The organism is Butyrivibrio sp. XPD2006 (assembly GCF_000420865.1).
Lineage (GTDB): Bacteria > Bacillota > Clostridia > Lachnospirales > Lachnospiraceae > Butyrivibrio.
Window position 1 is genome coordinate 1 of sequence record NZ_ATVT01000005.1, and the last position, 115,343, is coordinate 115,343.

Here is a 115,343-nt window from a genome sequence, read left to right on the forward strand (position 1 = left end):
CTCGTCATATCTGGGAAGACTACATGGAAGTATGCGATGATATCAGATACACAGAGGGAATGAAAGATCTTTATTCCCATCGCAAAGAAACAATAGAAAGAATTTTTGGGACCGCCAAAGAAAACCACGGATTCAGATATACACAGATGTATGGCAAGGCGCGTATGGAAATGAAGGTCGCGCTTACCTTTGCGTGTATGAATCTGAAAAAGCTTGCAAGGATCAAGCATGAATGGCGGTTAGAGATGGCCTGATATAGGCTGTTTCTGACCTTTGTTCTGAACAAAATCCCCATAACATAAGAAAAATGGTCCAGAGAGCTACGCCCTCAGGACCACTTTGTCTACAGTCTGAGGCGAGGCCTTTCGGCCTCGCTTTTTTTGATTTATCGTGTGGTGGTTTTCTGGGGTATGGTGGATTTTCTGCATATAGAGGGAAAAGTGGTCTTTGGGCGTAGAAAAATTAGGGCATGAGAAGTATAGACAGGCATATTTTCTACATATAGCGATAAAAGTGCCTTATGGGCGTAGAAAATTAAGATGCCTGTAAAAAGATTTTCTACCTATATGGCAAAAAGTGGCTTCTGGGTGTAGAAAAATAGGAGTACAAAGTTTTGAAGCTCTAAAATTTTCTACATATAACGTCAAAAGTGCTCTTTGGGCGTAGAAAAATGAGTCAAACTGAAACGTCCCCAATGACTCACAGCGCTATACTTTTCCGGGCGATGCTAGTATAATACTGTAATGTGGCAAAGCATGGCCACATATTAGAAATAATGAATAAGTTCTTTGGAGGAATAACAGATGAGTCAGCAGGGAATTGGAACAAAGTGTGTACAGGCGGGATATACTCCCGGAAACGGAGAGCCAAGGCAGATACCGATCATTCAGTCTACTACTTTTAAGTATGACACCAGCGAGGATATGGGTAAGCTCTTTGACCTGGAAGCTTCAGGATATTTTTACACAAGGCTTCAGAATCCCACCAATGATCATGTTGCAGCCAAGATAGCAGCAATGGAGGGTGGAACTGCAGCAATGCTGACATCTTCGGGACAGGCTGCAAACTTTTTTGCATTGTTTAATATATGTGAGGCGGGAAGCCATATCGTAGCCTCTTCATCAATCTACGGCGGAACCTTCAATCTCATTGAGGTTACCATGAAGAAGATGGGAATTGATGTGACGTTCGTTTCACCGACAGCTTCAGATGAGGAGCTTGATGCAGCATTTCAGGACAACACAAGAGCAATGTTTGGTGAAACTATTGCTAACCCTGCTCTTACAGTTCTTGATATCGAGAGATTTGCAAATGCAGCCCACAGGCACGGAGTTCCGCTTATCGTGGACAACACATTCCCAACCCCTGTAAACTGCAGACCTATTGAATGGGGAGCAGACATCGTAACTCATTCAACTACTAAGTACATGGATGGACACGGAGCAGCAGTCGGTGGAGTTATCGTAGATTCCGGCAAGTTTGACTGGATGGCTCATGCTGATAAGTATCCGGGACTTACAACTCCCGATGAGTCTTATCACGGAATTGTTTACGCCGAGAAATTCGGTAATGAGGGAGCATTTATCACCAAGGCTACAGCGCAGCTCATGCGTGATCTCGGATGCATACAGTCACCTCAGAATGCATTTCTTTTAAATCTTGGTCTTGAGTCACTGCATGTTCGCATGCCCCGCCACGTTGAGAACGGACTTGCAGTAGCCAGATTCCTTCAGACAAGAGAGGAAGTTGCCAAGGTCAATTATCCGGGACTTGAGACAGATCCTTACTATGAGCTGGCACAGAAGTACATGCCAAACGGCGGATGCGGAGTTGTTTCATTCGAGCTTAAGGGCGGAAGAGAAGCTGCAGAGAGCTTCATGAAAAAGCTTAAACTGGCAGCCATTGAGACACACGTTGCAGATGCCAGAACATGTTGCCTGAATCCTGCGACATCAACACACAGACAGATGACCGATGAACAGCTCCTTGAGGCAGGAATCCCTGCAGGTCTTGTAAGAATGAGCTGCGGACTTGAGGATAAGGAAGACCTTATTGCAGATATCGCTAATGCCCTTGGATGATTTCAAAGGAGATGGCCTATGGATAATATAGGAATTGTATTCGGATGTTTCATTCCGTTTCATAAGGGACATGAATCTCTTGTGAAAAGAGCTTTAGATGAGAATGACAGGATGATCATCGCAGTTTGCGGTTATCAGGAGGACAGGGGAAAAGACTTCCTTCCTTTTACTGTGCGTCACAAGCTGGTAAAAGAGATGTTCAGAGATAACCCGAGGGTTACCGTGGCGCTTATCGATGACAAGAAGATCGGTCTTGACGGTACCTTCACCCATGAGAACTGGGTTGCATGGGGCAAAGAGCTCTTTTCATCCGCAGGGATAGCCCCGGACAGCGCACACTTTAACTGGTATACGGGTGAGCCTTCCTATGTAGAGAAGCTCGGGCCAATTTATCCGGATCATACATTTAATCTGGTGGATCGAACCATTGTGCAGGTGAGCGGAACCGAAATCCGCGAAAATCCAATGGATCTGTCAGATGACATAAATGTTGTATTTAGAAATTACCTGCTTAAGACAGGAAAATTAGAGGAGGATCCAATGAATCCAATTATTGACAGCTTACTTGAAACAGACCTGTACAAATTTTCAATGGGACAGGCAATCTATCACAACTTCCCCGATTACACAACAACCTGGACATTCAGGTGCCGTAACAAGGATGTGAAGTTCACACCTGAGATGGTTGAGGAGATCAAAAGGCAGATCTATCTCTACTGCGACCTTAACTTCACAGAGGACGAGCTTAACTACCTTGCGAGCATCAAGTGGATCAAGAAGTCCTACGTTGATTTCCTTAGACTGTGGCACCCGAGATATGAGGATTTCACAATCACAACAGATGCTGAGTGCGGACTTTCCATCGAGACAAACGGAACATGGCTCAACACATCAATGTATGAGATCCCAACACTTGCCATTGTTAACGAAGTTTACTTCAGAATGAATTATGACTATGAGGAGCTCATGGAATCCTTTGAGCAGAAGCTCGATGAGAAGATAGCTCTTTTGACAGACGGAACATACAAGATCGGGGCATTCTCTGAGTTTGGTTTAAGGAGACGTCTCTCAGCTGAGGCTCAGGAGCTTGCCGTACTTAAGTTAAAGGAAGCTAAGCTCGACGGAACAGGCTCTAAGTTTGTAGGAACATCAAATGTACTTCTGGCCAAGAAGCACGGAGTTACTCCTGTAGGAACCATGGCTCACGAGTGGATCATGTGCGTAGGTCAGGGTAACCACAAGCACAATCCTGCTTATTCGAACTGGTACGCTCTTGACTACTGGGTAAAGGAGTACGGAATCCTCAACGGAACAGCGCTTACGGATGCAATCACTACAGACTGCTTCCTGCGTGACTTCCAGCTGACATTCTCAACTCTGTTCTCAGGTGTAAGACATGACTCAGGAGACCCGATTGAGTGGGGCGAGAAGATGATAGGGCACTACGAGAGTCTTGGCATCGATCCTGCCACAAAGACTCTGCTCTTTAGTGACAGCCTTGATTTCAAGCGCGCCAACGACATCTATGCACACTTTGCAGGAAGAGCCAGGGTTGCTTTCGGAATCGGAACATATATCTCCAACGACACCAAGGTTCCTGCGCTCAACATCGTCATGAAGACCACAGCCTGCAACGGACAGGATGTTGCTAAGGTTTCTGATGTTGAAGGCAAGGGAATGTGCAAGAACCCTAACTACGTTGATTACCTTCAGAGATGTATTAATTGGAGGATGGAGAATGAGCAAATTTGACGCAAAATTAGAAATAGAGAACATCGTCGCCTGGATTCAGGACTGGTTTGAGAAGAGCGGCCCCAAGGCCAGTGCAGTCGTCGGTATTTCCGGTGGCAAGGATTCTACCATCGTGGCAGCACTCCTTGTTAAGGCTCTGGGAAAAGAGCGTGTGGTAGGTGTTATGATGCCTAACGGCGAGCAGAAAGACATCTCGGATTCACAGAAGGTTGTTGAGTTTCTGGGGATCAGGAATTATACCGTCAATATCGCCGAGGCTTTTGAGGGTGAGATGAATGCCCTTAAGGCAGCAGGCGTAGAGCCCGGCAAGGATGCCATCATCAACACACCGCCAAGGCTTCGTATGGCCACTCTTTATGCAATTGCGCAGTCTCTTCCTGAGGGTGGACGTGTTGCCAATACATGTAATGCTTCAGAGGACTATGTCGGCTACTCAACCAAGTACGGCGATGCTGCAGGCGACTTCAGCCCCTGCTCTGACTTTCTTGTTTGCGAGATGCTTCAGATCGGAGATGAGCTGGGACTTCCTTCTGAGCTGATCCACAAGACTCCATCCGACGGACTTTCAGGAATGTCAGATGAGGACAAGCTTGGATTTACCTATGCGATGCTTGATAAGTATGTAAGGACCGGCGAGATTGAAGACCTTGAGATAAAAGAGAAGATCGACAGACTGCACGTGATGAATCTGCACAAGCTTCAGACTATCCCTATGTATAAGAGAGGGTAAGCTGAGTGGGAGTAGACGTTATCCGGATCCGTTGATACATACGTGAAATAAATTCATATAGGAGGGTTATGGCTATGGTTTACAGAGACTTTCAGGATTTAAGGCTTTCAGGACTTGGCTTTGGCGCAATGAGACTTCCCGTAATTGACGGCGATGATGGCAACATCGACAGAGAGAAGACATTTGAGCTGATCGATAAGGCTATGTCCGGCGGTATCAACTATTACGACACAGCCTGGGGCTATCACAACGGACAATCTGAGATTGTTCTGGGCGAAGCTCTTGCGAAGTATCCGAGGGAGAGCTTTTATATTTCCTCCAAGTTTCCGGGCTATGACCTTTCAAATATGCCCAAGGTAAAAGAGATATTCGAGAAGCAGCTTGAAAAGACAGGGATGGAGTACTTTGATTTCTATCTCTTCCACAATGTCTGCGAGATGAATATTGATCAGTACCTTGACCCGAAGTTTGGAATATTCGACTATCTCATGGAGCAGAAAAAGAATGGAAGGATCAGACATCTGGGCTTTTCCTGCCACGGTGAGTATGAGACGCTTAAGCGTTTTATCGATGCTTACGGAGAGCATATGGAATTCTGTCAGATCCAGCTTAATTATCTGGACTGGAAGTTCCAGGATGCCAAGGCAAAAGTTGAGCTGCTGAACGAGACGGGAATTCCCGTATGGGTTATGGAGCCTCTTCGCGGAGGTAAGCTGGCGAAGCTTGATGACAAGTTTGAAGCTGAGCTTAAGGCAATCAGGCCTGATGAAGCTATTCCTGCCTGGGCTTTCAGATTCCTTCAGAGCATTGGGGGCGTGACCATGGTGCTGTCCGGAATGTCCAACATGCAGCAGCTTGAGGACAATCTTAAGACTTTTGGGGAAGATAAACCGCTTAATGAAAAAGAGATGGAAGCGCTTATGTCTGTTGTTGACAGGATGCTGGAGAGGAAATCTGTTCCATGTACGGCCTGTCACTACTGCGTGAGCCATTGCCCGCAGGGCCTTGATATACCGCGACTTATCTCACTTTACAACGAACACTTTATTACCATCGAGGGTGGCGGATTCGATTTCATTGCGCCTATGGCGCTTTCAGCAATTCCTGATGAAAAGAGACCCGCATCCTGCCTTCACTGTCACAGCTGTGAGCAGGTTTGCCCACAGCAGATAAAGATTTCAGATATGATGAGCGATTTCGTTTCAGAGATCGGATGAGACAACGGGGACGTTTCAGATTGACTCATTTTGAGACACTGGGGACGTTTCAGACTGACTCATAATGAGTCAATCTGAAACGTCCCCAGTGTCTCACATCATGTTATAATAATCCAATGAGTAACGTTAATCTGAGAGTAATGGGGGAATTACTATGGCAGAACTTAAGTGCCCACACTGTGGACAGGCTTTTACGGTAGATGATACAGAGCTCAGCTCGATCGTTCAGCAGATAAGGGACAAGGAATTTGAAAAAGACCTTACAAGAAGAACGGAAGAGCTTGAAAAGCACCTTCAGGAGAAGCATGCCCTGGAGTTGTCTTCGATTGAAGATAAAGTAGTACTGAAGACCAGGCAGCAGTACGAAGAAGAGATAAACAAGCTAAGAGAAGAAAAGAGCAAAGAGATTGAGAAGCTCAAAGAGGAAAAGACCTCTGAAGCCGATAAACTTAAAGCTCTTCTCAGGCAGGAGCAGGAAAAGAATACAAAACTTTCTCTTGAAATGCAGAGTAGTGATGACAGGCAGAAACTCGCCGTCATGGAAGCTGTCAAAAAGGTTGAGGATGAGAAGCAGGCTAAGCTCGATGAGCTGAGCGAAAAAGTTCACGCCACCGAGATTGAACTCAATGAAAAGACCCATGACCTTGAGAATCAGCTTTTGCAGGAAAAAGAGAGAGGCAAAGTCCTTCTTGAGCAGAAAGAAAAAGAGGTCGAGTTCTACAAGGATCTTAAGACCAAGATGTCAACCAAGATGGTCGGTGAAACCTTGGAGCAGCACTGTGAGATCCAGTTCAACCAGCTCAGGGCAACAGCCTTTAAGAATGCATATTTTGAAAAAGACAACGATGCAAGAAGCGGGAGTAAAGGTGACTACATCTATCGCGAGAACGACGAAAACGGCGTTGAGATAATCTCCATCATGTTTGAGATGAAGAATGAGATGGATGAGACAGCGACTAAGCACAAGAACGAGGATTTCTTCAAGGAGCTTGATAAGGACAGGAAGGAAAAGAACTGCGAATACGCGGTACTTGTGTCTCTCCTTGAGAGCGATTCCGAACTCTACAATGCAGGAATCGTTGATGTGTCCTACAAGTATGACAAGATGTACGTGGTTCGCCCACAGTGCTTTATTCCGATGATCACGCTCCTTAGAAATGCGGCGATAAATGCGCTCACCTACAAGCAGGAGCTTGCAATGGTGCGCAATCAGGATATCGATGTGTCCAACTTTGAAGATTCGCTGATGAAGTTCAAGGATGATTTCAGCAGGAATTATCAACTTGCTAAAAAGCATTTTGACAGTGCAATTGAAGAGATTGACAAGACTATTGCGCGCCTTGAAAAGGTGAAAAAGGAACTTCAGGGTTCTGATAACCAGCTGCGTATAGCCAACAGCAAGGTAGAGGATGTCAGCGTCAAGAAACTTACCAAGGGAAACCCAACAATGAAAGCCAAGTTTGAGGCACTAAAGGACGACTGATATTGAGTCAAACTGAAACGTCCCCGGTGACTCAAAAGACTTGACAGGTGTGATACCATAGATTACATACAAACAAATTGTGCAAAAGGAAACTTTGAATAGATGAAACAACCAAAGGACAGGCGTGAATATCTTACAACCACGCCGGTACCACAGCTTATATTGTCGCTGTCGGTGCCCACAATTATCAGCATGCTGGTAACAGCAATATACAACACGGCGGATACATTCTTCGTGGCAAGAGTGTCCGATAACCCGGCAGTAAACACCGCAGCTACGGCATCCGTAGGACTCGTGTTCACTGTGATGGCAATCATTCAGGCTTTCGGATTCTTCTTTGGGCATGGCTCGGGTAATTACCTCTCGAGAATGCTTGGAGCAGGCAACCACAAGGAAGCCAATGAAATGGCATCCACGGGATTTGCCATGGCGATAATCGTCGGTATAATCTTTGCAATTGTCGGCAATATCTTTGCAGCTCCGATAGCTCATTTTCTGGGAGCTACGGACACTACAATGCAGTTCACAATGGACTACATGAGGATAATCCTGATCGGAGCACCATTTATGATGGCTCAGTTCGTTGTCAACAACCAGCTCCGTTTTCAGGGAAGCGCAGTATATGCCATGATAGGACTTATGTCCGGTGCAGTGATGAATATGGTTCTTGACCCGCTCCTGATCCTGGGCTTTCACATGCAGGTCAGAGGTGCTGCCATTGCAACAGTCATGGGACAGCTCACAAGTTTTATTGTATTGTTCATCGGAACCAGCAAGGGTGAGAACATCAGAATGAGTTTCAGTAATGTCAAGCTCAACTGGCATTATCTGCTTGAAGTTATAAACGGTGGTGCACCCTCTCTTTTCCGTCAGGGGCTTGCTGCCATATCAACGCTGCTTCTCAATCGTACAGCGGGAGCCATCGGCGGAGACGCTGCCATTGCCGGAATGAGTGTTGCAGGAAGACTTATGCTGATGATGGGTTCGGCCCTTATCGGATTTGGTCAGGGATATCAGCCTGTATGTTCCTTTAACTACGGAGCCGGCCTTACCAAAAGAGTAAAAGAGGGCTTCAAGTTCTGCGTCAAGTATTCAACCATATTCCTGATAATAATAGCAATCGTATTCTACAAATTTGCGCCACAGATCATAAGTCTGTTCTTCAGGGAGAAGGCAGCAGCCGACCTTGATTCTGCAAAGACCCTGCAGTACGCCAAGGAAGTCGGAACCACGGCACTTCGCTATATGTGCCTGTCGACACCGCTCTCAGGCGCAATCGTTATCAGCAACATGATGCTTCAGTCCATCGGAAAGGGCTTCAAAGCATCTATTACAGCTTCTGCCAGAAACGGATTCTGCTTCATTCCGCTGATCCTGATACTTCCGCATTTCCTTGGAATTCAGGGCGTTGAGATGGCTCAGGCCTGCGCAGATGTTTTATCACTGTTAATTGCCGTACCAATGGCATATTCGGAGCTTAGAAAGTTTAATGATTAGTCAAAAGACAATGGAGCTGCTCATCAGCTCTTTTCCCAAAATATTAGAATTCGGACTTAAGGTAACGCTGCCACTGGCGGTGATCGCCTTTATCCTGTCAACTGTACTGGCAGTACTTGTAGCCATGGTGCAGTTTGCGGATGTGCCCGTCCTTAAGCAGATATGCAGGTTTTACATCTGGGTTATCAGGGGAACACCGCTTCTGGTACAGCTCATGGTGGCGTTCTACGGACTTCCGCTTATTGGTATTCACGCAAATCCTTTTGTGATGGCGGTTATCGTGTTCACCATCAATGAAGGAGCCTACAGTGCAGAGACCATGAGGGCTGCAATGGAAGCTGTTCCGGCGGGGCAGCTCGAAGCCGGATACTGCGTGGGGATGAACTTCATGCAGATCATGTGGCACATCATTCTTCCACAGTCCTTCAGGACAGCATTCCCATCTTTGTTTAACGCGCTTATCAGCATGGTAAAAGACACATCTCTCGCTTCAAGTATCACCGTTGTTGAGATGTTTACAAGAACCAAGCAGATTGCAGGCCAGTCCTACAACTATCTGCCTCTCTACATTGAGGTTGCTATTGTTTACCTGCTGTTCTGTACAGTTCTGACCTTCGTGCAGAAGAAGGGCGAAAAGATCCTTGGAAGCTACGGAGTCAGGAAGTAAGCTGAGAGAACTTAGCGAGGTATTTATGAAATTATTGGAAGTAAGAAATCTACATAAAAAATTTGATAGCACCGAAGTCTTAAAGGGCGTCGGTCTTACAGTCGAAAAGGGCGATGTGGTATCAATCCTGGGACCGTCCGGCTCCGGTAAGACAACGCTCCTTCGCTGCATTAATTTCCTTGAGAAGGCCGATGAGGGAGAGCTTGTCTTTGGGGAAAAGACCTATCATCTTCCGGGAATTGGGAGAGATGATATCTCCGCTATCAGAAAGAGAACAGGCTTTGTTTTCCAGAACTACAATCTTTTTGCCAACAAGACGGTACTTCACAATGTGACCCTGGGACTTACTTCAGCAAGGCATATACATGCCAAGGCTGCTGAGGTGAAGGCTCTGGAAGTTCTCAGAAAAGTCGGTATGGCAGATTTTGCAGGCCAGTATCCGAGCCAGCTATCCGGCGGACAGCAGCAGAGAGTTGCCATAGCAAGGGCTCTTGCTACAGATCCGGATATAATCTACTTCGACGAGCCTACATCAGCGCTTGATCCGGAACTTACTGCAGAGGTTCTTGAAGTCATGAGAGAGCTTGCTCATGAGGGCATGACCATGATCGTGGTGACACACGAGATCTCTTTTGCAAAAGAGGTATCATCAAAAGTAGTATTCATGGCAGACGGCAAAGTGGTGGAAGAAGGCCATGGCGCTGAGTTCTTTGAGAATCCGAAAGAAGACCGCACAAAAGAGTTCTTGCGTTTGACCAAAAATTGATGTATTATTATTCAAAATAAATTTTGTGCAATTTAATTTACGGAAAGAAGTTCGTAGAAGGAGAAAAGTTATGAGAAAGAAACTATCTATGTTACTGGCGACTGCTCTCACAGCCGTTACAGTTGCAGGATGCGGAGCTTCTGCTGGCAGCGCGACAGAATCCAAGGGTGATGATCACCTTGCAAGGATCAAGGCAGCAGGCAAGATCACAATCGCAACTGAGGGCGTATGGGCACCATTTACTTACCATGATGAGAATACAGATGAGCTTGTAGGCTTTGATGTAGAGATCGCAGCAGCAATTGCAAAAAAGCTCGGTGTAGAGCCTGATTTCCAGGAGGTTGCTTTTGACGGAGGACTTACAGGTGTTACAACCGGAACCTTTGATATGATGGCAAACGGTGTAGATGTTACAGATGATCGTAAGGAAACTTATGACTTCACACATCCTTATGCCTATGACCATGCAGTAGTTGTTACTCTTGCATCCAACAATGACATCAACACATTTGATGATCTTGCAGGCAAGACCACAGCAAACTCAGCAGGTTCAACCTACGAGGCTATGGGTGTTGCACACGGCGCTACATGTTCAAACGTTGATACGATCGGTGAGACAATGACACTGGTTCTCAACGGAACAGTTGATGCTACAATCAATGCCAACACTTCAGCTCAGGACTACTTCAAGACAACAGGAACCACAGAGCTCAAGGTTGCAGCAATGGATGATGAAGTTACAATGTATGCAATCCCTCTTGCAAAGGGCGAGGACAACGATTCACTCAGAGAAGCCATCAATGAGGCTATCTCAGAGCTTCGCGACGACGGAACTCTTGCAGAGATCTCAAACAAGTACTTCGGTGCTGATATAACAAGCAACTAAGGGATTATAAAGTCAGACGTTAATACAAAAGTCCGGGCATTTATGTGAAATGCCCGGACTTTTTTCTCATTTGATTCATTCAGTCTTCAGATATTTCTGTGCTATGTAGTAGGAAACATTAAATCTTCTGAAGCCTTCAAACTCTTCGGTTATATATTCATGATCATGATAACGCCTGAACAACTCAAGTACTTCCTTATCCTGAACAATGGCAGGAACGGCATCGAATGACAATTCATCCTCGATATAGTCTGCAACTGAAGTATATTCATCAATCTTGTTGGCAGCTGCCTGAAGGTCATACCTGGCAATCTGATAATCAGGATTGCTGTAGATAAAAGCGATAAAAGCAAGGGTTATGGCTACCATGCATGCCTTGAACACAGGGAACTTTCTGACATACATACTGATGATAAGGAATGAAAGCCAGAAGCACAGCACTGCCAGAAACCAGAGCACGAAGAGCCTTAAGAATGTCAGATGATATACATCTATGTACATGATCATTCTGAAAGCTGATGATGCGATCATGATATATGTGCATGCAGCGATTATTGTCAAAAGAGCTTTCAAAATCTTAGAGCTTTTAAAGAATGCCTGACAGATCGAAACCATCACAATATTCAGGATGCACACAGCCAGCAGCTGATAGAATCCTTCGTGGGCATATTCTGCGTAGGTATAGCCTTCCGGAAGAGCCATCTTACCACTAAAGAGGTAGAGAAGCTGGATCGCGCAGAACAGGATATAGATAAGTCCGATGATGCTTGTAAAGGTAATGGCGATAACAGGATTTGTTGTACCATCGCCTCTGACCTTTATCTTTATCTCCTGCCTTGCCATTGAGGTGATGATGGTGTAAGCACACCAGAAGCCTATTATAGCAGTTGCAGTCATCATAAATGCATGGAAGAGATATTCGGGAATATCAATGTCCTTGAAGATGTTTGAAAGCATGTTTTCAAAGACTGCATCCGCTGAAGCAAGGAGCGGTATTATTACCACTAAAAGCGGAATTGTAATTGCAAGTCCGATAAGTACAGCATTTAAGTTTTTCTTTTTCTGACTTACTTCTTCAGTAGCTCTGGATTTCCTAAGAGCGCTGTAATCTGAAAACGGACTGCCGAGATGTTCGATAGGCTTGATAAGTGTCATAAAAATACTGAGCAGCCATGCGCCGATATCAAAACCTGTTGTGTCCACATACAGATATATGACATAACTGAACAGCAACAGGAAGATTGCGGTCCTCTCCAGGAAGTTCAGAGCAGGGCTTGTTGTCAAACATCTGTGGATAGAAAGCAGTATAAGGGATGCAACGTAGAAGATACCGAGAGCTCTTTTGCCATTGCAGTCTGTTATAAGTGAGAGCCCGTCCCTTGCTCTTACGAGCTTAAGGATCACCAGTGCGCATACCATAAAGATCGGATATGTGATGCTGGAGTGGTTGTTGTACAGACAGAAGCCGTAGATGAGTCCGAATACTACTGACAAAAGTCCGTACTTTCTGAAGTGTTCAGCGTTTCCCTTTATTACAGGCTGCATCTGAACGACATTTCCCATCTGAGGGTTTACAACCTGAGGGTTAACAGGCTGAGGATTTACAGGCTGGGGATTCTGCGCCGCAGGGCCTGTGTAGTTATAGCTATACTGTGGTGTCTGATTATTATTGGTTTCCATACTTAGTTCTCCTCTTCGTCAACATATTCCAGGATATCTCCCGGCTGACATTCAAGTGCCTTGCATATTGCATCAAGGGTCTCAAGCCTTACGGCTTTCGCTTTGTTATTCTTAAGGATAGACAGGTTGGCAAGGGTAATACCGACTTTGCCCGCCAGTTCCGTCAGTCCCATCTTTCGTTTTGCCATCATGACATCTAAATTTATTACAATCATATTCTCACCGCCCTGTTAAATGGTTAAATCATTTTCCTGTTTGTATTTCACTGCTCTGTCAAAGACTCTTGCAAGGACCTTACTAAAGAGTCCTGCAAAAAGAAATACACCGGCGATAACCACTGCAGCGGTAGTGAAATATACGAAGCATCTGAAAATCTTGATGCCTGCGATGACAAATGCGTAAGTGCCCATTCGGTAGAGGCTCTTAACATTGGCTTCCACAAAGCAGTTATCATCAATTACTGTCTTCATCATCTTTCTGAGCTCAAACAGTATGAGGAGAGTGAAGACTCCTACAGCCATTATTGATACAACTGCGTACCAGTAGTGATCTGCTATGGCAGCGTACTCTGTTTCCTCACCAAAAGCCCGGATCGTCATCTGAACTGAATAGTTTAAGGTGAAGGGGACAGATATTACTGCCAGCAGCCCGAAATAGAAGCACATATCCAAGATGGTCTTAACGAAAGTATTTAATTTGTTATCCATGTTATCCTCCAAGTACTTGTCTATTTTCTTTATAGCACTTCTTTTTTTGATTTGCAATATAAATTTATTGTAAAACAATAAATATTTTTCGAGACTCAATGTTTACGTATGTTTTATAATTGTGTGTACATTATTATGTTAAAATTATAATGTAATAATGTGCACGTTCTTCATTGCCGACAGGTTGTTATGAGTATTTACAGAACGGATAAGTGTCGCAAATTACATAGGAATGGCATTATGAGACTGATCATGAGAATGGCTGCGATCACAGTAATTGCAGGCATTCTTTTTGGCGCTGTATTTATGTCTTTTTCCGAAAAAGCAAATGCAAGTGAGGGGAAGGTAGTCCGTGTAGGCTGGTTTGATTCCACATACTGTTACAAGGATCAGTTTGGAAGGCGCTCCGGTCTTGCCTATGACTACCAGCAAAAAGTATCTGCTTATACCGAATGGACATACGATTACGTGGAAGGAACCTGGCCTGAGCTTTTGCAAAAGCTGAAGGACGGTGAAATCGATATGCTGAGCGACGTTTCCTACACCACAGCTAGAGCTGATCAGATCCTTTATTCCAGAATTCCCATGACTTCTGAGACTTACTATATCTTTATCAAGGCTGGAAATACTGACATGAATCTGGAAGATATAAACTCGTTTTCAGGGAGACGATTTGTTGTTGATAAAGGAAGTATTCAGGCGGATTTTATCAAAACCTGGGCTGCGAATGTCGGAATAGAAATAGATCTGTATGAAGCGGTAGAAGAGTCGGTGGATGAGAGCTTTGAAATGCTGGACAGAGGCGATATAGATGCCTATGTTACAGTGGAGTCCTATGGCAACAGAGAAGGCTGTGTTCCTGTATGTTCCATTGGCTCATCCGAAAGCTTTTTCGCTGTCAGCAAGAATCGTCCCGATCTGCTGAAAGAGCTGAATTCAGCAATGGCCAAGATACAGAATGAGGATCCGTATTATAACCAGAAACTGCTTCAGAAATATATCTGGTTTGCTAAGACCGATACATATCTTACGGCAAAAGAGCTGGAGTGGCTCTCAGAACACGGAAAGATCAGGGTCGGTTACAGAGATAATTATATGCCTTTCTCTGATGAAGAGGCGGGCGTACTGATAGGAGCTGTGGGAGATTTCCTGAGTAAGTCCACTGATGCGGTCAAAAACTCCAATATAGAATTTGAAACTGTTGCTTTCGGTTCGACAGAGGAGTGTCTTAAGGCGCTTCAGAATGAAGAAATAGACGTTGCTGTTCCTATACATTTAAGTACTTCCGACGCGGAGAGCAGGGGACTGCTTAATACGGAAGCACTGATGTCAACCGAGATATTTGCTGTAGTAAGTTCAGGAAAAACCACTGGTATATTCAGTGATGAAAATCTAAGGACAGCAATATTAACCGGAAGTCTTAATTATGACATTTTTGTGCAGGATCACTATCCGTCATGGACGATAATCCATGAGCCGTCACTTGAAGAGTGCTACGAAGCAGTGGCCAAGGGAGAAGCTGACTGTACGTGGGTGAACAGTTATCGCATCACCCTGGTTGACAGGCTTAGAAGACGATATAAACTGTCCCTTTTCGCAACGGGGCAGAGCATGGACTTTGCTTTTGCAGTAAAAAAAGGAAACAGTGAGCTGTATTCTATCATGAATAAGCTGGTGATACTGGCTGATCCGTCAGAGACTGAAATGAACCTGTCGCGCTATGCCGGAACATCAGAGAAGGTCACCTTTGCGGATTACATTCATGATAATGCGGCTTCTTTCCTTGCAGTGGTAGCAGCTATCCTGTTTGTCATGCTTCTTCTTACAGTTGCCAAGGTGCGTTCGGACAAAAGAGCTCTCGACCGGCAAAAGCTCATTGATGCTACAGAGCTTGATCCGTTAACAAAGCTGTATACAAGAAACTATTTCTTTGAATATGCCGACAGAATGCATAATGAGCATCCTGATTATAAACTGGATGCCATTGCCATAAACATAGAGCAGTTCCATGTGGTAAATGCTATTTACGGATGGGACTTTGGAGATAAAATCCTTTTGGCGCTGGGCGATGAGATAAAGAAATATGTCGGCGAAAATGACGGAATTGCCTGCCGATCAACTGCTGACAGGTTTTATATCTATTGTCTGCACACAGATGATTACATGGGGCTTTACAGAAGACTCCAGCAGACTTTAGATGTCTTTTCCGAGAATGTGAGCATACGCATCAGGATGGGTGTGATGCCATATGAATCCGATCTCGGGCCGGTAGAACTCTTTGACAGGGCCAGAACGGCCAGCAGTATAGTTCGAGGCGGAATGCGCGAGAAACTCATGGTCTTTAACGAGGACATGAGAAAAAGAGAAATTCTTGAGCAGAGGCTTACTAACGATCTTAAGAATGCAATCGAGCAGCATGAATTTGTTGTATTCTATCAGCCCAAATACAATGTTCAGGTGGATCCGCCTGTTCTGCAGAGTGCTGAAGCGCTTGTGCGTTGGAAGCATCACGAAATTGGCATGATACCTCCCGGAACCTTCATAAATCTTTTTGAGAAGAACGGGCGAATAGGCCTCATCGATAAGTATGTATGGAATGAGGCAGCAAGGCAGGTGCATGAGTGGAAAGAGAAATACGGCATATCTATTCCTGTTTCCGTGAATCTGTCCCGAATGGATATCTTTGAGCAGAATCTGATCCCGGCAATAGATGAGATCATTGAAAGAAACGGTGTTACAAAGTCTGCTCTTCATCTGGAGGTCACTGAGTCAGCATACACTGATGATGCGGAGCAGATCATCGGCGTAGTAACTCAGCTCAGGGAAAAGGGCTATATCATAGAGATGGACGACTTTGGAACGGGTTATTCATCGCTCAACATGTTATCATCTATTCCGGTTGATATCCTTAAGCTTGATAAGAGCTTTATAGACAAGATTGAGAAGCCTGAGGAGAGACAGGAAAAAGACATCCGTATGATAGAGCTGATATTGGACATTGCCAAGAGCTTGAGGCTCATGGTGGTCGCAGAAGGAGTGGAGAACGGCGATCAGCTTGCGTTTCTCAAAGAGCACAGCTGCGAGATGGTTCAGGGATATTATTTCTCGAAACCTCTGCCTGCTGATGAGTTTGAGAAGCTGGCGTTTGGCGAAAATAAATAAATGCGACAAAAGAAGGCGGCAAGGGCTGCCTTCTTTTTTTGCGCTTATTGGTCACTAAGCGGGGCAGGGTTAAGCAAAACTTATACCTCACTATAAGTGTTCTGTCTTTTACAAAGCTGCTGCTCTAAAGCATAATCCTTAATAACAAATTCAATCCGTTTTGAGGAGGGCAAAAATTATGAAGAAGAATTTTATTGCTACAGTTTTAGGAACAGCATTGCTTGTTGGATCACTTACAGGTTGCGGGGAGGCAGCTACAGCAAGTGCAAACACATCAGAAGCTAAGACAGAGGAAGCAGGCACAGAAGCAGCTGAGAATACAGCAGCTACAGAGACAGCTGATCAGGCAGAGCCAGTAGAAGTTAAGACCATCAAGGCTGCAACAGGCGGCGGACCTAAGCCTTACGTATATGTTGGAGAGGATGATCAGCCTACAGGTTATGACATCGAAGTTTTGAAGGCAGTATTCGACATTATTCCTGAATATGATCTTGAGATCGAGGTTACTGATTTCCCTTCAGTATTCGCAGGACTTAATGCAGGTAACTACCAGATCGGTGTAAACAATTTCTCATATAACGAAGAGAGAGCAGCTTCATATCTCTACTCACTTCCTTATGACAAGGTAAGCTACGTATTCGTTTATGGTAAGGATCAGACACCTATCACATCTCTTAAAGATGCAGCAGGCCTTTCATTTGAAGGTGGTGCAGGAGTTTCTGTTACAAATGCGATTGAGCACTGGAACGAGCAGAACCCTGATGCACAGGTAAACATCACATACACAGAGGCTGATACAACAGTAACACTTCAGCACATCCAGGATGGAACAACATCATTCGGAATCATCGATGGTCCTATGTACACAGCTTATGTAGATGAGTACGGATTTGACATCGACAAGTCAAACATCCCTGAGGAAGAAGTAAAGCTTATCGCTGATAACCTCTATGCATATTACATTCTTCCCAAGGATGAGACAGAGCTCAGAGACAAGATTGATGATGCTATCAAGCAGCTCAAGGCTGACGGAACTCTGAAGAAGCTCTCAGAGCAGTACTTTGGCGGAGTTGATCAGTCACCCGAAGATGAGATCCTTAATGCAGGAAAGACAAACTAAGAGATCATGAACATAACTTATAAGACTACAAAAGAGAATATTAACTGGGAGGAGGTTGCGGATGTTCTCAGAAGATCCCACCTCTCCGACCACTCTGCTAAAGAACAGCAGATTGCTTTTGAAAACAGCTACGCCGTCGTATTTGTATACGACGGCGAACGCATAGTCGGAGTTGCAAGAGCGCTCTCCGACGGACTCTTCCAGGCGGCCGTTTACAACGTAGCCCTTGATGAAGAGTACCAGGGAAAAGGAATCGGAAGGCAGCTTATAGGAAAACTCCTCGATCAGTTAAAGGGGCAGAACGTAATCCTATATACTCATCCGCATACTGTGGAGATGTATGAGAAATTCGGATTCAGAAGAGCAAAGACAGCTTTAGAGCTCTTTTCCGGATCTGCGGAGGAACTGGGCTGGATGGAAGATGTGGGATTCTTTCTTCCTAATGATTACAGATTTGAGGATGAAAAAGACAGATCTGACATGAAGGGGCCAACATGGAAAAACCCCGATTCAAGGATAGAAGTATAAAGGGGAGGCGGGTATGTCATATATAGTTCCGTTTCAGACAGTGGAGCTGTTTGAGAATACATTCAAAAAACAGATAAATAAATCTACCGGAAAAGTTGAAGGCAGGAAGTTTGTCTTTGACAAATTATTCGGTGAGGGAGAGGATAAGCTTCCTGTAGAAGCAGACAGATACAGACTCATCTGGATGCCGGGATGTCCGCATTCAAACAAGGCGGTTATAACACTAAGGCTCCTGGGGCTGGACAGAGTTATCAGTATCGGCGAAACAGGCATATTAAGAGATCCGAGAGGATGGGTATTCTCGGAAGATCTCGGAGAAGTTGATCCTGTCCTCAAGATCCACTATCTCGATGACGCATACCTTAAGGGAGACCCTACCTTTACCGGAAGGTCAACGGTTCCGGCAATCGTGGATGTACAAACCGGCGCGGTTGCCCAGAACGATCCGATAAATATACCTAAATACCTTGTACTTGACTGGAAAAAGTATCACAAAGAAAACGCTCCCGACCTCTATCCGGAGGAGCTCAGAGATGAAATAGATGAGTGGAGCGATTTCATCAACAAGAAGGTTGACGCCTACGGCTGCGGATTTGCAAGAAATCAGGAGACTTTCGATGAGTCTTTTGATAACTACTTCAGAACACTGGATACTCTGGAGGAGAGATTAAAGGACAGAAGATTCATAAACGGAGACCATATAACACTTTCCGATATTCACCTGTATGTTGCACTGATCCGTTTCCATATCAACTACCATCTGGTTTTTGGTGTCAACAAGAAAAGACTTCAGGATTACCCGAATTTATGGGGATACACAAGAGACATCTATCAGACTTCAGGGTTTTACGAGTATACAAAACTTGAGCTGATCAAAAAACATTATCAGTTATCACCTCACATGAGAGCCAAGCTCGGCAATGTCCACGGCCTTATAGGAACAGGCCCCGACAACAGGCAGCTCCTTGCTCCGACCGGAAGAGAGAAGCTCTCAAAAGACCCGGAGAACAAGTTCACTTTGGAGGAATCTGCCCATGAGCTTTATAAACATGAAAACCCGGAAAACGAAAAGAAATATATTGAGTTTGCTCTTTTGGAACCCATTAAAAGAGCAGCGGGAGCGACTTATCAGAATGAGCTCGAAAGATGGGCGCATCTGGAGGAGGATGCTTTTGGAGAACTTGACAGGAGACTTGGTAATACCGAGTTTCTTCTGGGAGATGAGATAAGTGAAGCCGATGAAGTGCTTTATAAGACACTGCTTCGCCATGATCACATCTACTACTATCTGTACAAGTTGAATTTTGCCAAGACCACTGATTATCCCAACCTGAAAAGATATATCGACAAACTTTCGAAGGTACAGGAAATCAGCGATTCTATAGATATTGTAAAAGAAAAAGAGCAGGCATTTCTGGAACTGGAAGATGAGAGAAATCCATATCATCTGATTTTCAGAGGACCTGAAATCATATAAATGTAGGAGGAGAACCATGCCGGAATTAGAAGCAGCTGCATGCTCACTTGCAGCACACAGACAAAAGATAGAACAGCAGAGCAGGAATAATTCGGGATTTGGCAATGTTGCCTCATCTGAACTTAAGGGCGAGATCGCCGAGAACGGAGCTTTTGTCAGACAGAAGAACAGGTTTGACACCCCGTTTGGAAATGAGGAGGGACAGCTCCCTGTAGAGAAGGGAAGATACAGGCTTATCTGGACACCTCTTTGTCCCTGGGCTACAAGACAGGTCATCGCTTTCGGCCTTCTTGGTATCACGGAAGATATTATCAGTGTAGGCAAGGTGGCACCGATCAGAACCCCCAAGGGATGGGAGTTTTCACTGGATGAAGGCGGAGTGGATCCGGTACTTGGAATCCGCTACCTCCCCGAGATCTACGCTGAGACAGATCCTGAATATCAGGGAAGAGCAACAGTTCCTACAATAGTTGACCTAAAGACCAGAAAGGTTGTCAACAACGACTATCACAAACTGACCAATTACTGGGAGACAGTATGGAAGCCGTTCTGGAAAGATGGAGCACCCGATCTTTATCCGCAGGAACTCAGAACAGGTATTGATGCTCTCAATGAGATAATCTTTAACGAGATCAACAACGGTGTATATAAGGCCGGTTTTGCGAGAACTCAGGAGCAGTATGAGCTCAACTACAAACTTGTCTTTGACAGACTGGACTGGCTGGAGGAGCACCTTAAGGACAACAGATTCCTCTTCGGAGACAGACTCACAGACTCCGACATAAGACTTTATGTGACCCTGGCCCGTTTTGATACAGCATACTATTTTGGATTCAGACTCAATAAGAAGCGTATCAGGGATTATGAGAATCTCTGGAATTATTCCAAGGAACTCTATTCTATCCCGGCATTTAAAAATGCAACGGATTTTGATGCGATAAAGAGAGGATACCTCCTTGGTGCAAACAAGAATCCGAACGAAATACTTCCGCTCGGACCTGATAACAGTGCGTGGGAAGAGCCAAATAACAGAGCAGAGAAATTCGGAAAACTGGTGATTTGAGGGGGATAAAAAAGTGGCAGTAGTAGATCACGTAACCAATAAAGAAGTACAGCAGAACGGGAAATTTGAAAGGCAGCCCAACAGGTTCACAACACCTTTTGGCGAGGGCCCCGGCGAACTGCCCGTAGAAGCAAACAGATACAGACTGTTGTGGGCTCCGGTATGTCCCTGGGCCAACAGATCCATCATTGTAAGAGAGCTTTTGGGGCTTGAAGATGTAATCTCTGTAGGAACTCTTGATCCCATAAGACCCGACGTACCGTGGTCAGACTGGTCTTTTACTCTGGACGAGGATGACAAAGATCCTGTGCTGGGAATAAAGCTTCTTAGCGAAGCGTATAAAAAAGCTGACCCTGATTATGACGGAAGGTTTACTGTTCCTGCACTGGTTGACCTTACAACAGGAAAAGTCGTAAACAACGATTACTTCAATCTTACGCTTTACTTTGAAACAAAATGGGAGAAGTTCCACAAGGAAGGAGCACCTGACCTTTACCCTGAAGAACTGCGGGATGAGATAGATGAGCTCAATGCCTTTATCTTCCACGACGTGAACAACGGTGTTTACAAGGCCGGTTTCGCCAAGAGCCAGGAGGCCTACGAGGATGCGTTCCATCTTGTGTTCAACGCCTTCGATAAGCTTGAGGAGAGACTTTCCGACAGGAGATTTCTCTTTGGCGACTATATAACAGAGTCAGACGTAAGACTCTATGTCACACTTGCAAGATTTGATGTGGCATACTTTAACGGCTTTAGAGTAAACAAGAAGATGCTCAAGGACTATCCGAATCTTTGGGGATATGCAAGAGATCTTTATGAGGAGAAGGCCTTTGGCGGAAACACAGATTTTGATGCGATCAAGAAGCACTATCACCTGTGCTGCCTTGAGACCAATCCGCTGAACATCCTTCCGGCAGGCCCGGATCTCTCGATCTGGAAAGAGCCGCACGGCAGAGAGAAGTTAAGTAAAGATCCAAATAACAAATACAGAAAGAAGGGTTGAGAGCATGGAAGCGTTCAGAGTAACAAAAGATTCACCAAAATGGCTTTTTGAGGCCTATGATTATGCAAGGACAGATGCATTTGTTTTCGGACAGAATATTCCCATCAGCGTGGAGTATTCACACGATGAGCCTATTGATGATGATTACAAAGCAGTTGTACTTATAGATGATAACAAGCCGGTTGCAGGGTGCAAGATTACTTTTCCCTTTGACGGAGTAGGCAAGATCGGAAGGGTCTGCGTCATCAGGCAGTACCAGAAAAACGGCGTGGGAAGTAAGCTCATTGATGAGGCAGAGGAGTGGATACATGAGTTTGACGTATCCAAGATTGTTATAAACAGTCAGGACAGAGCGCAGGGATTCTATGAGAAGCTGGGATACAAGCTTGTTCCGAAGGTGAACCCCAGAGCATACGAAGAAATAGTTGTTGATAGCGAAGATCAGATTCCAAAGGACTATACGCCCAAGAAGAATGATCTGGGATTCTCATGTGTTCTTGTTGAAAAATACGTTTCATGACTTTGTTTTTTGACAGACGGGAGGAGATACTATGGCAAACGAAGACACAACAAGACAGGAATCCGGAAACCGTGATGGGGAAATCTGGCAGGATATAAAGCAGAAAATAGCTGATCTGAACTACGGCAATGTGAATATCACAGTTCAGGACGGCAAGATAATCCAGGTTGAGACAAGCCAGAAGACGAGATATAAATAATCGTTATCGCTCGATATAAGTGTTTCATAATAGGCAAAAGACCTGAGATATGTATAATGATACCTAACAAGGATTTACGTAGATCAATCAAATAAGTATGATTACTGACCGGACAACCGGAGGTAAAAGCAAAAGAACAAATTGCTTTTACCTCCGGTTTTTTTCTTGGCAGAGAGGAGACGTGAAAAAAATGAATATCAGGAATTTGAAAAGGATTATTGCAGTACTCGGCACAGTTGCACTTGTCGGCGCAACAGTAGCCTGCGGCGGATCAAAAGCTGAAGTTGCAGGTGTAAAAAAAACAGATACGGTGGAGAAAGTTCGAATCGGACTGGTTACGACTGGAGCAGTGAGACCGGCGTTGGTTGTAGCTGCGAATGAGCTTGGCTACTACGCAGAAGAGGGACTTGATGTTGAATTCATTCCTCTAGATGACAGTGCACAGGGAATTGCAGCACTGGGAACAGGCAAGCTTGAAGTTTGGCCTTATGCTGTTACACCGTCTCTTTCACAGATAGCACAGGGAAATGATCTGGTGATATTTGCAGGAACAGCAACAGAAGGATCCTCGATGGTCAAGGGGAAGGGCAACGAGGATGTAGACTTTAGAGATTATCAGAACTGGGTTGGAAAGAACATTGCATTCCAGTCAACAAGCACAACTCATCCGCTTATTCTTAAGCTTTTAAAAGACAACGGTGTGAACCCTGACGATATCAACTGGGTTGAGATTTCCAGCGAAGAGCAGGTTCTTGAGGCTCTGAAGAAAGGAAGCGTTGATGCAGGATTCCTTACAGAGGAAAGACTTATTGTAGGTCAGAAATCAGGACTGGTTGAGGCATTCCAGCTGGCAGAGGTTCTTGGAAACTATGTATGCTGCAGACAGACAGCAAACGGAACTTACTTCAAAGAACACCGGGATACATTTAAAAAGATTATAAGAGCCCAGATCAGGGCACTGAGAGATTACAGAGACGATACACCAAAGGTTGTAAAAGCTGTTTCAGATTACATCGATCAGGACTACGAGTATGTTGAACACTACATCGCAACTCCAAACCCTGTAGCAACCGGAGCATTTGCTCAGTACAAAAACCCTGTAAGCCCGGATCCTTTGTATAACAAGGTTGAAGAGCTCTACAACGCTCAGATCGACGCAGGCTTCTTTAGTCCTGCAGAGGGTGTTAACCTTAAGGACCACTTTGATATTTCTCTCTTTGAAGAGGCAGCAAAAGAGCTTATTGAGGAGTATCCGGATGACAAAGCGTATCAGGAAATCCTCGATCTCTTTTACAAAAACAACTCAAATTACTAATTATTCTTCAGGAGGTTTGTATGCCTGATATTGATGTAAAAAATGTGTCATTTGAATATGAATACGAAAACAAGAAATATCTGGCTCTTGATAATGTTAGCCTGAGGATTCAGGACGGAGAATTTGTTTGCATCATAGGTCAGTCAGGGTGTGGAAAAAGCACCCTGATCACCTTGATGGAAGGTTTGCAAAAACCTTTGGCAGGTCAGATCCTGATTGGCGATAAAAATGTCGACGGGCCGGGCAAGGACAGATGCATGGTATTCCAGCATTACTCATTGTTTGCCTGGCTTACGGCCGAGAGAAATGTAATTTTCGGAATCAAGCAGGTATATCCAAAGATGCCTAAAAAAGATCTGGACAGGATCGCTACAGATTATCTGCATAAAGTAGGTCTGGAAGGATATGAGAACAAATATCCCAGACAGCTCTCCGGAGGACAGCAGCAAAGAGTAGCCATCGCAAGAAGTCTTGCGATGAATCCGGACATCCTTCTCATGGATGAGCCCTTCGGAGCTGTAGATACCAAGACCAGAACAGAGCTTCAGGATCTTTTGCTTGATCTTTGCAGAAACGAAGAAAAGAAGAGAACAGTCGTGTTCATTACTCATGATGTTGATGAAGCGCTTTATCTTGCAGACAGAATCATATTCATGCAGCCAAAGAAAATACGAAGAGACATTCAGACAGGTTTCGGAAAAGACAGAAAAAGAGATGAACTTACTTCAAGCCCTGAATACCAGAGCCTGAGAAGAGAACTCATCGGTCTGTTCTACGAGAGAGTCAGGGATGAGATCGCAGAGGAAGGAGCTTACATATGATGGGTATTATCTTTAACCTTCCAAATCTTTTATACGTAGTGGCAGTGGCAATCTCTTTTATCAAACCCGATTACGAAATGCAGTCGCCAATCGCATACATCATTGTGCTCACATTTTTTGAACTGGCGCACTTAAGAAGCAGAATTTCTCAAAAAGAGGACGGACATCCCGATGACATGTACGCCATCATCTTTGGAATTGCACTTTTGTGGGATGTTGAAGCCAAGTTTATAAAGAGTCTTCACTACACGGTATTTCCACCGCCGGAAAATGTGTTTGCAATCTTCACTCAGGACTACGACAAGATGGTCCAGGGCTTTTTCCATTCAATCGGCCTGATCTTCGCAGGAGTCGGCCTTGGAATGTTTTTCGGAGTGTTCCTTGGGCTTCTGATTGGATGGAACTTAAGAGCAAGACAGTCACTGACCCCGATCATAAACGTGATCGCAGCCATACCGGCGCTTGTATACGCACCCTACGTTGTAGCTGTTGCACCTGATTTCAAATCGGCGTCAATAATAACGATCTTCCTTGGAATATTTTTCCCGACGCTGATGAACATGATAGGAAATGTTGCAGCAGTGGATAAGAGACTGATAGACAGTGCAAAATCCTTAAATCTTTCATCCTTTGACATGATATTTAAAGTTCTTTTACCGGATTGTGCAATACCTGTCATCACGAGTTTAAGAATCAGGATTTCCGCAGCGTTCATGATACTGACCATGGCAGAGACCATAGGCTCTAACACTGGGCTGGGTTATTACGTAAGAAAGTGGTCAAGCTTTGCCGATTACGAAAGAGTTTTTGCGGGAATCATTTTAATAGCTGTTGTAGTTACGGCGATCAACAGTCTGATAAAGATATTTGAAGGCCACACAATGAAGTGGACCACAGCATAAAGAAACAGAAAAAGGATAGAGGAAATAATGGCAGCAAGTTACGAGGAGCTTTCAAAAAATCATCCCTGCTTCGGCGGGTGTCGGTTTAACGCAGGAAGAATACATCTTCCGGTAAGTCCGGGATGCAACATAGCCTGCAAGTTCTGCGACCGAAAGATAAATGATGTGGAACAGCGCCCCGGCGTATCTTCAACAGTGATCACGCCTCAGGAGGCAGGGGATTTCATAGACAAGGCATTGGAACTGGTCCCTAATATCAAGGTTGCAGGTATAGCAGGACCCGGAGATACACTGGCAACGGATTATGCATTTGAGACTTTCAGGAGAATAGATGAAACTCATCCCGAGCTTTTAAAGTGTATGAGCACCAACGGACTGCTGCTGTATGACAAGGCGGATGAGCTTATCGAGACGGGGATAGATACCCTGACAGTCACGGTAAATGCGGTTGATCCCAAGATCGAGATGCAGCTTAACGACTACATCTATTATCACGGACAGAAATACATCGGAATAAAAGCGGCAGAAATATTGATTGAGAATCAGCTTAAAGGTATCAAAAAAGTTGCCGATGCCGGTGTGACGGTAAAGATCAATACCGTCCTTGTTCCGGGAATCAACGATAAACATATAAAGACAATAGCAAAGACAGTAAGCGAAGCGGGAGCAATCCTTTACAACATCATTCCACTGATTCCGCAGGCAAAGCTTAAGGACCTCAGAAAGCCTACAAAGGAAGAGCTGGAAAAAGCTCAGAGTGAGGCGGAGGAATACATAAGAGTCTTTAAGCACTGTGCTCATTGCAGAGCCGATGCGGTAGGTGTTCCGGGAATTTCGGAATACAGCAAACTGGTATATCAGAGCAGATTAAATGTGAAATCAACATTTTCACATGGATAATAAATTGGAGGAGATTGAAAAAATGAGACAGATAGCTATTTATGGTAAGGGTGGAATCGGAAAGTCCACAACAACACAGAACCTGGCAGCAGGCCTTACCGAATTGGGAAAAAATCTTATGGTTGTAGGATGTGATCCCAAGGCAGATTCCACAAGACTTTTACTTGGAGGACTGGCACAGAAGACTGTTCTGGACACCATCAGGGAGGAAGGAAATATCAGCGACCTTGACCAGATCATCAAGAACGGATTCGGAAACATAAGATGTGTTGAGTCAGGCGGACCTGAGCCCGGTGTAGGATGTGCCGGAAGAGGTATCATCACATCAATCGGAACACTTGAGACAATGGGAGCTTACACCGAAGATCTCGACTTTGTATTCTACGACGTTTTGGGAGACGTTGTGTGCGGCGGATTCGCAATGCCTATCAGAGAAGGCAAAGCTCAGGAAATCTATATCGTTGCATCAGGAGAAATGATGGCTCTCTATGCGGCCAACAACATCTGTAAAGGTATCCGCAAATACGCCCTTAAGGGAGGAGTAAGACTTGGCGGTATCATCTGTAACAGCAGAAACGTAGACCGTGAAGAGGAGCTTCTTCGTGCGTTTGCAAAAGAGCTCGGAAGCCAGCTCATCTATTTCGTACCAAGAGATAATGAGGTGCAGAGAGCAGAGATCAACAAGCAGACCGTTATCCAGTACAATCCAAAGCACGGACAGGCTCAGCAGTACAGAAATCTTGCAGAAGCTATTGAAAAGAACGAGATGCTGGTAATACCTAAGCCAATGACTCAGGAGAGACTTGAAGAGATCCTTACCGAGTATGGTCTTATGGATAATTTGAAAGATGACTATCGCATCTGATGCAGAAACAGACAGGAGGCAATAATGGCTGTAAATCTTAATTTACAAACATCTGAGAGCAGAGAGACACGACTTGGCTCCATAACAGGTTATCACGGCTCTCTAAAGGAAATGGCAACCCAGGGATGTCAGGGGTGTCTTAAGAACTGTAAAAGAGACTTTTCAACAGGCTGCAGCTGTAGTCATTCTCACTGCCTTGATCAGTTGGCAGGCCTTGAAGGAGCGGTAATAATCGATCACTCACCGGTAGGCTGCAGTGCAGGTCTTATTGGTTACAACAGATCACTTAACAACAAGTTTTATGAGAGTAAAAATGCGGATCAGAACAGTAATCTTAAAATATTTTCAACTAATATCAGAGAACAGGATACTGTGTTCGGAGCTTCAGAGAAACTCAGGAATACCATACAATTCGCCTATGACAGACATCACCCAAAGCACATGTATGTTGTGGCCAGCTGCGTATCGGCGATTATAGGAGAGGACGCATACTCAATAGCCGAAGAGATGTCTGAGGAGCTGGGAGTGCCAATCGGTTATGCATCAAGTGAAGGAATCAACTCAAAGATATGGGCTTCAGGCTTTGACGCATACTGTCATTCGGTTTCAAAAGCTCTTTTAAAAGAACCCAAAGAAAAGAAGGATCAGGTTACATACGTAGGTTTTTATCCTAAGGGACGTGACCACATTGAGTGGATGTTTGAGCGCTTCGGCTTTAAGATGCTCTTCCTCACAGGTGGTTCAAATCTCGATGATTTTGCAAGAGCATCCGAGTCCAAGGCTGTTTTCGGACAGTGCGGAGCTCAGTCAAGTTACCTCTGCGGAGCACTTGAGCAGAGATTCGGAGTTAAGTATTTTCAGTCTCATCTTCCCTATGGCGGAATCGGTGTTGAGAGGTTCCTCAGAGAGTTCGGTGCTTATTTCGGAAAAGAGGATATTGCAGAAGAGATCATCAAGGAAGAGAAGGAAGCTTATGCTTTCAGGCTTGCGAAGGTTAAGAAAAAGCTCGCCGGAAAGAAAGTGTTCATAGCCCTTGGTGCAAGCTTTGCTTATGAGTACACAAGGATGTGTAAGGAGCTTGGCATGGAGGTCATCCATACCGTTGCTTATCACTACGATCCACATCTGGACAATGAGTCTCCCGACAAGGTTGCAGCAGCTACCGACGTTTACGAGCTTGAGCAGGACGTGCCGACCAGCGTAAATGACGGTCAGAACATGGAGACCATGATCACCTTAAAGCACAACAAGCCCGATATCGTAATATCCAGAGCTCATAAGGCAAGTGCCTGGGCTGTAAGAAACGGAATTACAGCGCTGGAAGTTAAGATCGGACTTCCGATGGTCGGATACAGAGGACTTGTAGAGTTTGGTGAGCTGGTGATTAAGACACTGGCAAACACCAATTTTGAAAGAAAATTTGGAGCCAGATTCAGACTACCTTTTACAGAGGCATACCTTAATTCCGAACCGTTTAGTTTTTTGAAGGAGGCTCAAAATGGCTGAGTGTATTGAACAATCAAGAGTTGCCTGTGCCCTGGGAGGAATATATACAGCACTTGCAATAGACGGGGTATTGCCCGTCACACATACGGGTCCCGGATGCCTTGCTCAGGCATCGGATATCCTGGGAAGGGTAAACGGAGGACAGGCGCCTGTTCCCTTTGAGGAATCGGTTGTTCCCTGTACCGACTTCTGTAACACCGACGTTGTATTCGGCGGTGGCGAGCACCTTAGGACAGTTATTGAAAAGTCAATTGAGTACTATGATGCGAAGCTTATCATCGCCGTGGATGGCTGTACAGCCGAGATAGTGGGGGATGATATCGAGGAGGTCGCTGAGAGCTTTGAAGGCAGCAGGATTCCCGTTATTAGTGCAAAGCTCCCCGGATTTGTGGGAAACAATCTCTTTGGACACAGTCAGATCCTTAAGTCTATTGTTAACCAGTATCTGGAGCCCACTGGAGAAGTGAATCCGCTTCAGGTCAACGTGTTTGGTATTGTGCCTTTCTACGACACCTTCTGGCAGGGAACTCTGGAGAGGCTTGAAGAGCTGCTTAAGGCTATAGGGCTTGAACCCAATATCATCTATGGTCACGGCCACGGTATAGAGAATGTTAAAAAGATCCCTTCAGCAGGATTTAACCTTGTTTTATCACCCTGGATCGACCTTGATATTGCAAAGCTCTTAGAGCAGAAGTTCAAGACTCCTTTCCTTCAGTTTGACAACGTACCGATCGGACCGACAGAGACCACCAAGTTCATAAGAACCCTTGTGGAGTATGCAGGCCTTGATCAGGTAAAGGCGGAGAGCTATATCAAGAAGTCCGAGGACAGATACTATTACTACATCAGCAGACATCAGGCTTTTGTCTATGCCTGCAAATATATACCAAAGGACTTCTACTTTATCGGAAGCGCTGCAGCAGCAGTCTCTGTAACCAGATTCATGGTTAATGATGTAGGCTCGGTGCCGCTCAGGATTTATATTACCGATAATGTTCCGAAAGAGAGACAGGAAGATGTAAGAAAATCTCTTTACGATGTGGAACTTGAAGATAAGGACTATGAGGTAATCTTCACAGAAGATGGAGGCCTTGCAGCGGATGATCTTAAGAAAGAACATGAAGACAGATCTGTGGTATTCGGATCCAACTGGGATCTGCTCACAGCAAGATCAATAGGATCGGCGTTTGTGCCGGTTTGCGCACCATATGGTCAGACACTTATCGGTTCCAAGAACTATTTTGGATACGAGGGCGGAGTAGCTCTTTTCTCTGATTACTATGCAGAGATCGCGACCAATCCACAGGTTGCATTTATTGGATAAATACTCAGGAGGAAGCAGTAATGTCATATTATATCGCAGTAGCTACAAGTGATGGGGAAATCATAGATACACATTTTGGCCATGCATCATCATTTTTGATCCTCGAAGTTGATGATTTCGGAAACTACGAGGAAATTGAGGACAGACAGGTAAGACCTGCCTGCGGCGGCGGAGAGTGCCATGCCTGCGCCGGAAGCCTTATGAATGAAATTGCAGAAAGTCTTAAGGATGTCGATTTTGTCCTCTGTGCAAGAAGTGGTCCCCACGCAGAGGAGGCTCTGAGAAGATATGGCATTGCCCTTCTTGATGTAATGATGCCCATATCAAGGGCAGTTCCCAAGATACATAAGTTCAGACAGCGCTATCGGAGAAATGTTGTGATATGAGGAGAACTACAGTTGAAACTTCAGTTGGAAAGCTTGTTCCGTTTTATGAAATCACGGACGGAAGACAGAAAAACAGACCCTCTGTCGAGTACTACAAGAGCGGAGCTCTCTACAGTGTTTATCTGCAGGAGCAGACTAAGGTTCACACTCCTGTAGGAGATATGCCGGCTGAGTTGGTGACCTTTTACGAGAGTGGAAATATAAAAAGAGTCTTTCCACTGTATGGTCAGCTCTCCGGCTTTTGGACCGAGGAGCAGGAGTATGAGCTGGCAAAGCCCATGACCTTCACGGTCCAGGGCGAGAAGGTCAGCGTAAAACCCCTCTGCATCCACTTCTATGAGAGCGGTAAAATCTGCAGCATCACCATATGGTCAAAAGAGAGAATGACTGTTCACACTCTCTACGGGGATATCATAACTGATCTGGGAATTGAGTTTTACGAATCGGGCGAGATAAGAAGTGTCGAGCCCATGATTGGAACAAAACTCAACATCCCTGACAGGGGAGTTGTGTATCCCTACAATTTTTTCAGGCTCAGGATGCATGCAGACGATAATACCCTGAAGTTCGATAAAACAGGGCATCTGGAAGCTGATTTTGCTGATTCTGTCTATGGAATAAAAACGGTAGTTTAAGTAAAACTTATAACGTCCTATAAGTATAGTGTCTTTTACATCTCAGTCATTGTAGTTGATAATTGCAAATAACAAAAATGATGACGGAGATGAAAAACATGGCTAATCTATTTGATTTCAAATTGGTATTTACTCAAATACCGGATCTTCTAAGGTACCTGCCAACTACATTGGAACTGTCAGTGATCTCAATGCTTATCGGAATCATCCTCGGACTGATCCTTGCAATCATCAAGATCCGCGAGATTCCTGTTCTTAAGCATATCGCAACATTCTTTATATCACTGATCAGAGGAACACCGATACTGGTGCAGCTCTACATCGCATACTTTGGAATCCCGATGTTCTTTAAATGGTTCAATGCCAAGAACGGAACGGACATCAAAGTGGCAGAGGTATCGGGCTTTGTATATGCGGTAATAGCGCTTGGCATCAACCAGTCCGCATACAATGCAGAGTTCATCAGAGCAGCTCTTTTGTCTGTGGGAGAGGGACAGATCGAGGCAGCAAGCGCACTGGGAATGACTTACCTTCAGGCACTTCGAAGGATAATACTTCCCGAGGCCATCACGGTTGCACTCCCATCCCTCGGAAATTCTTTTATCTCAGTAATAAAAGGAACATCACTTGCCTTCACATGTGCAGTGGTTGAGATGACAGCTCAGGGTAAGATCCTCGGCGGAAGAACATACAGATACTTCGAAGTGTATGTATCCCTTGCCATCATCTACTGGGTGATCACGATCATCATTGAACAGTTACTGAAGGCAGCAGAGAAGAAGATTGCCATACCTGATCAGGTGGCAAACTACATTCCGGAAGATGAGGTAAAGGCATGATACAGATAGAGGGACTTTCAAAAAGATATCACGACAATGTAGTCCTTGAAGATGTTTCCTTAAACATCAACGAGGGTGACGTAATAGGAATTATCGGACCTTCGGGAACAGGTAAATCGACACTGCTACGGTGCATCGACCAGCTGGAGATCCCGGAGAAGGGAACAATAAGCCTTGGGGAAAAGACAATTGACCTGTCCAAAAAGAACAAGAAGGATATAAACGAGATAAGACAGAACACAGGAATGGTCTTCCAGAGATTCAATCTCTTTGAGAAAAAGACAGCTCTGGAAAACGTAATGGAAGGTCTTATCGTAGTAAAGAAAATGTCCAAGGAAGAGGCGAAAAAGATAGCGCTGGAGGAGCTTGCAAAGGTTGGAATGACAGCCTGGGCAAACCACTATCCAAAGCACATGTCCGGCGGACAGCAGCAGAGAGTTGCCATTGCAAGGGCACTTGCCATGAAGCCGAGACTCCTTCTTCTGGACGAGCCCACATCAGCTCTTGATCCTGAACTTGTTGGGGAAGTTCTGGATGTAATAAAAGAGATCGCAGGTAAGGGCTATACGATGCTCCTGGTATCCCATGAGATGAGCTTTGTAAGGAATGTGTCAAACAGAGTTATCTTCCTTGACAAGGGACATATCGTGGAAGACGGAACACCGACAGAAGTCTTTGAGCATCCCAAGAATCAGAGGACAAAAGACTTCTTTGCAAAGATGAATTTAATGAATCAACCGGATTATATTATTTGATCATAAGATCAGGAGGAGAGAAAAATGGGAAATGCATGCAGCTTAGAGGAACACAGAAAAAAGACCCAGGCAGGAGCACCTGTAGACGGATACACAGATGAACTTGCAGCAAAGTTCGCAGAAGAGGTGGGGGTTCCGCCAAGACCCAGCGAAGTTAAGAATGAGATCGATGAGAGGGGCGCATTTGTAAGACAGCCCAACGCTTTCATTGCAAAGGCAGGCGAGGGCGAAGGTGAGTGGAAGCCCGAGGCCGGAAGATATCAGATCTACTGGATGAAGGGCTGCAACTGGTCAAACAGACCCGTTATCGTAAGGGATATTCTCGGACTTACAGATGTCATCTACGATATCAGAACTTCTCACAGCGGTGAGTCAAACAGATACGGACACGGTTTCGGAGATCAGGAAGGATTCAAGGATCCCAGGACCGGAGCATACTTCCTTTCAGAGTTTTATCAGAGAGCAAACCCTGATTTCAAGGGCAGAGCAACAACACCTACCATCGTAGACATCAAGGAGAAGAAGGCAGTCAACAACGACTACCACAGAATGACCAACTACCTCGAGGTTAACTTCAGAGCACTTCAGCCTGAGGATGCACCTGATCTCTATCCTGTTAAGTACAGGGATGTCATCGACGAGTTCAATGACTGGCTCTTCCCTCACGTAAACAACGGACATTACAGAATGGCTTTCTGCCAGTCTGTTGAGGCTTATGACGAGGCCTTTGATGACTTCTACGATTCTTTGGATAAGCTGGAAAAGAGACTTTCCGAGAACAGATTCCTCTTCGGTGATTACATCACAGATTCCGACATTAGATTCTTTGTAACTATCGTGAGATGGGATACAAGCTACTTCAGAAACGTAGGACCTACTAAGCACAGAATTGCGGATTATCCTAACATCTATGCTTATATGAAGGAGCTTTACAACATTCCTGCATTCAAGAATGCTACCTTCGTACATGACCTTGTACTTGGAAGAGGCGGAGACAGAGATGCTCTCTTTGCTGATTATAACGTAAGGATTTCAAGCCAGATCGATTACGATAAGCTCTGGGCTGACGACGGCAGCAGAGCAGCACTTTCATCGGATCCAAACGGTGACATCTACCTTCGTCACCCTAAGGGAGAGACAGTAGAGGACTACCAGAGTGAGATTTCTGTTTCACACTGGAACTTTGAGTCACATGATGACAGAGATCCTTCAGATCCTAAGAACAGTCCGCTCAGAGTTGATGCAAGCATCAATCCTCTTAAAGGTCTTTTAAAGAACGAATAATCACTACAGCACCGGGAGAACAACCATGGGAAAAGAGATCACAGACAGAATCGTGGATTCATTCATAAAGCTTGCGGAGATTGACGGCATCAGCTACGGGGAGAGAAAAGTTGCCGATCATCTTGTAAAAATATGGAAAGAGCTTGATGTGACACTTGATGAGGATAGCGCAGGTGAAAAGATCGGCGGTGATACGGGCAATCTTTACGGCTTTATTCCCGGAACGGGAAAACTTAAGGATGCGGAACCGATCCTGTTTTGTGCTCACATGGATACGGTATCTCCCGGAATAGGCAAAAAGATAATCGTCCACGAGGACGGAACCATAACCAGTGACAGAACAACAGTACTTGGGGCAGACGACAGAGCTGCCCTTACTGTTATTTATGAAGGCTACAGGCAGGTCCTTGAAGAGGGAGAAGATCACGCTCCCATAGAGCTGCTGTTTACACCTGCGGAAGAGACCTATACCGTGGGAGCATCAGCTTTTGACTACTCGGGGATCAAGGCAAAAAAGGCAATTGTTCCCGACTGCAGCGGAAGCTTTGGCGCATACGCATCGGGAGAACCGAGCCTTGTCTACTTTGAAATCACCGTAAACGGCAAATCGGCTCATGCGGGGTTTGAACCGGAAAATGGTATCAACGCCATAGCTGCTTCTGCATCTGCTATCAGTAGGATCAAGCAGGGCTGGGTCAACGATCACACGTCACTCAATTTCGGAACCATCGAGGGAGGAACCGTCAGCAATGCTGTATCCGCCAAGGTTGTGATAAAGGGTGAGATCAGAAGCGCCATCCACGAAGATGCAGTGGCTGCCTATGAAAATGTGGTGAAGGTCTTTGAGGAAGAGGCTTCTGCAATAGGTGCCACTGCAGAGTTTTTTTATGACATAAGACTCAAGGCATACAGGACCAACGAAAGTGAAACGGGAAGTACACTGGAAATTTATAACAGAGCTCTTGAGAAGCTCGGAGAAAAGTCTTTTCCCAAGAAATCCTTCGGAGGCAGTGACAACAACGTGCTTATGAGAAACGGGATAGACGGACTTTGCATCTACAATGCAATGCATGAGATCCACACAGTTAACGAATATACAACAGTAGAAGAACTTGTAAAAACAACACAGCTCATTAAAAACATAATGACGGGCTGATTTAAAGGAGGATATGAAAATGGGAAAGACATACGACAGCATTCTTGAACTGGTTGGACGCACACCTATTGTGCAGCTTCACAAGCTGGAGGCGAAGGAGAATACGGTAGCTCACATTTATGCAAAGCTCGAGTTCTTCAATCCTACATCAAGTGTTAAGGCTCGTCCGGCGCTCAACATGGTTGAGGAGGCGGAAAAGGACGGAAGACTTAAACCCGGCGGAACCATTATTGAAGGAACCAGCGGAAATACAGGAATAGGTATTGCAGCTGTGGCTGCGGCCAAGGGATACAAGTGCATCATCTGCATGCCTGACAATCTGTCAAAAGAGCGCCTTCTTACCCTTAAGAGTTTTGGCGCAGAGGTTGTTCTGACTGACTCCAAGCTTAACATGGCAGGAGCCGGCGCAAAGGCAGCTGAGATATTAGAGAAGACCCCCGGCGGAGTTATCATGGGACAGGGCGGAAACCCTGCAAATCCCGGGGCACATTATAAGACAACAGGTCCCGAGATCTGGGAGGATCTGGATGGCAAAGTTGATATTTTCCTGGCTGCATCGGGAACAGGCGGAACAATTTCCGGAGCAGGCGATTACCTTCGTGAAAAGAATCCTGATGTTGAGATCATTGCAGTTGAGCCTAAGGGAAGCGCTGTGTTAAACGGCGGTGAGCCCGGACCTCACAAGATCCAGGGAATAGGCGGCGGTGCAACACCTCCTGTGACCAAGGTAGAGCTCTTTAATGAGGTTATTGACGTAACTGATGAAGATGCCTATGAATATGCAAGGCTCATCCCGCAGCTTGAGGGATTCTCGGTTGGTATCTCAGCAGGCGCGGCTCTCTGGGCAGCTGTCCAGGTGGCAAAGAGACCCGAAAACAAGGGCAAGAACATTGTTACCATTATTCCCGACAACGGTGACAGATACCTTTCAAGCGATCTTTACGACTGATATCTGCGGAGCAATAAGTAAACCATATACCCGCCTATAAGCTTTCTTTAATTTTCAAAGGTCTTTTGGCGTGATAGTATCAATATATCAAAACAAACGAACATAATTGATTGGAGGAAATCATCATGGCAGATATAAAGCAGAGCGCATTAGAGCTTATTGGGGGAACACCACTTCTTCAGATTAACAACTACAGCAAGAATGCAGGGGTGACAGGTGCGACGATTATTGCGAAACTGGAGTACTTAAATCCGGCAGGATCCGTTAAGGACAGAGTTGCACTTGCGATGATAGAGGATGCTGAAAAGAGCGGAAAGCTCAAGGAAGGCGCAACGATCATCGAGCCTACCAGCGGAAACACAGGAATCGGACTTGCAGCAGTTGCAGCAGCCAAGGGATACAGAACAATCCTTACACTTCCTGAGACAATGAGTGTTGAGAGAAGAAATCTTCTCAAGGCATACGGCGCAGAGATCGTTCTCACTGAAGGCGCAAAGGGCATGAAGGGCGCCATTGCCAAGGCAGAGGAGCTTGCAAACGAGATTCCCGGAGCTATCATCCTCGGACAGTTTGTAAACCCTGCAAACCCAGCTATTCACAGAACTACAACAGGTCCTGAGATCTGGAAGCAGACAGACGGCCAGGTTGACATTTTTATCGCAGGTGTTGGTACAGGCGGAACAGTTACAGGTGTAGGCGAGTTCTTAAAGGAGTTGAATCCTGATGTTAAGATCATTGCTGTTGAGCCTGCAACAAGCCCTGTTCTTTCAAAGGGAACAGCAGGACCTCACAAGATCCAGGGTATCGGCGCAGGTTTCGTACCTGACACACTCAACACCGAGATTTATGACGAAGTAATCGCAATCGAGAACGAGGATGCTTTTGCAGAGGGCAAGAGATTTGCGGTTTCAGAAGGAATTCTGGTTGGTATTTCATCAGGTGCTGCACTTAAGGCAGCAACCATCGTGGCTGCAAGAGAAGAGAACAAGGGCAAGAAAATCGTAGTACTTCTTCCTGACTCAGGTGACAGATATCTTTCAACACCTCTCTTCGCAGACTGATAAAGGCTCATAATAGTTTCTTTTTCATAACATATTTAAAGGTTGCTCCACGGCTCATTCGCTGTGGAGCAATTATCATAAATAAAAACAGGATATGGTGGCTATGGGTAAATACAATTTTGACAAGATTATTGACAGAAGAAATACCGATTGTATCAAGTGGGATTTCGGTATGCAGCGAAAAGGCAGGGATGACCTGCTTCCGCTTTGGGTTGCTGACATGGATTTCAGGCTCCCGGAAGAAGTGATAAAAGACATTACGGACAGAGTGCAGCACGGAGTTTTCGGCTACACCGATCCGGGAGATAAATATAGAAATATCGTAAAAGAGTGGTATGAGAGAAGGCATGGTTTTACCTTTGACGGGGGAGATATAACTGTAACCCCAGGAGTAGTCTATGCAATTGCAATTGCCATAAGGGCGTTTACCGAGCCCGGCGATGCTGTTATCATCCAGCAGCCGGTGTACTATCCTTTCTCTGAGACTATAGCTCTCAACAAAAGAAAAGTCGTAAACAATCAGCTCGTCTACAAAGATGGGCATTATGAGATAGATTTTGAGGATTTTGAGAAAAAGATAATTGAAAATAATGTAAAGCTTTTCCTTTTGTGCAGCCCACATAATCCGGTGGGAAGAGTATGGACTGAGGAAGAACTGACAAGGCTTGCAGAGATCTGCGACAGGCACGGAGTTTATGTGTTTGCAGATGAGATCCATTCGGACTTTGTATATCCGGGATTTAAGCACACATCCTTCATGAGCCTTGCACCTGAGCTGCGAAAGAGGCTGGTTCTCGGCACTTCGCCCAGCAAGACCTTCAACCTTGCGGGACTACAGGTTGCAAATATTATCATTCCCGATAAGGAAATGCACAGGTCTTTTGACAGAGAAAACGAAGCTGCCGGCTATTCACAGCCTAACGTTCTTGGAATGGTTGCCTGTATGTCTGTCTACACAAAGGGTGAGCAGTGGCTGGATGAGCTTTTGGAGTACCTTAAGGGAAATCTTGATTACGTGAGAGACTATCTTAAGGAAAATCTTCCGCAGGTTGAGCTGATTGAGCCTGAGGGAACTTATCTTATATGGCTTGATTTCTCGAAAGTAGTGGACAATCACAAGAAATTAGAGGATATTATTGTAAATAAAGCAAAGCTCTGGCTTGATCCGGGAATCATATTCGGAAGAGAAACAAACCTCTTTGAGAGAATCAATATTGCGTGTCCGAGGTCAATACTAAAGCAGGCATTGGAACAGCTTAAAGAAGCGCTTTGAGTTGATGGGAGGAGACATAAATGGAGAATTACAGCATAGAGACAATCTGTCAACTTAATGACAAGTCGATTGCAGATCAGTGGGGAGCCCTGAGCTTCCCCATATATCAGTCGGCAACTTTCGCTCACAGGGGGCTTGGCGAGAGCACCGGCTTTGATTACACAAGGATGCAGAATCCGACAAGGCAGCAACTTGAATATGTAGTTGCTCAGCTAGAGCACGGCATTGATGCCATGGCTTTTGCCAGCGGAATGGCTGCAGTTGCGGCTGTTATGGAGCTTTTTAAACCGGAGGATCATTTCATCGTTGATTCGGATCTCTACGGCGGCAGCATAAGGCTCTTTAACGAGATCAGTAAAAAGAACGGTCTGACCTTCACTACAGGAAACTTAAGTAATGGGGACTACAGATCTCTTTTCCAGAATAATACGAAGGCAGTATATCTTGAGACGCCCACCAATCCAATGATGAACGTGACGGACATCGCGGAACTGGCGGTAGAGGCTCACAGGAGAGATGCACTTCTGATCGTGGACAATACTTTCCTTTCACCGTACTTCCAGAATCCGCTGGATCTGGGCGCTGACATTGTCATTCACTCAGGCACCAAATTCCTGGGCGGACATCACGACACCATCGGAGGCTTTGTGGTTGTTAAGGATAAGGAGATCGATGAGCGCCTTCGCTATATCTACAAGACCACAGGCGCAGGCCTTGCACCCTTTGACAGCTGGCTGATCCTGAGGGGAATCAGGACATTGTCGGTAAGGCTTGACCGTGCTCAGGAGAATGCTTTCAAAATCGCTGAGTATTTAAAGAGTAGCAAGTACGTGACCAAGGTCATCTATCCGGGACTTCCCGAGCATCCCGGCTACAAGATTTCTTCGAAACAGGCCAGAGGCTATGGAGCAATGCTCAGTTTCGAAGTTGAGTCAAAAGAGCTTGTGGAGCACATTTTGAGGAGCCTTAAGCTTATTTATTTTGCAGAGAGCCTTGGCGGAACCGAGACTCTTGTAACCTATCCGATTACTCAGACCCACGCGGATGTGCCAAAGGACCTTCTTAAAAAGAACGGTATAACCGACAGGCTCCTTCGTCTTTCCGTGGGAATTGAGAACGCAGACGACCTGATCGCAGATCTGGAGCAGACTTTCGCATCATTTAAGTGATTCTTATAACAGGCTATAACCGATGTGTATTTTACGCCGGAGAAGACCTCGTGCATAATTAATTTGTAAGATAAACATGCACTTAAAAAGAGGTCTATTATGAAAAACATACTTGCTTTTGGCGATTCAAATACATGGGGACTGGTTCCCGGAACTAAAGAAAGATTTCCCTGGGGAGTCAGATGGACAAGCCTGGTTCAGGAAAAACTCTCAGATGCAAGAGTGATAGAAGAGGGATTGTGCGGAAGGACAACAGTATTTGAGGATGAGCTTCGTCCTTTAAGAAAGGCAGTGGATGCACTTCCCATGGTTCTTGAAAGCACATATCCGATAGATGCAGCTATCATAATGCTTGGCACCAACGACTGCAAATCACTGTTTAACGCCAACGCCTATACCATAGCAAAAGGGCTTGAGCAGTGCCTTAACGAGATTAGCAGCTATGTTTCTGCAGACAAGATTCTTGTTGTATCGCCTATTCACCTTGGAGAAGAAGTCTGGAGAGAGGATAAGGATCCCGAATTTGACAGCCGTTCGGTTGAGACCAGCAAGGACCTTCAGAAGTTTTATAGACAGGTTGCCAAGGACAGAGGATTTAAGTTCCTTGCAGCATCGGATTATTCAACTGCAAGCAGCATTGATGAGGAACACCTCGATGAAGAGGGGCACAAAAGGCTAGCGGAAGCAATTGTTGAGAAGATGCAGGAAATGAAAATAGCATAAGAGTCAGTGGGGATCAAAACTGAAACGTCCCCACTGACTCTTTTTTATTTCTCTGCTTCTCAAAGACCTTTTTCTTCATATGTTTTCCCTCATAATACAGTAGTTTTATAATATGTTTTTTATACTTTATTGATTTAAAGACACAGAGTGTGCTATCATGTTCAAAAATATTTCATGTAAGGAGTTTTAACATGACTATACTTCAGCTGAAATATGTTATTGCCATTGACGAAGAATGCTCGATGAGAAAGGCTGCAGACAGGCTCTATGTTTCACAGCCGGGTCTTTCAAGTGCGGTAAGGGACCTTGAGAGTGAGCTTGGCATTCAGATATTTGAAAGAGTCCACAACGGCGTGGTGACAACAGCTGCCGGTGCTTCTTTTATTGCTTATGCAAGAAATGCTGTGGAACAGTTTGAAAAGGTTGAGGACAGGTACCTTAATTCCAAGAATGAGAGACCTACATTCTCAGTATCCATGCAGCATTACACCATAGCTGTAGATGCTTTTATAGATACGGTAAAAGAGTTTGATCTTCCCGAGTATCAGTTTTCAATCCGTGAAACACAGACAAGTGAAGTAATAGAAGATGTTAAGACCTTAAAGAGCGAAGTGGGCGTAATTGCTCTCAGCGACTTTAACAAGGCGACATTTAAGAAGATATTTGTGGATGCGGCGTTGGAGTTCCATGAGCTCTTTTCCCGCGACACATACGTATACCTCAGCAAGGATCATCCTCTGGCTGATGCAAAAGAGCTTTCGCTTGATGATCTTCAGGATTACCCCTGCATGGTATTTGATCAGGGAGACAACACCTCTTTTTACTATAGAGAAGAAGCCCTGGCAACATATGACTACAAGAAAGTGATCTCTACCAATGAAAGAGCCACATCCATCGAGCTTATGCTCGGACTTGACGGATACGCTGTCGGCGCAGCAATGCTCGGTGAGGGCAAGACGTCATCCGATATCCATGTTATCAAGCTCAAGGAAGATGAGATGCTGACCTTTGGCTACATCACCAGAAAAGGCCAGGAGCTCAGTGAAATGGGCAGAACCTTTGTGGAGAAGCTTGAGAGGCATAAAGAAATCTGATCACCCTATAAGCTTTATTTATCGGCGTCTATAATTCCCTCGATATTGCAAGGGTGCAATCAGAGGGGTATATTATAGTAAATCAAAGAAAACAAGACATGAACCGCTCAACCGGGCGGAACGAGGAGGGAAAATTATGAAAAAGAAAGTATTGGCAAGCCTTGTACTTGCAACAACACTGGCTCTTGGAGCCCTTACAGGTTGCGGTGATACAGCACCTGCTCAGACTACAGACAACACTACAGAAGCAGCTCCTGAGGCTCAGGCAGAAGCTCCCGCAGAGGCAGAAGCACCTGCTGCAACAGATTCAGGTGACAAGAAGATCACAGTTGGTGCAACACCTGTACCTCACGCAGAGATCCTTGATAACATCGTAAAAGAGGTTCTTGCAGAGGACGGATGGGAACTCGAGACAGTAGTTTTCTCAGATTACGTGCTTCCTAACACTTCACTTGAGCAGGGAGAGCTTGATGCTAACTACTTCCAGACTCTTGGTTACATGAACCAGCAGAACTCAGATGCAGGCCTTCATCTTACAGCAGTAGCCGGCATTCACATCGAGCCAATGGGTATCTACTCTCAGAAGTACAAAGCCCTTTCAGAGATTCCTGATGGCGCAACAATCGGTATTCCTAACGACCCTGATAACGGCGCAAGAGGACTTGACCTTCTTGTTCAGAAGGGACTTCTTGTTTCAAAGGGAGACTTCGGAACAGATCCAAGCTACACAGAGGATACACTCACCAAGGATAAGGATGCTAACCCTCACGGATATGTGATCACACCTCTTGAGGCAGCAAACCTTCCACTTTCACTTCCTGATCTTGATGCAGCAACAATCAACGGAAACTACGCACTTGAGGCAGGTCTTCCCGCGGAGTATCCTGCACTTGATATCGAGACTTTTGATGATGAGACAACAGTAAAGAGAACAAACTTCCTTGTTGTTAAAGAGGGCAACGAGTCTTCAGAGAAGACACAGGCTCTTATCAAGGCTCTTCAGTCTGATAAGGTTCAGAAGTACATCGACGATACATATAAGGGAGCAGTTATTACCTCTTTCATTGACGCACAGTAAACAATTAGCCATAGCCATAACATAATAATCCTACCAAAGAGAAAAGACACACTGCCCATTTGCAGAGTGTCTTTTTCCTTGTAATGCGTAACTGCGCGTGTTGTGGTACAATAAAGCATGTTTAGGGCAAAAGAGCTCTTATCAAAATCAGATTGGAACGAAACGAAATGATAACTATCAAAAATGTTAAAAAGACCTTCAACAGAACAGAGGTGCTAAAGAACGTCTCCATGGATATTGAGAACGGAGAAATCTTTGGAATAATCGGTCAGTCCGGTGCCGGAAAGTCAACACTGCTCAGGTGCATCAACGGACTTGAGACCTATGACAGAGGAGAGATAAGGGTAGACGGTACGCTGGTTAACGTCAAGAACAAGAGCGAGCTTCGTCTTTTACAGAAGAGAATGGGCATGATATTCCAGAGCTTCAATCTTCTTGAGAGACTGGATGTATACCACAATGTGGCTCTTCCCATGAAGTTTTGGGGGATTCCTACCAACACTCCAGAGGCAAAAGAGAAAATCATGAATCTCATCAGGCTTGTCGGCCTTGAAGAAAAGGTACATGCCAAGCCCCGTGAGCTTTCAGGAGGACAGAAACAGAGAGTTGCCATAGCAAGAGCGCTGGTTCTTGATCCGGAGATCCTTCTTTGCGATGAGGCTACAAGTGCGCTTGATCCGGAGATTACAAAGGGAATATTAGCTCTTTTGCAGAAGATCAATAAAGAAATGGGCATCACTATCGTGGTGGTTACTCATCAGATGGAAGTTGTTAAGCAGATATGCCAGAGAGTGGCTTTCCTCAGCCACGGTCAGATGCTTGCCATAGGTAAGCCCGAGCAGCTTTTCGTATGGCCCAAGGAGAGGGAGATCAGAGACTTCCTTCGCGAAGAGTCAGACAAACTTCCTACTACCGGAATCAATCTAAAGCTCTTTTTCTTCGGGGAGGGCAATCAGAGGCCTATCGTAACTCAGATGTCTCAGGAGCTGCAGACGGATTTCAATATCTGCTGGGCTAAGCTTGAGGACTTCAGGGAAGATGTTTACGGAAGCCTGGTTCTCAACATGGAGGAAAAAGACCTTGAGAGAGCCTGTGCGTTCCTGGATTCCAAGGGCGTAACCTGGGAAGTAATCAAATAAGAGAGTAACTCATTTCGGAGGAAATACAGATGTTAGAACAAATACTTAATCCCGCCATTTATCCAATAATTCTGCAGGCGTTTTGGAAGACCCTTGTCATGGTTTTCTGGTCAACGCTTTTCTCGGTGATACTTGGTTTTATTCCGGCGGTTATACTTACACTTACAGCACCCGGAGGACTTAAGCCGAACAAGATTGTTTACGGAATTCTGAGCTTCATCGTCAATGTATTCAGAAGCTTTCCGTTTATCATCCTGCTGGTTATCCTGATTCCTTTCACAAGAGCGCTTGTTGGAAAGTCAATCGGAACAACAGCAGCAATCGTTCCGCTTACAGTATCTGCAATTCCTTTCATCGCAAGGGTTTTTGAGACTTCTCTTCGTGAGACCAATCCCGGTGTTATCGAGGCAGCAAGATCTTTTGGCGCATCAAACTTCCAGATACTTATGAGAGTTTATGTAAAAGAGTCTATTCCGAGAATGTTAAACGGAATCGTACTTCTTATAATTTCACTTGTTGGATACTCAGCTATGGCAGGAACTGTAGGAGGCGGCGGTGTCGGTGATATCGCTATCCGCTACGGTTATCAGCAGTACAAGACAGAGTACCTGATTGTGTGCTCGGCAATTCTTATCATCTTCGTTCAGGCAGTTCAGGCACTGGGTAATCTGATGTACAAGAGAATGAGCTGATGAACAGAAGATTTTGATGGATCGTTTTTGCAATCTCAGAGGAGGTGCATATTATGAACATTAATATCTGGCTTGGCATATTGATTCCTTTTGCCGGAACCGTGCTGGGATCGGCCATGGTTTTCTTTATGAAAAAAGAGCTTGGCGGTCAGGTACAGAGAGCTCTGACCGGATTTGCCAGCGGAGTCATGGTGGCAGCATCCATATGGAGCCTTATTGTTCCCGCACTGGAACAGGCGGAAGGTATGGGAACCTTGTCTTTTGTTCCTGCTGCTGTGGGTTTCTGGATAGGAATACTGTTCCTGCTGTTTTTGGACTGCGTGATACCGCATCTGCACATGAATGCTGAGAAGGCAGAGGGCCCGAAGTCCAAGCTGCAGAAGACGACAATGATGGTTCTGGCAGTTACACTTCACAACATACCTGAAGGAATGGCGGTAGGTGTTGTGTTTGCGGGCTTGATATCCGGAAGCGCACCTGTGACTTCAGGCGGGGCACTGGCGCTGGCCCTTGGTATTGCAATTCAGAACTTCCCGGAGGGAGCGATCATATCCATGCCTCTTCACTCAAAAGGAAAAACCAAGTTCGGTGCATTTATGGACGGAGCTTTGTCCGGTGCGGTAGAACCGATCGGAGCGCTGCTTACGATATTTGCAGCAAGACTCATTGTGCCTGCAATGCCGTATCTTCTTAGCTTTGCTGCAGGCGCCATGATGTACGTCGTAGTGGAGGAGCTTATCCCCGAGATGTCTGAGGGTGAGCATTCCAACATTGGTGTAATCATGTTTGCGCTTGGATTTACTCTCATGATGGCACTGGATGTGGCTTTGGGATAATGTGAGATGAGTTTGTTGGAGGAATTTAATGAGAGATTTTGATGCAGTGGTTTTCGATATGGACGGAGTTATCTTCGATTCCGAGAGAGCCGTGCTTGACAGCTGGTATGTCGTTGCAGACAGGCATGACCTTGGAGACATAACAGAGGCGTTTTTAGCCTGTACCGGAGTTAATGACAGAGAGACCAAACAGATAATGCTTCGCTACTACGGAGAGGATTTTCCGTATGACGAGTACGCCAGGGAGGCTTCCGTGATCTTTCATGAGAAGTACGACGGTGGCAAACTCCCCATGAAGAGCGGGGTAAAAGAGATCCTGACATTTCTTAAAGACAGCGGCAAAAAGATAGCGCTGGCTTCATCAACAAGAAGACCTGTGGTGGAAGCTGAGCTCAGGGATGCAGGTCTTTTGGACTTTTTTGATGAACTTGTAACAGGGGACGTGGTTAAGAGAAGTAAACCTGACCCTGAGATATATCTTTTGGCATGTGAGAAGATAGGCGTTGCACCTGAGAGATGCTACGCAATTGAGGATTCATACAACGGAGTAAGGTCGGCTGCAGGCGGAAGCCTCCGCCCTATCATGGTTCCGGACCTTCTTCCTGCCAATGATGAGATGAAGAGCCTTGTGGAGACTGTTCAGGAGAGCCTTCTTGATGTTATCGGCTATTTGAAAGCTGAGTGATGGTGCATTTTATGGACGATGGATTAAGGAATAAATACGACAGGCTTTTGGAAATACTTAAAGGCTACGGCAGCGTGGCTGTTGCCTTTTCAAGTGGAGTGGATTCCACATTTCTTTTACATGCAGCCAAGGAGGCGCTGGGAGACAGGGCAGTGGCTCTTACCGCAAGCTCCTGCTTTGTGCCTGAGAGAGAAGTTTCTGAGGCGAGACAGTTTTGTGAGAGAATCGGAGTAAGACATCTGGTAGCAGAGGTTGATGTGCTGGCTATCGATGGAGTTGCGGATAATCCCAAGGACAGATGCTATCTATGCAAGAAGGCGTTGTTTCAGGGATTTATGGATACAGCTGTGAGTGAGGGTCTGGCGGTTGTTGCTGAAGGTTCCAATGTGGATGACGAAGGTGACTACAGACCGGGGATGAAAGCTATCGCCGAGCTTGGCGTAAAGAGTCCGCTGAGGGCAGCAGGACTTAGGAAGCAGGAGATCAGGGATTTGTCAAAAGAGTTTGATCTTCCAACCTGGGATAAACCGTCTTTTGCCTGCCTTGCCAGCAGGATTCCCTATGGAGAGAGACTTACAAATGAGAAGCTTCGTATGGTTGATGAGGCGGAGCAGTTTCTTTTGAATAAAGGATATCGGCAGTTCAGGGTAAGAGTTCACGGAAGCGACGCGCCGCTGGCCAGGATAGAACTTTTGCCGGAGGATATTGATAAGGCGCTTGCGCCTTCAGTTCGTGAGGAGATAAATGACAAGCTTCATGAAATAGGTTTTGCGTATGTGTCTCTGGATCTTAAGGGATATCGGACAGGAAGCCTTAATGAAGTTTTGAAATAAGCTGTTATGCGACTTTTATTTAATAAAGGACTAAAAATGAAAATATACCCCGGGATAGTATCGGCACTGGCTGTGATCAGTCTGGTGTCTGTGCTTGCCTGGGGTTGCGCTTTTCCCGGGGAGAAGATTTATACCTCTACCATTTTTGCCATGGACACAGTCATGGAACTTCAGATTGCAGGCAAGAAGGACTATACACCTGAGGCGGAGGAGTACATAAGACGCCTTGAAAAAGAGCTGTCAGTTACAGATTCTGAAAGTGAGATTGCAGTTGTCAATGAAAACGGAGAGGGAAGGCTCTCTGAGGAAGTCGGAAATATACTGCAGCGTGCGCTTGATGTGTGCGAGAGAACAGGCGGAGCTTTGGATATTACAATTTATCCTGTGCTTAAGGCCTGGGGCTTTACCACAGGGGAATATCGTGTTCCGTCTGATGGTGAACTGGCTGAGCTGTTGTACAGTGTAGGTTACAGAAAGGTTGTCCTGGAGCGGGGAGTATCACCGGATTCAGAAGACGAAGCAGATATGGGCAGTGGGGCACATGTCATCCTTCCGGACGGGATGGAGATCGATCTTGGCAGCGTGGCTAAGGGATACACCGGGACCGCGGTGTCAGACATGCTTCGCGAAAAAGGTGTCGAGCATGCGCTTATAAATCTTGGCGGAAATGTGCAGTGCATCGGCGGCAAGCCGGGCGGGGATCCCTGGAAGGTAGCTATCAAGAGCCCGTTTCCTGACAGTGCATCAGGTATGATAGGCGTTATGGATGCTGATGATGTTGCCATAATTACGTCCGGCGGATATGAGAGATACTTTGAAGACAATGGCAAGAGATACTGGCATATCTTAAATCCTACCACCGGCAAGCCTGCTGAGAGCGGCCTGGTATCTGTGACAATTGTGGGTAAGGACGGACTGTTGTGCGACGGACTGTCTACTGCGCTGTTTGTGGAGGGCCTTGATAAGGCGATAGAAGAGTACAAGATATCTGATGATTTCGAGGCGATATTCGTGACTGAGGACAGAGAAGTCTACGTGACGGAAGGCATTGCAGATAAGTTTGTGCTTTCCTCCGAGTACTACGACCTGCCGCTTCATGTGGTCACAAGGTGAGTCACCGGGGACGTTTCAGTTTGACTCACCCATTGACTCCGTCACGGAATTCCACGGGAGTTACTCCGAAGCTCTTTTTAAAGAGCCTGGTGAAGTAGGAATAGTTATCATAGCCGACCTTCAGGGAGATATCCCTGATGGAATCGTCTGTTTTCTGAAGGAGCTTACGCGCAAGATCAAGGCGCTTTTCTATGATGTAATTCTTGAAGCTCATTCCTGTTTCTTTTTTGAATATCTTGGTGATGTAATCGGGCGCAAAGTAGAAGAGCTCAGATAAATGCTCTCTGCTCATGTCCTCTGTGAAGTGGGCATCAACGTACTGAAGAAGCGATGTCACCGAGGTTTCGTCAATGTATATTATGTCCTGACTCTCGTCAAATGGCATAGCTGCCATGTTTACAAGACTGTCCAGAACATCCGGGATGTCGATGGGCTTTTTGTCTGAGCTGAGGAAGAGTCTCGGCTTGGCTGAAAACTCCTCGGAGAGCGAGTAGTAGAGCTCGCTTACAAGAGGGCGCAGACTCGCCTGATAGGATTCATCCTCAACAGGGATGAGGCCAAAGAGTATATAGTCTTCAGCCTGGTAGGGGAGCAGAACTCCTTTGGAAATAAAGCTGCTACCGAAGATTGATTCCATAACGGCTCTGATCCTGATGGCCATCTTGCCTCTGTCATGGTCAAGCTTTTTGCTGCTGAACTGTATGAGACATGCGACAAAGGAAGGCATTTCATCCTTAAACGGACGGAGCCTGCCCATGTCTGCAAGAAATGCCTTGTAGGTTATGCGGCGGTCAATGAGATAGTCGTACCAGAGCTTGGACAGAGCACTTTCTGTATCGGGCTCATCGGAAGATACTTCTGCAAGAGCCTGTCTTATTATATTTGTGAGCTCCGGGTAGTCGATGGGTTTAAGGAAATAGTGAAAACTCCTGAGCTCCAAAGCTCTTTTGGCATAAGAAAAATCAGCGTAGTTGGTGAGGAAAATAGCCGGAATGGTATTTCCCTGTTCGCGCAGGATTCCAAGAAGATCAAGGCCGCTTCCGTGGGGCATATCTATGTCGCTGAGCAAAAGATCCACAGTCTGATTGGACATGATCTCCTGAGCCTTGCCAATGTCGTTGGCGGTAAAGACAGTGGTTATTCCAAGGCTCTCCCAGTCTATATTCTTTTCAAGGGCCGCAATAACAAAGCGGTCGTCATCTACAAGCAAAATGTTCATTTAATTCCTCATTCAAACTTTGACGGGGATCCGCAGAGTGATCCTTGCTCCGTGGGGCTTAATATTGCCTGCATGAAGCTCAAAGGAATCACCGTAGAGAAGGCGCAGCCTTCTGATACAGTTCGTTATTCCTATGTGGTTTCCGTCATCTGAGATTATATCCTCGTCGTTTTGTATCTTATTAAGTATTTCATCATCAAAGCCCTGACCGTTGTCAGTGATGACAATTTCCAGAATATCACCTGCGCCGTCCTCTGCATCCAAAAGTTTTTTGGCTGACAGAGATATCTTAAGGCTCTCACCATCAGGCGGAGTTGCATGCTTGACGCAGTTCTCCACAAAGGTAATAAGAAGGAGCGGCGGGATATTCAGCTGATTACAGTCTTTTGGAAGATCGGTCTCATACTGCGTAGGGCGTGACAGCCTCATGTTCTGGATTGAGAGGTAGTCCTCGATATGCGTCAGTTCATTGATCAGCGGAACAAAGTTGTTGTCCACCTGGAAAAGATATCTGAAATATCTTGAGGTGAACATAAGCATTTTCTTCGCTGCTTCAATATCTCCAAGGCTCACCATGCTGTCGATGGTGGTGAGGCAGTTCAGATAAAAGTGCGGCTTTATCTGCTGCTGAAGGAAATGGATCATAAATTTGTTGTTGTCCAGCTCCGCCTCGTATACATCAATTCGAAGTCTTGTTATCTCGTGGATGAGATTCTTGAACTGGTCGTTGATCTGATTCAGCTCCTGTACGCGGCTGTCGGTAAGCACCAGTCCCTCACTGTCCTGAAGCGACTCCATTTCAGAGAGGCTCTTTGAAAAGATCTTGATTGGAAGGATTACCTTCCTGTAGCTTACCAGAACGTATCCGCCCATGATAAAGGTCAGCATAAGTGCTGCCAAAAAGACAATGAACTGCAAAAAGAAAAGTCTTCCGTAATTACCAAGTGCCAGAGAATCTATGGCAATGGTAAAGGGAAGGTCAGCTTCATCGCCGGGAAAGATCAGTCTGTTGTAGAAATTTCCTCTGAATCCGTCGGGACCCGTGCCGGTTTCATAGAAAACCTCCCCATCCGTGTTCATTGCATGAATTGCACCATATTCACCAAGGCTCAGTGATGAGAGAGGCGACAGGATATCATCCATGGAAACAAGGCATGAGAAGATGCGATGCTCATATGTGATGCTGTAGTACAAAAAGGCTCTGTCGCCTATCATGCAGGGTTCCCATGTGTAGTTGGTTCCCACATCGGACTTGATCCTCTCTTTGATCTTTTTATAAGTCTCATAATCCACCTTGATCTCAGAGGCGTTAAAAAAGATATCCTTCTCATCCCAGTAAAAGAAATACGTATACTCAGAACCTGTTGAGTACTGCATGTCACTTACACGCAGACGCAGTTCGTTGCTGGCATTTCTGAAATCGCCCATGTGACCGTCTGTGTCAAAGGCATCAAGGATCGGGTCGTGAACAACAGTCCATTGAACGAAGTGCTGTATGGCAGAGAGCTTGTGCTCTAATTCATTTTGATAAATGTTTACGGAGCTCTCCAGCGCCAGATTGTTCTGTTTCCTGATCTCGGAAAAAGAAAACCAGCTGACAACTACAAAAAGTATCACCACAGGGATGGCGAGAAACAGCGTTTTGGTCAGCATCTGGACAACGGGGTAAGAGCGCGTTCTTCCTTTATTTTTCATGACATCATTATATAGAAAAGAGATTTTGGTGGCTATAGGTTACAAATACTTTGTCCAAAAAGTGCTATGGGGTGAACGAAAAAGTGCTATTTAAAAAAATCTAAAAAAATTATTATCGATTCATGAACTAAAGGAGAGAGCAATGAATAACAAGTTCGTGAGATTTATAAAAAAGAATTATCAGTTGTATCTGCTTCTTTTGCCATCGGCAATACTGCTGTTTTGCTTCGCCTACCTTCCGATGGTGGGAATCGTGATAGCTTTTCAGAGCTACTCGCCTGCACTTGGAATTATGGGAAGCAAATTTGTGGGAATGAAGAACTTTATGCAGTACTTCAGGTCATACCAGTTTGCAGTGACCATCAAGAACACACTGGTACTGAGCGTATACAGCATACTGGTGGGATTTCCTCTGCCAATACTCCTGGCGCTGATGTGCAATCAGATGAAGACAAAGATGTTCAAGAAGGTGTTCCAGGTTGTGACTTACCTTCCGCACTTCATCTCAACCATGGTAATGTGCGGTCTTATCCTCATATTCCTGTCGCCCTCAAGCGGACTCTTTGCAAACCTGTGGAAGCTCTTTGGAGCAACATTCCCAAATCTTATGGCAAGCGCAGCAAACTTCAAGCATGTATATGTATGGAGTGATATCTGGCAGCACCTCGGATGGGATTCCATCATCTATCTGGCAGCCCTTGCGGGAATCGATCCCACATACTACGAGGCAGCGACAGTAGACGGAGCTACAACACTTCAAAAGATAAAGTACATTGACATACCAATGATCCTGCCTACAGCCATGGTTCTTTTGATATTAAGAGCCGGAAGCATTCTTGGTATCGGCTTTGAAAAGGTCTTTTTGCTTCAGAACGTACAGAACATCATGAGCAGCGAGATCATATCAACATATGTTTACAAGATGGGTATGCAGAGCATGCAGTACAGCTTATCAACAGCCATCGGCCTGTTCAATACAGTGGTTAACGTGATAGTTCTTTTGCTGGTTAACCTGATGTCGAGGAAGCTTACAGACAACAGCCTGTTCTGATAAAGGGGAGTTAGTGATGATCAGTAAAAAGAAATTTACCCAGGACAGCGTGGTCAACATCATATTCCACGTGATCGCAGTCCTGATGATAATAGGAGTTCTTTATCCGCTGTGGTTTGTTATCATAGCATCCTTCAGTAATCCTGCGGATGTTGCCAGCGGTAAAGTATGGTTCTGGCCGAAACAATTTGATGTAAGGGGATACCAAAAGCTTTTTGAGCAGAGACAGATCTGGAAGAGCTATTTGAACACTATCCTTTATACGATAGTCGGCACGTTGGTTGCTCTGTTTGTTAATATTACTGCCGGCTACGCAATGTCCAGGAAAGACTTACCCGGAAGAAAATGGATAAACATTTTCTACATAATCCCTATGTTTGTCAGCGGTGGACTAATCCCGATCTACCTTGTTGTCAAACAGTTTGGCCTCCTTGATACCTTCCTGGTAATGGTCCTGCCCTTTGCGGTATCCACTTACAACATAATTGTGGCGCGAACCTTTTTCCAAAATTCCCTACCGGAATCGTTGTGGGAGGCAGCCCAGATAGACGGCTGCTCCACAATGAGGTATTTTGTTCAGTTCGCAGTTCCGCTTTCAAAAGCGGTCATTGCGGTTGTGGGACTCTGGACAGCGGTAGGCCACTGGAATTCATGGTTCAACGCCCTTATATATCTTCAGAATGAAGACCTGATACCGCTTCAGCTGCTTCTCAGAAGAATCCTCATTGCAAACGAGTCACTTCTCGGAGCTGCAACAGGTACCATGGCTCAGGAGCTCAGACAGCTCTCTGACATGATGAAGTACGGATCAATCGTGATTTCTACACTGCCTATTATGATGCTCTATCCGTTTTTGCAGAAATACTTCAATCAGGGTGTCATGATCGGAGCAGTGAAGGGATAAATAGTATACAATTATAGTAGTTATGAGAAGGAGAGAGAAAATGCAGAAAAAGTATGGTTTATTGGCTGGCGCACTGGCACTGAGTTTTGCCCTTACTGCTTGCGGAAGTGCAGCAGGTGATACGGCTGCTCAGACCGCAACTGCAGATGCAACTCAGGCTGCTCAGGCACCTGCAGCTCAGACTGAGAGCGCAGGCGGAGATAACGCCTATGAAGTTGCGACTGTAAGATGGGCTGACTGGGGTGAGGATTATCATCTTGGATTCCCTGACAAGGCTGCTGAGGAAGCAGGAATCAGCCTGACATGGGATACAATCCTTAATTCAGACTGGGCAGACAAGAAGGCAGTTCTTCTTGCCGGAGGAGATCTTCCTGATGCTTTCATGGGATCAATCTGTTTCTCAGAGTCAGATGTTCTCACAAACACAGGATCATTCATTCCGCTTGATGAGTATATAGATGAGTATATGCCTAATTTCAAGGCTATCATGGAAGCAGATCCTACAATGAAGGCTCTTGCTACATCTGCTGACGGACATATCTACGGACTTCCATCCAAGAAGCCCTGCAGACCTATCGTTGCAAATCAGATGTTCATAAACAAGCAGTGGCTTGATAATCTGGGACTTGAAGTTCCTACAACATATCAGGAGTTTGAGGATGTTCTTACTGCATTCAAGGAGCAGGATGCAAACGGAAACGGTGATCCTAACGATGAGATCCCATTCGGACAGGGCTATGCTGATTCAGTAATGTTCTTCTGCCTGCCTTTCGGAACAACCATCGGTGCTGACGGAACATACATGATGGCAGTTCAGGACGGAAAGCCTGTTTACCTTCCTGTTACAGAAGGCTACAAAGCAGGTATTGAGTGGATGCACAATTGCTACGCTAAGGGGCTTATCGATCCTGAGCTCTTCACAGAAGATTCTTCAATGCGTGATGCAAAGCTCATGAACGAGACACCTATCATTGGTGCAGCTCCCGGATGGACAGCTGACTCAACCTTCGGTGCAAATGCAGGTCAGTATGTGGCTCTTCCCGCTCTTGCAGGTCCTGACGGCAAGCAGTACATTTCATCAGATCCCGAGCACTGGAACTACTCAAGATATGAGTTCGTTGTTACAAACAAGTGCGAGAACCCCGGTCCACTCCTTGCATGGGTAGACAAGTTCTACACTGATGATGCATCAATCCAGAACTTCTATGGCTCTTTTGACAAGGCAATCTCTAAGGGTGATGACGGAACATACACAGTTCTTGAGCCCGATGACGGCAACTCAGCTGATACATTTGCATGGATCCAGTCACTTCGTGATTTCGGACCTAAGTATGTGGCTGACGGATTCAATGACAAGGTTAAGTACGCAGGAGCAAACGGCGATGCAAGTAAGCTTGCCCTTGATAAAGAAATGAGCAAGTATGCAAAAGAGGCTTATCCTAACGTAAGTTACACAACAGATCAGCTTACAACTCTTGCAACTCTGTTCACAGACCTCGATGCTTATGTAACAGCATCACAGGCTACATGGGTAACAGAAGGCGGTGTAAACGAGCAGTGGGATGGCTATATCTCTACTCTTGAGACAATGGGATATAACGATTTCATCCAGATCCAGCAGGATGCTTACAACACATATCAGGCAAACAAGTAATTAAGAAGCCATGTTTTTATTTTAAGAAGCCGGTGGAGGCCAGAGAAAGTCTCCGCCGGTTTTTTAATTGGATTTCTCGGTAGTGATAAGGTATACTCTTTAGGTGTTTTGACACGGGGAAAAAAGATTTAGAAAAAGAAAATGACAGAACAGGAATTTTTAGATAAATACGGATCAAAACTAAATGATGAACAGCTTACGGCTGTCAGGACTGTAGATGGGCCGGTGCTTCTTCTGGCAGTGCCCGGAAGCGGCAAGACAACGGTGCTTGTGCACAGGCTCGGGTACATGCTCTATGTAAAAGAGATAGATCCGGAAAGCATCCTTACGCTTACTTATACGGTTGCTGCAACAAGAGATATGGCTGACAGATTCAAAAGCCTGTTTGGCGAGGATGTGTCCGAGAGACTTGAATTCAGGACCATCAATGGAATCTGCGCCAAGATAATCAGCCACTATGGGAGACTTATCGGGAAAACCTCTTTTGACCTGATCACAGACGAGAAGCTCTCGGGCAAGATCCTGACCGACATCTTTGTGAGGGTGATGAAGGAATATCCCACAGAGAGCGATATCAAGACAGTAAGGACTCTTATCACCTACTGCAAGAACATGATGCTTGATGAAGATGAGATAAAGCGCCTCGGAGAGGATGAAGGGCTGGAGCTTTTTGAGATCTATGACAGCTACAACAAAGAACTCAAAGCCCGGAGCCTTATGGACTACGACGATCAGATGATCTATGCCTACAGGATGCTCAAGGGGTCAAAAGACCTTTTGGAGTTCTACAGGGATAAATACAGATATATATGTGTTGATGAAGCCCAGGATACCTCGAAAGTGCAGCACATGATCATAGCTCTTTTGTCCGGAGAAAGAGGGAACCTGTTTATGGTCGGGGACGAAGACCAAAGCATATACGGATTCAGGGCGGCATATCCGGAAGCTCTTTTGCGCTTTGAAAAAGAACATCCCGGGGCAAAAGTGCTTGTGATGAACAGGAACTACAGGTCATGTGCCGGAATTGTTCAGGCTGCTGATGTCTTTATTCAAAAGAACTTTAATCGCCACGAAAAGCATATGAAGGCTACCAGGGATGAACAGTCGGATGTCGGTTTTATCACGCTTGGCAGCAGGAGGGATCAATACAAGTATCTGCTGGAGGTGGCACAGGACCTTAAGTCACAGACGGCTGTCTTGTACCGTGATAATGAGAGCGTGCTTCCTTTGGTGGACCTGTGTCTGCGTGAGAATGTTCCTTACAGGATCAAGAGCGCCGACATGGCTTTCTTTACTCATCGTGTGGTAGTTGATGTCGTGAACATGCTCAGGTTCAGCCAAAACCCCTACGATCCGGAGCTTTTCATGAAGATTTACTTCAAGTTCCAGACGTTTCTCAGAAAGCCGGATGCGGAGAACATGTGCCGTATTGCAGATGAGAGGCATATAGGAATTCTGGATACAGCTGAGTACGCAGATCTGGGCAAAAGAGTTCTCGGCAATGTCAGGGCGCTCAGAACACATTTCAGAAACATGGCAGGAGAGTCGACCTACAAGGCTGTTAACAGGCTTGATAAGTACATGGGTTACGGCGAGTATCTCAGTGATAACAATATGGATTCGGGAAAGCTCTTTATACTGGAGTGTCTTGCAAAAAACGAGCCGACAATCGAAGGGTTCCTTAACAGGCTTGATGTGCTGAGGCAGACCATTACTGAGGAAAAGCCGAACTACAAGAGCAGGTTTATCCTGTCCACGATCCACTCCAGCAAGGGCCTTGAATACGATACCGTCTATCTGATGGATGTCATAAACGGTGCGCTTCCGGGTAAGGTGATAAACTTCAAGAAGGCAACACCCAAAGAGAAGCAGGACTACGAGGAAGAGCGAAGGATCTTTTACGTTGGCATGACCAGGGCAAAAGACAATCTGTATATCCTGAAGTATTCCGACTCGCCGTCTATATTTGTCTCTGAGATGAGTAAGACAAAAGATAAGCCTGAGAGCGAGAAAAAGAAGCCAAAGAAAAAGGCAGCGAATGTGCTTCTAAAGCCAACGCCTCTTCTTAAGAAAAAGAAGGTGGTTGAGGATGAAAAGGGTGTGCCTGAGAACCTTGTAATAGGTGAGAGGATAAGCCAGAGCAGATACGGCGAGGGCACGATCATAGATGTCAGGTGGGATGACGATGATATACCCACAAAATTTACAGTACAGTTTGACTCCGGAGACGAGAAGATATTCATGTATCCTTTCGCATTTACTACGGGGATGAAGGTGATAGATTAGGATGAAAAAAGGTAGTAATTTTCTTAGAGGTCTTTTGACAACAATAGTTATGCTCACGGTTATGGCAGGTTCAATGTTCTTGGGATACAGATTCCTTAAGACGTTTAATCCGGTGGCAGCGGAAAGAATTGACGATGTGGCTAGTGATGCCAGAGATAAGACTGAGGAGACACTGGGAATAAATCTGACTCCGCCCGATCCGGATGTAGTGCCTGAAAATGTTCCGGAAGAGGTAGTTTACCCGGAGAGGGAAAACGGAATTGAAATTGTGGAGGCCAAACCGGATAGAAAGTCCGGAGCCGGTAACAGGCTCTACGAGAGTCTTGAGTATATCTTTAATGATGCGGGAGAGGTTCTGACTAATTTTCATCTGAATTATGGTCTGGGGATCAATGTCTTTTTTGACGGAGACAGAAAACACGGAGTTATTTTAAGCAATGACAATTGCTTTTTGATAGAAGCGGATCTGTCATATAAACAGATAGCAAGTAATGTCTCATATGCAGGTATAAACTATGACGGTACAAAGGTTTATTACAGTTCCTCTTCGACAGGCCTGATGCTGTATGATATAGAGACCGGTGAAGAGACGCTGATTTCTGATGCATGTTACAAGGCATGTCTTTCTCCTGACGGAAAGACTATAATCTATAATGACTACGCGGAGAAAAACAGAAAAGTTGCAATCATAGGCGGCATCGGAAAAGAAGGAACGGTCATTGATGGCGGAGAAAATGGAATGATCTCACCTGTGGCAGTTTCCAACGATGGTAATACAGCATACTATGAAATCTATTCGGGTAATGATAACGGTCTGTACTGCTACAGCAATGGAGAGGTAAAAAGACTATCCAAGGATCATATATCTTACAAATATGTGAACAGATCCTGTGAGAAGATAGTATATACAGACAATAAGAAGGCGTGGTATTATGCTCCGGAACTTGATGAACCGGTGGAACTTGTAAGCATGGATAGCACATGCGAGATACTCATTGTAGATGCAGAGGCAGATTATACTGATGAATACAGGCACAGTGCAATTGTTGATGCAGATAATCTTGCAGATGCAGTGATCATTAATGGCGGGCGGGAAGGCTATTGCCTGAACGAAGACTGCACATTGGCAATGCAGCTTAGGGATAATGGTTATGCAGCTCAATATGCAATGACTATAGATGGGCCAACCTGCATATATGAGCATGACGACAGCATTTATAAAGCCGTGTATGAGTTCGGAGAGGTTAAGAGTACAGTTCTTGTTGAGCAGTATTCAGTATTGAATTCTGTTGTTTATGTAGATGATTTTTATGACGGATTCATGAAAAAATATGAATATGATCAAAGCGGTGATGACTTCAAACTCTACTATTTTAAAGAGGGTGAAGAGGATGTTTTCATGGCAGATTGCGGTGATGAAAACCATGACGAAGTGCTGTGGGATGAGATCTTTGAGAAATGCTACTACACCTGTAACGGAGAGCTCATCAGTATGAATAAGGACGGATCTTTAAAGACTACAGTTGCCACAAATGTCAGAAGTATGATCTATTTTGCCGGCAGTGATGAGCACGTCGGGTATGTGGATACTGACGGAGCTTATTATGTGGTCATAAATAACAATGTATTTGAGAAATAAAAAATGAGTCAAACTGAAACGTCCCCGGTGACTCATTTTCTTCAAAAGAAAAATAACCTCCCGATTTTCTCCAAAACGGATATTTTTGTTTGCGCCTTGTGGAAGTAAACTCATATCAACAGATAGGAACCTGGAGAAAACAAAAAGGAGGTGAACGCATATGATGACAATCATATTCTTTGTTTTGTTCTTCATGATCTTCGGCGGACTGCTTAAATTCGCATTCAAAGCAACCTGGGGCGTGATGAAATTCATGTTCTACATTGTGTTCCTTCCATTCATTCTTGTGGGAATGGTTGCATACGGATTTGCTTTTATAGCACTGCCGATTCTGCTGATCGTAGGAGCCATCGGTCTTCTTAGAACAGCTTGATCAATAAATTGAATAAGATATACGAAAAAAAGGTAGAATTAGTACATGCAGTTACTGATTCTACCTTTTTTTTGGTTTTTTAGTGTGTGACCGGAAGATCAGCCCTGACTGTTTTCGGAGCTGCTTTCTGTTGTGTTCTGGTTATTTGGCATCTGGCCGTTCATTCTGCCGCCTTTTCCGCCGCCGGGGAACTGGCCGTTTGGCATCTGACCGCCTTCAGGCATCTGACCGCCTTCGGGCATCTGACCGCCTTCGGGCATCTGGCCATCAAAGCCTTCAGGCATCTCGCCATTCGGCATCTGTCCGCCCATGCCGCCACGGCCTCCGCCGAATCCGCCCATGCCACCCATCATCTGGTTGGTGAGCTCTGTCACTTCTTCGCCGTTTACTGTAACTGTTCCGCCATTTAACTGAGCTTCGCCGTCCCAGTCAAAGGCTGAGTTTCCGGTAACTGAGATTGTTCCGCCGTTGATGTAGATATTTCCGTTGGCGTCAAAACCATCGGTATCTCCGGCACCCATGTTGACAGTGATGTCGCCGCCGTTTACTTCGATCACAACATCATAAGCTGTACTCTTCTGAGTTGCGTTGATTCCGTCATCAGAAGCTTCGATTGTTATAGTTCCGTCGTTGAGCTGAACGTAAGTTGCTTCAAGACCTTCAGCTGCAGTGATGTCGAAAGTTCCGCCGTCTATCATGAGGACTGTTGTAGCCTGAATACCATCGTCAGTGGCATTTATCTTGAATGTTCCGCCCTGGATATATACATAGCCAAGAGTGTTGTCATCTGAATTCTCGCTGTGGAAAGCATCTTTTTTACTTGTTATATCAAATGTTCCATCGTAGATCCTTATGGAGTCATTTGCTTCAACAGCATCTTCTGTTGCTGTGATATTGTAGGTTCCGCCTGTGACCTTGAGATCGTCCTTGGCTGAAATTCCGTTGGCTGATGATTCAATGTTAAGTGTTCCTGTTCCGTTGAGGACAAGGTCTGATTTTGAGTAGATAACTGCATCAAGGTTTGTTGTTCCGTCAGCGGTAAAGGTGCCTGTGACTTTGAGAGTGCTGGTTCCGTCAGTTGTTACAAATACCTTGTCTGCGCTCTTTACATAGATGGCAGGTGAAGTTGTGTTTGTAATGCTTGCTCCGTCAAGTACAATCTGCACTTTATCTGTATCCGCAGCTTCAACGGTTATGGTAACATCAGTTGCTGTTCCGCTGATTACATATACACCTTCCTGAGTGATGCTGATGTTTTCACCGCTTTCAAGTGTCATATAGTAAGCATCTGTCAGATCAGCTTCCTGTTCAAGGTCTCTTTCGGAAAAGAGATCTGAAGTATCGATCAGTGTATCTGAACTTGCTGATGTTGATGAGGAAGAAAGATTTTCATCCTGTGTATTCGTTACGGATTCTGAGAGCTCTTTTCCCGAAGAAGGCTCTGTTGTGTCGGTTGTAGATTCAGTTGCGGTTGTTGATGAAAGCATGTCGCTTACATTTGATGAAGAACATGCTGTAAGTGTAAGTGCTGTTACAAAGAATACAGTCATAAGGGCTGTGGTAATTTTATCTTTTTTAATCATTTTAGTTTCCCTCTCTTTCTGGACTCATTATGGCATGGCAACCTAAATCCAAACTTAAAGAAGGATAAAAAATTACTTATGTGCTTTATTTGCAGCCCAGAGAGGGATTAGGGTGAGGAGCACGATGACAACGCCTGCCAGGAACAGCGTATTCGTGGGAAGATAAGCAGTAAAGCCGTTTTCATCGATGATCTCACCATTGTTCTTGATGATCGGGTTTGATATGAGAGGTGCAACTACCATGGGAATCAGTACGTAGAAGATGATGCGAATTCCCTCAAACTGGCCTCTGGCGTCCTCGGGATAGAGCCTCTTTGACCAGACGGTAATTGTCTGCAGAAAGAGAATGTAGCCGATGCCCACAAGGAGGACCCCGATAAGGAGCACGGGATTCCAGATGGTAGAAGGATTTACGTTTTCAGGAGAAACCAGAAGACCTATAACAAGAAGGCCTATAGCGTTTATCACAACCGCAAACAGAATGATCAAAGAGGACTTGTCATTACGTATGAATCTGATGGCAGGAATTGATGTGAACATGGCAAGTAAAAGTCCCACGCCTTCAATAAGACCCATGGTATCTGCTGTGAAACCGAGATAGTAGATCATGAAGTTTCCAAGGTGCGAGAAGTATACATTAAATGAAATAAAGTAGACAGCCAGCATAAGGTTTACGAAAACAAGCTCGCGGTGCTTTAAATATTCTTTTACATTAAATATGGAAAAGAACTGCTGACCAAAGCTGCCTTTTACTGATGGACGCAGAGTTTCGACATCTTTCATTCCGAAGAGAGATACAAGTCCAAGAACGATCACGCTTCCGCCGATCACAACAAACAGGCGCATGTAGTTGTCGTTTGCACCGACTAATAATCCGCCGAGAACGGTTCCTGCGATGGTACCGATAACAGGCTGAACTGCCAGGGCGGCGCCAAGAGAACCGGAGTTTTCAGGTGTCATGTGGTCGTTTATCCAGGCATTAAAACCAATGTCATTGCCCATGGAACCAAAGAAACTCATTATGGCATCGGCAGCGATAACAGCGAAAGCTATTCCGACAAAAGCTGCTGTGTCGCTATTTCTTTTGCCCAAAAACTCTGTTGTTCCGAAGAGAATAGTGAAAACACCCCAGAAAATGTATCCCAGCGAGATGAGGGTCTTACGATTGCCCTTTCTGTCGGAGATACAACCGAAGAGGAATGTTGAGACAGTGGTGGCAAGAGCGGATATTGCAAGCATCCAGGATATTATGGTGGGATCCTTGGCAATCTTGGCGTACACGAAGGTGTTAAACCACTGATTTTCAATGTTCCAGCACAGCTGTCCGGCAAGACCCAGAAGCCATACCAGTATCCAGAATTTTGCGGGATTTGTCTTTGAACCTGTTTTCATATTTGCCCCCCTTTGAATGTTGTTAATTCTATTATAATACTTGGGCTGCGCAGGTTTTAATTAGACTTCAAATATGGTATAAATATTCGAGGAAAGATTATCCCAAATCAGGGGGAGGTTATTGTTTTGAACAACAGAAGTATTTTAAAGAACAAATTGTTTTTGTACCTGACGGAGTTCTTTGCCGGAATGTCCGTTATGGCAGTGGAACTGGGGGCATCGAGGCTTTTGGCGCCGTATTTCAGCTCATCACAGATCGTATGGACAATTATCATCGGAACCATTATGATCGCCATGGCACTGGGAAATATCTACGGTGGAAGAAAGGCGGACAAGGATCCGAATCCTGACAAACTGTACAGAAGGATTCTTATTGCAGCTATCTGGATCGGCCTGATACCGGTGGTTGGTAAGTACATTATTATCGGTATTTCTGCACTTATCATCTTTACTGTAAACAGCAACTTTTTAGTGATCGCTGCTTTTGCAGCATGTATGGTGGTGTTTGTATTTCCGCTCTTTTTGCTTGGTACGGTTACACCGTCTCTTGCCAAGTACACAACGGACTCACTTGACGATAACGGTAAGATAATCGGAACACTTGGTGCGTCAAACACAGTAGGAAGCATCATCGGTACTTTCGTTCCCACATTTGTTACCATTCCTGCGGTAGGAACTGCAGTGACATTCCTGATATTTGCAGGCGTTTTACTTGCGCTTGTTGTAGTATATTTTTTAAGCCCGGCTGAAGGAAAAAAATCTCTGGCCAAAAGTGATATGACGAGGATCATAGCTGGTATCCTGGTTTTTGTACTTTGCATCGCTTTTGGCCACAATACCAGCTTTGCATTTTGGGAGAGCGGGCTTACCTACGAAGGTGAGTCGGTTTACAACTATCTTCAGGTCAAGGAGACAGACAGAAACGTGATTCTCTCAACAAATGTCCTTTTCGGTGTTCAGTCCATTCTCATCAAGGACGGAGCGCTTACCGGAATGTATTATGATTATGCGCTGGCTGCACCGTATATGGCAGGAGTCAAAGAAAAACAGGCAGCAGGAGAGGACTGTAACGTGCTTATCCTGGGCATGGGCTCCGGAACCTACGCTACTCAGCTTTCAAGATATTTTGACAATGTAAATGTTGAGGGAGTTGAGATTGATGACAAGATCACCGATCTTGCTCATAAGTATTTCCAGCTTCCTGAAGATGCCAAGGTTACAACCTATGATGGTAGAGCATATCTTGCTGCTGACAAGGATCTGTACGATGTGATCATGGTTGATGCATATCAGGACATCACAATTCCTTTCCAGATGTCTTCGGTTGAGTTCTTTACCATGGTTAAGGAGCATCTGGCTCCAGGCGGAGTTATGGTCGTAAACATGAACATGTACAGTGATGAAGGATTTGATGGGGAGACTGATGCAGGGGAAGCAAGCATCAACACTTATCTTGCGGATACTATCAGCCATGTGTTTAATAACGTGACGGTTGTAGATGTTCCGAATGCAACTAATAAGGAACTCTTTGCAACAGACGCGGATGATTTCATGGTAAGACTCGGAACTAATGCAAACATGGAGGAGAATCCAGACCTTACTGCAATGATGCAGAAGGTCATGAGTACAGGGCAGAATTATGTTGGAAAAGGCCACATAATGACAGATGACAAGGCTCCTGTAGAGCTTCTTGGAATGAAGCAGATCGATCTCATCATCAAGGATGAGGTTTCATATTACAGAAAGATATATGAGCAGAAGGGAATTCAGGGGCTGATAGATCTGCTGTGATTCGTATATTAAAAGCGCCTCACCAAGTCTCGCTTCCTGCGAGAATGGTGAGACGCCAAAGGGGATCAAATGAATAATATGACAGTCGTTAGAACTGTTATGTAATACGAATTACTTGTAGTTTGCTGCGTTGGACTTATCTACAGGTGAGAAAGGAACCCATACATAGAGACCGTCTGAGGTAACACCCGTAACATCAGCAGCTGTGCCTTTCTTGGCGATGGCGATGGCTGTTTCTACGCAGGCAGCACCCTGAGCGCCGGCATCCTGAAGTACTGTGAACTGCATTCCGTTTGCAAGGATAGACTCACAGCCGGCAACTGTTGCATCGACTCCAACAACCGGAACTGCCTGAGGATCCATGCCAAGCTCCTGCATTGCCTGAACTACGCCGAGTGCCATGTCGTCATTATTGCAGATAACGCAGTCATAAGGCTGGTTTGTCTTTAAGAAGAGTTTAAACTCATCGCAAGCTTTCTGAGTATTCCAGTAAGCTGTATCGTTAAACGCAAAGTTTACATTTACACCCTGCTGTTTGAAGTACTTCTTAACGGCTTTTGTTCTTCCAAGTGCAGCCGGATGTCCGGGCTGACCGGAGAAGAGACAGATGTTAATGCTTGAAGGCTTACCGAGTTTGTTCCAGACATATTCAGCTTGCATCATTCCCGCATCAACTTCATAACTACCAACATACATGTATTTATCAGCTTTCAGATATGCTGCATCGGGCTCTGTGTTCGTGAACAGGATAGGAATGCCGCCAGCTGCAACTTCAAGCTGAAGTGCTGTATCGGCATTGACGGGATTACAGATGATAACATCATAGCCGCTCTTGGCTGCCTGTGAGATCTGAGCTACCTGAGCATCTACTGTATCACAGGGTTCTCCGCAATCTACTGTAACTCCGTTTTTGGCACCGGCATCAATTACGCCGTTCATAACCAGTGTTTTGAAGTTATCAAGAGTTATGGTTGAGAAGTAAACCTTTACTCCGCCACCTGATGTCGATCCTCCGCCACCGGATGAACTTCCGCATCCCATGATGGCAACTGCCAAAAGTATACTTGTCAAAAGACATGCAAATAATTTTTTAATATTTGTTTTCCTCATTATATTCCATGCCTCCTTAAATCTTAAACTTCTGAACATAGGATGTAAGAGTCTGCGATGTAGATGCAAGCTCGTGTGAATTGTCCGCAACATCCTGGCTGCTCTTTGTGATATTGTTTGCCATTTCAACCATGTTTTCACTGGTTGCAAGAATCTCGTCGGCACTGGCTGCCTGTTCTTCGGAGATGGCAGCTACGTTTGTGGCAACATCGTCAACCTTCTCGATATCATCAATCATGGCTTCGATAAGTCCGTTAGATTCCTGGATATTGTTATAAATCTGGTCGAATGTTCCAACAGCAACATGAATGAGTTCGGAGTTTTCTTTTATGCTGTCAGCACTTGCATGTGCCTGGCCTACAGCATCTCCGATAAGCTTGTGAACCTCGTCGATAAGAGCTGAAATATTGTTTGCGCTCTCAGCAGAAGTCTGGGCAAGCTTCGCAATCTGTGTAGCAACAACTGCGAATCCTTTTCCTGCTTCGCCTGCTCGTGCAGCCTCGATGGAAGCATTCAGTGAAAGGAGGTTTGTCTCCTCGGCGATTTCACCGATCATGCCGACAATGTTGGTGATCTCTTCAGATGCGGATCCAACCTTGTTGATGGATTCAACAAGTCTTTCGTTGGCATCGGAAATACCTTCCATGGCAACGCTGAGTTTTTCCATATCCTCGCGGCCTTTCTGGGAGATACCGACTGTTTCTTTCATGCTTTCATTTGCTTTATCACTGTTATCTCTTGTATCGGCAACAACCTGTGCAAGTGTTGTTGCGTTCTGAGCGATATCGTTAACAGCTGTAGCCAGCTGATCAACAGTTTCATTGAGCTGCTGCATTGCTTCAGCCTGTGACTGGGAAGCTTCGTACATAGTCTTTGAAACTCTGTCCGAGTTATCCGACTCTTCCTGCAGCTTGTCTGATTCCTGGCTGATATGCGAGAGCATGTTTCTCATGGAAGTAACGAATTCTGAAACCTTGCTTCCCATAAGACCGATCTCGTCGTTGCTGGAGTGATCAATATCAATTGTAAAGTCACCCTCTGACATAGATGTGATGTTGTTTGAAATATTGCCAAGTGGTGCAATAACTTTTCTTACAACGAAAAGCATAAGTATGATAATGAGTACGATAGCGATAGCGCCAACTGTGAAAAGAAGCATTCCCATCTGATTGACAGAAGCCAGAATGATACTTGTAGGAATATAAGATACAAGTACCCAGTCTGTTCCGGGGATCTCTTTGAATGCAACCATGTTACCTGCAATTTCTTTGCTTGTAAGGTCTCCGCTTACAATTGACTTAGCTGCTCCTGCAAGGAGAGGATTTGAGTTTGTGTCTGCCAGCGTTGTGCCGACAACAGTGTTGTCTCTGTGTGCAAGGATCTTGTAGTCATTGGTATCTACAAGGAATGAACTTGCATCCTCCATCTTTACACCGGAGTTAACGATGATCATTATCTTATTGAGGGTAACGTCTGCGCCGATGACTTTGATATTATCGGTACCATCGTTTAGAATACCGGTAGCACTGATAACGGTCTCTCCTGCGTCATTTGTATAGGCTGTACCGTATGCCATTCTGATACGGCTAAGGCCCTGTTTAAACCATGTGGCGCCGGGAACGTTACTCTCTGTCATGTCGGATTCTGTAGCTTTATAGAGCTTACCGTCAGATGTTCCGACATAGAAGCCTTTAGGAGCGTTCTCGTTGTATCCATAGTAAGTATCCAGAATCGGAACGAGTTCTGCCTCTGTAGGATTCTGGCTTTCTATAGTGTGTTTTACAGTTGTGAAGTACTGAAGGTTATCGCTCAACCATGCGTCGATGTTGTCCGCCTGGTTAGAGATAGAGGACTCCAGAGTTTCGGTGGCCATTTCAGACATTCTGTTCTTGGAAACATTAGCCGCGATGACTACCAGAGCTACTACCGTGATGATAACAACAGGAAGAATGTACGTAAGGAGCTTGGTACTGATCTTCTTGTTCTTTTTCTTCACAGAAGTTGTTGCAGATGCTTTTGCCTCATTATCACTCATTTTTTTCATCTCCTGTTCAAAAAGACATAATAAAAAATGTATAAGCTAGTACCAATAATTATAGCATTGAGCGAACACAAATAATCCATATTTCGTTACAATTTATATTCTTTTAAGAATCGGGCGCATATATTGTATAATAGATTTCAAAGCAACTAGATTTAGAGAGGTGCGTATGAACAATAACAACGAACTTGAGAATAAATATGCAGAAGAGATGAAAGCATGGCTCATGATACAGGTTGTCGGAAGAACCAGCGTGAACTTTTTTAACTCCAGAAAGCTCAAAAGAGAAATGGTAGAGAACCTGGATGTTCTTACGATGCCTGGACCTGATGGGGATGCCGGCGAGAAGCTTCTTGGCTTTGCTGACTTTTTTATAGATTCATGTCTTTCCTCAAAGGCATATTCGACGGCTGTGTTCGGAATAATGTCAATGAGTGAAGCCGGTGCGGCCACCAGACTTGCGCAGGACATAATAGAAGTAACCTATGACATTCCGAAGAGATTTGGCCTTGAGAAAGAGAGTGCTGTGCTCCGAAGAGCATTTTTAACAAAGTATAAGGAGAAGATCCAAGGCGCGCACAAGATACTTGCAGAGCTTGGAGTAGAACCTGTCAGAGAGTAAAAAGTATGCATAAGAATTTAACCATCGGCATTCTCGCACATGTTGATGCCGGTAAGACAACGCTCAGTGAGGGACTTTTGTACCTTTCCGGAGCCATAAGAAATATGGGAAGAGTGGACCACAGGGACACCTTCCTTGATACCTACGAATTAGAGAGAAGCCGCGGGATTACTATCTTTTCCAAGCAGGCTATGTTTGAATATGAAGGAATAAATTTCACTCTTCTTGATACGCCGGGACATGCGGATTTTTCTCCGGAAATGGAGAGAACTCTTCAGGTTCTTGATGTGGCAGTTCTTGTCATCAGTGCCCCGGACAGGGTTACCAGTCAGGCCAAGGTGCTTTTTAAGCTCCTGTCTCACTATCAGGTTCCCACTATAATCTTCGTTAATAAAATGGACCAGACTGATGCTCAGGGAATCGGTAAGGATGATATCATGGCTGCTCTTAAGAGTGATCTTAGCAGCCATGTTGTGGATTTTTCCGGTTCTGTTTCAGATGCCGAGACCCAGGAGGAGATTGCGGTCTGCGATGATGAGCTGCTTGAGGGATTTTTGGAAGGCAGAGCTGTTGATAAGAATGACATCATTCGTCTGATCAGGGCGCGAAAGTGCTTCCCTTGCAGGTTTGGATCTGCCCTTAAGATGGATGGGGTAAAAGAGCTTTTGGACCTGGTGTCAGCGTATATTCCCGCATCGGATGAGACCTCTGAAAATCGCATTTCAAAAGCTTTCGGGGCCCGTGTATTTAAGATCAGCCGTGATGAGAACAACAACAGGCTGACTCATATGAAGATCATCAGCGGAAGCCTTAAGGTCAGAGACCAGATAGGTGATGACAAGATAGATCAGATAAGGCTTTATTCAGGAGACAGGTATACTGCTGTAAAAGAGGCAGAAACCGGAATGATCTGTGCCGTGACAGGACTGACGGGCACAAGAGCCGGTGAAGGCCTTGGAACGTTGGAAGGAGAGACTGTAACAGAGGTTCTTCAGCCTATTCTTTCTTCAACTCTCATTCTTCCTGAGGAAGCCGATGCAATACAGGTATACGGCAAACTTAAGGCTCTGGAGGAAGAGGAGCCGATGCTTCTTCTCAATTACGTAGAGTCCACAAAGTCAATTGTGGTTCAGACCATGGGTGAAGTTCAGAAGGAAATCCTGAAACATCTGATAAAGAGTCGTTTTGATCTGGATGTGGGATTTGGCCCCGGACACATCGTATATAAGGAGACAATAGCGGCACCCGTGGAAGGTGTTGGACACTATGAGCCTCTTAGGCACTACGCTGAGGTACATCTGTTATTGGAACCCGGTGAGCCGGGCAGCGGAATTGTAACTGACAACGTATGCAATACAGATGACCTTGCCCTTAACTGGCAGAGGCTTATTCAGACGCATATTACAGAGAAAAAACATCTCGGAGTCCTTACAGGATCTGAGATCACAGATATTAAGATCACACTTCTTGCAGGGAGAGCCCATGAGAAACACACAGAGGGCGGAGACTTCAGGCAGGCTACTTACCGCGCCATCAGGCAGGGACTAATGGAAGCAAACAGTATCCTCCTTGAGCCGGTATTTGACTACAGGATTGAACTGCCCCAGGAGTTCGTGGGAAGAGCGCTCAGCGATATGCAGCGCATGAACGGAACAGTCTCATCTCCTGATATTGAAGGTGGAAAATCCATCCTTACTGGAACAGTTCCGGCAGCTTGTCTTGGCGATTACAGTACAACGCTTTCTTCTTACACAAGAGGTGAAGGCAGGATATTCACTACCCTTAGCGGTTATGCACCGTGCCATAATACGGAAGAGGTACTTGAACAAACAAGCTATGACCCTGAGCTTGATATTGATAACTCAGCCGACTCTGTCTTTTGCATGCACGGAGCCGGAACTGTTATCCATTGGAGTGAAGTAAGAAACTACATGCATGTGGATTCCGGATGGAGTCCCGATGGGAGCGGCAAAAAGACTGATCTCTCTGACAGCATTGATATGGAAGCATTGGAGAAGCTTCAGGCAAGGCTCAGAAAACAGGATGATGGCGAGAGGTCTTTTGACGAAATAGAAGAAAGACTTCGCATGGAAGATAAGGAATTAAAGGCAATATTCGAGAGGACTTACGGAGCGGTTAAGCCAAGATACGTTGAAACGGCCACCACATACACTGCCATGACTCCCGAGGAGAAAGAAGCCAGAAGGGACCTGGAGGTCGAGAATAAAAAACGCGAGAAGTATGAGAATACAAAGGGGCAGAATCCTGATGAGTACAAGGAATATCTTCTGGTGGACGGATACAATATCATTTACGCATCTCCGGAAATGGCAGCGCTTGCCAGGGATGATCTGAAAGCTGCCAGAGACACTCTGATCGATACTCTTGTGAATTTCCAGGGCTTCAGAAGAGAGAAGGTTCTTCTGGTATTTGATGCGTACAAGGTTCCCGGTGGAAGGGAACACGTAGAAGAGAAGAGTGGACTTATGATTATTTATACAAAAGAAGCTGAGACCGCCGATCAGTATATTGAGAAAGCTGCCCATGAAATCGGGAAGAAATACAAGGTTACAGTCGCAACCTCCGATGCCATTGAACAGGTGATAGTTATGAGCGCAGGCGCGATCAGAATGTCTGCAAGAAACCTTTTGGAGGAGATAGAACGCACCAATAATCTTATAAGAGAGAAACTTGAAAACATATAAAATTATTATTAAAAAACGATTATTTCTGCATATTTTTTCAGAAAAAGAGATACAATATTTTTGTGGATTTGTTTAATCATGCAGGAGGTAATCGAATGAAGCAGAAGAATGGTTCAGGTTTTAAAGCTCCCCTTGGAGTGCTCCTTATGGGAATCTCGGGTGTACTTGTACTTGCGCTTATAATCAGCATTATAATTAATAGTGCAAAGATGACCAATATTCAGGAAGATGATGAAGATCTCTACTACAACAAGCTGTATACCATCAGCACAACACTGATAAATGCGGACAGAGATCTCTATCAGGCTATGCTGGCAGCTACACAGTATCTGGCTTATGAGCAGTATGCACCTGCCGAGGTTCTTGCTGTATATGAGGATGATTACAAATCCAATTCACAGCAGGCACTTGATGGCGTTAACACGGCAACTGCCATTGCAAAAGAAAATCAGAAATTATTCCAGGAACTGCGAGATGATGACGGAGATTCTTTCTCCGATATGGCAAATAGTTTTGCTTCGCAGTATAATTCGTGGCAAGCCGCTTATAATCCTATGACAGGTGAAGGTGATGTAGAGAAATTTGCCAATGAATTCCAGGCAACAAGGGATTATATCAGTAATATGACTGATATTGTAGAGACTTGGGCTGATCAGGAAAAGACTCAGAACAGGGTATCAGTAAAGAGAGGCATTTTGATAAATGCCATCATCTTTACCATAGTTGCTGTTATCCTTCTTGTTATAACAGTGCTCATGATCATGGCTATCCTTAAAACTCTCAAGAAGATGGGACAGGATGTTGACAGGATCTCCGGAGGCGACTTTGTTACCAAGATCAAAGCCGACAGTATGATCATCGAATTCCAGAATATCATGGAAGGTCTGGAGTCCATGAGACACGAGCTCAGAAATGCTCTTGTTAAGGTTATCGATCATGCTGATACAGTAAATACCAAGGCAGAACTTGCCAAGGACAGCATTACAACCTCACAGAAGACAACTACAGATATCAGTTCTGCAGTTAACGATCTGGCGACAGGTGCAACAGCAATGGCAGAGGATGTTCAGAGTACATCTTCTGTCACAGTAAACATGGGATCTTCCGTAGATAACGTTCTTGATTCTGCCAATTCCAATATGGAAAGAGGCCGTCAGGTTTACGAAGAGTCAACTAAGGTTAAGGAGCAGCTCGAGCAGATCAAGGAGCAGGATCAGAAGAACGATCAGATGGCTACTCAGGTTGCAGACTCTGTAAATGAGACAGCAAATGTAGTTGCTCAGATCACAACCGCTGCTGAGTCCATCATCTCCATTGCAAGCCAGACAAACCTCCTTGCGCTCAATGCTTCAATTGAGGCTGCAAGAGCCGGCGAAGCAGGTAAGGGATTTGCGGTAGTTGCAGATAACATCAAGGATCTTGCCGGAGATACCAATAACCTTGCAGGTGAGATCACCAACATGCTTTCAACCATCACAGATTATTCTGCCAAGAATAAAGAGCTCACTGAGGCAATCAAGGGTGCTATCACCAATGAGACTGCAGCTCTTGAAGAGATGAGTGAGTCCTTCGATCAGATGCTTGCACTTCTTCAGGAGACAGAGGAAGGCAACAAGCAGATTGTTGAGCTTGTTAATACAATGAACATCGATAAGGAGAATATCATGAATTCCGTGGAGTCGCTCTCAAGTATTTCCGAGGAGAATGCGGCTTCAACACAGGAGACCAGTGCATCCCTTATGCAGCTTGACTCCACCATGGAATCTGTTGTTGAGCAGGCAAAAGACCTGCAGAAGATCGCCGAAGAGCTCACAACCAATGTTAAATACTTCAAGGTTGAGCTTCCTTCAGAAGAATAAAACCCCGGTCAGGAATACAGGGAGCAGACAGATAAATGTCTGCTCCTTTTTTAGTGCAACCATGATAATATGAATTGTATGGGGGATAAAGTAATGAGGATAGTTATTGTTGAGGATGAAGTCCGGATAAGGGAAGGCTTCTTTAAACTTCTCAGTAAACTGGGCGATGAATATGAAATAGTGGGTGAGGCTGAAAACGGCAGACAGGGGCTTGAAGTCTGCAGGGATAAAAAGCCTGACCTTGTTATAACGGATGTGCAGATGCCTGAGATGGACGGCCTTGAAATGCTAAAGGCCATATATGATGAGGGCCTTGATATAAAGGCCATCGTACTTAGCGCGTACTCTGAGTTTGAATATGCAAGAACCGCAATGAAGCTCGGAGTTACTGAGTATCTGCTCAAACCGCTTAATATATCCGATTTTTCAACAGCTCTTGAGAACATCAGACATCAGATGGAAGAGGATAAGAGAAAAAAACCTCAGGCAGTGGGAACGCTGGATCAGGTAATGCGAGAGATCATCGGCGGCCGTATGACTGCGGATGATGAAGTAGAAAAGTATCTCAGGAAGAACTACGGCATTATCGGAACTCAGAAGTTCATCATCCTGTGTGACTATCTCGGAAATCAGTATGAGAGCCGGTGGCAGAGAGAGCAAAAAGAGCTGTCGAACTCGCTCTCTTTTTACGAAGGCATAAACTATCTGATCCTTGATATGGAGTACAGAAAATCACTGATAGCAATAGTTTATAAGTATAACAGTGCAACTGACTTTGAGAGATGGATCCAGTTTCAGCTTCTGCACAAGCTGCAGGGAAGTTCGGCAATGGGATTTACAGAGTGTGCTGGCCTGGACGGTATAAGCAAGGGTATAAACGATCTGTATCCCTATATGGACTGGAATATCTCTTTTGAAAAAGACGTCCTGATATCCTATCCAAAGATCACCCAGGTGCAGACATCATTGTGTGTCTATCCGCAGGACCTTGAGGCCAGAATGAAGACAGCCATCTGTGCATCAGATTTTGCGCTGGAGAAAAAACTGATGGATGAATTTGAGGAGAGCTTCCATGACGGAAAAGTTTATGACCCGAGGGAGATCAAAGAGTGCTTTGTCAGATTTATCTGGTCGGTGATCGAGATAGCCAAGGACATAGGAAATGAGAGAGTAGCTGAGCTCCAGCAGCAAAAGCTTTTGGATAGCATCATGAATGCCAAATTGAGATCAGAGCTTTTGACTGTCTGCAGCGATATTATAGATATGCTGACAGTGACAGAGGTTACTTCCGATACGGAGACTCTCACGGTCAAACGCGCCAAGAGTATGATCCATGAATTCTATCACACCGGAATAACTCTGGATGAGATCGCAGAGAGGCTCTCAATCACACCGGAGTATCTCGGGACCCAGTTCCACAAGGAGACCGGAGAAAACTTCAGCACTTATATCAGAAATTACCGTATCGGCAAAGCCAAAGAACTTTTGGTGGGAACCGGTATGAAACTCTATGAGATAGCAGAGAGAGTCGGGTATTCCGATCCCAAGTACTTCAGCAAAGTCTTCAGGGATGTTACAGGCATGCTTCCTGCCGAGTACAGAAAGTCTTTGAAGTGATGTCAAAACCACATTAGAATTTTCCACCTTTTTCAGATTTCTCGTGTTTTGGTATCTCTTTTCCCAAGGTATTATTTAGAAAAAGAGATATTGAAAAGGGGAAGAAGATGAAAAAAGTAAAAGAATTTTTCAGATATGAAAATGCAGGATTGTTGTTCATTCTTCCTGCATTTTTATATATGCTGGTTTTTGTCGGGTATCCGATACTCAGTAACCTGATTCTGAGCTTTCAGGATGTATCGGTAAAAAACCTTGTCCACGGGCAGAAGCACTTCGTTGGATTTACCAATTATATGCAGATATTCGGGGATGAGGTGTTCAGAAAGGCGATGGGAAACACCTTAAAGTTCACCATCTACTGCCTGATATTCCAGTTCCTTATCGGATTTTTACTGGCTCTTTTGTTCAATAAGAACTTCACATTTGCAAAGACAGTCAGAGGTCTTACCATGATACCCTGGATGATGCCGATGACGGTCACTGCGCTGATGTTCAAATTCATGTTCTCCACAGATGTCGGAATCATCAATTATATCTTAAAGTGCCTGCATCTCATTCAGAACAACGTTGAGTGGCTGACGACGCCGAGGACGGCTATGATAGCGGTGGTTGCAGCCAATGTCTGGATAGGAATTCCTTTTAACACAATTCTTTTGGCAACAGGTCTTACCACTATACCTCAGGAGCTTTATGAGAGCGCATCGGTCGATGGCGCAAACGGATGGCAGCAGCTGATAAAGATAACGCTTCCGCTCCTTCGGCCAACCATTGAGTCGGTGCTGGTCCTTGGATTTATCTACACCTTCAAGGTGTACGATCTTGTTTATGTTATGACTGAAGGCGGACCTGTTAATTCGACGCATCTTCTTTCCACCTATTCCTACAAGCTTTCCTTTGATCTGTTCCAGTACAGCAAGGGATCGACAGTTGCAAACGTACTGTTCCTGATACTGTTTCTTGTGGGACTGTTATATCTGAAGATTACAATGCAGGGGGAGGAAGACTGATGGACGAGAAGAAAATAACAGGAAAGAGCAATGTAATCTTATGCATCGTATCGGTGGTGATCCTGGTACTGCTTCTTTTCCCATTGTTCTGGACACTTATAACATCTTTTAAGACGGAAAAAGAAATATTCATGATACCGCCGACATGGTATCCGCATGAACTAAACACCAAGTCTTATGCGGCTCAGATAGAGAACGGTGACTTTAACATGTTCAAGTCGTTCTTTAACAGTTTTGTGATCTCGACAGGCGCTATGCTGATTGCAGTAGTCCTGGCGGTTCCTGCGTCTTACGCCATTGCGAGATATAAGTTTGTCGGAAGGAAAGCAATGCTCCTGGGATTTTTGGTAACACAGATGCTGCCGGTATCGGTTCTTTTAACCCCGATGTTCATAATGTTCAGGAATATGAAGATCTACAATACCTGGTGGGCTCCTGTTCTGGCAGATGCAACCATCGGAATCCCTTTCTCCGTACTGATACTGAAAAACTATTTTGCATCAATACCAAAAGCCCTGGAGGAAGCTGCCTACATTGACGGGTGCACAAGGATGATGGCATTTATGAAGATACTTGTTCCCGTGGCAAAGCCCGGAGTTATTGTATGTGCAATCTTTTCATTCCTCTATGCCTGGGGAGACCTTGCATATGGCATGACATTTATCCTGGATCAGGAGAAAAGACCTATCACAGCCGGAATCTTTAATTTCATGGGACAATACGGAACCAAGTGGAGCTATCTGACTGCTTTTGCGATTGTGGCTATCATACCGGTAACACTTATCTTTATCTTCATGCAGAACTATATCATAAGCGGAATGACAAACGGAGCAGTAAAAGGATAATTCTTGAAACGAATGACCGTGGAATATATGATAAATCAGAGGAGATATTATCCTCTGATTTTTCATTTGGGGGGTGGGGATGAGTATGAAAAAAACGAGCCTGCGAAACAGACTGATCAGGGTCTTTATTCTGACTTCCATGCTACCTATTGTTATATTGGGAGTCTTTTCATATATGAGCATGTCGGCGACTCTTTCACGGAACACCGAGATGATGTCTAAGAGCAGCTTAAAACAGCTGGATAATAATCTGAACATTTCCCTGGATGCATATGAGGATGTGCTTTATCAGCTCTACACCGACGACAACATGGTAAAGTGGGTGTTTGAGATAGACGAGGGCACAAACGAAGCTGTGGCTGTAAACCAGATGAGACGGTTTATGAGTTCGCTCCTTTATACCAAGGACTATATCAGGGCAGTATCCGTTATCACGCCGGGGGGAGAGCTTGTGACGTATGAGCAGATGACTCCCGCCACGTATAAGAGCTCCTGGATGGATAATTTCAGCAAGACCGAGGATGAGCTTTATATGGATATTTCAAGGGATAACGGAGTGCATGTTTATCCCACGGAATTCGGAACAAACTTTGCCAAAAAGGATTACTACCTCTTTCACATAGCCCACAGGATAATCGATTACAAGAGTCTTACCAAGGATTGCGGAGTCGTTATCATAAGCGTGGACGAGGATTTCCTCAAAGACATATGCTTAAGCTCAAGTGATGATACGGGAATCTTTAATTTCCTTGTTGATGATAAAGGACAGATAGTCACCTTTGGAGATGAATCGGAAGTCATCGGAACACCTGTTACGGATGCGTCCGGCTCAGATGAAAAGAGACTTTCCGACTACGAGCTCTTTTTACATAAAAACTATCCTCAGCTGGCCAAAGAGGCTGCGGTATTTCTCATGCACGACGATGAGCTCTCCTGGGATGTTGTAAATGTCACAAGCCTGTCGGAGCTTACAAGACTTCAGAGAAGACAGCTGTTTCTTATTGCTGTTGTCGGAGTCCTGGTGATGGTGGTTGTTGTCCTGATGTCCACAGGTCTTTCGGCAAATCTTGTTAAGTCAGTCAACTACGTCACAGGCAGAATGAAGCAGGCAAGAAACGGCGATCTGTCTGTCCGCGCGGAAAAAGACAAGGCGATGCCGGCGGAGATTGAGACTATAGCAGATGCTTTTAACGACATGATGAAAAAGCTCAACGTGGCTCTGACGAACCAGCAGGAAGCTCAGATTGCTGCGCTGGAAGCACAGATAAATCCGCACTTTCTGTACAATACGCTTGATACCATCAACTGGATGGCGATAGATAAGGACGAGTACGATATCAGCAATGCAATAAGCGCCCTTGCCAACATCCTGCGCTATGCTATTGTAAACAGCAACGGAGAAGTCACCATCAGGGACGAGATGGAGTGGCTGAGGAAATATATCTACCTGCAGCAGTACAGGGTCAAGAACAGCTTTTCTTATAACGCATTTGTTGAGCCCGATGCACAGAATGCTATAGTGCATAAGTTGCTCCTTCAGCCGTTTGTAGAAAACGCCATCAAGCATGGATTTACTCCCGAGCAGGAGGATGCAGAGCTCAAGGTTTATGTAAGCTGCAATGACAGATCTTTGGAGATTGTAATAGAAGATAACGGAAAGGGCATGGATCCTGAGGTTATTGAGAAGATCAACAGGCGCGATTTTGAGACGCTAAAGGGCAATACAAATATCGGTATCAGCAACGTGGTGACAAGGCTTGAGATGTACTACGGGAAAGACGGAAAAATGAGAGCGGTTCCCGATATGGATAAAGGAAGCCGTATTGTCATCGATATTCCGCTCAAGAAAAAAACAGATTAGAAAATTCATCCTTTTTAAGTTTTGTTGAGTTTTTTACTCCTTATTTATGGGAGATAATTCCATTGTAAGCAAAACTTATAATGTACCGAACAATAAGGAGGGACACATGAAAAAGAGGTTATTGGCTACAGTACTTAGCGCCGTAATGGCAATATCCTTGATGGCAGGCTGCGGAGCAGCAAACACAGCTGATTCGGGGGTAAAAGGAGCAGCACGGGAGAGTGAGACTAAGACAGAGACTGCCACAGCCAAAGAGGCAGATCCTGTTCCTGCATCCGATGATGCTTCAGGTGATGTAACAATATGGTATTACTGGGAGACTGCAGGACATCAGGAAGCTCTTGATCATATCATACAGGAGTTCAACAACCAGCAGAGTAACATCAAGGTTCAGGCTAAATACGTACCGTTTGCGGATTTCAAGAAACAGCTCTCCATAGGAGCTTCGGCTGGAGAACTTCCCGATATTGTTATTCTTGATAATCCTGATCACGCTTCATACGCTGCAATGGGAATTTTTGCAGATATAACAGACAGATTCGACGTCAGCTCATATTATCCCGGACCTGTAAATTCCTGTACACTGGACGGAAGACTTTACGGTGTTCCTTTCGGAAGTAATGACCTTGTTCTTTTCTACAACGAAGACATGCTTAAGGATGCGGGCTGCGAAGTACCCAAGACCTGGGACGAGCTTCTTGACGTAGCTAAGAAGACAACAAAGGGAAATGTATACGGCTTTGCACACTGTGCACTTCAGAACGAAGAGGGAACATTTAACTTCCTTCCTTGGGTATGGTCAACAGGCCAGACTTCATATGAGATCAATTCTGAGGGCGGAATCAAGGCACTTGAGTTTGAAAAGAGTCTTGTTGAGTCAGGAGCATTCCCTAAGGAAGCAATCAACTGGACACAGGGCGATACAATGAACCAGTTCATTTCAGGAAACCTTGCAATGATGATCAACGGAACATGGCAGATTCCTACAATGCGTGAAGAAGTTCCGGATCTTAACTGGAACGTTGCACCAATTCCTCAGGACAAGCAGCAGGCATCAGGTCTTGGAGGAGAGAACTACGCAGTTATAGCAGGAGGCAATGAGGAGGCAGCAATTGCATTCCTTCAGTATGCTACAAGCGGTGAGACATGTCTTTACATGATGGATCACATGGGATACATTTCATCAGATTCCAAGATCGCAGAGACACAGTTCAAGGGTGATGCAGTTTATCAGGTATTCGTTGATGAGATGAAGTACGCAAATGCAAGAGGACCTCTTCCTGAGTGGCCTGACATTTCAGATGCTATTTCACTTGCATTCAACAAAGTTATCACAGGTGAGAGCGCTCCGGATGCTGCGGCAGCAGAGGCTCAGACAACAATCGATTCAATACTTGGAAATTAACCTGTCAATACAAAATTTAAATGGATGAAAATGCAATGATTTTTGCGGGCAGAGAACTATCTCTGCCCGTACTTAATATAGTAAAATCAAAAGAAAACGCTTAGGAGAGTTGGGGAATGAAGACTGTAATTAACGATCCGTTTTTTAGCAGGTACAAAGAGCTTGTCAGGACCAGAATGATTCCATATCAGTGGAAGGTATTAAATGACGACATAGACATAAAGATTGAGAAGGAAAGAAATGATGCCTCTATCCCCAGTGAGAAGAGTCATGCCATCGAGAACTTCAAGATAGCTGCCGGCAGGACAAAGGGAGAACACTACGGCTGGGTTTTCCAGGACAGTGACGTCTACAAGTGGCTGGAGGCAGCTGCATATACATTAAAAGAACATCCTGATGAGGACCTCAAAAAGATCACAGACGAAGTGGTTGATTTAATAGCAGAAGCCCAGGAAAAGAGCGGATATCTCAATACGTACTTCACCATTATGGAGCCTGACCACAAGTACAAACGCCTTGGAGAGAGCCATGAGCTGTACTGCGCCGGCCACTTTATAGAGGCAGCAGTCGCATATAATCAGGTGACCGGAAGCAAGAAGGCACTAGATATAGCTGTAAAGCTGGCTGATCATATTGACTCTGTCTTTGGCCCTGAGGATGGCAAGATCCACGGCTGCGACGGACACGAGGAAGTTGAGATAGGCCTTATGAGGCTCTATCACCTGACCGGTTGTGAGCGCTACATGAAACTGGCTGAGTACTTCCTGCTTCAGAGGGGGCAGGATCCTGACTTTTTCAAAAGACAGTTCAGAGAAGATACAGGTAAGCCTGCAATTGGGGGACTTTACAATGCACCACTTACTTATTTCCAGATACACGCACCTATCCTTGAGCAGGACAGCGCAGAAGGGCATGCTGTAAGACTTGTATATATGTGCACGGCACTGGCCGACGTTGCTGCGTCTACAGGCAATAAAGACATTGAGGCAGTCTGCAGGAGAATCTGGAGAAATATAGTTGATAAGAGAATGTATATCACAGGAGGAATCGGCTCTACGGTGAACGGAGAGTCTTTTACCCTGGACTATGATCTTCCCAATGACACAATGTACTGCGAGACCTGTGCATCAATAGGACTTATTTTCTTTGCAAGACAGATGCTGAGGCTTGATTCAAACGGCGAATTTGGGGATGTTATGGAGAGAGCTCTCTACAACACCGCACTTTCAGGAATGGCGCTGGACGGAAGGCACTTTTTCTATGTTAATCCGCTGGAGGTTGTTCCCGAGAAGTCAGAAAAAGATCCGACAAAGAGCCATGTTAAGATAGTTCGTCCCGACTGGCTGGGATGCGCGTGCTGCCCTCCTAATCTTGCAAGACTGCTGGCATCTGTTGAGGATTACATCTACACGGATAAGGGCGATACAGTCCTTGCAAATCTCTTTATAAAATCAAGGATGGAGAAGGAATATACAGGAGGGAAGCTGACTGTTCAAATCGACGCCGATTACCCGAGGAATGGAAGGATTTCTTTTACCATAAACAATACAGGATCGGCGGCAGCAAAAGTCGGCATCAGGATTCCGGGATGGTCTGAAAATACTCATGCAGAAGTAAACGGAGCCGGGGCTGATATTACTGCAGAAAGCGGCTACTGGTATATCGAAGCGGAAAGCGGCGAAACAGTTGTGACACTTTTGCTTGATATGACTCCAAGCAGATGGTATGCAAATCCGCTGGTTTCGGAGGATGTGGATAAGGTGAGCGTTACAAGAGGACCTCAGGTGTTCTGCGCAGAGGGAGTTGATAACGGAGAGAACCTTCATCTTCTGAGCCTTCCAAAGACTTCGGAGCTTGAGTATAAATGGCATGACGAACTGCTGGAAGGTGTCGGGGTTATCGAGGCAGACGGCTTCAGAACTGCAATCTCCGGACAGGGCGGCCTTTACAGAAAGTCCGGGGAGGCTGTTACTGAACCTGTGAAGATCAGGATGATACCGTATTATGCATGGGCAAACAGAGGGCGCAATGAAATGCGCGTCTGGCTGTACGAAAAGGGGTAAAACATATGTTGAGGGTTGATGGCAAGAGACTTGTATATCACTACGATGCGGAAGAGCTGTGGATTGAAGCATGGGGGAAGAATGCAGTAAGAGTAAGGGCAACCAAGCAGGGTGCGATGCCTGATACTGACTGGGCACTTACGATTCCGCAAAGTGAAAAGGCGGATATAGAGATTACAGAGACAGGCGCTGTGCTCAAAAACGGAGCACTCAGTCTATCTGTGTCAAACGGCGGCAAGATAGTTATATGCAAGGAAGACGGCACTAAAGTCTTCGAGGAATACTGGAGAAACAGAAGAGATATAACGGATCCGAAGTGCAGCTCCATTGAGGTGGAGGCCAGAGAGTTCAGGCCCAATGTGGCAGGGGATTATCATGTGACAATGCGCTTTGAGTCCCTTGATGACAATGAAAAGATATACGGAATGGGACAGTATCAGCAAAGGAGTCTGGAGCTGAAGGGGTGCGATCTTGAGCTTGCCCACAGAAATTCTCAGGCCAGTGTGCCCTTTGCTGTTTCGTCACTGGGGTACGGGATTCTATGGAATAATCCGGCTGTGGGACGTGCTGTCTTTGGCAAGAATGTCATGAGCTTTGAGGCTTATGCGACCAAGTATATCGATTACTGGTTTGTTGTGGGCAACACTCCTGCAGAGATAGTAAACGCCTATGCGTCGGTTGCGGGAACAGTTCCCGTTATGCCTGAATACGGGCTTGGCTTCTGGCAGTGCAAATTAAGATATCAGACTCAGGATGAGCTTATGGGCGTGGCAAAAAAGTACCATGAGATGGGAATTCCTCTTGATATGATCGTGTGTGATTTCTTCCACTGGCCAAAGCAGGGTGAGTGGAAGTTTGATAAGACCTACTGGCCGGATCCCGCAGCTATGGTAAAAGAGCTGAATGACATGGGGACGGAGCTCATGGTCTCAATCTGGCCGACTGTGGACAGAGAGAGCGAAAACTTTGATGAAATGCTGGAGAAGGGATTCCTTATCAGAACAGAGAGAGGCTTCAGGACGGGACTGAATTTCCAGGGAGCTACCATCCACTATGATGCCACCAATCCGGGAGCAAGGAAGTATCTCTGGGATAAGGTCAAAAAGAACTATTATGAGCTTGGGATAAAGACCTTCTGGCTTGATGAGGCGGAGCCTGAGTACACCGTATATGACTTTGATAATTACAGATATTTTATGGGGACCGACCTTGAGGTTGGAAACATCTATCCCGTTGAATATGCCAGAACTTTCTATGAAGGTATGAGCGCTGAGGGACAGGAGAATATTGTAAATCTTCTGCGCTGCGCCTGGGCTGGAAGTCAGAGATACGGAGCACTTGTATGGTCCGGAGATATTGCTTCAAGCTTTGACTGTATGAGAGATCAGCTCTCTGCGGGACTTAATATGGGAATTGCGGGAATACCGTGGTGGACAACGGATATCGGAGGTTTCCACGGAGGTAATCCCGATGATCCCGGGTTCAGGGAACTGTTTGCAAGATGGTTTGAATGGGGAACATTTTTGCCTGTCATGAGGCTTCACGGCGACAGAGAACCGCGCCAGCCTCAGTTTGGAGAAACCGGCGGTGCAACCTGCAGATCCGGAGCTCCCAATGAAATCTGGAGCTACGGAGAGGAAGTCCTTGAGATATGTAAGAAGTACATTAAGCTCCGTGAGTCAATGAGAGATTATATACGCGACATAATGAAGCAGGCCCATGAGAAGGGCAGCCCTGTCATGCGTACACTCTTCTATGAATTCCCCGAGGACGAGGAAGCCTGGAGGACAGAAGATGAGTATATGTTCGGTGACAGGTATCTGGTAGCACCTGTATTTGAAGCCGGAGCAAGAAAAAGACAGGTATACCTTCCAAAGGGCTGCAGCTGGAAACGTTACGGCTCTGATCAAATTCTTGATGGAGGCCGATTCATTACTGCAGATGCGCCTTTAGACGAAATACCTGTCTTTGAAAAAGTCATTATTTGCTGAGTCTTAAGATCTCAGTGTACAGAAGAATAAGTGGTGCAACACCCTTAGCTTCGTTCTCCACAACGGGCTCAGAGAAGTAATACTCAAGAGATCCGTCCCTGTGCTGAGGACCGCCAAGGCCTGCCACCAGGCAGATTCCGCCAAGCTTTGGAGTGCCGTCTTCGTTTCTTGAGAGGTACTTGTCGGTGATACCGTCGAAGGCCTTCATTGCGATATCGGTAAATCTCTTAGGAAGGTAACCGAGGCGCACACCCTTTAACAGACCGTAAGCAATAAGTGCTGTTCCTGAGGTCTCAAGGTAGTTTCTCTCATCATCTTTTTTATCAACAACCTGGTAGAACATTCCACTTTCATCCTGGAAAGGGATAAGGGAATCTGCCAGGTCTTTTAACATGGACTGAAGATAGCGCTTCTCATAGTACATGGATTCGTCCATGGCCTCTGCGGTATCAACAAGGGCAACCGTGAACCAGCCAAGAGCTCTGAGCCAGAAGTTTGGACTGAGGCCTGTCTCTTTGTCGGCCCAGTACATCTCGCGGCTCTCGTCGTAGCCGTGGTAGTAGAGACCTGTCTTTTTGTCCTTCATGAGAGCTTCTACATTCTTGAACTGTTTGAAGGAATCAAGGCAGCCCTGCATCTTGTTGTATCGCTTCTCATATTCCATGTAGAATGGCTGTGCCATGTACATTCCGTCAAGCCATACCTGATAAGGGTAGATGTTCTTGTGCCAGAAATTGCCGGCCTTGGTCCTTGGCATGGTGTCCAGCTGGCTTCTTGCGATGTCCATGGCCTTTCTGTACTTCTCTTTTCCCGTAAGATCATAGAGCTTAAAGAGATTCTTGAACGGATTGATGTTGTCCAGATTGTATTCCTCGGTGCTGTAGGTCTTGACCGAGCCGTCATCCTGAACAAACCAGCCGATGAAGTTGTCTGCAAAGTCGAGATATTTCTTATCGCCTGTCATGTCGTAGAGTGACAGAACAGCTGCGATCATGCAGCCGTCGATGTAGTTCCACTTGTTGGGCTTACCTTCCAGAACCTTTTCGATATTCCAGAAAGGATGCTCTGCATCTGACTTATCAAGCAGATAGTCGACATATTCGTTCAACATTGCGTAAGTTTCTTCTCGTGTCATAACCTTCTCCCAATTCTTAAATTAATATATATGCAAAATGTAAGTGCTTACATTTTATCACATCGGGGGAAAATATGATATACTGTTTTCTACGATTTTATTCGGTACAGAGGTGATTATATGAATAAGAATAATAACCTGACAAAGAGAATGCTGGACTTTATTTACAGCAGTCCGACAGCCTATCACGTTGTGGACAACATAGCGGCAGATCTTTTGAAAAGAGGATTCACTGAGCTCGAGGAGGACAGTGCCTGGAAGCTTACAGCCGGTGACTACTTCGTTCGCAGGAACGACTCCGCAATAATCTCTTTCAGGATTCCTAAAAAGAGCTTTAAAGGCTTCCACATGATAGCCAGTCACAGTGATTCACCGTCCTTCAAGATCAAGGAAAATCCCGAGATGAAGGCCGGAGCATACATTAAGCTCAACGTCGAGAAATACGGCGGAATGCTGTGTGCAGAGTGGTTCGACAGACCGCTTTCCGTTGCGGGAAGAGTTGTTGTAAACAACAAGGGCAAGGCTGAGACAAGGCTTGTGAACATAGACAGAGATCTTTTGATGCTGCCGGCACTTGCTATCCACATGAACAGGGAAGCCAATGACGGCATGAAGTATAACGCTCAGAATGACATGCTTCCTATCTTCGGTGATGATGGGGCTGCCGAGAGCTTTTTTGCCCTGATCGCCATGGAGGCAGGGGTTAAGAAAAAAGAAGATATCCTGGGACACGACCTGTTTTTGTATAACAGAGTAAGACCTGTATTCTGGGGCGCTAACGAGGAGTTCATCGCAAGCTCAAGGCTTGATGATCAGGAGTGCGTATTCTGCAGCTACGAAGGCTTTGTAAATTCCAAGGCAAAAGACTATGTGGCCATGCACTGCGTCTTTGACAACGAAGAGGTTGGCAGCGGAACCAAGCAGGGAGCGGATTCCACATTCCTTAAGGATACACTCGAGAGGATATGCGACGGACTTGGCAAGACAAGGGAGCAGTATCATATGGCAGTTGCAAACAGCTTTATGATTTCTGCAGACAATGCACATGCAGTTCATCCTAATTATGCAGACAAGGCAGATCCGGTAAACAGACCTGTCATGAACAAGGGTATTGTCATTAAGTACAATGCCAATCAGAAATATACAACCGATGCGGTTTCAGCCGCTGAGTTCAAGCTTCTTTGCAAAGAGGCGGATGTGCCGTATCAGACCTTTACCAACAGATCGGATATGCCGGGAGGATCAACACTGGGCAACATCTCTACAGCACAGGTTTCTGTTAACACAGTAGACATAGGACTTGCGCAGCTGGCTATGCATTCACCTTATGAATCTGCAGGCAGCAGGGATCCGGAATATCTCGCAGCAGTTTCAAAGGTCTTTTATAACAAGTAATTCAGGGGAGTTTTAAATGGGAATTTTTAGTATTTTTGGAAACAAGAAAAATGAGGAAGCGGCTGAGCAGGAGCTCGAACAGGTAAAGGTAGAGCAGAAAGCCAAAGCCATTGAGGAGGCCAAAAAGGCACATGAGGATATGGAGTGGCCTGTGATTGGCCGCATCAATCCTATAAATACAGCGGGCGCCGAGGATGACAGGATTGAGGAAACTGTTCCTGCAGATAAAAAGGATGAGATCGGCGCTATGATCTATGAGGAAGATATAGATCAGGATTATGTAAATGGGTTAAACGGACAGGAGCTTATATTTCTTTTGACAACTCTTGAAGCATTCAACAAGAAAGCTCCGCTTCCGGGGTTTGACAAGAACCACAGGCTCATCTACAACGAAGTTCTTCGCAGAGTCAGGGATGCAGAATATCTCTATGTTCTTTATGATCAGACAACAGGTTTCCCTTTCATAGATCAGGGATTTGCAAATGTTTATTATGAGCAGGAGCTTGCTGAAAAGGCAGCTGAAATCTATAACAGGCAGTTCAGAAAGCTTGCAGTCAGAAAGTGCCAGATCGAGGATCCCAACTACAAGGGCGGCGGCAAGTTCGGATTCTTTGATTATCTGTACTACATCGGTATAGAGAATCTGATCGTGGACAATGGCGGATACAGAGCAAGATTCAAGAGAAGTGAGATTATTGCAGCTCCCGGTGAGTGGGGCGGCGCTGAGAACAGGCCTGAGCCTGTAAACTCTGCACTGAACTTTGCCATGATAGATTTCCTCGAGGAAGTCAGATGGCCTGTTAAATATGAGAAACGTGATCAGATATTGAAAGCAAAAGAAATGCGAATGCTTTCTTTAATAAGAAATGCTCAGCTTCTGGTTCCCACACAGCATGAGGGACCCACAGAAACAGATGAGAACGGCAGGATCAAGATTGGCAAGGACACCAAGCTTAAATTTATGGTGCTCAAGACTCAGGAAGACAAGCAGTTTCTTCCCGTATATACAGATCCTTTCGAATTTGCCAAGAAGGGCGTGACCAAGGACTGGAATGCCGGAGTATTCAGATACCAGGATGTCATCCGCTTTATCCAGGACAGAGAGGGCATTGTAGTCAATCCCCTCGGCCAGAGTCTTGTACTTACCAAGGACAGGATCATGGCTCTGGAAGTTGCCGGCAAACAGGCCGAAATGCTTCGCGCCCAAAATCAGGCAGGCAAGGCAGCAGCTGCATCCGCAACCGATGCTGTAACCGCGGCTGTTAACCAGGCTATGTCCGAAATGCGTAAGGAAGACAAATAATTATTTGCTTGTTTATGTACGTTTATTAGTCTAAAATTGAAGTATAGTCCCGTTTGTAGGTTTGAAATTTTGATTTCAAGAAGGAGCGGAAATACATGCTTGATCGCTTAATAGGAGCTTACCTTGTTGAACAGGGCGTTCTTACCAAAAGTCAGCTGGTGCAGGTTTATAGCAAGCAGGAATCTGATCGCGCCAAGCTGGGCGTTATTGCTGTGGCTGAGAAGATGATGACAATTGCTCAGGCAGAGCAGGTCAATATGCTTCAATCATCAATGGACAAGCGTTTTGGAGATATAGCTGTCGAGAAGGGATATCTTACCGATATTCAGGTACAGAGGCTTTTGGGGCTTCAGGGTAATACCTATCTGACGTTCCTTCAGTCTGTTGTCGATATGGGCTTTCAGACTATGGAACAGCTGGAAAACATTGAGGCTGATTACCAGAAGGCAAACGGCTTTACAGAGAGCGATATGGCTGCTCTTAAGACGGGGGACGTTGAGAAGGCGGTGCCTATTTTCCTAAACAGCGATGACCCGGTATTTGGCGGAATGTTCGCCATGGGCATTAAGAATATGTACAGACTGGTTGATAACCATGTTTATGTTGGGAAGGCATATACCTCGAGAGTGCTCAAGGATGAGGTCCTAGGCTACCAGAAATTCCATGGGGATCAGCAGGCGGTGGTTGCCATTTCCGGCAAGTATGAAGATGTCAGAAAGATGGCTATCGCATATACCAAAGAAGAATTCATCGAGACCAGAGAGGATGCTCTTGATGCAGTGTGTGAGCTTATAAACTGTATCAACGGTCTCTATGCATCGGAACAGAGCAGGAACGATTCCAAGATAGAACTTGAACCACCTAATTTCTCCGTCAGCTTTGCACAGGCCAGCAGCGACGAGATGATCGTCATGCCGGTTTATATCTCAGGCGGAGAGGTAAAATACATTATTGCAGTGTCTAAAGATATTTTGATTGGATGAAATACAGGAGGCACGTGAATGAAGAACGTATTAATAGTAGATGATTCAAGAACTTCAAGAAGAATCCTTAAAGACATTTTGGAGAGAGCCGGATATAATATAGTAGGTGAAGCTATAAACGGCAAAGAAGGATTTACACAATACGCTAAACTCCAGCCTGATATCGTCACAATGGACATTACAATGCCCGAAATGGACGGTATTGAAGCTTTAAAGCACATCAAAGAGGACTTCCCTGATGCCAAGGTTGTTATGATAACGGCAGCAGGACAGAAGGACAAGATGATGGAAGCTGTTAAGCTTGGAGCAACAGAGTTCGTTTCAAAGCCTTTCGTAGAGGAAACGGTTCTTGAGGCTTTGGAGCACTGCGAAAAGTGATGTGACAGACTACGTAAATTTAAGCCGAGGGCTATGCTCTCGGCTAATTTTATAATATGAAGGAAGAGGATATGAGCAGAAAGGTTTTGATAACCGGCGCATCCAGAGGAATAGGAAGGGAGATAGCAATATCTTTTGCGGGGAATAAAGACAATCTGGTACTGTGCTGCAAGAATAATATCGATGATCTAAAGGCTCTGGCGGTTGAACTCTCAGAGAAATACGGAATCATGTGCGAGGCATATGTCTGCGATGTTTCTGATCCTGATTCGGTAAAAGAGCTTTATGACAAGGCCGGGGATGTGGATGTTATTGTCAACAACGCTGGAGTTGCGCATATAGGTCTTTTGACAGATATGGATGTAACCGATTGGAAGAGTATTACAGGTACCAATCTGGACAGCCTCTTTTACACAAGTAAGTTCTTCGTTCCGGGCATGATAAGAGCCGGAAGCGGAAGGATTATCAATATCTCTTCAGTGTGGGGAGCTGTGGGAGCTTCATGTGAAGTGGCGTATTCTGCAAGTAAAGGCGGAGTAAACGCTCTTACGAGGGCTCTGGCAAAAGAGCTGGCACCCAGCGGAATTTCAGTGAATGCCGTCTCCTGTGGAGTCATCGACACGGATATGAACAGGAAGCACCTTAGTGATGAGGAGCTTGAGGAACTGTGCGAGGAGATTCCCATGGGAAGAATGGGAGAAGCTGAGGAGGTTGCAAGCCTTGTACTCATGGTAAGTCAGGCACCGATCTATATGACGGGACAGGTTATAACAATTGACGGTGGATGGTTATAAAAAATACTTTACAAAATTAAGTTATGTGATACAATTCAATTGTACACAATCGAAATAAAACAATAAAACTATAAATCACGTTTTCAAAAGGAGGTAATCCATTATGTATGATCTTATAATTATCGGTTCAGGACCTGCAGGTCTTTCTGCTGCAGTATATGCCAAGAGAGCAGGATTCAACATGCTTATTATCGAGAAGAACCCTGTAAGCGGCGGACAGATAATCGACACTTATGAAGTAGATAACTATCTGGGAATTCCCGGAGTAAACGGTTTTGATCTTGCAATGAAGTTCAGAGAGCATGCAGACAAGCTTGGCGCAGAGTTCGCTGATGCAACAGTCACAGCCATTGAGACAATTGACAAGGGCTCCGATACCAAGGCTCCTGTATATAAGGTAGTAACCGATAACGGAGAGTTTGAGACTCATACAATCATTCTTGCAACAGGTGCACATCACTCCAAGCTCGGAATCCCCGGAGAAGAGGAATTCATCGGAAAGGGCGTTTCATACTGCGCTACCTGCGATGGAGCATTTTACAAGGACAAGATCACTGCTGTTAACGGCGGCGGAGATGTGGCTGTTGAGGATGCAATCTTTCTGGCAAGATTCTGCAAGAAGGTTTACCTTATCCACAGAAGAGATGAACTCAGAGCAACCAAGATACTTCAGGATGAGCTCTTTGCCCTTCCTAATGTTGAAGTAATCTGGGACAGCGTAGTAAAAGAAATAAAGGGTGAGGATACTGTTACAGGTCTTCATATAGAGAATGTCAAGGATCATTCGGAATCAGATATTACAATTGATGGAATATTTGTTGCAATAGGTATACATCCATCCACAGACCTGTTCTTAAACGTTATAGACTGCGATGAACAGGGATATGTAATTGCGGGTGAAGACGGTGCAACTTCTGCCCCCGGCATATTTGTTGCAGGTGATTCCAGAAAGAAGCGTTTAAGGCAGATTGTTACTGCAGTTGCTGACGGTGCAAATGCTGTAACTTCAGTTCAGGATTTCATGGTCGGTAAGGAAAAGTAATGCTTTTCTTGACAAAATTTAAGATGTGGCGTATATTTTTAAAAGATGTAACAAATTCGTAACAAATTTGGAGGTTAGTTTTGAGAAAGCCATTTGTGCAGCTTACTGCTTTATCTATGGTAGCTGCAATGACATTTACAAACTTTAACATCACAGCATACGCTTCATCTAATAAAGTAACAAGTGTACTGCCACAGGCAGGTATTACATATGCTCTAGGAAGCAATCAGGTATCACTTTCAAACCTGCAGGAAACTGTAGAAACTGAGAAAGCAGAGGAAGAGGCCTCATCAAGTACCAGTAAGTCAGCAGCCACAACAGAGGCTGTTAATTCAAGCGATACAGTAACTAATGTAACACCACTTGCGTCTACTTTGACAAACAGTATTCTTTCTGATATTCAGAATGCTACCGGTGCTATCATCAAGAATTCCGGAACAGAAGAAGTGGCAGAAGCGGAGGAGTCTGAGGACGAGCTTTTCAAGACTCTTGTAATCGCCAAGGTTCACGATTATGTCAATGTTCGTGATCTTCCCAGCGAAGAGGATGGCGAGATTATCGGTAAGCTCTACGACAAGTCGGTTGGTACCTTCATTGAGGAGGACAACGGCTGGTACAAGATCAAGTCAGGATCAGTTGAAGGTTATGTTAAGGCTGAGTACTGTGTAACCGGTGATGATGCCGTTGATCTTGCTAAAGAGGTCGGAACCAGAATCGCTACCGTAACCACTACAACACTTAAGGTTAGAGGCGGTGCAAGCCTTGACGCCGAGGTGCTTGGTCTTGTTCCTATCGAGGATCAGCTCGTAGTAGAGGAAGAGCTTGACGGATGGGTTAAGGTTAGTATCGAGGAAGGTGACGGTTACGTATCAATGGATTACGTAACACTTTCCACAGAGTTTGTTAAGGCGGAGTCCAAGGCAGAAGAGGAAGCTCGTCTTGCCAAGGAAAGAGCAGCTTTAGAGGCAGCTAACAAGGCAGCTAAGGCAAATACAAAGAGTTCAAGCGAGTCAAGCGGAACTAAGAGCTACAATTCCGCAGGATCATATACAACAGCTACAAGTTCAATCGGTTCAGCAGTTGCTCAGTTTGCTCAGCAGTTTGTCGGCAACCCTTATGTATATGGTGGAACATCACTTACAAACGGTGCTGACTGCTCAGGATTCGTAATGAGTGTATACCAGAACTTCGGTATAAGTCTTCCTCATTCTTCCGGTGCTGACAGAAGTGTTGGTGCAGCAGTTGACGGACTTGCAAATGCACAGCCCGGTGATATCGTATGTTACTCAGGTCACGTTGCTATCTACATCGGTAACGGCCAGATTGTACATGCTTCAACAGCCAAGACCGGTATTAAGATCTCAAACGCAGATTACAGAACTGTTCTGGCAGTTAGAAGAATATTCTAAAAGAGAGAAATGCATGAATATAGAAATAGAACAGCTCGAGTTTACTCGTGGCTGTTCTATTTTTTATTCATATATGGCGAACGCCATGAAACGAGGAACAAGCGAAACGGTTCCGAGTTTGCATTTCTCTCTTTTGCACATAAATATAAAAGTCAACATAAAATCATCACTTTTTTTTAATAAATTTTTTAAAAGTTATCCACAAGATTGGGGATAAAAAGCGCGTTTTTTCGACTTATACACGAAGTTATCCACATTATCCACAGAAAACGTTATCTAAAAGCTAATTTTGCACAATAGAAAGCAGAAGTTATTTTTTGTGCATTTTATACAAAAGAGCCATCTTCAATTTGCACCTGTATGTATATCAATGTTATAATGTTTTTAACACAAATATGTCCTGATTGGGCGAAGTAAAGGGGATGATTGCATGAAATTTACTATCGTTGGAAAGAACATTGATGTAACACCCGGATTAAAGGCAGCAGTTGAGGAAAAGATTGGAAAACTGGAGAAGTATTTCACTCCCGACACTAATGCTAATGTCACACTGAATGTGGACAAAGAGAGACATAAGATTGAGGTAACCATTCCTGTAAAGGGCAAGATCATCCGTGCAGAGCAGGTCAGCAATGATATGTACGTATCAATCGATCTTGTTGAGGAAGTAATCGAGAGACAGCTCAAGAAGTATAAGAGCAAACTGGTTGACAAGCAGCAGGCTGAGGCCAGCAACTTCAAAAAAGAATATCTTGAGTCAGACTACATGGATGACGAGGATATCCGCATCGAGCGTATGAAGAAGTTTGATCCCAAGCCTATGTATGCTGAGGATGCCTGTGTACAGATGGAACTTCTCGGACACAACTTCTTTGTATTTGTAAACGCAGAGACAGATCAGGTTAATGTAGTTTACAAGAGAAAAGGAAACACCTACGGACTCATTGAACCTGAAGGTTGATAAAGTGCACATAGGATTCCGTTAATTAAATATCAATTCATAGATTTTTAATAAAATAGCTCCCACCCGGGAGCTATTTTTGTTGCATTTGACTAAGTGCTATGATACAATAAATCTGTTCTGATAAAAATTTGTCAATCGGTTTCAACACAGGTTTTTGCAGAAGAAACTTAATAAAAACTGGGATCAGAGAGTCCCCAAAACGGAGGTAATACGTTATGGCACAGAAAGTGGTTATCGCTGGTGCAGTAAGAACTGCTATCGGCAAAATGGGTGGAGCACTCAGCAATACTCCAGCAGCAGAACTTGGTTCAATCGTAATCAAGGAGGCACTTAATCGCGCAGGTGTTAAGCCTGAGCAGGTTGACGAAGTACTTATGGGATGCGTTATCCAGGCAGGACTTGGACAGAACGTTGCAAGACAGGCTTCTATCAAGGCAGGTCTTCCTATTGAGACTCCAGCAGTAACTCTTAACGTAGTATGTGGCTCTGGTCTTAACTGTGTAAATATGGCAGCTGACCTCATCAAGGCAGGCGAGGCTGATATCGTAGTAGCAGGCGGTATGGAGAACATGTCAATGGCTCCTTACGCACTTCCAAATGCACGTTTCGGATATCGTATGAACAACGGAACAGTTGTAGATACAATGGTAAACGATGCTCTTACAGATGCATTCAATCACTATCACATGATGATTACAGCAGAGAATATCTGCGACAGATGGAACCTTACAAGAGAAGAGCTTGATGAGTTCTCAGCTAATTCTCAGCAGAAGTGCGAGAAGGCTCAGGCTTCAGGCGCATTTGACGATGAAATCGTACCTGTACAGGTTAAGGTTAAGAAGGAAATGGTAGAGTTCAAGGTTGATGAGGGACCTCGTGCCGGCACAACTGTTGAGACTCTTGCTAAGCTTAAATGCTGCTCAGGTAAAGAGGGCGGACTTGTAACAGCAGGTAATGCATCAGGTATCAATGATGGTGCTGCTGCAGTAGTTGTTATGAGCGAAGAGAAGGCTAAAGAACTTGGAATCAAGCCTATGGCTACATGGGTAGGCGGAGCTCTTGCAGGTGTTGAGCCTGAGATCATGGGTATCGGACCTGTTGCAGCAACCAAGAAGGTTCTTAAGAAGACAGATCTTTCACTTGATGATATCGATCTTATCGAGGCTAACGAGGCATTCGCAGCTCAGTCAGTTGCAGTTGCCAAGGACCTTGGATTTGATATGAGCAAGGTTAACGTAAACGGTGGTGCTATTGCACTCGGACATCCTGTTGGAGCATCAGGATGCCGTATTCTCGTAACTCTGCTTCATGCAATGGCTAAGAGACCTGAGGCTAAGAAGGGTCTTGCTACACTTTGCATCGGTGGCGGAATGGGATGCGCTACCATCGTAGAGAAGTACGAAGGCTGATCATATAAATAATTGTGAGCATGGTCTGCGGGGCCTGAAAACCCTGCAGACTATTGTCACGTTTAAAAGGAGGCAAATAGAATGGGTTTTGTAAATTGTGAAGTGAAAGACAAAATTGCTGTAATTACCATCAACAGACCTGAGGCTCTCAACGCACTGAACTCACAGGTTCTTGATGACCTTGAGGCAGCTTTTGACGGTCTTGACCTCGAAGTTGTAAGAGCAGTAGTTCTTACAGGTGCAGGTGAGAAGTCATTTGTTGCAGGTGCTGATATCGGAGAGATGAGCACTCTTTCAAAGGCTGAGGGAGAAGCTTTTGGTAAGAAGGGTAACGACATCTTCCGTAAGATTGAGCAGTTCCCGGTTCCTGTAATTGCTGCAATCAACGGTTTCGCACTTGGCGGTGGATGTGAGATCTCAATGAGCTGCGATATCCGTATCTGTTCAGACAATGCTATGTTTGGTCAGCCTGAGGTTGGTCTCGGAATCACACCGGGATTTGGCGGAACACAGAGACTTGCTCGTCTTATCGGAGCAGGAATGGCTAAACAGCTTATCTACACAGCAAGAAATATCAAGGCTGACGAGGCTTACAGAATCGGTCTTGTTAATGCAGTATATCCTCAGGAAGAGCTCCTTGCAGCTGCTGAGAAGATGGCAAACCAGATCGCTGCCAACGCTCCTATCGCTGTAAGAGCATGCAAGAAGGCAATCAATGATGGTCTTCAGGTTAACATCGATGACGCTCTTGTAATCGAGGAGAAGCTCTTTGGTTCATGCTTCGAGTCATACGATCAGAGAGAGGGAATGGCTAACTTCCTTCGTAAGAAAGATGACCCGGCTAAGGTTAAGGTCGTTGACTTCCAGAACAAGTAACTTCAATCAAAATAGAAAAATCAAATTAGGAGGAATTAGAAATGAAAGTTGCTGTAATTGGCGCAGGTACAATGGGCTCAGGTATTGCTCAGACATTTGCTCAGGCTGAGAGCGTAGAGAAGGTTTATCTTTGCGATATCAAGACTGAGTTTGCAGAAGGCGGATTTGCTAAGATCAAGAAGGGTCTTGATAAGCAGGTTGCTAAGGGAAAGAAGACTCAGGAAGAGGCTGATAAGATCACAGGTAAGATCCAGACAGGTCTTAACGACATCTGTGCAGATGCTGATCTTGTAGTTGAGGCTGCTCTTGAGGTTATGGATATCAAGAAGAATCTTTTCAAGGAGCTTCAGGACAACATCGTTAAGAATCCTGATTGCATCTTTGCATCAAACACATCTTCACTTTCAATCACAGAGATTGGTTCAGGCCTTGCAAAGCCTATCATCGGAATGCACTTCTTCAATCCTGCTCCTGTTATGAAGCTGGTTGAGGTTATCCAGGGTGCTAACACTCCTGATGAGTATGTTGACAAGATCAAGAAGATCTCAGAGGATCTTGGCAAGACTCCTGTTCAGGTTAACGAGGCTGCAGGTTTTGTAGTAAACAGAATCCTTGTTCCTATGATCAACGAAGGTATCTTCGTATATTCAGAAGGCGTTTCAGATATCGCAGGTATCGACACAGCTATGAAGCTTGGATGCAACCATCCTATGGGACCCCTTGAGCTGGGCGATTACATTGGTCTTGATATCGTTCTTGCTATCATGGATGTACTTTACTCAGAGACAGGTGATTCCAAGTATCGTGCTTGCCCTCTTCTTCGTAAGATGGTTCGTGGTAAGAAGCTCGGCGTTAAGACAGGAATCGGCTTCTACAACTATGCAGATGGAAACAAGGTTCCTACTGATAAGTAATAACTCATAAATAATAAATTTGGAGGTTTAAATCATGGATTTTCAGCTTGATCAGCAACATGAAATGGCGAGAGCTCTTTTTAAAGAGTTTGCAGAAAAAGAAGTAAAGCCAAACGCAATAGAGGTTGACGAGACAGAAGTATTCCCTATGGAGACCGTTAAGAAGATGCAGAAGTACGGCTTCATGGGTATCCCGATTCCTAAGCAGTACGGCGGACAGGGATGCGATCCTCTTACATACATCATGTGTGTAGAGGAGCTTGCAAAGGTATGTGGTACAACAGCAGTTATCGTATCTGCTCACACATCACTTTGCTGCGATCCTATCATGACATACGGAACAGAGGAGCAGAAGCAGAAATACCTCGTTCCTCTTGCAAAGGGTGAGAAGCTCGGTGCTTTCGGTCTTACAGAGCCTATGGCAGGAACAGACGCTCAGGGCGTTCAGACTAAGGCTGTTCTTACAGAAGACGGTAAGGAGTGGGTTCTTAACGGATCAAAGTGCTTCATCACAAACGGTGAGGTTGCAGATATCTACATCATCATCGCTTACACAGATATCGTAGAAGATAAGAGAGGCAGAAAGCAGAAGAAGTTCTCAGCATTCATCGTTGAGAAGGGAACACCCGGATTTACATTCGGAACCAAGGAGAATAAGATGGGTATCCGTGGATCTTCCACATACGAGCTTATTTTCCAGGATTGCCATATTCCTGCAGAGAACCTTCTTGGTGCTCGCGGAAAGGGCTTCCCTATCGCAATGCACACTCTTGACGGCGGACGTATCGGTATCGCTGCTCAGGCTCTTGGTATTGCTGAGGGTGCACTCGACAGAACAGTTGAGTACGTTAAGGAGAGAAAGCAGTTCGGTAGAGCTATCGGTGCTTTCCAGAACACACAGTTCCAGCTTGCTAACATGGCTACACAGTGTGAAGCTGCAAGACTCCTTGTTTATCAGGCTGCTGATGCAAAGAAGAATAAGGATGTTTACTCAGTAGAAGCTGCTAAGGCTAAGCTCTTCGCAGCAGAGGTAGCAATGGATGTAACCACAAAGGCTGTACAGCTTCACGGTGGATACGGCTACATCAGAGAGTACGAAGTAGAGAGAATGATGCGTGATGCTAAGATCACAGAGATCTACGAGGGTACATCTGAGGTTCAGAGAATGGTAATCTCTGGTGCATTACTTAAGTAAATCACATCTGATGAATAATAGAAGGAGACGATAAAATGAAAGTTGTAGTTTGCATTAAGCAGGTCCCTGATACAAAGGGCGGCGTAAAGTTCAAACCCGATGGAACATTGGATAGAGGTGCAATGCTTGCAATCATGAATCCTGATGACAAGGCAGGACTTGAGGCAGCACTTAGATTAAAAGATCAGTATGGCGCAGAGGTTACAGTTCTTACAATGGGACTTCCTAAGGCTGACGCTGTACTTAGAGAAGCTCTTGCTATGGGCGCAGACAAGGCAGTTCTTGTAACTGACAGAGTACTCGGCGGCGCTGATACATGGGCAACATCATCAACAATCGCAGGCGCACTCAGAAACCTTGAGTATGATCTCATCATCACAGGCCGTCAGGCTATCGATGGAGATACAGCTCAGGTTGGACCTCAGATTTCTGAGCATCTTGGAATTCCTGTAATTTCTTATGCAGAAGAGATCAAGGTTGATGAGAAGGCTAAGACTGTTGAAGTTAAGAGACAGTTCGAAGACAGATACCACATCGTTAAGGCCAACATGCCTTGCCTTGTAACAGCTCTTTCAGAGCTCAACGAGCCAAGATACATGACACCGGGTGGAATATTCGATGCATTTGATCAGGAAGTTACCGTTTGGGGCAGAGCTGATCTTAAGGATGTAGACGATTCTAACCTTGGACTTAAGGGTTCACCTACACAGATTGCAAAGGCTTCCGATAAGGTTAAGAAGGGTCAGGGCGAGAAGGTTGCTCCTGATTCAGCAGAGGAAGCAGTTGATTACATCGTAGGCAAGCTTAAGGAAAAACACGTTGTACTTTAAATTTTAATTGTAAAGGAGAAGAGTCATGTCTTTAGAAGAATATAAAGGTGTATTTATCTTTGCTCAGCAGGTAGATAACGAACTTTCCGGTATCGCTCTTGAGCTTCTGGGCAAAGCAAAGAGTCTTGCAGAAGACCTTGATGAGAAAAAAGTAACAGCAGTACTTCTTGGAAGCGGTGTTAAGGGACTTGTAGACAAGCTTGCAGAGTACGGTGCTGACAGAGTTATCGTAGTAGATGATCCTGAACTTAAGGATTACAGAACAGAGCCTTACACACATGCTCTTGCATCTGTTATCAAAGAGTTCAAGCCTGAGATCCTCCTTGTAGGTGCTACAGCTATCGGTCGTGACCTTGGCCCAAGAGTATCTTCAAGAGTACACACAGGACTTACAGCTGACTGTACACAGCTCGATATCGGAGATTTCCCTCTCGAGGCTGTAGAAGGCAGAGAGCAGAAGCACAAACAGCTTCTTATGACACGTCCTGCATTCGGTGGAAACACAATCGCTACTATCGCATGCCCTGACTTCAGACCTCAGATGGCTACTGTACGTCCCGGTGTTATGCAGAAGATCGATCCTATCAAGGGCGCTAAGGCAGAGGTTGTTGATTACAATCCCGGATTTGAGAAGAACGACTGCTACACAGAGATCGTTAAGATCGTTAAAGAGACATCAGCAGTTGCTGATATCCAGGCAGCTAAGATCCTTGTATCCGGCGGCCGTGGTGTTGGTTCACCTGAGAACTTCAAGATTCTTGAAGAGCTCGCAGAGGTTGTTAACGGAACAGTTTCCTGCTCTCGTGCAGTTGTAGATTCAGGCTGGAAGCCCAAGGATCTTCAGGTTGGACAGACAGGTAAGACAGTTCGTCCTCAGCTTTACTTCGCAATAGGTATCTCAGGAGCCATCCAGCACGTAGCAGGTATGGAAGAGTCAGATATCATCATTGCTATCAACAAAGATGAGAACGCACCTATCTTTGATGTTGCTGACTACGGTATCGTAGGCGACCTCAACAAGGTAGTTCCTGCTCTTACAAAGAGACTTAAGGAAGAACTCGCAGCAAAAGGCTGATCAATGAAATAATAATTCAAGGCGAGAGCCGCACAGTTACTGACTGTGCGGCTCTTTTATTTTTAGTTTAGAAAATGTTTTTGAATTCTTAATTAACATCTCTTTACTGAATAGTAAAATAAATCTGCTCGCGGTTTTACACGTAATTACGAATTGATATAGTCGCAATTAACAAAATAACAAAATGTGAGGTGGACGAATGAGAAGATCAACAAAGGCATTGTTATCACTTATTGGCACTGCAGTATTAGTACTTGGAGTTGTGGCTGATTTTTCTGCTTTGGATGTAAAGGCGGCAGATTATGAGAAGTATTATGACGAAAAGGGGTATGGTGATTTTTCGATTGGGCAGGTAGACGAAGTGAATTCTTCGAATACAATAACGACAAGTGCTTTGGGACCTTCGGCTGAGGAAATTCAGCAGAACATGATAACAGCTCAGGCAGCAGCTGACAGACAGGCATTGGTGAAAGAGGGTTCTAAAAGTGAGCACCGTACAGTAATAAGTTCGGATGGAACGGCGTCCTATAGTAATCTTAATGGGCTTTATCTAGTCGATAAAATAAAGGGCATTGCATATACTCCTGCAGGTGCTGACGCTGAAAAATACTATTGCGTAGCATATGAGACTGATGCAGGTAAGAATCCGGCAGCAATTGCAGCAGCTACAGATGCTGCAAAGAGTGTTAATGCAGTTGTAGGACCTTCCGTTGTATTCGAGTACGGTAAGGTTGAAGGTGATAATGTAGTTAAGAGTGGTGAAGCAGCTGAGGGAACCATGAAGATGGGACTTAAGCCATCCTTTGCAGGAGAAGGAGTTAAAGTTGCCGTTGTCGCTGTATATCCCGGAGGAGAGGTTAAGATCCTCGAGGATACAGACGACGATCCTACAACAGTAACCGTAAATGTTCCGGCGACAGACAGTTCGCTGGTAATGTATACGATTATTAAATATAACTGATTATGTTATGAAACAAATGTGAGGTAAACAAATGAGAAAATCAACAAAAACATTAATTGCACTTATTGGAACAGCGGTTGTAGCACTTGGAGTTGTTGTTAATTATACCGGTGCTGACGAGGTAAAAGCCTGGACCGGTCCGGACGGCGAATACTATGCCAGGTCTAATGAATATTACGAGCGCTTACATGGACTTGTAGAGGACAATATTGAGACGATTGTAGATCAAACTGTAGAAGTTACAGACCAGACACCGGAGGCTGTAAATCCAACACCTGAGGCTGCAGATCAAACAGCAGAGGTTGTAAATCCAACACCTGAGGCTGTGCAGCCGGATTCACAACCTTCACCGGAAGAGGTTCAGCAGGAGAGAATAACTGCACAGGCAGCAGCTGACAGACAAGCTCTTATTGATGAGGGTAGTAAATTAGAACATTACTCTGTCGTAAATTCCGATGGTATGGCGGAAATCTCTAAACTTATGGGAATGTATCTGGTCAATGATATTAAGGGTATTTCTTATAACCCTGCAGGTGGGTATGATGCGAGCCTCTACTGCGTTGCATATGAGACTAATGCATCAAAGAGCCCGGCAGCAATTGCAGCAGCTACTGAGGTTGCCAACAGCGTTAATGCGATTGTGGGACCATCAGTAAATTTCCAGTACGAAAAGTATCAGGGTGGACAACTTGTGAAAAGCAGCAAGGCTGCAGAAGGAACCATGAAGATGGGACTTAATCCTTCGTTTGCAGGTGAAGGCGATAAGGTCGGTGTAGTTGCTGTATATCCCGGTGGAGCAACTAAGATCTTTGATGACACTGATAACGATCCTTCAACAGTAACTGTAGATATTCCTGCAACAGACAGCTCACTGGTAATGTATACACTTATTAAGTATAATTAAATATGTGATGCTAAGGCTGTCACACATCATGTGTGGCAGCCTTTTTTGATATATGCTGTTACGATTCGGGGTGGAACTAGTGAGTTGTAAAAGAGTTGATCAAAAAATAGTAATAGGCATAGCACTTGTTGTCTATCTGATCATGGCTGTGTTGTATGTCGGAAGAGTATATCCGTTTGACATTCTTCCTGATGAATTTGGGTACTGGCAGAATGTAGCCCTCATAAGAGGCCTTGATTGGAAACAGGTCAGTGCTCTTGGCGATTATTATTCATATGGATATAGCTTCATTCTTTTGCCGATTCATCTTTTGGCGGATTCTTCTCTGGCAGCCTATCGCATAGCGGTTTTACTGAATCTGATCATGCTGCTTATTTCGGGGATAGTGCTGATGAAAACAACGGATGCAAATCCTTGTTTCTGCCTGATCTACCCTCCGCTTGTTTACTATGCGCTGACTACTATGAGCGAGGCGTTCCTGTTCATGATCTTTACTCTTGCGCTGTTAGTCTTAAAAAGATATCTCCGGAGCAGGAATACGACAGATGGAGCCTTGCTGATTGTTCTTCTTGTATTTCTTTTTACAATCCATATGAGGACCTTACCTCTATTGGTTGTCGCACTACTTCTTCTCAGGGATAAAGACGGGGAAGATAAGAGTGGTAAAAAGAGATTCATCGGCCTCTTTATTCTTGCGCTGATATTATTTGTACTGGCCCTCTATGCCGGACTAATTTTCCAAAAACCGATAATAGCAGCCAACGGCTCGGCTAGAACGGGCTTTTATGCGGTTCTAAAGAGATTTGGAAGATTATATTCGCTAAACGGCTTAAAGCGCTTTTTACTTGCTGTTATTGGAGAGGTCTTTTACATCGGAGCTGCGAGCCTGGGACTTGGATACATCGGGCTTATTCGCGTCATAAGGAAAGTAAGAGAAAAACAGGATTTTGAGTATTTCTATCTTGTTTCTTTTATTTGTGAGATGGCGTTGTCAGCTCTTTTCCTGTATATGAGTGAATCCTCATTGTCGGTTATTTATGGAAGGTACATAGATTTTATGGTGCCGGGGCTGATGCTGTATGGTGTATGCGAAGTTAAAGAAAAGGGTCTTGAGAAAAGACATTTTCTCATACTGATGGTGACATTGGCAATCGCAGCTATTTTGGTGATCTCCGGCCTGATTACATACGGTAGGGCGGAATCTCTGTTCGCATTAGGAATAAACTATTTTCTTGTAGAAGAGACATCTCCTGTTGTAATGATAGCTATAGCATGTCTGTCATGCTGCGTGGGACTGGTTGGAATGCTTGTCGCCGGTGCCTTAAGAGAACGCAGAGAAAAGGTGACAATTATATTTGGCGTATTTTCTGCGATCTTCATCGCATTTGCCTTTTATATTGGCGGTGATATGGTAAATAGCAATATGAGTTATTCCAAAGAGAATGTAGAACTTGCAGACCGGCTGAAGGATACAGGGGATGATAAAATCTTTTACATATATAGCGAAGATCAACCGGCTGTTCAGATACTTCAGTTTATGATTCCGGAAAAGCCAATCAATGTTGTAAAGACAGTGGATGAGATAACCGGATACGATATTATGAGCGACAATTATATTGTTGTCCCTGCCTATGATATAATTAACAATCAGTTAAGTGATAAATATGAACTTTATGATGAGACCAGAACCTTTAAGGTTTGGAAATAACTTAAGACGGAGAGAACTATGAAAAGCATTTTGGATTACGAGACAGTTTCACTTATCGATGAAGATGACGCTCTGGAGATAATTGACCAGACATTGCTTCCGGGCAAAATAGAGATTATCAGACTTCACACAGCAAAAGAGATATGGGATGCGATTTACCTGCTTCAGGTAAGAGGCGCTCCGGCCATTGGAGTAAGTGCCGGTATGGGACTTTATCTTTTGATGAAGCATTCTAAGGCTACAAGCTACGATGAATTTATAAAAGAGCTTGATGAAAAGAGTGATTATCTGAATTCATCACGCCCTACTGCGGTCAATCTGTCATGGGCATTAAAGCGCATGAAAGCCCACGTAGAAAAAGTCTATTCGGAAATGACCCCTAGGGACGGAGTCAAGGGACCATTTTCGGGTGCGGATTTCGAGACAGTTCGTGCTGAGTTGATAAAGGAGATGCGCGATGAATGCCTTCGCATCAAGCAGGAAGACATTGACGTCTGCAGGAGAATCGGAGAGTACGGCGTAACTCTTGTTAAGGACGGAGACGGAATCCTCACTCACTGCAATGCCGGACAGCTCTGCGCCTGCAAGTACGGAACAGCTACAGCACCTATGTATCTGGCTCATGAAAAAGGCTACAACATCAAGGTTTACTGTGATGAGACAAGACCACTCCTTCAGGGAGCAAGACTTACTGCTTTTGAACTGCATTCTGCAGGAATTGATACAACTCTTTTGTGCGACAACATGTCTGCATCACTGATGAAGAGTGGTGCGATAAATGTTATCTTTACCGGATGCGATAGAGTTGCAGCAAACGGAGATGCTGCCAACAAGATCGGAACGAGCATGGTTGCTCTGGCTGCTAAGAGATACGGAGTGCCTTTTTATATCTGTGCTCCCACTTCAACCATCGACATTAACACCAAGACAGGTGACGACATTAAGATCGAGCAGAGAAAGCCCGAAGAAGTTACCGAGATGTGGTACAAAGAGCGCATGGCTCCGGAAGGCATTAACGTTTACAATCCTGCATTCGATGTGACTGACAACGAGCTTATCGCAGGTATCGTAACCGAGTATGGTATACTTCATGCTCCATACGATGAGGCTATACGAAAGCTCTTTTCAGAGATAAAAAAGTAACTACCGATCGAAGGATAATTTATAAAATTTCATCCCCCCGGGGGGCTTGTACGCCTGTGTACAGACCAATATACTGAACTAGTGATTTGAATAATTATCAGTACCGGAGGGGGACAATCTTATGCATATGGCAGACGCTTTAGTGGCACCTGCAGTTGCCGGAACAATGTATGTTTTATCGGCATCAGCAGCAACAGTATCAGTAAAAAAGGTAAGAGAGGAAAGTGATCCCAAGAAGATCCCTGTGATGGGGGTTATGGGTGCATTTGTTTTTGCGACACAGATGCTCAATTTCACGATTCCCGGAACAGGCTCATCGGGACATCTCTGCGGAGGCATGATGCTTTCAGCGCTCCTGGGACCTTACGCAGGTTTCCTTACCATGATAGGAGTATTGCTGGTTCAATGCCTGTTATTTGCTGACGGAGGACTGCTGGCCCTGGGCTGTAATATATGGAATATGGCCTTTTACGGGTGCTTTATAGGGGCTCTCCTGATATGGAAGCCAATAATGAAGAAGGGAGCAAGCAGAGCTAAGATTGCGCTCGCATCTATCCTTGGATGTGTTCTTACCTTGCAGCTTGGTGCATTCTCTGTTACACTGGAGACTCTTGCTTCGGGAGTTACAGAGCTGCCGTTCTCGGTATTCCTTGCAACAATGCAGCCGATACATCTTGCTATCGGATTTGTTGAAGGCCTTATAACAACGGCAGTACTTATATTTGTACATGAAGCAAGACCTGAGCTTTTATGGGGTGTTGGCGAGAGCACAGAAGCTAAAGAAGGAAAGCTCAGCTTTAAAAATACAATTATCGTAATAGCTATTCTGGCAGCTCTTGCAGGTGGAATTGTATCTCTATTCGCATCTGCATTCCCTGACGGCCTTGAGTGGTCAATGGAGCAGGTTGCAGGAACAACAGAACTTGAGGCGGATGGCGGTGTTTATGACACGGCAGCAGGAATTCAGGATGCCACATCTCTTTTACCTGATTATGCATTTAAGGACAGCGAATCAGCAGCGGGAACCAGCTTCTCGGGAATTGTGGGTTCACTTGTTGTAGTTGGCGTCATGGTTGGCGCAAGCTATGCCTTCAGATTCTTCAAGAAGAAAGAAGAACCGGGTTCTGCCAATGCCTGATGTGGCAGGAGTTTTATGCAGTCTATTGAAAAACAGCTACATGAAATGAATAAGCTTCAGAATCTGCAGCAGCGTTCTCATTGGATGAACAACATTCATCCTCTGGGGAAGCTGCTTGTTTGCGTTATCTATATTCTTACGGTGGCCTCTTTTAACAAATACGATCTTTCGGGAATGATCATGATGGCAGTGTTCCCGGCCTTTGGCTTTATAGCAGGGGAGCTGTCCTTCAAAGAGGGCATCTACAGAATGAGACTGATCCTTCCGCTGGTACTGTTTGTGGGAGTGTTTAATCCGTTTTTTGACAGACAGGTGGTGGTGGAGGCAGCTTTTTTCCCGGGGCTTAAGATAACGGGCGGTATGATCTCTATGCTGACTCTGATGCTAAAGGGGTTCTACAGCATACTTTCCGCATATATTCTCATTGCCACGACATCAATTGAGCAGATCTGCTACGCGCTGAGACTGTTGCATATTCCGAAGGTCATAGTGATCGTTATACTGCTGATATACAGATACTTTGGACTCATGGGAAATGAGGCTGACAGGATAACTACAGCATATATGCTCAGGGCGCCGAAACAGAAAGGCATTAATTACAGAGCCTGGGGGACACTGGTTGGACAGTGGCTTCTAAGGAGCATGGACAGGGCCGGGAATGTTTACGAGAGCATGATGCTCAGAGGCTTTAAAGGGGATTTCAGTGTGCAAAAGAAATCTCCGAAGAATTTTGACCATGCATACACGCTGATTTGGATCATCACGTTTATAGTTATCAGATTTATTGTTTGATTGGGAAGGGAAAAGAATGCATACCGGAATTCACGGAGAACTGCTGAAAATAAAAGATCTGAGTTTTGCTTATGAGGATGGAAACAAGGTTCTGGACGGCCTTAATCTCACGGCTCATGACGGCGAGAGTATCGGAATTGTCGGTGCCAACGGAATAGGCAAATCAACGCTGATGAAGCTGCTTGTGGGGCTCTATCTGAACTACGGCGGAGTGCTTGAAGTGGCAGGACATCCTGTGAACAAAAAGAACCTCAGCCACATCAGGGAGCATGTAGGATATGTGTTCCAGGATTCGGATTCGCAGCTGTTCTTGTCCACAGTAGAGGAGGATGTGGCCTTTGGACCACAGAACTACGGTCTTTCAGACGAAGAGGTGAAAAGACGTGTCGACGAGGCTTTAGAGAAGGTCCATATAACTCATCTTCGCGATAAGCACAATTACAAGTTATCGGGCGGTGAGAAAAAGCTTGCAGCCATAGCAACGATACTGTCGATGGAGCCTGACATCATAATCATGGATGAGCCATCTATAGCTCTTGACCCCAGAAACAGGCGCAATCTTATCGGCATATTGAATGAGATACAGGCACTTAAGATCATCACATCGCATGATCTTGATTTCATAATGGATACCTGTTCGAGAGCTCTTTTGCTGGATGAAGGACGCATTATAGCGGACGGCGGTGTGAAGGATATCCTCACGAACAAAGAGCTTTTGGAAGAACATGGTCTGGAGTTACCATTAAGCATGACTCGAATGTAGTGACAAGAGGCGGAAGTAGCATGACTTCCGCCTTTTCCTTTTGTGAAAATTGTCTTAAATACGTTGAGTAGTATACTTGCAAGTGTTAAAATATATTTGTATGAGTGTCGCTATAGGCACCAACTAAAACACTTACATAAAATCATGGAGGAAAATAAAATGGCAAGAAAAGTAGTTTTGGCGGGAGCATGCAGAACAGCGATCGGAACTATGGGAGGAGCACTTTCAACTACTCCGGCTCCGGCACTTGGAACAATTGTTATTAAGGAAGCACTGAAAAGAGCCGGTGTAAAGCCGGAACAGGTTGATGAAGTATATATGGGCTGCGTTATTCAGGCAGGTCTTGGACAGAACCCGGCTAGACAGGCAGCTATAAATGCGGGCATTCCCGTTGAGGTTCCCGCAACAACTATTAATGTACTTTGCGGATCAGGCCTTCACTGTGTCAACCTCGCAGCTAAGCTGATCGGTATGGGCGATGCAGACATAATCGTAGCCGGTGGTATGGAGAACATGTCAATGGCGCCTTACCTTATGCAGCAGGGACGTTACGGATATCGTATGGGTTCCGGAGAACTTCAGGATGCCATGATCAAGGACGCTCTGACAGACGCTTTTGGCGGATACCACATGGGAATCACAGCTGAGAATATTGCTGAGCAGTGGCATCTGACAAGGCAGCAGCTCGATGAATTTGCTGCATGGTCACAGAACAAGGCTGAGAAAGCTATTGCAGAGGGCAAGTTCAAGGAAGAGATAGTTCCTGTAGAGATAAAGAAAAAGAAAGAGACCATTATTTTTGATACAGACGAAGGCCCGAGAAAGGGCGTTACAGTAGAAGGCATTTCACATCTTAAGCCTGCTTTCAAGAAGGATGGCGGTGTTGTTACAGCTGCAAACTCATCTGGAATCAATGATGCTGCATCAGCTATCATCGTTATGAGTGAGGAGAAGGCAAAAGAGCTTGGAGTTAAGCCTCTCGGTACATGGATTGCCGGAGAACTTGCGGGTGTAGAGCCAAGCATCATGGGTATCGGTCCTGTTGCAGCAACACAGAAGGTAATGAAGAAAGCCGGATATTCAATCGGCGATTTCGATCTTATAGAAGCAAATGAAGCTTTTGCGGCACAGTCAGTAGCTGTACAGCATGATCTTGGATTCAGTAATGATGTACTTAATGTAAACGGCGGAGCAATCGCACTCGGACATCCTGTTGGATGCTCAGGAAACAGAATCCTGGTTACTCTTCTTTATGAGATGCAAAGACGCGACGTACATAAGGGACTGGCCACATTGTGCGTCGGCGGCGGAATGGGATGCGCAGCAATCGTAGAACGTTGATGGAGGCCATATGGCAGATCGCTCAATACTAGTTGTTGATGATAACGAGATCAACAGAGGCATACTTGGTGAGATTTTCAAAGACAAATACAATATCCTTGAAGCCGGAGACGGTGTCGAGGCTCTTAAAATGATGGAGCAGAATGAAGGTAAACTTGCTGCTGTTCTGCTTGATATCGTCATGCCTGAAATGGATGGATACCAGGTGCTTGAGGAGATGGGGCGGAGAGATAACTTAAACGATGATATTCCCGTCCTGATGATCACTGCAGATACTTCAACAGAGGCGGAACGTGCCAGCTACCAGAAAGGTGCAGCGGACGTTATCCACAAGCCCTTTGATCCTGTTATCGTAGACAGACGTGTGTCCAGAAATATTGAACTCTACGATCACAAGAATCATCTGGAGAACCAGATTGATGACCAGACGAGAGTTTTGAAAAAACAGTTTGTCTATTTAAAAAAGCAGGAGGAGAAGCTTCGAAACAGCAATGAGAAGGTAATTGATACCATTGCGACCATAGTGGAATTCAGAAGTATGGAGTCCAGCTATCACCTGAAGAGGATCAAGGGATTTGTAAGAATCCTGGCTCTGACCGCAATGAACAATTATCCGGAACTTGGGCTGACACCGCATCTGATTGATGTTATTACGCAGGCATCGGCAATGCATGATATCGGCAAGATTTCCGTTCCTGATTCAATTCTGCTAAAGCCGGGCAAGCTTACCAACGAAGAATTTGAAGTCATGAAATCTCATACTACACGTGGAAGTGAGATCATAGAGATGCTTAAGGATGTTCAGGACAAGGAGTACTACGACATGTGTCTGGATATCTGCAGACATCACCATGAAAGATATGACGGAAGAGGATATCCTGACGGACTTAAGGGTGAGGAAAACTCTATCGGAGCTCAGATGACTGCTCTGGCGGATGTATATGACGCACTTGTAAGTGATCGTGTCTATAAAGCAGCTTTTCCTATGGACAGAGCCTATGAGATGATCAAGAACGGAGAGTGCGGAGCTTTCTCGGAGTTGCTTCTGGCATGCTTTGAATTTGCCAGATCTGATATGGAAAAACTGGTCAACGAGACCAAGGCTGCTGAGGCGGCAGAGAAGAATGCATAAAATTCTTGACAAAGCCATTCGGCATGAATATAATATTATTTGTTGCCGATATGGCTCATGTGCGTGTAGCTCAGCTGGATAGAGCGTCTGGCTACGGACCAGAAGGTCGTGGGTTCGAATCCTGTCACGCACACTGAATATGAAAAGCGATTACATCTTTTGATGTGATCGCTTTTTTATTTTTCTTTTTATAATTTTTGGGCTCCAAAACCACCATGGAAACTGAAAAGTATAAAAATAATCTAAAATTATAACTAAAGGTTTCATATGCTGTGAAAACGCTAACATTAAAATATGCACAAATCTAGCCTTCAAATTTTGTTTATTAATTAGTCATAATGTTGAAATTTTCTTTCGATTTCCCCTTGTTTTCGCCAAAGTGCTTATGTTAAGATAAATTCACGTTAAATAATAATGTAAGCGTTTACATTATTAAAAAAGTATAAACTACGCACTACGGGGAATAATTGGGAGGAACGGTATGATGCGAAAAGGTAAGAAGGGGAGAGTTGGAGCTAAAGTTTTTGCTGCAGTGCTTGCTGCTGCACTGACTTTTTCCAATGTCTCAATGTCTTTGCCCGGCGGAATGGCCATGGCGACAGAAGACACTGCAACTCAGACACAGACATCTGACACTGCTATTCAGACACAGATATCTGACGCAGCTACAGAGGGAACTGGGGCTGAGGCTGTGACACAGGACACTGAAAACGAAGAGACTGATGGCAATGAGACAGAGCTCAGGCAGACTGAAGCTGCTGAGACAGAGCCTGTGCAGACTGAGGCTGCTGTGACTGAGGTTAATGTAGGCACAGTCGAGGAGACAGAGGTTCAGGAGTCTGAGACTACTGAAGTTACAGAGACTGCAGCGGAGCCTGTAATATCCGCCAGATCAGTTGCAACAGCAGCTGCTACTGCTGCAGCAACAGATACTGAAGTTGAGGCTGAGGATAATAATGAAGACCTCGTAGAGGCTGTATTTACACTTCAGGGAATCAGCGATGAGGATCTGGAGAACTTTAAAAAGGATGCAATTATAAGCTGTATTCCCGAAGATGGTTCTGAGACAAGAACTGCTTCTTTGGATGATAACGGTAATTATTCCGTTACAGTAAAAAAGTATGTCAGCTATAACCTGGAACTTACGGGTGTTGAAAACTACAGGCTTTTGACTCTTTCTTTTACAAGATTTAATCCTGCTGAAGGAGAGGATCCAGTTGTTCTTTCTTTTGAAGCTCTTTCTACTGATGATGATTCAGATAACACGGGCAGGACTATTGATGACAGCAAGCCTGATGTATGGGATTTTGGCGCAGAAAATCTGGGCGATGAATATAATAACAGACTTGATGCGGATACAATTAACGGATTTTATAGTGTTGCAGCCGGATCCACAGGAGTGAACATCGCTTCATTTTCTGTTGATGACGGAGACTTTGAGTTTAATGACGGTGGATATCCCACAACTCACAGAATCAGATCAACCAATAAAGAAATCACAAGGTATGACGAAAAGAGCCTTAAGGACTCTGATGGTAACGTATACAGCGGATACATCTACTCCAACAAAGGGTCTACAGACAGCGTATATTTGGCTCTTGAGTGCAAGACCGACGATGTGATCACTGTTTATGCTGCAAGTAACGGAACTGATTCAGAGATACATTTCAGAAACACAGACGATGAATCTGATGATACATCCATGACTCATACTCTTGGAAGCGGCACAGTTTCAAAGATGGTATTCTATCCGGCTGATGACGCCAAGTACAAGCTCTTTTCATCAAGCGAGAAACTTGTGGTGGCAAGAGTGGTCCGTGAGCATGCTGAGTATGGCACGCTTACAGGTATAGTAAACGGATATGAGGGAAAAGATCCTTTAGAAGTGGTGTTTACAAATAAGCTTAACGGCAATGTCATTAAGGCAGAAGTAACTGACGGAGCATTTTCCGCAACACTGGCTGAAGGCTTTGAATATGAGCTGTCACTGAAAGGTGCAGATGATTATGCAATAGCTTCTCCAAAGACTGTAACCATAAATGGTGATGAGACTATTGACCTTGACCTTGTTGGCGTGGATCTTGTGAGCGTTTCGGGTAAGCTTTCGGGAATTGCAGAAGGAGATGTTCAGAAATTTGCTTCGGCAGCTGAGTTTACCTTTAAGCCCCAGGACGAGGATTCTGTATATGTTCCGCAGATCAGTCTTAAAGCCGGGGATTCTGAGATTTCATATGAATTAAAGCTCCAGAGCGGTATTACTTATGATGTATCAGTTGCTGATAAAGAGGATACCAACACAGAGAAATATGCAGCTGTAGAAGATTACAATCTTCTTACTGAGGAGCTTACTGTTTCTAAAAACTCAGAAGATGTGAACATTGAGTTTGAGGCTAAGCCGGTTTATAAGGTGACAATAGTTCCTGTTGGAGCTTCACTGTCTGACCTTTCAGAGGCTAATTTCAAGTTCACTAGACTTGACGTTGAAAATGACTACAAAGAAGACGGCTATGTATATGAATTTACAGGAACCGATGACATCGCATTAAGAGATGGCCAGTATGCTGTTGAGGTGAGTGGTGCGGGAGCGTTTGTGCAGAAGCTCACAAGTAACCTTGTTGTTAACGGGGCAGATGTGACAAAAGAGATTTCATTTGCTTCAGATATTACTGAGTGGGATTTCAGCGATGCGGCATTTGCAGCTAAGTTCGCCAATGCAACAGAAGGTACATACAACGGCCTTTCATGGACAAACGGAAGATCTCACAATGGTGTTTATCTTTACTCGGGAGCAGGTAAGATCTCTGTTCCTGTAAAGGGAGACTGTCAGATTCAGGTGACAGGTAATTATCAGTATTCATACTACTTTGAAAACGAGAACGAGGGATCTGTAGGTGTTAAGACAGGAACAACAGGTTCGAGTGAAACATTTACCTATGACTATAAGGGCGGAGAAGGCTCTTTTGACATAACAGTTCTTGGTTCTTCTTATATAACAAAGATTGCTACGGTATATCAGACAGAGTACAAGGCTGAGCTTACAGTCGGAGCATCCGATAGTGCCGACTATGCGACAATCGGTGAAGCTCTTGAAGCTGTAAGACGCATGGACAGAGGCAGTGACAGAGTTACCATCAGCATTGAGCCCGGCAACTATGAAGAGATGCTGGTTATCGATGTTCCTAATGTAACTCTTAAGAATGCAAAGAGCGGAGCAAGCATCACACCTGTTAACAAGGGCGTTGATATCGCTTCCGATTCGGTTCGTATTACATGGTACTACGGCCACGGCTATACATATTACAGCATGGGCAGCGACTGCAAGTACGATGAGGAACTGCTGAATGTTAACAAGGCAAACGGATATGCTTCATTTGTAAATCCTGGATCAGGCACAACAGCAGGCAGTTACTGGAATGCTTCAGTTGTTATAAGTGCTGCGGGATTTGAAGCAAAAGATATTATTTTCGAGAACTCTTTTAACCAGTATATGTCTGAGAAGGCAGCCGAAGACGTGATTGTTCCTCAGAGCGGTGCAAAAGAGGGAGCTGTAGCCCGCTCGGGAATGAGTGCAGGCGATACAGCTGTTCAGGATAAGAAGTATGTAGAAAGAGCTGCAGCAGTTGCCATGACCAAGTCTGCGCAGGAAGCTTACTTTGATCACTGTGCATTTATTGGACGTCAGGATACACTTTACGGTGCGGAAGGATCCACTGAGGCTTATTACAACTGCGATATCTACGGCGGAACAGACTTTATCTTCGGAGGGATGACAGCGGTATTTGCAAAGTGCAACCTTGTCATGAACACAAGTGAAGACGGCAACGACGTTTCATATATCACAGCTGCACAGCAGTCATCGGATAGCACAAGAGGCTACCTCATGTACAACTGCAAGGTTACATCAACTGTTCCTGGTGAAAACACAGCATCACAGTATGCTTCAAAGCCAGGATTCTTCGGAAGACCATGGAAGGCAGACACATCAGAGGTTGTTTACTACAACACAGTTATCGATGCGACATGCAGCGAGTACAAAGATATATCAGCATCACTTATAAAACCTGCAGGATGGAATAACAGTCTTAGCGGAACAACTAAGAGAAACGTTGAATATGGTACTTATGAGATGGCGGACGGTGTTGATAATTCCGCAGCCAGAGCAGACTGGGCTCCTGTAAGTGATGTGGCTCAGACAACGGATGGCAAGGAGATTTCCGTAGCTACATTCCTTGGAAGCTGGGATCCGTTTGACGGCAAGAATATGGATGTTGTTCTTCCTGACGGTAAGGTTGTTGCAGAGCCTGATGAAGGGAATAAAACGGAGACAACTCTTTTCACATTTGAGTCCAAGGACCTTACTGCTTTCGCGGCAGGTGCTAAGGTTGACGGCGATACAGAGAAGGCCGGAACAGAGGATTATTTCACACTTATCTACAGTGCTAAGACTAAGGTTGATGGCAGCAAAAAGACCTTTGAGGATGAATATTATTCAGAGCAGAGAGTGAACTTCGGTGGAAAGCCTGTTGTTGAAGGCGGCGAAGTTAAGGCCAACGCAGTGAAGTTTAAGACTTCAAATGCCGCTACTGTTAAGGTTTGGTGGGTGGCTAATAAAGCCGGCTATCAGATGGCTCTTTTGAACGCATCGGGTGAAAAGCTCTCAGCAACAACTGAGGAGGCAGCAGCCAATACACCTTATATCTCCAAGCTTAAGGTAGATGAGGCAGGAACATATTATCTCGGTGGAGATGATGTAAATAACTATATCTTCAAGATTGAAGTTGAAGAAGAAAAGGCTGCAGAGCCCGTAGAATATGAACTCGAAGCTTCGCTGCTTGATACATTTGGAGCAGGTGCAAAGGCAGACGGTGACAGCGAAAAGGCTGGAACAGACGATTACTTTAATCTTCTGTACAGCGTTAAGTCCAAGATTGACACCAGCAGCAAGAACTGGGAGGACGGTTATACTTCAGGTGTAAGGATCAACTTTGGCGGCGCCGCAGCTACAGACAAGAATTCAATCAAGTTTACTACTTCCAGTGACAATGCTGAGCTTAAGATCTGGTGGGCTTCAAATGCCAGAGAAATGGTTGTGCTTGATGCACAGGGAAATGTTGCATATAAGACAGAATCCGGTGCTGTTAAGAATGAACCATATATTTCTACAATCACACTTAAGCAAGCTGGAACTTATTACCTAGGCGGAGATGGTGGAACTAACTACATCTTCAAAGTAAAGGTTACTGACGGAGCTCCTGCAGAAGTTGTAAGAGCTGACTGGAGTAGCGTTGAAGCTCCTGTAATTGAGAATGTTGCACTTAATACCAAAAATGCAGGCAAGATTGATGTCACAGTTAAGGCAGTTGTCGGCGTAAATGGCGGAGACAGACTGACTGCAACAATGTATGATGCTGAGGATAATGAGGTAGAGACACTTAAGTCTTCTGCAGAAAAAGACAGTTTTGATTTTTCATTTACACCTGCAGCAAGCGGTGATTACCATTTTGTTGCGACTCTTTCAAGAGAGGATGAGGAGTCTGTAAAGACGAGTGAAGCATCTGATGCGTTTGCTTTTGTATATCCTCTTACAGCGCCGGTATTTAAGAGTGTTGTAAATAAGGGCAATGGCACAGTTCAGATTAAGTTCTATTCTGTGGCAGAGGCAACTGAATATACAATCTATGCTACAAACAAGACCAGTGAAAACGGCAAGTCCGCAAGGGATACATATACGCCGGTTAAAGTGGTTAACGATACAAAGACCGAGTATTCATATACTTTTGTTGGGCTTAATGTTGGTGATACTTACGAGATCTCACTGATTGCCAAGCGCGAAAGAGACGAGAACGGCAATACTGTCCTTGATGAATCAGAAGCTTCAACCGAGGAAGTTGTAGTAACAAGTGATTCTGAGCGTGAGTGGGTATTCTCTGCATTTGGATCGGGCGTTTCAAATTCCGCTTCCAATAACGGTTATGAGGAGAAAGAAGATGGATCATTAACAGTATGGTGCTTGAACAACAAGGGTAAGATAGTTCCTGCAAGTACTGATGGACTTTCTTTCTACTACACTGCAGTTCCGTCTGATATGAACTTTACATTTACAGCGACTGCAACCATCGATACCTGGACATTTACAAACGGCCAGGAAGGTTTTGGACTTATGGCTGCTGACAGAGTCGGTGTAAACGGCGATGCCAGTGTGTTCTGGAACAACTCATATATGGCATCCGGAACAAAAGTAGAGTACTACTATGATAAAGAAAAGGGCGAAGCTACTCAGGACGAGACCGATACTAAGATCACAATGAAGCTTGGTCTTGGCGCTCAGGAAAAGGCCGGCGTTACGAATGATAACCTGGCTCTCCTTGAAGCTAATGATACTGATACTGTTAACAATGTATTCTCAACCAATATGTATCCTCTTGAGACATCATGTGCTGCAGCGGGATCAGGTACATACAATCTCTTTGGAAAAGAGACATCGGGAACAGCTGTTGGAACAGTAGAAAATCCTGTTACCGAGGTTAGACTTCGTATCCAGAAGAACAATACAGGATATTTTGTGAGCTATCTTGATGGCAATGGAAATGCAATTGCAACCAAGAAGTTCTATGATACAGAGGCACTTTCAAAGCTTGATGCAGAGAATGTATATGTAGGATTCTATGCATCAAGAACCTTCAAGGCGACATTCAGTGATGTAGAGCTTACACTCACAAATCCTGAGGATGATTCTCCTGCAGAAGAAAGACCTACAGAGTATGTAGCACCTAACTACAAGATTGTTTCAGCTACATATTCAAATACTGCGAAATATAAGCTCAGTTATGTAGGAAACGCTGATGGTGTACTTACAATTACAGATGCTTCAGGAAATGAGCTTGTGACATCACAGACGGTTGAGGCTGATAAGCAGTTTGAAGTTGAGACCAAACTCAAGAAGGGTGATAACAAATTTACTGTTAAGTTCATTCCTGATGAATTCTTTAACCCTGAAGGAGACCCTTACAAGAAACTCTCTTCATATGAAATGGCAGAGTTCGAGCATGTGGTTAAGTATGAAACCATCAATGATGATGAGAAGATTTATGTAACACAAAACGGAAGTACTGATGCTGAGGGAACACAGGCTGATCCTGTAGATATCTACACAGCTGTTAAGTATGTACAGCCGG

General features: G+C 45.0%; 95 protein-coding genes, 1 tRNA gene and 1 pseudogene (1 of these 97 running past the window's edge). 87 read left to right on the plus strand and 10 right to left on the minus strand.

Features of this window, described 5'->3' with window-relative positions; all coding sequences use genetic code 11:
* The 11 genes and pseudogenes from G590_RS18705 to G590_RS0106985 all read left to right on the plus strand — a co-directional run.
* The coding region (locus G590_RS18705; protein ID WP_442852343.1) for a transposase at nt 1-254 on the plus strand (254 nt) is incomplete at its 5' end.
* A 549-nt stretch (nt 255-803) separates the two neighbouring features.
* On the plus strand, nt 804-2,081 hold the full coding sequence (locus tag G590_RS0106940; RefSeq protein ID WP_022764951.1) for an O-acetylhomoserine aminocarboxypropyltransferase/cysteine synthase family protein: 1,278 nt from the start codon (nt 804-806) through the stop codon (nt 2,079-2,081).
* 18 nt (nt 2,082-2,099) lie between these two features.
* Nucleotides 2,100-2,306 (plus strand): annotated as a pseudogene (locus tag G590_RS21895) (adenylyltransferase/cytidyltransferase family protein); the annotation flags it as partial.
* A gap of 315 nt (nt 2,307-2,621) precedes the next feature.
* Complete coding sequence (gene pncB / locus G590_RS0106950; RefSeq protein WP_026494019.1) at nt 2,622-3,833, plus strand: nicotinate phosphoribosyltransferase; 1,212 nt, start codon at nt 2,622-2,624, stop codon at nt 3,831-3,833.
* Nucleotides 3,820-4,563, plus strand: a complete 744-nt coding sequence (nadE, locus tag G590_RS0106955; protein ID WP_022764953.1) for an NAD(+) synthase — start codon at nt 3,820-3,822, stop codon at nt 4,561-4,563. The genes pncB and nadE overlap by 14 nt, the downstream gene beginning before the upstream one ends.
* Before the next feature lie 74 nt (nt 4,564-4,637).
* Complete coding sequence (locus G590_RS0106960; protein ID WP_022764954.1) at nt 4,638-5,780, plus strand: aldo/keto reductase; 1,143 nt, start codon at nt 4,638-4,640, stop codon at nt 5,778-5,780.
* 154 nt (nt 5,781-5,934) lie between these two features.
* A complete protein-coding gene (locus tag G590_RS0106965) occupies nt 5,935-7,263 on the plus strand; it encodes a DUF2130 domain-containing protein (protein WP_022764955.1) in 1,329 nt (442 codons plus the stop codon).
* A 102-nt stretch (nt 7,264-7,365) separates the two neighbouring features.
* The gene (locus G590_RS0106970; RefSeq protein WP_022764956.1) at nt 7,366-8,760 is read left to right on the plus strand and encodes an MATE family efflux transporter; all 1,395 of its coding nucleotides are present in this window, start codon (nt 7,366-7,368) and stop codon (nt 8,758-8,760) included.
* Nucleotides 8,753-9,427 (plus strand): amino acid ABC transporter permease, encoded by a 675-nt coding sequence (locus G590_RS0106975; protein ID WP_022764957.1) that lies wholly within the window; start codon nt 8,753-8,755, stop codon nt 9,425-9,427. The genes G590_RS0106970 and G590_RS0106975 overlap by 8 nt, the downstream gene beginning before the upstream one ends.
* A gap of 25 nt (nt 9,428-9,452) precedes the next feature.
* Nucleotides 9,453-10,193 carry an amino acid ABC transporter ATP-binding protein gene (locus G590_RS0106980; protein WP_026493993.1) on the plus strand — a complete coding sequence of 247 codons (741 nt, stop codon included), beginning with the start codon at nt 9,453-9,455 and terminating at the stop codon, nt 10,191-10,193.
* Between the two features lie 70 nt (nt 10,194-10,263).
* A complete protein-coding gene (locus G590_RS0106985; RefSeq protein ID WP_022764959.1) occupies nt 10,264-11,079 on the plus strand; it encodes a transporter substrate-binding domain-containing protein in 816 nt (271 codons plus the stop codon).
* A 75-nt stretch (nt 11,080-11,154) separates the two neighbouring features.
* Here G590_RS0106985 and G590_RS0106990 read toward each other — a convergent pair whose 3' ends face one another.
* Genes G590_RS0106990 through G590_RS0107000 form a run of 3 tightly spaced genes read right to left on the minus strand, consistent with a single transcriptional unit; the run spans nt 11,155 to nt 13,466 of the window.
* Nucleotides 11,155-12,759: a DUF4153 domain-containing protein gene (locus tag G590_RS0106990; RefSeq protein WP_022764960.1), complete on the minus strand. Its 1,605-nt coding sequence runs from the start codon at nt 12,757-12,759 to the stop codon at nt 11,155-11,157.
* Nucleotides 12,760-12,761: 2 nt separating this feature from the next.
* The gene (locus tag G590_RS0106995; RefSeq protein WP_022764961.1) at nt 12,762-12,974 is read right to left on the minus strand and encodes a helix-turn-helix domain-containing protein; all 213 of its coding nucleotides are present in this window, start codon (nt 12,972-12,974) and stop codon (nt 12,762-12,764) included.
* A 15-nt stretch (nt 12,975-12,989) separates the two neighbouring features.
* Entirely contained in the window at nt 12,990-13,466 is a 477-nt protein-coding gene (locus G590_RS0107000; protein ID WP_022764962.1) for a DUF2975 domain-containing protein, read from the minus strand.
* A 240-nt stretch (nt 13,467-13,706) separates the two neighbouring features.
* Here G590_RS0107000 and G590_RS0107005 point away from each other — a divergent pair, with 240 nt between their 5' ends.
* The 34 genes from G590_RS0107005 to G590_RS0107170 all read left to right on the plus strand — a co-directional run bounded on the left by G590_RS0107005 (nt 13,707) and on the right by G590_RS0107170 (nt 47,871).
* Nucleotides 13,707-16,628, plus strand: a complete 2,922-nt coding sequence (locus G590_RS0107005) for an EAL domain-containing protein (RefSeq protein WP_026493994.1) — start codon at nt 13,707-13,709, stop codon at nt 16,626-16,628.
* A 178-nt stretch (nt 16,629-16,806) separates the two neighbouring features.
* Entirely contained in the window at nt 16,807-17,748 is a 942-nt protein-coding gene (locus G590_RS0107010) for a transporter substrate-binding domain-containing protein (RefSeq protein WP_022764964.1), read from the plus strand.
* 6 nt (nt 17,749-17,754) lie between these two features.
* A complete protein-coding gene (locus G590_RS18715; RefSeq protein ID WP_022764965.1) occupies nt 17,755-18,276 on the plus strand; it encodes a GNAT family N-acetyltransferase in 522 nt (173 codons plus the stop codon).
* Between the two features lie 13 nt (nt 18,277-18,289).
* Entirely contained in the window at nt 18,290-19,753 is a 1,464-nt protein-coding gene (locus tag G590_RS18720; RefSeq protein ID WP_022764966.1) for a glutathione S-transferase C-terminal domain-containing protein, read from the plus strand.
* A gap of 16 nt (nt 19,754-19,769) precedes the next feature.
* A complete protein-coding gene (locus tag G590_RS0107025) occupies nt 19,770-20,816 on the plus strand; it encodes a glutathione S-transferase family protein (RefSeq protein ID WP_022764967.1) in 1,047 nt (348 codons plus the stop codon).
* Nucleotides 20,817-20,829: 13 nt separating this feature from the next.
* Nucleotides 20,830-21,819: a glutathione S-transferase family protein gene (locus G590_RS0107030; protein ID WP_022764968.1), complete on the plus strand. Its 990-nt coding sequence runs from the start codon at nt 20,830-20,832 to the stop codon at nt 21,817-21,819.
* A 4-nt stretch (nt 21,820-21,823) separates the two neighbouring features.
* Nucleotides 21,824-22,339: a GNAT family N-acetyltransferase gene (locus G590_RS18725; RefSeq protein ID WP_022764969.1), complete on the plus strand. Its 516-nt coding sequence runs from the start codon at nt 21,824-21,826 to the stop codon at nt 22,337-22,339.
* Nucleotides 22,340-22,370: 31 nt separating this feature from the next.
* Complete coding sequence (locus G590_RS21015; protein WP_022764970.1) at nt 22,371-22,538, plus strand: YezD family protein; 168 nt, start codon at nt 22,371-22,373, stop codon at nt 22,536-22,538.
* A gap of 190 nt (nt 22,539-22,728) precedes the next feature.
* Nucleotides 22,729-23,853, plus strand: coding sequence for an ABC transporter substrate-binding protein (locus G590_RS0107045; RefSeq protein WP_022764971.1), 1,125 nt, complete (start codon nt 22,729-22,731; stop codon nt 23,851-23,853).
* 20 nt (nt 23,854-23,873) lie between these two features.
* A complete protein-coding gene (locus tag G590_RS0107050; protein ID WP_022764972.1) occupies nt 23,874-24,674 on the plus strand; it encodes an ABC transporter ATP-binding protein in 801 nt (266 codons plus the stop codon).
* A complete protein-coding gene (locus tag G590_RS0107055) occupies nt 24,671-25,576 on the plus strand; it encodes an ABC transporter permease (RefSeq protein ID WP_022764973.1) in 906 nt (301 codons plus the stop codon). The genes G590_RS0107050 and G590_RS0107055 overlap by 4 nt, the downstream gene beginning before the upstream one ends.
* 27 nt (nt 25,577-25,603) lie before the next feature.
* The gene (locus tag G590_RS0107060) at nt 25,604-26,476 is read left to right on the plus strand and encodes a radical SAM protein (RefSeq protein ID WP_022764974.1); all 873 of its coding nucleotides are present in this window, start codon (nt 25,604-25,606) and stop codon (nt 26,474-26,476) included.
* 22 nt (nt 26,477-26,498) lie between these two features.
* Nucleotides 26,499-27,341 (plus strand): nitrogenase iron protein, encoded by an 843-nt coding sequence (gene nifH / locus G590_RS0107065; protein ID WP_026493996.1) that lies wholly within the window; start codon nt 26,499-26,501, stop codon nt 27,339-27,341.
* A 24-nt stretch (nt 27,342-27,365) separates the two neighbouring features.
* On the plus strand, nt 27,366-28,847 hold the full coding sequence (locus G590_RS0107070) for a nitrogenase component 1 (RefSeq protein WP_022764976.1): 1,482 nt from the start codon (nt 27,366-27,368) through the stop codon (nt 28,845-28,847).
* Nucleotides 28,840-30,171, plus strand: coding sequence for a nitrogenase component 1 (locus G590_RS0107075; RefSeq protein WP_022764977.1), 1,332 nt, complete (start codon nt 28,840-28,842; stop codon nt 30,169-30,171). Before G590_RS0107070 ends, G590_RS0107075 begins: the two co-directional genes overlap by 8 nt.
* Before the next feature lie 20 nt (nt 30,172-30,191).
* The gene (locus tag G590_RS18730) at nt 30,192-30,557 is read left to right on the plus strand and encodes a NifB/NifX family molybdenum-iron cluster-binding protein (protein WP_022764978.1); all 366 of its coding nucleotides are present in this window, start codon (nt 30,192-30,194) and stop codon (nt 30,555-30,557) included.
* Nucleotides 30,554-31,192 carry a hypothetical protein gene (locus tag G590_RS18735; RefSeq protein WP_022764979.1) on the plus strand — a complete coding sequence of 213 codons (639 nt, stop codon included), beginning with the start codon at nt 30,554-30,556 and terminating at the stop codon, nt 31,190-31,192. The genes G590_RS18730 and G590_RS18735 overlap by 4 nt, the downstream gene beginning before the upstream one ends.
* Before the next feature lie 98 nt (nt 31,193-31,290).
* Entirely contained in the window at nt 31,291-32,031 is a 741-nt protein-coding gene (locus tag G590_RS0107090; RefSeq protein WP_022764980.1) for an amino acid ABC transporter permease, read from the plus strand.
* A complete protein-coding gene (locus G590_RS0107095; RefSeq protein WP_022764981.1) occupies nt 32,028-32,786 on the plus strand; it encodes an amino acid ABC transporter ATP-binding protein in 759 nt (252 codons plus the stop codon). The genes G590_RS0107090 and G590_RS0107095 overlap by 4 nt, the downstream gene beginning before the upstream one ends.
* Nucleotides 32,787-32,810: 24 nt before the next feature.
* Complete coding sequence (locus G590_RS18740; protein ID WP_022764982.1) at nt 32,811-34,070, plus strand: glutathione S-transferase C-terminal domain-containing protein; 1,260 nt, start codon at nt 32,811-32,813, stop codon at nt 34,068-34,070.
* A gap of 25 nt (nt 34,071-34,095) precedes the next feature.
* On the plus strand, nt 34,096-35,226 hold the full coding sequence (locus G590_RS0107105) for a M20/M25/M40 family metallo-hydrolase (RefSeq protein WP_022764983.1): 1,131 nt from the start codon (nt 34,096-34,098) through the stop codon (nt 35,224-35,226).
* A 19-nt stretch (nt 35,227-35,245) separates the two neighbouring features.
* Nucleotides 35,246-36,175, plus strand: a complete 930-nt coding sequence (cysK, locus tag G590_RS0107110) for a cysteine synthase A (RefSeq protein ID WP_026493997.1) — start codon at nt 35,246-35,248, stop codon at nt 36,173-36,175.
* Between the two features lie 125 nt (nt 36,176-36,300).
* On the plus strand, nt 36,301-37,236 hold the full coding sequence (cysK, locus tag G590_RS0107115) for a cysteine synthase A (protein WP_022764984.1): 936 nt from the start codon (nt 36,301-36,303) through the stop codon (nt 37,234-37,236).
* Between the two features lie 103 nt (nt 37,237-37,339).
* On the plus strand, nt 37,340-38,509 hold the full coding sequence (locus G590_RS0107120; RefSeq protein WP_026493998.1) for a MalY/PatB family protein: 1,170 nt from the start codon (nt 37,340-37,342) through the stop codon (nt 38,507-38,509).
* 20 nt (nt 38,510-38,529) lie between these two features.
* On the plus strand, nt 38,530-39,678 hold the full coding sequence (locus G590_RS0107125) for a trans-sulfuration enzyme family protein (protein WP_022764986.1): 1,149 nt from the start codon (nt 38,530-38,532) through the stop codon (nt 39,676-39,678).
* A gap of 99 nt (nt 39,679-39,777) precedes the next feature.
* Nucleotides 39,778-40,401: a GDSL-type esterase/lipase family protein gene (locus tag G590_RS0107130; protein WP_022764987.1), complete on the plus strand. Its 624-nt coding sequence runs from the start codon at nt 39,778-39,780 to the stop codon at nt 40,399-40,401.
* Nucleotides 40,402-40,592: 191 nt separating this feature from the next.
* Nucleotides 40,593-41,495: a LysR family transcriptional regulator gene (locus tag G590_RS0107135; RefSeq protein ID WP_022764988.1), complete on the plus strand. Its 903-nt coding sequence runs from the start codon at nt 40,593-40,595 to the stop codon at nt 41,493-41,495.
* Between the two features lie 136 nt (nt 41,496-41,631).
* Complete coding sequence (locus G590_RS0107140) at nt 41,632-42,573, plus strand: MetQ/NlpA family ABC transporter substrate-binding protein (RefSeq protein WP_022764989.1); 942 nt, start codon at nt 41,632-41,634, stop codon at nt 42,571-42,573.
* Nucleotides 42,574-42,740: 167 nt separating this feature from the next.
* Nucleotides 42,741-43,712, plus strand: a complete 972-nt coding sequence (locus G590_RS0107145) for a methionine ABC transporter ATP-binding protein (RefSeq protein WP_022764990.1) — start codon at nt 42,741-42,743, stop codon at nt 43,710-43,712.
* Between the two features lie 29 nt (nt 43,713-43,741).
* Nucleotides 43,742-44,404: a methionine ABC transporter permease gene (locus G590_RS0107150; protein WP_022764991.1), complete on the plus strand. Its 663-nt coding sequence runs from the start codon at nt 43,742-43,744 to the stop codon at nt 44,402-44,404.
* 53 nt (nt 44,405-44,457) lie between these two features.
* A complete protein-coding gene (locus tag G590_RS0107155; protein ID WP_022764992.1) occupies nt 44,458-45,240 on the plus strand; it encodes a ZIP family metal transporter in 783 nt (260 codons plus the stop codon).
* 28 nt (nt 45,241-45,268) lie between these two features.
* Complete coding sequence (locus G590_RS0107160) at nt 45,269-45,925, plus strand: HAD family hydrolase (RefSeq protein ID WP_022764993.1); 657 nt, start codon at nt 45,269-45,271, stop codon at nt 45,923-45,925.
* 11 nt (nt 45,926-45,936) lie between these two features.
* Complete coding sequence (gene larE / locus G590_RS0107165; protein ID WP_026494000.1) at nt 45,937-46,758, plus strand: ATP-dependent sacrificial sulfur transferase LarE; 822 nt, start codon at nt 45,937-45,939, stop codon at nt 46,756-46,758.
* 36 nt (nt 46,759-46,794) lie between these two features.
* Nucleotides 46,795-47,871, plus strand: a complete 1,077-nt coding sequence (locus tag G590_RS0107170; RefSeq protein ID WP_022764995.1) for an FAD:protein FMN transferase — start codon at nt 46,795-46,797, stop codon at nt 47,869-47,871.
* 25 nt (nt 47,872-47,896) lie between these two features.
* Here the strand turns inward: G590_RS0107170 and G590_RS0107175 are convergent, their stop codons facing one another.
* Nucleotides 47,897-49,090, minus strand: a complete 1,194-nt coding sequence (locus tag G590_RS0107175) for a response regulator (protein ID WP_022764996.1) — start codon at nt 49,088-49,090, stop codon at nt 47,897-47,899.
* 12 nt (nt 49,091-49,102) lie between these two features.
* Complete coding sequence (locus tag G590_RS0107180) at nt 49,103-50,785, minus strand: sensor histidine kinase (protein ID WP_081641009.1); 1,683 nt, start codon at nt 50,783-50,785, stop codon at nt 49,103-49,105.
* Between the two features lie 142 nt (nt 50,786-50,927).
* Here G590_RS0107180 and G590_RS0107185 point away from each other — a divergent pair, with 142 nt between their 5' ends.
* The 6 genes from G590_RS0107185 to G590_RS0107210 all read left to right on the plus strand — a co-directional run bounded on the left by G590_RS0107185 (nt 50,928) and on the right by G590_RS0107210 (nt 58,692).
* On the plus strand, nt 50,928-51,836 hold the full coding sequence (locus G590_RS0107185) for an ABC transporter permease (protein WP_022764998.1): 909 nt from the start codon (nt 50,928-50,930) through the stop codon (nt 51,834-51,836).
* 16 nt (nt 51,837-51,852) lie between these two features.
* Nucleotides 51,853-52,740, plus strand: coding sequence for a carbohydrate ABC transporter permease (locus tag G590_RS0107190; RefSeq protein ID WP_022764999.1), 888 nt, complete (start codon nt 51,853-51,855; stop codon nt 52,738-52,740).
* 40 nt (nt 52,741-52,780) lie between these two features.
* Nucleotides 52,781-54,394 (plus strand): sugar ABC transporter substrate-binding protein, encoded by a 1,614-nt coding sequence (locus G590_RS0107195; protein ID WP_022765000.1) that lies wholly within the window; start codon nt 52,781-52,783, stop codon nt 54,392-54,394.
* A 141-nt stretch (nt 54,395-54,535) separates the two neighbouring features.
* Nucleotides 54,536-56,680, plus strand: coding sequence for an ATP-dependent helicase (locus tag G590_RS18745; protein WP_022765001.1), 2,145 nt, complete (start codon nt 54,536-54,538; stop codon nt 56,678-56,680).
* 1 nt (nt 56,681) lies between these two features.
* Nucleotides 56,682-58,319 (plus strand): TolB family protein, encoded by a 1,638-nt coding sequence (locus G590_RS0107205; RefSeq protein ID WP_035762815.1) that lies wholly within the window; start codon nt 56,682-56,684, stop codon nt 58,317-58,319.
* A 160-nt stretch (nt 58,320-58,479) separates the two neighbouring features.
* A complete protein-coding gene (locus G590_RS0107210; protein WP_022765003.1) occupies nt 58,480-58,692 on the plus strand; it encodes a hypothetical protein in 213 nt (70 codons plus the stop codon).
* 98 nt (nt 58,693-58,790) lie between these two features.
* Here G590_RS0107210 and G590_RS18750 read toward each other — a convergent pair whose 3' ends face one another.
* Together G590_RS18750 and G590_RS0107220 are read right to left on the minus strand one after the other, a co-directional pair.
* Nucleotides 58,791-60,275: a carbohydrate-binding domain-containing protein gene (locus tag G590_RS18750; RefSeq protein WP_022765004.1), complete on the minus strand. Its 1,485-nt coding sequence runs from the start codon at nt 60,273-60,275 to the stop codon at nt 58,791-58,793.
* A 72-nt stretch (nt 60,276-60,347) separates the two neighbouring features.
* Nucleotides 60,348-61,667 carry an MFS transporter gene (locus G590_RS0107220; protein WP_022765005.1) on the minus strand — a complete coding sequence of 440 codons (1,320 nt, stop codon included), beginning with the start codon at nt 61,665-61,667 and terminating at the stop codon, nt 60,348-60,350.
* Between the two features lie 126 nt (nt 61,668-61,793).
* Between G590_RS0107220 and G590_RS0107225 the strand changes: the two genes are divergently transcribed.
* On the plus strand, nt 61,794-63,458 hold the full coding sequence (locus G590_RS0107225) for a spermidine synthase (protein WP_022765006.1): 1,665 nt from the start codon (nt 61,794-61,796) through the stop codon (nt 63,456-63,458).
* A 111-nt stretch (nt 63,459-63,569) separates the two neighbouring features.
* Here G590_RS0107225 and G590_RS0107230 read toward each other — a convergent pair whose 3' ends face one another.
* Together G590_RS0107230 and G590_RS0107235 are read right to left on the minus strand one after the other, a co-directional pair.
* Nucleotides 63,570-64,568, minus strand: coding sequence for a substrate-binding domain-containing protein (locus G590_RS0107230; RefSeq protein WP_022765007.1), 999 nt, complete (start codon nt 64,566-64,568; stop codon nt 63,570-63,572).
* A 16-nt stretch (nt 64,569-64,584) separates the two neighbouring features.
* Nucleotides 64,585-66,603, minus strand: a complete 2,019-nt coding sequence (locus tag G590_RS0107235; protein WP_022765008.1) for a methyl-accepting chemotaxis protein — start codon at nt 66,601-66,603, stop codon at nt 64,585-64,587.
* Nucleotides 66,604-66,778: 175 nt separating this feature from the next.
* Between G590_RS0107235 and G590_RS0107240 the strand changes: the two genes are divergently transcribed.
* From G590_RS0107240 to G590_RS0107285, 10 genes are all read left to right on the plus strand, one after another.
* A complete protein-coding gene (locus G590_RS0107240; RefSeq protein ID WP_022765009.1) occupies nt 66,779-67,231 on the plus strand; it encodes a DUF6553 family protein in 453 nt (150 codons plus the stop codon).
* A gap of 5 nt (nt 67,232-67,236) precedes the next feature.
* Complete coding sequence (locus G590_RS0107245; protein ID WP_022765010.1) at nt 67,237-69,936, plus strand: translation factor GTPase family protein; 2,700 nt, start codon at nt 67,237-67,239, stop codon at nt 69,934-69,936.
* Between the two features lie 95 nt (nt 69,937-70,031).
* Complete coding sequence (locus G590_RS0107250; protein ID WP_022765011.1) at nt 70,032-71,795, plus strand: methyl-accepting chemotaxis protein; 1,764 nt, start codon at nt 70,032-70,034, stop codon at nt 71,793-71,795.
* A 93-nt stretch (nt 71,796-71,888) separates the two neighbouring features.
* Nucleotides 71,889-73,412, plus strand: coding sequence for a response regulator transcription factor (locus tag G590_RS0107255; RefSeq protein WP_022765012.1), 1,524 nt, complete (start codon nt 71,889-71,891; stop codon nt 73,410-73,412).
* Between the two features lie 107 nt (nt 73,413-73,519).
* Entirely contained in the window at nt 73,520-74,419 is a 900-nt protein-coding gene (locus tag G590_RS0107260) for a carbohydrate ABC transporter permease (protein WP_022765013.1), read from the plus strand.
* Entirely contained in the window at nt 74,419-75,264 is an 846-nt protein-coding gene (locus G590_RS0107265) for a carbohydrate ABC transporter permease (protein ID WP_022765014.1), read from the plus strand. The genes G590_RS0107260 and G590_RS0107265 overlap by 1 nt, the downstream gene beginning before the upstream one ends.
* Before the next feature lie 79 nt (nt 75,265-75,343).
* Nucleotides 75,344-77,125, plus strand: a complete 1,782-nt coding sequence (locus tag G590_RS0107270) for a cache domain-containing sensor histidine kinase (protein WP_022765015.1) — start codon at nt 75,344-75,346, stop codon at nt 77,123-77,125.
* A 106-nt stretch (nt 77,126-77,231) separates the two neighbouring features.
* Nucleotides 77,232-78,530, plus strand: coding sequence for an ABC transporter substrate-binding protein (locus tag G590_RS0107275; RefSeq protein ID WP_022765016.1), 1,299 nt, complete (start codon nt 77,232-77,234; stop codon nt 78,528-78,530).
* A 116-nt stretch (nt 78,531-78,646) separates the two neighbouring features.
* Entirely contained in the window at nt 78,647-80,593 is a 1,947-nt protein-coding gene (locus tag G590_RS0107280) for a glycoside hydrolase family 127 protein (protein ID WP_022765017.1), read from the plus strand.
* A gap of 5 nt (nt 80,594-80,598) precedes the next feature.
* Nucleotides 80,599-82,584: a glycoside hydrolase family 31 protein gene (locus G590_RS0107285; protein WP_022765018.1), complete on the plus strand. Its 1,986-nt coding sequence runs from the start codon at nt 80,599-80,601 to the stop codon at nt 82,582-82,584.
* On the opposite strand, the gene G590_RS0107290 is transcribed toward G590_RS0107285, so the two are convergent.
* The gene (locus tag G590_RS0107290) at nt 82,574-83,719 is read right to left on the minus strand and encodes a glycoside hydrolase family 88/105 protein (RefSeq protein WP_022765019.1); all 1,146 of its coding nucleotides are present in this window, start codon (nt 83,717-83,719) and stop codon (nt 82,574-82,576) included. The two genes, G590_RS0107285 and G590_RS0107290, sit on opposite strands and share 11 nt — an antisense overlap.
* 120 nt (nt 83,720-83,839) lie before the next feature.
* On the opposite strand from G590_RS0107290, the gene G590_RS0107295 reads away from it, so the two are divergent.
* From G590_RS0107295 to G590_RS18755, 25 genes are all read left to right on the plus strand, one after another.
* A complete protein-coding gene (locus G590_RS0107295) occupies nt 83,840-85,114 on the plus strand; it encodes a M18 family aminopeptidase (protein ID WP_022765020.1) in 1,275 nt (424 codons plus the stop codon).
* A 16-nt stretch (nt 85,115-85,130) separates the two neighbouring features.
* Nucleotides 85,131-86,417: an SseB family protein gene (locus G590_RS0107300; protein WP_022765021.1), complete on the plus strand. Its 1,287-nt coding sequence runs from the start codon at nt 85,131-85,133 to the stop codon at nt 86,415-86,417.
* Nucleotides 86,418-86,512: 95 nt separating this feature from the next.
* Nucleotides 86,513-87,400, plus strand: a complete 888-nt coding sequence (locus G590_RS0107305) for a chemotaxis protein CheX (RefSeq protein ID WP_022765022.1) — start codon at nt 86,513-86,515, stop codon at nt 87,398-87,400.
* Between the two features lie 18 nt (nt 87,401-87,418).
* Nucleotides 87,419-87,778: a response regulator gene (locus G590_RS0107310; protein WP_022765023.1), complete on the plus strand. Its 360-nt coding sequence runs from the start codon at nt 87,419-87,421 to the stop codon at nt 87,776-87,778.
* A gap of 71 nt (nt 87,779-87,849) precedes the next feature.
* Entirely contained in the window at nt 87,850-88,572 is a 723-nt protein-coding gene (gene ymfI / locus G590_RS0107315; protein ID WP_026494005.1) for an elongation factor P 5-aminopentanone reductase, read from the plus strand.
* A 103-nt stretch (nt 88,573-88,675) separates the two neighbouring features.
* Nucleotides 88,676-89,614 (plus strand): thioredoxin-disulfide reductase, encoded by a 939-nt coding sequence (gene trxB, locus G590_RS0107320; RefSeq protein ID WP_022765025.1) that lies wholly within the window; start codon nt 88,676-88,678, stop codon nt 89,612-89,614.
* Nucleotides 89,615-89,694: 80 nt separating this feature from the next.
* Entirely contained in the window at nt 89,695-91,023 is a 1,329-nt protein-coding gene (locus G590_RS0107325; RefSeq protein ID WP_022765026.1) for a C40 family peptidase, read from the plus strand.
* Nucleotides 91,024-91,453: 430 nt separating this feature from the next.
* Nucleotides 91,454-91,984, plus strand: coding sequence for a ribosome hibernation-promoting factor, HPF/YfiA family (gene hpf / locus G590_RS0107335; protein ID WP_022765028.1), 531 nt, complete (start codon nt 91,454-91,456; stop codon nt 91,982-91,984).
* A gap of 218 nt (nt 91,985-92,202) precedes the next feature.
* Nucleotides 92,203-93,396, plus strand: a complete 1,194-nt coding sequence (locus G590_RS0107340; protein ID WP_022765029.1) for an acetyl-CoA C-acetyltransferase — start codon at nt 92,203-92,205, stop codon at nt 93,394-93,396.
* Between the two features lie 81 nt (nt 93,397-93,477).
* Nucleotides 93,478-94,272: an enoyl-CoA hydratase-related protein gene (locus tag G590_RS0107345; RefSeq protein ID WP_022765030.1), complete on the plus strand. Its 795-nt coding sequence runs from the start codon at nt 93,478-93,480 to the stop codon at nt 94,270-94,272.
* A gap of 41 nt (nt 94,273-94,313) precedes the next feature.
* Complete coding sequence (locus tag G590_RS0107350; RefSeq protein ID WP_022765031.1) at nt 94,314-95,186, plus strand: 3-hydroxyacyl-CoA dehydrogenase family protein; 873 nt, start codon at nt 94,314-94,316, stop codon at nt 95,184-95,186.
* A gap of 34 nt (nt 95,187-95,220) precedes the next feature.
* Nucleotides 95,221-96,381: an acyl-CoA dehydrogenase gene (locus G590_RS0107355; protein ID WP_022765032.1), complete on the plus strand. Its 1,161-nt coding sequence runs from the start codon at nt 95,221-95,223 to the stop codon at nt 96,379-96,381.
* Nucleotides 96,382-96,416: 35 nt separating this feature from the next.
* A complete protein-coding gene (locus G590_RS0107360) occupies nt 96,417-97,211 on the plus strand; it encodes an electron transfer flavoprotein subunit beta/FixA family protein (RefSeq protein WP_022765033.1) in 795 nt (264 codons plus the stop codon).
* A gap of 25 nt (nt 97,212-97,236) precedes the next feature.
* Nucleotides 97,237-98,286 carry an electron transfer flavoprotein subunit alpha/FixB family protein gene (locus tag G590_RS0107365; protein WP_022765034.1) on the plus strand — a complete coding sequence of 350 codons (1,050 nt, stop codon included), beginning with the start codon at nt 97,237-97,239 and terminating at the stop codon, nt 98,284-98,286.
* 199 nt (nt 98,287-98,485) lie between these two features.
* A complete protein-coding gene (locus G590_RS0107370; RefSeq protein ID WP_022765035.1) occupies nt 98,486-99,247 on the plus strand; it encodes a hypothetical protein in 762 nt (253 codons plus the stop codon).
* A gap of 31 nt (nt 99,248-99,278) precedes the next feature.
* Entirely contained in the window at nt 99,279-100,151 is an 873-nt protein-coding gene (locus G590_RS0107375) for a hypothetical protein (protein ID WP_022765036.1), read from the plus strand.
* A gap of 79 nt (nt 100,152-100,230) precedes the next feature.
* Nucleotides 100,231-101,859 (plus strand): hypothetical protein, encoded by a 1,629-nt coding sequence (locus G590_RS0107380; protein WP_022765037.1) that lies wholly within the window; start codon nt 100,231-100,233, stop codon nt 101,857-101,859.
* An 18-nt stretch (nt 101,860-101,877) separates the two neighbouring features.
* Nucleotides 101,878-103,002 carry an S-methyl-5-thioribose-1-phosphate isomerase gene (mtnA, locus tag G590_RS0107385; protein ID WP_022765038.1) on the plus strand — a complete coding sequence of 375 codons (1,125 nt, stop codon included), beginning with the start codon at nt 101,878-101,880 and terminating at the stop codon, nt 103,000-103,002.
* Between the two features lie 121 nt (nt 103,003-103,123).
* Complete coding sequence (locus tag G590_RS0107390) at nt 103,124-104,140, plus strand: energy-coupling factor ABC transporter permease (RefSeq protein ID WP_022765039.1); 1,017 nt, start codon at nt 103,124-103,126, stop codon at nt 104,138-104,140.
* Nucleotides 104,141-104,155: 15 nt separating this feature from the next.
* Nucleotides 104,156-104,932, plus strand: a complete 777-nt coding sequence (gene cbiQ / locus G590_RS0107395; RefSeq protein ID WP_022765040.1) for a cobalt ECF transporter T component CbiQ — start codon at nt 104,156-104,158, stop codon at nt 104,930-104,932.
* A gap of 16 nt (nt 104,933-104,948) precedes the next feature.
* The gene (locus G590_RS0107400; protein WP_022765041.1) at nt 104,949-105,695 is read left to right on the plus strand and encodes an energy-coupling factor ABC transporter ATP-binding protein; all 747 of its coding nucleotides are present in this window, start codon (nt 104,949-104,951) and stop codon (nt 105,693-105,695) included.
* Between the two features lie 159 nt (nt 105,696-105,854).
* Nucleotides 105,855-107,036 (plus strand): acetyl-CoA C-acetyltransferase, encoded by a 1,182-nt coding sequence (locus G590_RS0107405; protein WP_022765042.1) that lies wholly within the window; start codon nt 105,855-105,857, stop codon nt 107,034-107,036.
* 10 nt (nt 107,037-107,046) lie between these two features.
* Nucleotides 107,047-108,168 carry an HD domain-containing phosphohydrolase gene (locus tag G590_RS0107410; RefSeq protein WP_022765043.1) on the plus strand — a complete coding sequence of 374 codons (1,122 nt, stop codon included), beginning with the start codon at nt 107,047-107,049 and terminating at the stop codon, nt 108,166-108,168.
* A gap of 59 nt (nt 108,169-108,227) precedes the next feature.
* Nucleotides 108,228-108,301: transfer RNA gene (locus G590_RS0107415), tRNA-Arg, on the plus strand.
* A gap of 348 nt (nt 108,302-108,649) precedes the next feature.
* A protein-coding gene (locus G590_RS18755) for a pectinesterase family protein (protein WP_022765044.1) crosses the window boundary here: on the plus strand, nt 108,650-115,343 show its 5' portion. 2,048 nt of this gene lie beyond the right edge of the window; the window shows 6,694 of its 8,742 coding nt (coding positions 1-6,694); it begins with the start codon at nt 108,650-108,652; its stop codon lies off the right edge, out of view.

Bases quoted from the DNA above. Each gene is read 5' to 3' on its own strand.
- G590_RS0106940 (WP_022764951.1), top strand. From the start codon at position 804: ATGAGTCAGCAGGGAATTGGAACAAAGTGTGTACAGGCGGGATATACT.
- pncB (WP_026494019.1), top strand. From the start codon at position 2,622: ATGAATCCAATTATTGACAGCTTACTTGAAACAGACCTGTACAAATTT.
- nadE (WP_022764953.1), top strand. From the start codon at position 3,820: ATGAGCAAATTTGACGCAAAATTAGAAATAGAGAACATCGTCGCCTGG.
- G590_RS0106960 (WP_022764954.1), top strand. From the start codon at position 4,638: ATGGTTTACAGAGACTTTCAGGATTTAAGGCTTTCAGGACTTGGCTTT.
- G590_RS0106965 (WP_022764955.1), top strand. From the start codon at position 5,935: ATGGCAGAACTTAAGTGCCCACACTGTGGACAGGCTTTTACGGTAGAT.
- G590_RS0106970 (WP_022764956.1), top strand. From the start codon at position 7,366: ATGAAACAACCAAAGGACAGGCGTGAATATCTTACAACCACGCCGGTA.
- G590_RS0106975 (WP_022764957.1), top strand. From the start codon at position 8,753: ATGATTAGTCAAAAGACAATGGAGCTGCTCATCAGCTCTTTTCCCAAA.
- G590_RS0106980 (WP_026493993.1), top strand. From the start codon at position 9,453: ATGAAATTATTGGAAGTAAGAAATCTACATAAAAAATTTGATAGCACC.
- G590_RS0106985 (WP_022764959.1), top strand. From the start codon at position 10,264: ATGAGAAAGAAACTATCTATGTTACTGGCGACTGCTCTCACAGCCGTT.
- G590_RS0106990 (WP_022764960.1), bottom strand. From the start codon at position 12,759: ATGGAAACCAATAATAATCAGACACCACAGTATAGCTATAACTACACA.
- G590_RS0106995 (WP_022764961.1), bottom strand. From the start codon at position 12,974: ATGATTGTAATAAATTTAGATGTCATGATGGCAAAACGAAAGATGGGA.
- G590_RS0107000 (WP_022764962.1), bottom strand. From the start codon at position 13,466: ATGGATAACAAATTAAATACTTTCGTTAAGACCATCTTGGATATGTGC.
- G590_RS0107005 (WP_026493994.1), top strand. From the start codon at position 13,707: ATGAGACTGATCATGAGAATGGCTGCGATCACAGTAATTGCAGGCATT.
- G590_RS0107010 (WP_022764964.1), top strand. From the start codon at position 16,807: ATGAAGAAGAATTTTATTGCTACAGTTTTAGGAACAGCATTGCTTGTT.
- G590_RS18715 (WP_022764965.1), top strand. From the start codon at position 17,755: ATGAACATAACTTATAAGACTACAAAAGAGAATATTAACTGGGAGGAG.
- G590_RS18720 (WP_022764966.1), top strand. From the start codon at position 18,290: ATGTCATATATAGTTCCGTTTCAGACAGTGGAGCTGTTTGAGAATACA.
- G590_RS0107025 (WP_022764967.1), top strand. From the start codon at position 19,770: ATGCCGGAATTAGAAGCAGCTGCATGCTCACTTGCAGCACACAGACAA.
- G590_RS18725 (WP_022764969.1), top strand. From the start codon at position 21,824: ATGGAAGCGTTCAGAGTAACAAAAGATTCACCAAAATGGCTTTTTGAG.
- G590_RS21015 (WP_022764970.1), top strand. From the start codon at position 22,371: ATGGCAAACGAAGACACAACAAGACAGGAATCCGGAAACCGTGATGGG.
- G590_RS0107045 (WP_022764971.1), top strand. From the start codon at position 22,729: ATGAATATCAGGAATTTGAAAAGGATTATTGCAGTACTCGGCACAGTT.
- G590_RS0107050 (WP_022764972.1), top strand. From the start codon at position 23,874: ATGCCTGATATTGATGTAAAAAATGTGTCATTTGAATATGAATACGAA.
- G590_RS0107055 (WP_022764973.1), top strand. From the start codon at position 24,671: ATGATGGGTATTATCTTTAACCTTCCAAATCTTTTATACGTAGTGGCA.
- G590_RS0107060 (WP_022764974.1), top strand. From the start codon at position 25,604: ATGGCAGCAAGTTACGAGGAGCTTTCAAAAAATCATCCCTGCTTCGGC.
- nifH (WP_026493996.1), top strand. From the start codon at position 26,499: ATGAGACAGATAGCTATTTATGGTAAGGGTGGAATCGGAAAGTCCACA.
- G590_RS0107070 (WP_022764976.1), top strand. From the start codon at position 27,366: ATGGCTGTAAATCTTAATTTACAAACATCTGAGAGCAGAGAGACACGA.
- G590_RS0107075 (WP_022764977.1), top strand. From the start codon at position 28,840: ATGGCTGAGTGTATTGAACAATCAAGAGTTGCCTGTGCCCTGGGAGGA.
- G590_RS18730 (WP_022764978.1), top strand. From the start codon at position 30,192: ATGTCATATTATATCGCAGTAGCTACAAGTGATGGGGAAATCATAGAT.
- G590_RS18735 (WP_022764979.1), top strand. From the start codon at position 30,554: ATGAGGAGAACTACAGTTGAAACTTCAGTTGGAAAGCTTGTTCCGTTT.
- G590_RS0107090 (WP_022764980.1), top strand. From the start codon at position 31,291: ATGGCTAATCTATTTGATTTCAAATTGGTATTTACTCAAATACCGGAT.
- G590_RS0107095 (WP_022764981.1), top strand. From the start codon at position 32,028: ATGATACAGATAGAGGGACTTTCAAAAAGATATCACGACAATGTAGTC.
- G590_RS18740 (WP_022764982.1), top strand. From the start codon at position 32,811: ATGGGAAATGCATGCAGCTTAGAGGAACACAGAAAAAAGACCCAGGCA.
- G590_RS0107105 (WP_022764983.1), top strand. From the start codon at position 34,096: ATGGGAAAAGAGATCACAGACAGAATCGTGGATTCATTCATAAAGCTT.
- cysK (WP_026493997.1), top strand. From the start codon at position 35,246: ATGGGAAAGACATACGACAGCATTCTTGAACTGGTTGGACGCACACCT.
- cysK (WP_022764984.1), top strand. From the start codon at position 36,301: ATGGCAGATATAAAGCAGAGCGCATTAGAGCTTATTGGGGGAACACCA.
- G590_RS0107120 (WP_026493998.1), top strand. From the start codon at position 37,340: ATGGGTAAATACAATTTTGACAAGATTATTGACAGAAGAAATACCGAT.
- G590_RS0107125 (WP_022764986.1), top strand. From the start codon at position 38,530: ATGGAGAATTACAGCATAGAGACAATCTGTCAACTTAATGACAAGTCG.
- G590_RS0107130 (WP_022764987.1), top strand. From the start codon at position 39,778: ATGAAAAACATACTTGCTTTTGGCGATTCAAATACATGGGGACTGGTT.
- G590_RS0107135 (WP_022764988.1), top strand. From the start codon at position 40,593: ATGACTATACTTCAGCTGAAATATGTTATTGCCATTGACGAAGAATGC.
- G590_RS0107140 (WP_022764989.1), top strand. From the start codon at position 41,632: ATGAAAAAGAAAGTATTGGCAAGCCTTGTACTTGCAACAACACTGGCT.
- G590_RS0107145 (WP_022764990.1), top strand. From the start codon at position 42,741: ATGATAACTATCAAAAATGTTAAAAAGACCTTCAACAGAACAGAGGTG.
- G590_RS0107150 (WP_022764991.1), top strand. From the start codon at position 43,742: ATGTTAGAACAAATACTTAATCCCGCCATTTATCCAATAATTCTGCAG.
- G590_RS0107155 (WP_022764992.1), top strand. From the start codon at position 44,458: ATGAACATTAATATCTGGCTTGGCATATTGATTCCTTTTGCCGGAACC.
- G590_RS0107160 (WP_022764993.1), top strand. From the start codon at position 45,269: ATGAGAGATTTTGATGCAGTGGTTTTCGATATGGACGGAGTTATCTTC.
- larE (WP_026494000.1), top strand. From the start codon at position 45,937: ATGGACGATGGATTAAGGAATAAATACGACAGGCTTTTGGAAATACTT.
- G590_RS0107170 (WP_022764995.1), top strand. From the start codon at position 46,795: ATGAAAATATACCCCGGGATAGTATCGGCACTGGCTGTGATCAGTCTG.
- G590_RS0107175 (WP_022764996.1), bottom strand. From the start codon at position 49,090: ATGAACATTTTGCTTGTAGATGACGACCGCTTTGTTATTGCGGCCCTT.
- G590_RS0107180 (WP_081641009.1), bottom strand. From the start codon at position 50,785: ATGAAAAATAAAGGAAGAACGCGCTCTTACCCCGTTGTCCAGATGCTG.
- G590_RS0107185 (WP_022764998.1), top strand. From the start codon at position 50,928: ATGAATAACAAGTTCGTGAGATTTATAAAAAAGAATTATCAGTTGTAT.
- G590_RS0107190 (WP_022764999.1), top strand. From the start codon at position 51,853: ATGATCAGTAAAAAGAAATTTACCCAGGACAGCGTGGTCAACATCATA.
- G590_RS0107195 (WP_022765000.1), top strand. From the start codon at position 52,781: ATGCAGAAAAAGTATGGTTTATTGGCTGGCGCACTGGCACTGAGTTTT.
- G590_RS18745 (WP_022765001.1), top strand. From the start codon at position 54,536: ATGACAGAACAGGAATTTTTAGATAAATACGGATCAAAACTAAATGAT.
- G590_RS0107205 (WP_035762815.1), top strand. From the start codon at position 56,682: ATGAAAAAAGGTAGTAATTTTCTTAGAGGTCTTTTGACAACAATAGTT.
- G590_RS0107210 (WP_022765003.1), top strand. From the start codon at position 58,480: ATGATGACAATCATATTCTTTGTTTTGTTCTTCATGATCTTCGGCGGA.
- G590_RS18750 (WP_022765004.1), bottom strand. From the start codon at position 60,275: ATGATTAAAAAAGATAAAATTACCACAGCCCTTATGACTGTATTCTTT.
- G590_RS0107220 (WP_022765005.1), bottom strand. From the start codon at position 61,667: ATGAAAACAGGTTCAAAGACAAATCCCGCAAAATTCTGGATACTGGTA.
- G590_RS0107230 (WP_022765007.1), bottom strand. From the start codon at position 64,568: ATGAGGAAAACAAATATTAAAAAATTATTTGCATGTCTTTTGACAAGT.
- G590_RS0107235 (WP_022765008.1), bottom strand. From the start codon at position 66,603: ATGAGTGATAATGAGGCAAAAGCATCTGCAACAACTTCTGTGAAGAAA.
- G590_RS0107240 (WP_022765009.1), top strand. From the start codon at position 66,779: ATGAACAATAACAACGAACTTGAGAATAAATATGCAGAAGAGATGAAA.
- G590_RS0107245 (WP_022765010.1), top strand. From the start codon at position 67,237: ATGCATAAGAATTTAACCATCGGCATTCTCGCACATGTTGATGCCGGT.
- G590_RS0107250 (WP_022765011.1), top strand. From the start codon at position 70,032: ATGAAGCAGAAGAATGGTTCAGGTTTTAAAGCTCCCCTTGGAGTGCTC.
- G590_RS0107255 (WP_022765012.1), top strand. From the start codon at position 71,889: ATGAGGATAGTTATTGTTGAGGATGAAGTCCGGATAAGGGAAGGCTTC.
- G590_RS0107260 (WP_022765013.1), top strand. From the start codon at position 73,520: ATGAAAAAAGTAAAAGAATTTTTCAGATATGAAAATGCAGGATTGTTG.
- G590_RS0107265 (WP_022765014.1), top strand. From the start codon at position 74,419: ATGGACGAGAAGAAAATAACAGGAAAGAGCAATGTAATCTTATGCATC.
- G590_RS0107270 (WP_022765015.1), top strand. From the start codon at position 75,344: ATGAGTATGAAAAAAACGAGCCTGCGAAACAGACTGATCAGGGTCTTT.
- G590_RS0107275 (WP_022765016.1), top strand. From the start codon at position 77,232: ATGAAAAAGAGGTTATTGGCTACAGTACTTAGCGCCGTAATGGCAATA.
- G590_RS0107280 (WP_022765017.1), top strand. From the start codon at position 78,647: ATGAAGACTGTAATTAACGATCCGTTTTTTAGCAGGTACAAAGAGCTT.
- G590_RS0107285 (WP_022765018.1), top strand. From the start codon at position 80,599: ATGTTGAGGGTTGATGGCAAGAGACTTGTATATCACTACGATGCGGAA.
- G590_RS0107290 (WP_022765019.1), bottom strand. From the start codon at position 83,719: ATGACACGAGAAGAAACTTACGCAATGTTGAACGAATATGTCGACTAT.
- G590_RS0107295 (WP_022765020.1), top strand. From the start codon at position 83,840: ATGAATAAGAATAATAACCTGACAAAGAGAATGCTGGACTTTATTTAC.
- G590_RS0107300 (WP_022765021.1), top strand. From the start codon at position 85,131: ATGGGAATTTTTAGTATTTTTGGAAACAAGAAAAATGAGGAAGCGGCT.
- G590_RS0107305 (WP_022765022.1), top strand. From the start codon at position 86,513: ATGCTTGATCGCTTAATAGGAGCTTACCTTGTTGAACAGGGCGTTCTT.
- G590_RS0107310 (WP_022765023.1), top strand. From the start codon at position 87,419: ATGAAGAACGTATTAATAGTAGATGATTCAAGAACTTCAAGAAGAATC.
- ymfI (WP_026494005.1), top strand. From the start codon at position 87,850: ATGAGCAGAAAGGTTTTGATAACCGGCGCATCCAGAGGAATAGGAAGG.
- trxB (WP_022765025.1), top strand. From the start codon at position 88,676: ATGTATGATCTTATAATTATCGGTTCAGGACCTGCAGGTCTTTCTGCT.
- hpf (WP_022765028.1), top strand. From the start codon at position 91,454: ATGAAATTTACTATCGTTGGAAAGAACATTGATGTAACACCCGGATTA.
- G590_RS0107340 (WP_022765029.1), top strand. From the start codon at position 92,203: ATGGCACAGAAAGTGGTTATCGCTGGTGCAGTAAGAACTGCTATCGGC.
- G590_RS0107345 (WP_022765030.1), top strand. From the start codon at position 93,478: ATGGGTTTTGTAAATTGTGAAGTGAAAGACAAAATTGCTGTAATTACC.
- G590_RS0107350 (WP_022765031.1), top strand. From the start codon at position 94,314: ATGAAAGTTGCTGTAATTGGCGCAGGTACAATGGGCTCAGGTATTGCT.
- G590_RS0107355 (WP_022765032.1), top strand. From the start codon at position 95,221: ATGGATTTTCAGCTTGATCAGCAACATGAAATGGCGAGAGCTCTTTTT.
- G590_RS0107360 (WP_022765033.1), top strand. From the start codon at position 96,417: ATGAAAGTTGTAGTTTGCATTAAGCAGGTCCCTGATACAAAGGGCGGC.
- G590_RS0107365 (WP_022765034.1), top strand. From the start codon at position 97,237: ATGTCTTTAGAAGAATATAAAGGTGTATTTATCTTTGCTCAGCAGGTA.
- G590_RS0107370 (WP_022765035.1), top strand. From the start codon at position 98,486: ATGAGAAGATCAACAAAGGCATTGTTATCACTTATTGGCACTGCAGTA.
- G590_RS0107375 (WP_022765036.1), top strand. From the start codon at position 99,279: ATGAGAAAATCAACAAAAACATTAATTGCACTTATTGGAACAGCGGTT.
- mtnA (WP_022765038.1), top strand. From the start codon at position 101,878: ATGAAAAGCATTTTGGATTACGAGACAGTTTCACTTATCGATGAAGAT.
- G590_RS0107390 (WP_022765039.1), top strand. From the start codon at position 103,124: ATGCATATGGCAGACGCTTTAGTGGCACCTGCAGTTGCCGGAACAATG.
- cbiQ (WP_022765040.1), top strand. From the start codon at position 104,156: ATGCAGTCTATTGAAAAACAGCTACATGAAATGAATAAGCTTCAGAAT.
- G590_RS0107400 (WP_022765041.1), top strand. From the start codon at position 104,949: ATGCATACCGGAATTCACGGAGAACTGCTGAAAATAAAAGATCTGAGT.
- G590_RS0107405 (WP_022765042.1), top strand. From the start codon at position 105,855: ATGGCAAGAAAAGTAGTTTTGGCGGGAGCATGCAGAACAGCGATCGGA.
- G590_RS0107410 (WP_022765043.1), top strand. From the start codon at position 107,047: ATGGCAGATCGCTCAATACTAGTTGTTGATGATAACGAGATCAACAGA.